Source organism: Rhizobium sp. S152 (assembly GCF_030380735.1).
Taxonomy (GTDB): domain Bacteria; phylum Pseudomonadota; class Alphaproteobacteria; order Rhizobiales; family Rhizobiaceae; genus Rhizobium.
On record NZ_JAUDRZ010000008.1, the window covers coordinates 111,071 to 225,424 of the forward strand.

At 60.7% G+C, this 114,354-nt stretch carries 103 protein-coding genes, 2 tRNA genes, 1 pseudogene and 1 riboswitch (2 of these 107 only partly in view); of the genes and pseudogenes, 59 read left to right on the top strand and 47 right to left on the bottom strand.

Annotated features, from left to right (window positions below):
- Together QTL95_RS10060 and osmF are read right to left on the bottom strand one after the other, a co-directional pair.
- Positions 1 to 657, bottom strand: partial view of an ABC transporter permease gene (locus QTL95_RS10060; protein ID WP_289719837.1) — the 5' portion only. 510 nt of this gene lie to the left of the window's left edge; the window shows 657 of its 1,167 coding nt (coding positions 1–657); its start codon is at positions 655 to 657; its stop codon lies off the left edge, out of view.
- A gap of 61 nt (positions 658 to 718) precedes the next feature.
- The gene (gene osmF, locus QTL95_RS10065; protein ID WP_037187706.1) at positions 719 to 1,627 is read right to left on the bottom strand and encodes a glycine betaine ABC transporter substrate-binding protein OsmF; all 909 of its coding nucleotides are present in this window, start codon (positions 1,625 to 1,627) and stop codon (positions 719 to 721) included.
- A gap of 417 nt (positions 1,628 to 2,044) precedes the next feature.
- Here osmF and QTL95_RS10070 point away from each other — a divergent pair, with 417 nt between their 5' ends.
- Positions 2,045 to 3,238, top strand: coding sequence for a LysR family transcriptional regulator (locus tag QTL95_RS10070; RefSeq protein ID WP_289719838.1), 1,194 nt, complete (start codon positions 2,045 to 2,047; stop codon positions 3,236 to 3,238).
- A gap of 31 nt (positions 3,239 to 3,269) precedes the next feature.
- Complete coding sequence (locus tag QTL95_RS10075) at positions 3,270 to 3,992, top strand: copper homeostasis protein CutC (RefSeq protein ID WP_289719839.1); 723 nt, start codon at positions 3,270 to 3,272, stop codon at positions 3,990 to 3,992.
- A gap of 66 nt (positions 3,993 to 4,058) precedes the next feature.
- Here the strand turns inward: QTL95_RS10075 and QTL95_RS10080 are convergent, their stop codons facing one another.
- From QTL95_RS10080 to QTL95_RS10105, 6 genes are all read right to left on the bottom strand, one after another.
- Positions 4,059 to 5,033, bottom strand: coding sequence for an ABC transporter permease (locus QTL95_RS10080; RefSeq protein ID WP_289719840.1), 975 nt, complete (start codon positions 5,031 to 5,033; stop codon positions 4,059 to 4,061).
- A gap of 23 nt (positions 5,034 to 5,056) precedes the next feature.
- Complete coding sequence (locus tag QTL95_RS10085; RefSeq protein ID WP_289719841.1) at positions 5,057 to 6,607, bottom strand: sugar ABC transporter ATP-binding protein; 1,551 nt, start codon at positions 6,605 to 6,607, stop codon at positions 5,057 to 5,059.
- Between the two features lie 121 nt (positions 6,608 to 6,728).
- Positions 6,729 to 7,715: an ABC transporter substrate-binding protein gene (locus QTL95_RS10090; RefSeq protein ID WP_037187696.1), complete on the bottom strand. Its 987-nt coding sequence runs from the start codon at positions 7,713 to 7,715 to the stop codon at positions 6,729 to 6,731.
- Positions 7,716 to 8,010: 295 nt separating this feature from the next.
- The gene (locus QTL95_RS10095) at positions 8,011 to 8,457 is read right to left on the bottom strand and encodes an RbsD/FucU family protein (RefSeq protein WP_289719842.1); all 447 of its coding nucleotides are present in this window, start codon (positions 8,455 to 8,457) and stop codon (positions 8,011 to 8,013) included.
- 9 nt (positions 8,458 to 8,466) lie between these two features.
- On the bottom strand, positions 8,467 to 9,486 hold the full coding sequence (locus QTL95_RS10100; RefSeq protein ID WP_289719843.1) for an aldo/keto reductase: 1,020 nt from the start codon (positions 9,484 to 9,486) through the stop codon (positions 8,467 to 8,469).
- A gap of 31 nt (positions 9,487 to 9,517) precedes the next feature.
- The gene (locus tag QTL95_RS10105; RefSeq protein ID WP_289719844.1) at positions 9,518 to 11,020 is read right to left on the bottom strand and encodes a UxaA family hydrolase; all 1,503 of its coding nucleotides are present in this window, start codon (positions 11,018 to 11,020) and stop codon (positions 9,518 to 9,520) included.
- A 238-nt stretch (positions 11,021 to 11,258) separates the two neighbouring features.
- Here QTL95_RS10105 and QTL95_RS10110 point away from each other — a divergent pair, with 238 nt between their 5' ends.
- On the top strand, positions 11,259 to 12,158 hold the full coding sequence (locus tag QTL95_RS10110; RefSeq protein ID WP_289719845.1) for a GntR family transcriptional regulator: 900 nt from the start codon (positions 11,259 to 11,261) through the stop codon (positions 12,156 to 12,158).
- 159 nt (positions 12,159 to 12,317) lie between these two features.
- Positions 12,318 to 12,572 carry a hypothetical protein gene (locus tag QTL95_RS10115; protein ID WP_289719846.1) on the top strand — a complete coding sequence of 85 codons (255 nt, stop codon included), beginning with the start codon at positions 12,318 to 12,320 and terminating at the stop codon, positions 12,570 to 12,572.
- Between the two features lie 348 nt (positions 12,573 to 12,920).
- On the opposite strand, the gene QTL95_RS10120 is transcribed toward QTL95_RS10115, so the two are convergent.
- Positions 12,921 to 12,996, bottom strand: a tRNA-Thr gene (locus QTL95_RS10120).
- Positions 12,997 to 13,137: 141 nt separating this feature from the next.
- Positions 13,138 to 14,097: an NAD(P)H-dependent flavin oxidoreductase gene (locus QTL95_RS10125; protein ID WP_289719847.1), complete on the bottom strand. Its 960-nt coding sequence runs from the start codon at positions 14,095 to 14,097 to the stop codon at positions 13,138 to 13,140.
- Between the two features lie 250 nt (positions 14,098 to 14,347).
- On the opposite strand from QTL95_RS10125, the gene QTL95_RS10130 reads away from it, so the two are divergent.
- The gene (locus QTL95_RS10130; RefSeq protein ID WP_289719848.1) at positions 14,348 to 15,538 is read left to right on the top strand and encodes a hypothetical protein; all 1,191 of its coding nucleotides are present in this window, start codon (positions 14,348 to 14,350) and stop codon (positions 15,536 to 15,538) included.
- Here QTL95_RS10130 and ppk2 read toward each other — a convergent pair whose 3' ends face one another.
- Positions 15,539 to 16,420: a polyphosphate kinase 2 gene (ppk2, locus tag QTL95_RS10135; protein WP_289719849.1), complete on the bottom strand. Its 882-nt coding sequence runs from the start codon at positions 16,418 to 16,420 to the stop codon at positions 15,539 to 15,541.
- Between the two features lie 225 nt (positions 16,421 to 16,645).
- On the opposite strand from ppk2, the gene phoR reads away from it, so the two are divergent.
- The 7 genes from phoR (at position 16,646) to phoB (ending at position 24,397) form a co-directional block, all read left to right on the top strand.
- The gene (gene phoR, locus QTL95_RS10140) at positions 16,646 to 17,887 is read left to right on the top strand and encodes a phosphate regulon sensor histidine kinase PhoR (RefSeq protein ID WP_289720349.1); all 1,242 of its coding nucleotides are present in this window, start codon (positions 16,646 to 16,648) and stop codon (positions 17,885 to 17,887) included.
- Between the two features lie 200 nt (positions 17,888 to 18,087).
- Complete coding sequence (locus tag QTL95_RS10145; protein ID WP_289719850.1) at positions 18,088 to 19,122, top strand: substrate-binding domain-containing protein; 1,035 nt, start codon at positions 18,088 to 18,090, stop codon at positions 19,120 to 19,122.
- 166 nt (positions 19,123 to 19,288) lie between these two features.
- Positions 19,289 to 20,770, top strand: coding sequence for a phosphate ABC transporter permease subunit PstC (pstC, locus tag QTL95_RS10150; RefSeq protein ID WP_289719851.1), 1,482 nt, complete (start codon positions 19,289 to 19,291; stop codon positions 20,768 to 20,770).
- The gene (pstA, locus tag QTL95_RS10155) at positions 20,767 to 22,089 is read left to right on the top strand and encodes a phosphate ABC transporter permease PstA (protein WP_289719852.1); all 1,323 of its coding nucleotides are present in this window, start codon (positions 20,767 to 20,769) and stop codon (positions 22,087 to 22,089) included. The genes pstC and pstA overlap by 4 nt, the downstream gene beginning before the upstream one ends.
- Before the next feature lie 15 nt (positions 22,090 to 22,104).
- Positions 22,105 to 22,920 (top strand): phosphate ABC transporter ATP-binding protein PstB, encoded by an 816-nt coding sequence (pstB, locus tag QTL95_RS10160; RefSeq protein ID WP_289719853.1) that lies wholly within the window; start codon positions 22,105 to 22,107, stop codon positions 22,918 to 22,920.
- 43 nt (positions 22,921 to 22,963) lie between these two features.
- Positions 22,964 to 23,677: a phosphate signaling complex protein PhoU gene (phoU, locus tag QTL95_RS10165; RefSeq protein ID WP_037187665.1), complete on the top strand. Its 714-nt coding sequence runs from the start codon at positions 22,964 to 22,966 to the stop codon at positions 23,675 to 23,677.
- 36 nt (positions 23,678 to 23,713) lie between these two features.
- A complete protein-coding gene (gene phoB / locus QTL95_RS10170; RefSeq protein ID WP_037187663.1) occupies positions 23,714 to 24,397 on the top strand; it encodes a phosphate regulon transcriptional regulator PhoB in 684 nt (227 codons plus the stop codon).
- A gap of 80 nt (positions 24,398 to 24,477) precedes the next feature.
- Here the strand turns inward: phoB and QTL95_RS10175 are convergent, their stop codons facing one another.
- Positions 24,478 to 25,023: a GcrA family cell cycle regulator gene (locus QTL95_RS10175; protein ID WP_289719854.1), complete on the bottom strand. Its 546-nt coding sequence runs from the start codon at positions 25,021 to 25,023 to the stop codon at positions 24,478 to 24,480.
- Between the two features lie 428 nt (positions 25,024 to 25,451).
- Here QTL95_RS10175 and QTL95_RS10180 point away from each other — a divergent pair, with 428 nt between their 5' ends.
- From QTL95_RS10180 to QTL95_RS10190, 3 genes are all read left to right on the top strand, one after another.
- Positions 25,452 to 26,648: an aspartate aminotransferase family protein gene (locus QTL95_RS10180; protein WP_289719855.1), complete on the top strand. Its 1,197-nt coding sequence runs from the start codon at positions 25,452 to 25,454 to the stop codon at positions 26,646 to 26,648.
- Positions 26,649 to 26,694: 46 nt separating this feature from the next.
- Positions 26,695 to 27,612, top strand: coding sequence for an ornithine carbamoyltransferase (gene argF / locus QTL95_RS10185; RefSeq protein WP_289719856.1), 918 nt, complete (start codon positions 26,695 to 26,697; stop codon positions 27,610 to 27,612).
- 92 nt (positions 27,613 to 27,704) lie between these two features.
- Positions 27,705 to 28,700 carry an Hsp33 family molecular chaperone gene (locus QTL95_RS10190; RefSeq protein ID WP_289719857.1) on the top strand — a complete coding sequence of 332 codons (996 nt, stop codon included), beginning with the start codon at positions 27,705 to 27,707 and terminating at the stop codon, positions 28,698 to 28,700.
- Positions 28,701 to 28,725: 25 nt separating this feature from the next.
- Here QTL95_RS10190 and apaG read toward each other — a convergent pair whose 3' ends face one another.
- Both apaG and QTL95_RS10200 read right to left on the bottom strand, forming a co-directional pair.
- A complete protein-coding gene (gene apaG, locus QTL95_RS10195) occupies positions 28,726 to 29,118 on the bottom strand; it encodes a Co2+/Mg2+ efflux protein ApaG (protein ID WP_289719858.1) in 393 nt (130 codons plus the stop codon).
- 207 nt (positions 29,119 to 29,325) lie between these two features.
- A complete protein-coding gene (locus QTL95_RS10200) occupies positions 29,326 to 30,510 on the bottom strand; it encodes an O-succinylhomoserine sulfhydrylase (RefSeq protein ID WP_289719859.1) in 1,185 nt (394 codons plus the stop codon).
- Positions 30,511 to 30,553: 43 nt separating this feature from the next.
- Positions 30,554 to 30,632: riboswitch (SAM riboswitch) on the bottom strand.
- Positions 30,633 to 30,705: 73 nt separating this feature from the next.
- On the opposite strand from QTL95_RS10200, the gene QTL95_RS10205 reads away from it, so the two are divergent.
- The 3 genes from QTL95_RS10205 to QTL95_RS10215 all read left to right on the top strand — a co-directional run bounded on the left by QTL95_RS10205 (position 30,706) and on the right by QTL95_RS10215 (position 33,431).
- Positions 30,706 to 31,800 carry a 2'-deoxycytidine 5'-triphosphate deaminase gene (locus QTL95_RS10205; RefSeq protein WP_289719860.1) on the top strand — a complete coding sequence of 365 codons (1,095 nt, stop codon included), beginning with the start codon at positions 30,706 to 30,708 and terminating at the stop codon, positions 31,798 to 31,800.
- 52 nt (positions 31,801 to 31,852) lie between these two features.
- A tRNA-Gly gene (locus QTL95_RS10210) sits at positions 31,853 to 31,926 on the top strand.
- A gap of 161 nt (positions 31,927 to 32,087) precedes the next feature.
- Positions 32,088 to 33,431 carry a DUF6538 domain-containing protein gene (locus QTL95_RS10215; protein ID WP_289719861.1) on the top strand — a complete coding sequence of 448 codons (1,344 nt, stop codon included), beginning with the start codon at positions 32,088 to 32,090 and terminating at the stop codon, positions 33,429 to 33,431.
- 286 nt (positions 33,432 to 33,717) lie between these two features.
- On the opposite strand, the gene QTL95_RS10220 is transcribed toward QTL95_RS10215, so the two are convergent.
- The 7 genes from QTL95_RS10220 to QTL95_RS10250 all read right to left on the bottom strand — a co-directional run bounded on the left by QTL95_RS10220 (position 33,718) and on the right by QTL95_RS10250 (position 45,262).
- Entirely contained in the window at positions 33,718 to 38,817 is a 5,100-nt protein-coding gene (locus QTL95_RS10220; RefSeq protein ID WP_289719862.1) for a tape measure protein, read from the bottom strand.
- Between the two features lie 2 nt (positions 38,818 to 38,819).
- Complete coding sequence (locus tag QTL95_RS10225; RefSeq protein ID WP_289719863.1) at positions 38,820 to 39,236, bottom strand: hypothetical protein; 417 nt, start codon at positions 39,234 to 39,236, stop codon at positions 38,820 to 38,822.
- 54 nt (positions 39,237 to 39,290) lie between these two features.
- The gene (locus QTL95_RS10230) at positions 39,291 to 41,771 is read right to left on the bottom strand and encodes a DUF5906 domain-containing protein (RefSeq protein WP_289719864.1); all 2,481 of its coding nucleotides are present in this window, start codon (positions 41,769 to 41,771) and stop codon (positions 39,291 to 39,293) included.
- Positions 41,772 to 42,160: 389 nt separating this feature from the next.
- Positions 42,161 to 42,928, bottom strand: coding sequence for a hypothetical protein (locus QTL95_RS10235; protein WP_289719865.1), 768 nt, complete (start codon positions 42,926 to 42,928; stop codon positions 42,161 to 42,163).
- Between the two features lie 103 nt (positions 42,929 to 43,031).
- The gene (locus QTL95_RS10240; protein ID WP_289719866.1) at positions 43,032 to 43,700 is read right to left on the bottom strand and encodes a hypothetical protein; all 669 of its coding nucleotides are present in this window, start codon (positions 43,698 to 43,700) and stop codon (positions 43,032 to 43,034) included.
- 39 nt (positions 43,701 to 43,739) lie between these two features.
- Positions 43,740 to 43,892, bottom strand: coding sequence for a helix-turn-helix transcriptional regulator (locus QTL95_RS28735; protein ID WP_442981281.1), 153 nt, complete (start codon positions 43,890 to 43,892; stop codon positions 43,740 to 43,742).
- Between the two features lie 752 nt (positions 43,893 to 44,644).
- Positions 44,645 to 45,262, bottom strand: a complete 618-nt coding sequence (locus QTL95_RS10250) for a helix-turn-helix transcriptional regulator (RefSeq protein WP_289719868.1) — start codon at positions 45,260 to 45,262, stop codon at positions 44,645 to 44,647.
- Positions 45,263 to 45,889: 627 nt separating this feature from the next.
- On the opposite strand from QTL95_RS10250, the gene QTL95_RS10255 reads away from it, so the two are divergent.
- From QTL95_RS10255 to QTL95_RS10305, 12 genes and pseudogenes are all read left to right on the top strand, one after another.
- The gene (locus QTL95_RS10255; protein WP_289719869.1) at positions 45,890 to 46,237 is read left to right on the top strand and encodes a DUF982 domain-containing protein; all 348 of its coding nucleotides are present in this window, start codon (positions 45,890 to 45,892) and stop codon (positions 46,235 to 46,237) included.
- Positions 46,237 to 46,461 carry a hypothetical protein gene (locus QTL95_RS10260; RefSeq protein WP_289719870.1) on the top strand — a complete coding sequence of 75 codons (225 nt, stop codon included), beginning with the start codon at positions 46,237 to 46,239 and terminating at the stop codon, positions 46,459 to 46,461. The genes QTL95_RS10255 and QTL95_RS10260 overlap by 1 nt, the downstream gene beginning before the upstream one ends.
- Positions 46,458 to 46,781 (top strand): XRE family transcriptional regulator, encoded by a 324-nt coding sequence (locus QTL95_RS10265; RefSeq protein ID WP_289719871.1) that lies wholly within the window; start codon positions 46,458 to 46,460, stop codon positions 46,779 to 46,781. Before QTL95_RS10260 ends, QTL95_RS10265 begins: the two co-directional genes overlap by 4 nt.
- A gap of 160 nt (positions 46,782 to 46,941) precedes the next feature.
- Positions 46,942 to 47,181, top strand: a complete 240-nt coding sequence (locus QTL95_RS10270; protein WP_289719872.1) for a hypothetical protein — start codon at positions 46,942 to 46,944, stop codon at positions 47,179 to 47,181.
- Positions 47,174 to 47,443: a hypothetical protein gene (locus tag QTL95_RS10275; protein WP_289719873.1), complete on the top strand. Its 270-nt coding sequence runs from the start codon at positions 47,174 to 47,176 to the stop codon at positions 47,441 to 47,443. The genes QTL95_RS10270 and QTL95_RS10275 overlap by 8 nt, the downstream gene beginning before the upstream one ends.
- Before the next feature lie 496 nt (positions 47,444 to 47,939).
- Complete coding sequence (locus tag QTL95_RS10280) at positions 47,940 to 48,164, top strand: hypothetical protein (protein ID WP_289719874.1); 225 nt, start codon at positions 47,940 to 47,942, stop codon at positions 48,162 to 48,164.
- 1,417 nt (positions 48,165 to 49,581) lie between these two features.
- On the top strand, positions 49,582 to 49,851 hold the full coding sequence (locus QTL95_RS10285; RefSeq protein ID WP_289719875.1) for a hypothetical protein: 270 nt from the start codon (positions 49,582 to 49,584) through the stop codon (positions 49,849 to 49,851).
- An 891-nt stretch (positions 49,852 to 50,742) separates the two neighbouring features.
- Positions 50,743 to 51,048: a hypothetical protein gene (locus QTL95_RS10290; RefSeq protein WP_289719876.1), complete on the top strand. Its 306-nt coding sequence runs from the start codon at positions 50,743 to 50,745 to the stop codon at positions 51,046 to 51,048.
- 64 nt (positions 51,049 to 51,112) lie between these two features.
- Positions 51,113 to 51,295 (top strand): hypothetical protein, encoded by a 183-nt coding sequence (locus QTL95_RS10295; RefSeq protein WP_289719877.1) that lies wholly within the window; start codon positions 51,113 to 51,115, stop codon positions 51,293 to 51,295.
- A gap of 39 nt (positions 51,296 to 51,334) precedes the next feature.
- Entirely contained in the window at positions 51,335 to 51,502 is a 168-nt protein-coding gene (locus tag QTL95_RS10300; protein WP_289719878.1) for a hypothetical protein, read from the top strand.
- A pseudogene (locus QTL95_RS28740) lies at positions 51,502 to 51,722 on the top strand (hypothetical protein). The gene QTL95_RS10300 and the pseudogene QTL95_RS28740 overlap by 1 nt, the downstream one beginning before the upstream one ends.
- A gap of 83 nt (positions 51,723 to 51,805) precedes the next feature.
- Positions 51,806 to 51,931, top strand: a complete 126-nt coding sequence (locus QTL95_RS10305) for a hypothetical protein (protein ID WP_289719879.1) — start codon at positions 51,806 to 51,808, stop codon at positions 51,929 to 51,931.
- Between the two features lie 174 nt (positions 51,932 to 52,105).
- Here QTL95_RS10305 and QTL95_RS10310 read toward each other — a convergent pair whose 3' ends face one another.
- The 3 genes from QTL95_RS10310 to QTL95_RS10320 are packed head-to-tail and all read right to left on the bottom strand — an operon-like array spanning position 52,106 to position 53,788.
- Positions 52,106 to 52,585, bottom strand: coding sequence for a hypothetical protein (locus tag QTL95_RS10310; RefSeq protein WP_289719880.1), 480 nt, complete (start codon positions 52,583 to 52,585; stop codon positions 52,106 to 52,108).
- Positions 52,578 to 52,904 carry an STAS-like domain-containing protein gene (locus tag QTL95_RS10315; RefSeq protein WP_289719881.1) on the bottom strand — a complete coding sequence of 109 codons (327 nt, stop codon included), beginning with the start codon at positions 52,902 to 52,904 and terminating at the stop codon, positions 52,578 to 52,580. Before QTL95_RS10315 ends, QTL95_RS10310 begins: the two co-directional genes overlap by 8 nt.
- Before the next feature lie 17 nt (positions 52,905 to 52,921).
- On the bottom strand, positions 52,922 to 53,788 hold the full coding sequence (locus tag QTL95_RS10320) for a hypothetical protein (RefSeq protein ID WP_289719882.1): 867 nt from the start codon (positions 53,786 to 53,788) through the stop codon (positions 52,922 to 52,924).
- A 358-nt stretch (positions 53,789 to 54,146) separates the two neighbouring features.
- Here QTL95_RS10320 and QTL95_RS10325 point away from each other — a divergent pair, with 358 nt between their 5' ends.
- The 4 genes from QTL95_RS10325 to QTL95_RS10340 all read left to right on the top strand — a co-directional run bounded on the left by QTL95_RS10325 (position 54,147) and on the right by QTL95_RS10340 (position 59,918).
- Positions 54,147 to 55,838, top strand: a complete 1,692-nt coding sequence (locus QTL95_RS10325; RefSeq protein WP_289719883.1) for a phage portal protein — start codon at positions 54,147 to 54,149, stop codon at positions 55,836 to 55,838.
- A 30-nt stretch (positions 55,839 to 55,868) separates the two neighbouring features.
- Positions 55,869 to 58,121: a LamG domain-containing protein gene (locus tag QTL95_RS10330; protein ID WP_289719884.1), complete on the top strand. Its 2,253-nt coding sequence runs from the start codon at positions 55,869 to 55,871 to the stop codon at positions 58,119 to 58,121.
- Positions 58,122 to 58,128: 7 nt separating this feature from the next.
- A complete protein-coding gene (locus QTL95_RS10335; protein WP_289719885.1) occupies positions 58,129 to 59,394 on the top strand; it encodes a S49 family peptidase in 1,266 nt (421 codons plus the stop codon).
- Between the two features lie 335 nt (positions 59,395 to 59,729).
- Complete coding sequence (locus QTL95_RS10340; RefSeq protein WP_289719886.1) at positions 59,730 to 59,918, top strand: hypothetical protein; 189 nt, start codon at positions 59,730 to 59,732, stop codon at positions 59,916 to 59,918.
- 147 nt (positions 59,919 to 60,065) lie between these two features.
- Here QTL95_RS10340 and QTL95_RS10345 read toward each other — a convergent pair whose 3' ends face one another.
- A complete protein-coding gene (locus tag QTL95_RS10345; protein ID WP_289719887.1) occupies positions 60,066 to 62,090 on the bottom strand; it encodes a methyl-accepting chemotaxis protein in 2,025 nt (674 codons plus the stop codon).
- Between the two features lie 233 nt (positions 62,091 to 62,323).
- Entirely contained in the window at positions 62,324 to 64,249 is a 1,926-nt protein-coding gene (locus tag QTL95_RS10350; protein ID WP_289719888.1) for a glycosyltransferase family 2 protein, read from the bottom strand.
- Positions 64,250 to 64,307: 58 nt separating this feature from the next.
- Between QTL95_RS10350 and QTL95_RS10355 the strand changes: the two genes are divergently transcribed.
- Positions 64,308 to 65,183, top strand: coding sequence for a transporter substrate-binding domain-containing protein (locus QTL95_RS10355; RefSeq protein WP_289719889.1), 876 nt, complete (start codon positions 64,308 to 64,310; stop codon positions 65,181 to 65,183).
- Between the two features lie 12 nt (positions 65,184 to 65,195).
- Here QTL95_RS10355 and QTL95_RS10360 read toward each other — a convergent pair whose 3' ends face one another.
- From QTL95_RS10360 to QTL95_RS10380, 5 genes are all read right to left on the bottom strand, one after another.
- A complete protein-coding gene (locus tag QTL95_RS10360) occupies positions 65,196 to 65,609 on the bottom strand; it encodes a tellurite resistance TerB family protein (RefSeq protein ID WP_112536009.1) in 414 nt (137 codons plus the stop codon).
- Positions 65,610 to 65,662: 53 nt separating this feature from the next.
- Complete coding sequence (locus QTL95_RS10365; protein WP_289719890.1) at positions 65,663 to 66,397, bottom strand: thermonuclease family protein; 735 nt, start codon at positions 66,395 to 66,397, stop codon at positions 65,663 to 65,665.
- 11 nt (positions 66,398 to 66,408) lie between these two features.
- Entirely contained in the window at positions 66,409 to 67,074 is a 666-nt protein-coding gene (locus QTL95_RS10370) for a S24 family peptidase (protein WP_289719891.1), read from the bottom strand.
- A gap of 105 nt (positions 67,075 to 67,179) precedes the next feature.
- Positions 67,180 to 67,827, bottom strand: a complete 648-nt coding sequence (locus QTL95_RS10375) for a response regulator (protein ID WP_289719892.1) — start codon at positions 67,825 to 67,827, stop codon at positions 67,180 to 67,182.
- A 90-nt stretch (positions 67,828 to 67,917) separates the two neighbouring features.
- Positions 67,918 to 68,316, bottom strand: a complete 399-nt coding sequence (locus QTL95_RS10380; RefSeq protein WP_289719893.1) for a hypothetical protein — start codon at positions 68,314 to 68,316, stop codon at positions 67,918 to 67,920.
- A gap of 109 nt (positions 68,317 to 68,425) precedes the next feature.
- Here QTL95_RS10380 and QTL95_RS10385 point away from each other — a divergent pair, with 109 nt between their 5' ends.
- The gene (locus tag QTL95_RS10385; protein WP_289719894.1) at positions 68,426 to 68,779 is read left to right on the top strand and encodes a DUF952 domain-containing protein; all 354 of its coding nucleotides are present in this window, start codon (positions 68,426 to 68,428) and stop codon (positions 68,777 to 68,779) included.
- Positions 68,776 to 69,864: a quinone-dependent dihydroorotate dehydrogenase gene (locus QTL95_RS10390; protein ID WP_289719895.1), complete on the top strand. Its 1,089-nt coding sequence runs from the start codon at positions 68,776 to 68,778 to the stop codon at positions 69,862 to 69,864. Before QTL95_RS10385 ends, QTL95_RS10390 begins: the two co-directional genes overlap by 4 nt.
- Here the strand turns inward: QTL95_RS10390 and QTL95_RS10395 are convergent.
- Genes QTL95_RS10395 through QTL95_RS10405 form a run of 3 tightly spaced genes read right to left on the bottom strand, consistent with a single transcriptional unit; the run spans position 69,840 to position 71,977 of the window.
- Positions 69,840 to 71,183: an MATE family efflux transporter gene (locus QTL95_RS10395; protein WP_289719896.1), complete on the bottom strand. Its 1,344-nt coding sequence runs from the start codon at positions 71,181 to 71,183 to the stop codon at positions 69,840 to 69,842. The genes QTL95_RS10390 and QTL95_RS10395 overlap by 25 nt on opposite strands.
- A gap of 28 nt (positions 71,184 to 71,211) precedes the next feature.
- A complete protein-coding gene (locus tag QTL95_RS10400) occupies positions 71,212 to 71,709 on the bottom strand; it encodes a CAP domain-containing protein (protein WP_289719897.1) in 498 nt (165 codons plus the stop codon).
- 1 nt (position 71,710) lies between these two features.
- Complete coding sequence (locus QTL95_RS10405; RefSeq protein ID WP_037187624.1) at positions 71,711 to 71,977, bottom strand: DUF6460 domain-containing protein; 267 nt, start codon at positions 71,975 to 71,977, stop codon at positions 71,711 to 71,713.
- Positions 71,978 to 72,122: 145 nt separating this feature from the next.
- Here QTL95_RS10405 and QTL95_RS10410 point away from each other — a divergent pair, with 145 nt between their 5' ends.
- The 5 genes from QTL95_RS10410 (at position 72,123) to pdeM (ending at position 78,300) form a co-directional block, all read left to right on the top strand.
- Entirely contained in the window at positions 72,123 to 73,055 is a 933-nt protein-coding gene (locus QTL95_RS10410; protein WP_289720350.1) for a class I SAM-dependent DNA methyltransferase, read from the top strand.
- A 195-nt stretch (positions 73,056 to 73,250) separates the two neighbouring features.
- On the top strand, positions 73,251 to 73,886 hold the full coding sequence (locus tag QTL95_RS10415; protein WP_289719898.1) for a YitT family protein: 636 nt from the start codon (positions 73,251 to 73,253) through the stop codon (positions 73,884 to 73,886).
- A 143-nt stretch (positions 73,887 to 74,029) separates the two neighbouring features.
- Positions 74,030 to 74,785 (top strand): ABC transporter substrate-binding protein, encoded by a 756-nt coding sequence (locus QTL95_RS10420; RefSeq protein WP_289719899.1) that lies wholly within the window; start codon positions 74,030 to 74,032, stop codon positions 74,783 to 74,785.
- Between the two features lie 99 nt (positions 74,786 to 74,884).
- Positions 74,885 to 77,395, top strand: coding sequence for a ligase-associated DNA damage response DEXH box helicase (locus tag QTL95_RS10425; RefSeq protein ID WP_289720351.1), 2,511 nt, complete (start codon positions 74,885 to 74,887; stop codon positions 77,393 to 77,395).
- Positions 77,396 to 77,574: 179 nt separating this feature from the next.
- Positions 77,575 to 78,300 (top strand): ligase-associated DNA damage response endonuclease PdeM, encoded by a 726-nt coding sequence (gene pdeM / locus QTL95_RS10430; protein ID WP_289720352.1) that lies wholly within the window; start codon positions 77,575 to 77,577, stop codon positions 78,298 to 78,300.
- Positions 78,301 to 78,306: 6 nt separating this feature from the next.
- On the opposite strand, the gene QTL95_RS10435 is transcribed toward pdeM, so the two are convergent.
- The 3 genes from QTL95_RS10435 to QTL95_RS10445 all read right to left on the bottom strand — a co-directional run bounded on the left by QTL95_RS10435 (position 78,307) and on the right by QTL95_RS10445 (position 80,727).
- Positions 78,307 to 78,888: a transglycosylase SLT domain-containing protein gene (locus QTL95_RS10435; protein WP_289719900.1), complete on the bottom strand. Its 582-nt coding sequence runs from the start codon at positions 78,886 to 78,888 to the stop codon at positions 78,307 to 78,309.
- Positions 78,889 to 78,997: 109 nt separating this feature from the next.
- Positions 78,998 to 79,804 (bottom strand): TIGR02186 family protein, encoded by an 807-nt coding sequence (locus QTL95_RS10440; RefSeq protein ID WP_289719901.1) that lies wholly within the window; start codon positions 79,802 to 79,804, stop codon positions 78,998 to 79,000.
- Positions 79,804 to 80,727 carry a sulfite exporter TauE/SafE family protein gene (locus QTL95_RS10445; protein WP_289719902.1) on the bottom strand — a complete coding sequence of 308 codons (924 nt, stop codon included), beginning with the start codon at positions 80,725 to 80,727 and terminating at the stop codon, positions 79,804 to 79,806. Before QTL95_RS10445 ends, QTL95_RS10440 begins: the two co-directional genes overlap by 1 nt.
- Before the next feature lie 291 nt (positions 80,728 to 81,018).
- Between QTL95_RS10445 and QTL95_RS10450 the strand changes: the two genes are divergently transcribed.
- Positions 81,019 to 81,570, top strand: coding sequence for a DUF922 domain-containing Zn-dependent protease (locus QTL95_RS10450; RefSeq protein WP_289720353.1), 552 nt, complete (start codon positions 81,019 to 81,021; stop codon positions 81,568 to 81,570).
- Positions 81,571 to 81,696: 126 nt separating this feature from the next.
- The gene (locus QTL95_RS10455) at positions 81,697 to 83,028 is read left to right on the top strand and encodes a hemolysin family protein (RefSeq protein ID WP_289719903.1); all 1,332 of its coding nucleotides are present in this window, start codon (positions 81,697 to 81,699) and stop codon (positions 83,026 to 83,028) included.
- A gap of 57 nt (positions 83,029 to 83,085) precedes the next feature.
- Here the strand turns inward: QTL95_RS10455 and QTL95_RS10460 are convergent, their stop codons facing one another.
- From QTL95_RS10460 to QTL95_RS10470, 3 genes are all read right to left on the bottom strand, one after another.
- Positions 83,086 to 85,302: a 3-hydroxyacyl-CoA dehydrogenase NAD-binding domain-containing protein gene (locus tag QTL95_RS10460; protein WP_289719904.1), complete on the bottom strand. Its 2,217-nt coding sequence runs from the start codon at positions 85,300 to 85,302 to the stop codon at positions 83,086 to 83,088.
- 146 nt (positions 85,303 to 85,448) lie between these two features.
- Positions 85,449 to 86,657, bottom strand: a complete 1,209-nt coding sequence (locus tag QTL95_RS10465; protein WP_289719905.1) for an acetyl-CoA C-acetyltransferase — start codon at positions 86,655 to 86,657, stop codon at positions 85,449 to 85,451.
- Between the two features lie 183 nt (positions 86,658 to 86,840).
- On the bottom strand, positions 86,841 to 88,637 hold the full coding sequence (locus QTL95_RS10470; RefSeq protein ID WP_289719906.1) for an acyl-CoA dehydrogenase C-terminal domain-containing protein: 1,797 nt from the start codon (positions 88,635 to 88,637) through the stop codon (positions 86,841 to 86,843).
- Between the two features lie 248 nt (positions 88,638 to 88,885).
- Between QTL95_RS10470 and QTL95_RS10475 the strand changes: the two genes are divergently transcribed.
- The 4 genes from QTL95_RS10475 to QTL95_RS10490 all read left to right on the top strand — a co-directional run bounded on the left by QTL95_RS10475 (position 88,886) and on the right by QTL95_RS10490 (position 92,359).
- Positions 88,886 to 90,379 (top strand): sensor histidine kinase, encoded by a 1,494-nt coding sequence (locus QTL95_RS10475; RefSeq protein WP_289719907.1) that lies wholly within the window; start codon positions 88,886 to 88,888, stop codon positions 90,377 to 90,379.
- On the top strand, positions 90,376 to 90,813 hold the full coding sequence (locus QTL95_RS10480) for a response regulator (RefSeq protein WP_037187597.1): 438 nt from the start codon (positions 90,376 to 90,378) through the stop codon (positions 90,811 to 90,813). Before QTL95_RS10475 ends, QTL95_RS10480 begins: the two co-directional genes overlap by 4 nt.
- 16 nt (positions 90,814 to 90,829) lie before the next feature.
- Entirely contained in the window at positions 90,830 to 91,852 is a 1,023-nt protein-coding gene (locus QTL95_RS10485) for a histidine kinase dimerization/phosphoacceptor domain -containing protein (protein ID WP_289719908.1), read from the top strand.
- A 135-nt stretch (positions 91,853 to 91,987) separates the two neighbouring features.
- A complete protein-coding gene (locus tag QTL95_RS10490; protein WP_289719909.1) occupies positions 91,988 to 92,359 on the top strand; it encodes a hypothetical protein in 372 nt (123 codons plus the stop codon).
- Between the two features lie 15 nt (positions 92,360 to 92,374).
- On the opposite strand, the gene QTL95_RS10495 is transcribed toward QTL95_RS10490, so the two are convergent.
- Positions 92,375 to 93,658, bottom strand: a complete 1,284-nt coding sequence (locus QTL95_RS10495) for a cystathionine gamma-synthase family protein (protein ID WP_289719910.1) — start codon at positions 93,656 to 93,658, stop codon at positions 92,375 to 92,377.
- A gap of 421 nt (positions 93,659 to 94,079) precedes the next feature.
- Here QTL95_RS10495 and QTL95_RS10500 point away from each other — a divergent pair, with 421 nt between their 5' ends.
- The 3 genes from QTL95_RS10500 to QTL95_RS10510 all read left to right on the top strand — a co-directional run bounded on the left by QTL95_RS10500 (position 94,080) and on the right by QTL95_RS10510 (position 98,844).
- The gene (locus QTL95_RS10500) at positions 94,080 to 97,880 is read left to right on the top strand and encodes a peptidoglycan-binding protein (protein WP_289719911.1); all 3,801 of its coding nucleotides are present in this window, start codon (positions 94,080 to 94,082) and stop codon (positions 97,878 to 97,880) included.
- Positions 97,881 to 98,146: 266 nt separating this feature from the next.
- Entirely contained in the window at positions 98,147 to 98,362 is a 216-nt protein-coding gene (locus tag QTL95_RS10505) for a hypothetical protein (RefSeq protein WP_289719912.1), read from the top strand.
- Positions 98,363 to 98,634: 272 nt separating this feature from the next.
- Positions 98,635 to 98,844, top strand: coding sequence for a cold-shock protein (locus QTL95_RS10510; RefSeq protein ID WP_037187585.1), 210 nt, complete (start codon positions 98,635 to 98,637; stop codon positions 98,842 to 98,844).
- Positions 98,845 to 98,920: 76 nt separating this feature from the next.
- Here QTL95_RS10510 and QTL95_RS10515 read toward each other — a convergent pair whose 3' ends face one another.
- Entirely contained in the window at positions 98,921 to 99,616 is a 696-nt protein-coding gene (locus tag QTL95_RS10515) for an aspartate/glutamate racemase family protein (protein ID WP_289719913.1), read from the bottom strand.
- 267 nt (positions 99,617 to 99,883) lie between these two features.
- Entirely contained in the window at positions 99,884 to 101,110 is a 1,227-nt protein-coding gene (locus QTL95_RS10520) for an MFS transporter (protein ID WP_289719914.1), read from the bottom strand.
- Between the two features lie 129 nt (positions 101,111 to 101,239).
- On the opposite strand from QTL95_RS10520, the gene QTL95_RS10525 reads away from it, so the two are divergent.
- Complete coding sequence (locus QTL95_RS10525; RefSeq protein ID WP_289719915.1) at positions 101,240 to 101,839, top strand: TetR/AcrR family transcriptional regulator; 600 nt, start codon at positions 101,240 to 101,242, stop codon at positions 101,837 to 101,839.
- On the opposite strand, the gene QTL95_RS10530 is transcribed toward QTL95_RS10525, so the two are convergent.
- Positions 101,799 to 105,320 carry a PAS domain-containing hybrid sensor histidine kinase/response regulator gene (locus tag QTL95_RS10530; RefSeq protein ID WP_289719916.1) on the bottom strand — a complete coding sequence of 1,174 codons (3,522 nt, stop codon included), beginning with the start codon at positions 105,318 to 105,320 and terminating at the stop codon, positions 101,799 to 101,801. The two genes, QTL95_RS10525 and QTL95_RS10530, sit on opposite strands and share 41 nt — an antisense overlap.
- Positions 105,321 to 105,528: 208 nt before the next feature.
- On the opposite strand from QTL95_RS10530, the gene mscL reads away from it, so the two are divergent.
- The 4 genes from mscL (at position 105,529) to QTL95_RS10550 (ending at position 109,664) form a co-directional block, all read left to right on the top strand.
- Entirely contained in the window at positions 105,529 to 105,966 is a 438-nt protein-coding gene (gene mscL, locus QTL95_RS10535; protein WP_289719917.1) for a large conductance mechanosensitive channel protein MscL, read from the top strand.
- A 122-nt stretch (positions 105,967 to 106,088) separates the two neighbouring features.
- The gene (locus tag QTL95_RS10540) at positions 106,089 to 107,255 is read left to right on the top strand and encodes a pyridoxal phosphate-dependent aminotransferase (RefSeq protein ID WP_289719918.1); all 1,167 of its coding nucleotides are present in this window, start codon (positions 106,089 to 106,091) and stop codon (positions 107,253 to 107,255) included.
- A 201-nt stretch (positions 107,256 to 107,456) separates the two neighbouring features.
- On the top strand, positions 107,457 to 108,491 hold the full coding sequence (gene galE, locus QTL95_RS10545; protein WP_289719919.1) for a UDP-glucose 4-epimerase GalE: 1,035 nt from the start codon (positions 107,457 to 107,459) through the stop codon (positions 108,489 to 108,491).
- A gap of 108 nt (positions 108,492 to 108,599) precedes the next feature.
- Positions 108,600 to 109,664 (top strand): enoyl-CoA hydratase/isomerase family protein, encoded by a 1,065-nt coding sequence (locus tag QTL95_RS10550; protein WP_289719920.1) that lies wholly within the window; start codon positions 108,600 to 108,602, stop codon positions 109,662 to 109,664.
- 3 nt (positions 109,665 to 109,667) lie between these two features.
- On the opposite strand, the gene QTL95_RS10555 is transcribed toward QTL95_RS10550, so the two are convergent.
- Positions 109,668 to 111,728, bottom strand: coding sequence for an ATP-dependent helicase (locus tag QTL95_RS10555; protein ID WP_289719921.1), 2,061 nt, complete (start codon positions 111,726 to 111,728; stop codon positions 109,668 to 109,670).
- A 104-nt stretch (positions 111,729 to 111,832) separates the two neighbouring features.
- Complete coding sequence (locus QTL95_RS10560) at positions 111,833 to 112,093, bottom strand: hypothetical protein (RefSeq protein WP_289719922.1); 261 nt, start codon at positions 112,091 to 112,093, stop codon at positions 111,833 to 111,835.
- A gap of 165 nt (positions 112,094 to 112,258) precedes the next feature.
- Here QTL95_RS10560 and QTL95_RS10565 point away from each other — a divergent pair, with 165 nt between their 5' ends.
- Complete coding sequence (locus QTL95_RS10565) at positions 112,259 to 112,531, top strand: BON domain-containing protein (protein ID WP_289719923.1); 273 nt, start codon at positions 112,259 to 112,261, stop codon at positions 112,529 to 112,531.
- 282 nt (positions 112,532 to 112,813) lie between these two features.
- A complete protein-coding gene (locus QTL95_RS10570) occupies positions 112,814 to 113,077 on the top strand; it encodes a hypothetical protein (RefSeq protein WP_289719924.1) in 264 nt (87 codons plus the stop codon).
- Positions 113,078 to 113,375: 298 nt separating this feature from the next.
- On the opposite strand, the gene QTL95_RS10575 is transcribed toward QTL95_RS10570, so the two are convergent.
- Positions 113,376 to 113,618 (bottom strand): DUF982 domain-containing protein, encoded by a 243-nt coding sequence (locus tag QTL95_RS10575; protein ID WP_289719925.1) that lies wholly within the window; start codon positions 113,616 to 113,618, stop codon positions 113,376 to 113,378.
- Between the two features lie 259 nt (positions 113,619 to 113,877).
- Here QTL95_RS10575 and QTL95_RS10580 point away from each other — a divergent pair, with 259 nt between their 5' ends.
- Positions 113,878 to 114,354, top strand: the 5' end (the start) of a protein-coding gene (locus QTL95_RS10580; protein WP_289719926.1) for an acyltransferase family protein. It continues 645 nt past the right edge of the window; the window shows 477 of its 1,122 coding nt (coding positions 1–477); its start codon is at positions 113,878 to 113,880; its stop codon lies off the right edge, out of view.

A 114,354-nucleotide genomic window follows, 5' to 3' on the forward strand; every position in this document is an offset into this window, starting at 1 on the left:
TCCCTGCAGCACGGCGGCGCGCAATTTCGGGACCCAGAAGCAGACGATGCCGAGCGGCAATCCGATCAGGATGGCGATGACGAGCGAGCCGAAGGCAAGCAGCATATGCGCCACGGCTTCTGTCCAGAACTGCGCGGAGCGGGTCGCGAATTCCTTGAGGATCGAAAGGCTGTCCAGAAGTCCGGAAGCGAGGAAGACCGCCAGCAGCGCCGTATAGGCGGCAAGTGCCGCGATCCGCATCCAGGGCTTGAGCCTGATCTTCACCAGCGCATCGGAGATGACGAGGCCGATGACGGCAAACAGCACCCAGAACCCGCCGCCCGGCGTCATGCGCGCGGCGTTGCTGCCTGGAGGCGTAAACCCGGTCGCCACGAGGCCGATGGCGGCGATCAGCGTGGCAAGGCAGAGCGTGGAGATGACGAGCCGCAGCGCTGCGTTGCGCAGGAACAGGGCCGCGAGCGCGGTCAGGACGAGAAGCAGGGTGAGGGCGATGACGGAAGGCCGGTCGAGAAGCTGCGTGAGCAGCATCGGCTTGCCGGCTGCGATGCGGTTCGCCTTGACATAGATGAAGGGAAGTAGCGCCGTTGAAATCACGCCGGCGGCAACGAGCACCAAGCCGAGCCGGTCCAGCTTGCGGACCGCTAAGGTTTCGTCCATCGATCCATCCTGTCCTGAAGGAATAGGGCTCCGCCCCTTGCGAGGCGGAGCGTCGAGGTCTCTACTTCAGGAAACCTTTTTCCTTCAGGTAGCCTTCGGCCACCGACTTGGCGGGCTCGCCATCGACCTGGATCTTTCCATTCAGCGTCCTGAGGTCGTCGGCGGTCAGGCCCTTGAAGATCGGCGCGAGTACTTCCTCGATCTTCGGATTGGCCTTCAGCACTTCCTCGCGGATAATAGGCGTCGGCGCGTAGACCTGCTGTACGCTCTTGTCGTCTTCGAGAACGGTGAGCTCTGCAGCCGCGATCGCGCCGTCGGTGCCGTAGACCATGGCGGTATTGACCCCGTTGGTCTGGTCGGCCGCCGCCTTGATCGTGGCTGCCGTGTCGCCACCCGAGAGAACCACCATCTGGTCCGGCTTCAGCTGGAAACCGTAGGTCGTCTGGAAGGCGGGAAGCGCGCCGGCGGAATTGACGAATTCGGCCGAAGCGGCGAGCTTGGCCGCGCCGCCGCCGGCAACCCATTTGCCGAAGTCAGACATGGATTTCAGGTTGTTCGGCCCGGCCACGTCGCTGCGCACAGCAAGCGCCCAGGTGTTGTTGGCGGGCGAGGGCGTCAGCCAGACGATCTTGTTGGCGTCATAGTCGAGCTTCTTGGCAAGCTCGTAGCCCTGGTCGATGTTCTTCCAGGCGGCATCGTCGGCCTTGTTGAAGAAGAAGCCGGCATTGCCCGTGTATTCGGGATAGATGTCGATTTCGCCCGCCGTGATCGCCTTGCGCACGACCGGTGTGGCGCCGAGCGCGACACGGTCCTGCGTCTTGATGCCGTTGGCATTGAGCGCCAGCGCGATCATGTTGCCGAGCAGTGTTCCTTCCGTATCGATCTTCGATGAAACGACGACGTCTGCAGCATGGGCCGCGCCGGCCGCGAAAGCGGAGAGCGAGACGGCAAGTGCGAATTTCTTCAGCATGGAGTGTCCCCTTGTTCTAACAGTGTAAACCCCCGAGATGCCTCCATGAGAAACCATCGCGGATAAAATGCCGGTGAGAGCAGCGCGCTGCCGTCACCATAGAAATGCGTGCGTCATGGAAATAGCGTGCATGCCCGAAAAATCGATGCAGGCTCCCCCAGTTTTGCGAATGCGCGGCGATTATGACGTTGAACGGAAGCGCTTGCGCGCAATCGCATTCCGTTTTGCAGCGCCGCCGCGATTTGTTTTTGTTCCCTTGGTCGTCCCCGGGATATCGGGTGCTCTCGTGCGGTTCTTCTGCCGCGGCCCCTTTTATCCCGGTATCTGAACGATAGCCGCGCCTTGCCGCAAGAGGGATATCTTTTTTGCTGAACACATCATATCGTTCGGTTTTTCAGCTTGTTACGGAGGGATCGATTGCAGCTCGGCACGGTGTTCATCGCCTCGCATGTGCTCTCTTCGGGATCGATACGGGAAACCGCACGGCAGTTGTCGCTGGCGGCGTCGACCGTCTCGACCGCGATCCGAAATCTCGAAACCGAACTCGCGATCAAGCTCATCGAGCGCAGCTCGGGCGAACTGGTGACGCTGCTTGCCAGCGGCAAGGTTCGTGAGGCGCTGTTGCCGATCGTCGAAGCCGCCGAGCAGCTGGCCGCCGGGATGGATCATAACGCGCCGTCGCGCATCGCGATCAAGATCGCCACCATGGAACGGTTCATGGAAGTCGCCGACCAGGGGAGCATCAATCGCGCCGCGCGCCGGCTGAAGCTCGGCCAGCCGCAACTCTCGCTCCAGATCGCGACCTTGGAGAAGACCTTCGGCCGGACGCTGTTCGAACGCCAGGCGCATGGCTCGGCGCTCACCCAGGAGGGACAGCGGATCTACGCCGCTTTTTCGACGATCTGCCAGGCATGGAACGAACTGAAGTCCTCGGCGGACGAGCGCTACCAACGCAGCGCGCGGGCGCTGCGCATCGGTTCGATCATTCCGACAGGCTCGGAAAGCTGGGTGGCTCGTTGCCTTGGCGCGCTGGTGTCGGAATGGAACCTGCGACGCAACAAGAACACCATCTCGCTGATGCTGATGACGGCCGACGACCTCCGGGAAGCGCTGAAATCCGGCCGTATCGACGTCGCGATCCTGGACTCGATCTTCGGGCTCGAAAGCTTCAGGCATAGCGAGTTGCTGCAGACGGAGATGGTGGTGATCGCGCCCCCGCAAAGCACGGAGGCAACCGTCGCCGAGCTCGCCGCCAGCCACCCCATCTGTACGCCGAGCCCGCGCACCGGCCTCGGCCACGCCGCCATGACGCTGAACCGCGAACGCTCCGCCAATCGCCGGCTGCGTGACCGCGACATCACCGCGGCGGATTCGCTTCCCGTCATAATCGATCTGGTCGCCAATCACGGTTATATCTCGTTTCTCGGTCGGGTGAGCGCCATGCCGATCGCGCACAAGGTCAGGATCGTCGATCTAGATGAGCACGTCCCGATGTCCTACCACGTCGCCTTCAACCACCGCGATGCGTCGGCCGAGGCAAGCGCGATGATCGTCGATCTGGTTGCCGGCATCGTTTCAGAACCAGCCGCGCGGCGGGCATCCGTCGCATGAATGATAGAAGATCCAGAGGGGAAACAGGAACGTGAGCATCTTGCTGGAAGTATGTGTCGACAGCCCGCGGGGACTGGCGGCGGCGATCGAGGGCGGTGCCGGGCGCATCGAGCTCTGCTCGGCGTTGGAGGTCGGGGGGCTGACACCTCTGGCCGGCCTGATGAAGGCGGCGGCGTCTGCTCCCATCCCTGTCTACGCGATGATCCGCCCTCATGCCGGCGCCTTCGTCTTCGATGAGGGAGACGAGGCGGCGATGATGGCGGATATCGATGCAGTGCGGGTCTTCGGCCTTGCCGGCGTCGTGATCGGCGCCAACATGCCGGATGGCCGGCTCGACATGCCGCTGATTCATCGCCTGAAGGCGCATGCCGCCGGTCTCGGCTCGACGCTGCACCGCGCCTTTGACCTGGTGCCGGACGCGGACGTTGCCTTGGAGCAGGCGGTAGAACTCGGCTGCGAGCGCATCCTTACCTCCGGCTGCGTCCCGAAGGCGATCGACGGTCTCGATACCCTTGCGCGCCTATCGAAGAAGGCCGCCGGCCGGATTTCCATCATGCCGGGCAGCGGTGTCAGGCCGAGCAATGCCGGGGAAATCCTACGCGCCACCGGCGCGCGCGAGATTCACGGATCCTGCAGCTCGCCGAGCGCCGACGCCGATCCGCGCGCGGTCGCCTTCGGCTTCGAGGCGCCGGGCATGAACCGGACGGATGTCGCGGTGGTGCGCCAGATGCGCCAGGCGATCGACGCCGCCTGACCCATTGTCAGAATGCAAGAAAGCCGGCCCAGGTGAGCCGGCTTTTTCCATGTTTTTTGCCGTGCCTTACGAGCTGCGGCGGCGGCGAAGCTGGTCGAAGTAGACGATCACGATGATCAGCAGGCCGGTGATGATGCGCTGCCAGAACGAATTGACGTTCAAGAGGTTCGCGCCGTTGTTGATCGTCGCCAGAATGAACGCGCCGATCAGCGGGCCGTGAACGGAGCCGACGGCGCCGAACAGCGAGGTGCCGCCGATGACCGACGAGGCGATCGCCTGCAGCTCCCAGCCGTCCGCCTGCGTCGCATTGCCGATGGCGATGCGCGAGGCGAGCAGGATGCCGACGAAGGCTGCGAAGGTGGCCGACAGGATATAGGCCATGTAGATGATGGCGCTGACCCGCACACCCGAAAGACGCGCTGCTTCGCTGTTGGAGCCGACCGCGAAGAGATAGCGGCCCCAGCGGCTGAGATGCAGCAGAATATAGGATGGTATCGCCACCAATATCACCATCCAGAACAGGCTTGGAATGCCCAGGAAGTCGGCGCGCGAGAAGTTGGAGAAGGCTTCGTTGGTGATGTTGATCGACGAGCCGTTGGTGATGAGAAGGCCGAAGCCGCGCAGCGCCGTCAGCGTCGCCAGCGTGATGATGAACGGCGGCAGGCCCATGTGGACGATGCCGAAGCCGTGGAAGGCGCCGATCGCCACCCCGAAGGCGAGCGTCAGGAGGATCGCCGCCCACACGGGCACGCCGGCCTGCAACAGCCATGCGATGATGACGCCCGCGAAGCCCACGATCGCGCCGACGGAAAGGTCGATGCCGGCGGTGATGATGACGAAGGTTTCACCCAGCGCCAGGATCGCCGTCATCGAGCCCTGACGCAGCAGGTTGCTGATGTTGAGGGGCGTCCAGAAGCTGTTGGTGGCAAGGCCGAGTGCGATCCAGAGTGCAATCAGCAAGCCGATCAGCGTCAGCCCGAACAGGATGTTGACTTTGCGGCGTTGCTGCGGCGCGGGGATTTCGGTGGGGGTTACGGTCATGATCTCTCTCCCTCTTATTCCACTCAGACGCCGATCGCTTCGCTGAGGACTTGTTCATGTGACGCCGCATGGAAACCGTGGCTCGCCACCAGCTTGCCGGTCCGGAAGACATGCAGTTCATCCGCCAGTTCGTAGACCTCGGGCAGGTAGGACGAGATCAGGATGATGCCGGCGCCTTCCTTCAAGAGCCGCGCGAACAGCCGGTAGATTTCCGCCTTGGTGCCGACGTCGACGCCGACGGTTGGTTCGTCGAAGATGAAGAGCCGCGCGCCGTGGCTGAGCCACTTGCCGATGACGACCTTCTGCTGGTTACCACCCGACATCGCCGAAACCAGCACGCGCCGGCTCGGGGTCTTGATCGAGAGGTCGCGGATCTGCTGGTCGGCGTTCCTGGCTTCGTCGGCAAGGCCGATCACCGGCCCCTTGCTCAACCGATCGAAGACGGGAAGGTTGATGTTGAGACCGATCGGCAGGTTGAGGCAGAGCCCCTGGTCGCGGCGGCTTTCCGGCGCCAGCGCGATGCCGAGCTCCATCGCCTTGCGCTCGTTCTTGATGTCGACCTTTTTGCCCATCCAGTGGATTTCGCCCGCCGTCGTCTTCTCGCGGCCGTAGAGCCCGAGCGCAAATTCGCTGCGCCCGGCGCCGATCAGCCCGTAGAGACCGACGATCTGGCCGGCCTTGACCGACAATGAAATGTCCTGGAAACCCGGCCCGGAGAGGCCGCGGGTTTCGACGATCGTCTCGCCGATGGCGATCTCTTCCTTGTGGTAGATCTGTTCGATCGAGCGGTTGATCATAAGCGCGATCAGCTCGTTGTCGTTGGTCTCGCCGATCAGGCGCGTGCCCACATGGGTGCCGTCGCGCAACACGGACACGCGGTCCGCCAGCTCGAAGACCTCCTCCATGCGGTGGCTGATATAGACGATGGTGACGCCTTCGCTCTGCAGGCGACGGATCAGCTTGAACAGCTGCGCCGATTCCTGGCGGGTCAGATAGGCGGTCGGCTCGTCGAAAATCAGGAACTGCGTGCCGCGCATCGCGGCGCGTGCCGTGGCGACCAGCTGCTGCTGGCCGATGGTGAGGTCGCTGAGCAGGGCAGCGGCGGGAAGGCCAAAGCCGAGGTCGTCGAGGACAGCCTGCGCCATCTTCACCATCTGCTTCTTGCGCATCATGCCGAACTTGTTGACTTCGTCGCCCAGGAACATGTTGGCGGCAACCGTCAGGTGCGGGCAGAGCACCACTTCCTGGTGGACGGCATTGATGCCGCGCGCGATCGCCTCGTTCGGCGTCGCCAGCGCGACCGGATGGCCGCACCACAGGATCTCGCCCGCGGTTCTGGTTATGACACCGGTGAGCAGCTTGATCAGGGTCGATTTGCCGGCCCCGTTTTCGCCGACGATCGCATGGATTTCGCCGGCCAGGAACGTGATCGTCGCCGGTTTCAGCGCCTGCACGTAGCCGTAGTTCTTCTGCAATCCCTTGAGTTCGAGGATGGGCATGCCCGCCTGAATGCGGTCGGCCTCTTTCAGCGTGGCGCTGTCATCATGGCGATGACTGATCTCTTCCAGGCTCATGGACGTCTTCTCCTCCTCGCGAATTCCCGTCTCTCCGCCGGCCCTCCGCGCTCCTCAGGCGGATGATGGCAGCGGCAAAGAAAGGCCGCGCGGGAATGCTCGCGCGCGGCCCCTTGGAAGATTATTTGATCTTCGGGTTCAGGAGGGCGTCGATCTTCGGATCGGCCATGTTGGCCTTGGTCACCAGGTTGGCGCCGGTATCGACGTTCTCTTCGACCTTCTCACCCTTGGATACGGCAAGCGCGGTCTTCACGCCGTCATAGCCCATGCGATAGGGATCCTGCACGACGAGGCCGGCAAGCGCGCCGTCCTTGAGGAAGCCGATCGTCTTGTCGTCGCTGTCGAAGCCGATGACCTTGACCTTGTCACCGAGCTTGTTTTCGGCGATCGCCTGGCCAACGCCCTGCGCCATGATCAGATTGGAGGCGAAGACGCCGACGATATTCGGGTTGGCGGTGATCAGGTCGGTCATGATGTTGAGACCGGTGGTGGCCTGACCGTCGGCATACTTGTCGGCAACGACCTTCAGGCCCGGATACTTGGTCTTGACCTGATCAAGGAAGCCTTCGCGACGCTGCTCGAGCGAGCCGGCGCCGGGCGTGTTGGTGATGATGACGACATCGCCTTCATCCTTGCCGGTCATTTCCTTGATCGCAGCGGCAAGGCCGTCGGCGGCGATGCGGCCGCCCTGGACGTTGTCGGTGGTCAGGAACGACTTGAAGGCCTTGGAGTCTGCACCGGAATCGATGCCGATGATCGGAACGGACTTCGCGGCTTCATCGATCGGCTTGCCGAGCGCCTTGAATTCGGTCGGCGAGATGACGATCGCGGCAGGCTTGCCGGCAACGGCGTTCTCGAGGATGCTGATCTGGCCGTTGACGTCGGTTTCGGCCTGCGCGCCGAGTTCCGGCACCTTCACGCCGAGATCCTGGCCGGCCTTGCGGGCGCCGGCGAGAACGATCTGCCAATAGAAGGACGTGGTGTCCTTGACGATGATCGGGATCGTCACGTCGGCTGCGAACGACGGCAGCGGCATCGCCGTGGCGATGACGGCAGCGCCCGCGAGCGCGGTGAAGCTTCTACGCGAAAGAATGGATTTCATGCGCATGTGTGTTCTCCTCTCAGGTGCGTTCTCCTCCTAGGAATCTCCCGCCGAACGCGAACGGGAGATTTTTATCGATAAAAAACATTTACCTTTCGGACGCTAGCCGAGCCGACGATGAAATGCAAGTCGGCTCGATTTTCCAGCATCATTGGCGTTTACGCCGGTCTGCTCCTCCTCGGTTCTCCCTTCCGAGCAGTGTACCGGACCGGCACTCTGTTAATGAATGAAACATTGGTTCCGAATATTTGTCAACACGGAACGTTTATTCCATTTTGGTATCCACCTCAGTCTTTCGGTTTCATCCCCGGAAGACTTCATGCGGATGCACCACGCCCTTCTTCAGGATCAGGTTTCCGTAGAGGCGAAATTCGGTGGTCGCGACGATGTAGGCCACCTTGCGCGACCGTTCGTAGAACGCGAAGCGCTCGACCGGCACGATCTTGAAATCGCCGGCACGCTTGGAAACGATAGTCTGGAACTCGACGCAGACCTCTGGTTCGGCCTGCGGATCGCCGACGACTTCCATCCGCCAGGCTGAATCTGGCACGAAGGTATCCAGCGGAAGATGCGTGAGGATCGCTTCCGCCATCTCGGTGGCGCTGACGCCGTCCGCGCGGATGACCTCGGGGCCCATGGTGCTGGACGGAAAATTGGCGTCGGCGATCAGGATCTCGTCGCCATGCCCCATGCGGGCAATAGCGCGCAGGAGGTCGGGGTTGAGAACCGGATGAATTCCTTTGAGCATGTCTGTTCCTTAAACGCGTACGGCTTCATCGCCCAACGGTGGAGCGACGAGTGTGAGGGGGTCGAATTCGGGGAAGATAGAATCCGGCAGTGTCGGTGAAAAGAGCTCCATGTTGCGGATCACGCTGGAGGCCTTGGCGGTGCCGATCAGCACCGAGGACACGAGCGGATCACGCAGCGGAAACTGCAGGGCAGGGGCGGCCAGCGGAACGCCGTGCTTCCCGGCGATCTCTTCCATCGCAGCGACCTTGGCGAGAACATCGGGCGTTGCCGGCATGTAGTCGAAGTTCGATCCGGGCACGGCCCCCGTTGCCAGAATGCCGGAATTGAAGACGCCGCCGACAACGAGCGATGTCCCCTTTTGCCGGCAAAGCGGCAGCAGCTCACCGACGGCGGAACGATCGAGCAGCGTATAGCGTCCAGCCATCAGGATGCAGTCGATGTCGGCGTTGCGCATCACGTCGAGGCAAACAGGCACCTCGTTGACGCCAAGCCCGAAGGCCTTGATCGCGCCGGATGCCTTCAGTTCCTCCAGCGCCTTGATGCCGCCGTCGAGAAACTGCCGCAGATAGACCGCGTTCTTCGCCGCGCCATGCGTATAGCCGCCGATATCATGCACATAGAGGATATCGATGCGGTTAAGCCCGAGGCGGGCATAGCTGAACTCGACCGAACGCATGATGCCGTCATAGCTGTAGTCGTAATCGGCATCGAAGGAGAGCGGGTCGACGTAGCTGTAATCGGGAACCGTCCCAGTCGGCACCGGCCGCAGCAGCCGTCCCACCTTGGTGGAGAGCACCCACTCGCTCTCCGGCTTCTCGCGCAGGAAGTCGCCCATGCGGCGCTCGGCAAGCCCGAGCCCGTACCATGGCGCCACGTCGAAATAGCGGATGCCGCTGTCCCAGGCGGCTTCGAGCGTTTCCATCGCCTGCTCGCGCGGGCAGGCACGGTAGAGGCCACCGAGAGCCGCGGCGCCGAAGCTCACTTCGGTCACCGCGAGATCTGTCCTGCCGATCCTCCTCGTCTTCATCATTCCTCCTCTGAAGACCTGCAATACTATCCTACAATGTTGCCCCGAGATGCCACGGCACGAATTCGTTATCGCCGTAGCCGAACTCCTCGCTCTTGGTTTTCCTGCCCGATGCCGTGTCGATGATCAGTTCGAAGATCTCGCGGCCCTTGGCTGATATCGTCACGTCGCCGGTGGCGATCGTGCCGCAGTCGATATCCATGTCCTCTTCCATCGCGGCATAGAGCGCCGAATTGCTTGAAAGCTTGATCGACGGCGCCGGACGACAACCGAAACAGCTGCCGCGTCCCGTGGTAAAGGCGATCATGTTGGCGCCGCCCGCCACTTGGCCAGTCGCCGAGACCGGATCGTAGCCCGGCGTATCCATGAAGACGAGTCCGGAGGCGGTCACACGTTCGGCATAGCCGTAGACCGCCGTCAGCGGCGAACGGCCGCCCTTGGCGACGGCGCCGAGCGATTTTTCCAGGATGGTCGTCAGGCCGCCGCGCTTGTTGCCGGGCGAAGGGTTGTTGTCGAGCGAGGCGCCATGCATCGCCACGTATTTTTCCCACCAGGCGATCTTATCGTCGAGCTTGCGGGCAACCTCGTCGCTCACCGCGCGGCTGCGGAGCAGATGTTCGGCGCCGTAGATTTCCGAGGTCTCGGAGAGGATGGGCGTGCCGCCGGCCGCGGCCAGAAGATCGGCGGCCACGCCGAGCGCCGGGTTGGCCGTGATGCCGGAGAAACCGTCGGAGCCGCCGCATTGCAGGCCGATGATGATCTCGCCGATCGGGATCGGAACGCGGCGCTCGCGGCTCACATCTTCTGCGATCTCGCGCAGCATCCCCATGGCCCGCTCGACCGCGCGGCGCGAACCGCCGGCGTCCTGGATGTTGAAATGCCGCTTGGAATTGCCGGCGCCGCTCTGGCCGTAGAGCGTCAACTGGTTCACCTCGCAGCCGAGCCCGATCATCAGCACGCCGCCGAAGTTCACGTGCCGGGTGTAGCCGGCCAGCGTCCGGTGCAGGACCGCCATGCCGTCCCCCGTCGAGCTCATGCCGCAACCCTGATCGTGGACGATCGGCACGAAGCCGTCGATGCCTTCATAGAGCGGCAGCAACGTCCGGTTCGCCGTCTCCGCGATGGCGCGGCAGACGGTGGTGGAACAGTTCACGCTGGCGATCACGCCGATGTAATTGCGCGTCGCGGCCCGCCCGTCGGCGCGGCGATAACCCATGAAAGTGCGGGCCTTGTCGGCAGCACTTGCCTCTTCCGGCGCCGCATTGGCCGTCGCCGCCAGCCGGTCGTTCTCGAAGTGGAGGTTATGGCTATGGATATGGTCGCCCGCCTTTACCTCAGCCGTCGTCCGGCCGATCGCCTGTCCGTATTTCACCACCGGCTGTCCAAGCGCGATATCGGTGAGCGCGACCTTGTGGCCGGGATCGATCTTCTCCCGCGTCCTGACGCCCGCGACCTCCGCTGCCTCGGGAATGGCCGCCGTCGCTACGGCCACGTTGTCGCCATTGGACAGAATGATCCAGGGGTCCTTGTTCATCTCTTCTCCTCCCTGAAGAAGCGTCCGCTGCACGGCGAATGCAATTGATTTTGTTTTTTATCTACAATAAACATTTTCAAGTCAACGGGATTGTTGATCCTGCGGACGAGGGAGGCAAACAGCCGCAGACAATCCGGAATCGATAAGGATTGCTGATAGATAAGCCGACGCGCATCCCGCTGTCCGCCCACTCGCTGGGCAAGCGGTATGCAGCGATCAGGCAAGGGGCGACGCACGCATGGCAAGGCAGAACACGGTCTTCAAGGAAGCATACAATCGCTACGCGGCGGCGCTCCGCCAGGACGCGACCCTGCCGTCCGAACCTGACATCGCCGCCCAGCTCGGCATCAGCCGCAGCACGGCACGGGCGATCCTGACCCGCCTAGCGGACGAGGGCATCATTTTGTGGAACAAGCGCCAGAAGACGGTGCTGCGCGAACCCACCGCCCAGGATTTCTATCCCTCCGAGGAAACGGATTCGCTGCACGACGTGATCGAGCGCAGCTTCATGCAGCGCATACTTTCCGATGATGCAGCGCCCGGAATGCAGATCAACGAGTTGGAACTCGCCCGCGAGATCGGCACGGGCACGACGAGCGTCCGCGAGTTCCTTATCCGCTTTTCGCGGTTCGGCCTTATCGAGAAACGCCCGAACAGCCACTGGATATTGAAGGGTTTCACGCGCGAGTTCGCGCTCGAGCTGGCTGATGTCCGCGAGATGTTCGAACTCCACTCCGCCGCCGAGTTCGTCAAGCTGCCGCCCGAAAACGATGCCTGGCAGGCACTGGCGGAAATCAAGGCGGAGCACGAGGCCATGCTGGCCGATCTCGACCTCCGCTACAAGGATTTTTCAGCCCTGGATGAGCGTTTCCACCTGCTGATCCACCGCGCCGCCAAGAACCGCTTCATCGCTGATTTCTATGACGCAATCGCCATTATTTTCCACTATCACTACCAGTGGAACAAGGCATTCGCCCGCCAGCGCAACGAGCGCGCCATCCACGAGCACCTGGATTACATCGCGGCGCTGGAATCGCGCGATCCCAAGGCAATCGATTTCTCCTGCCGTCTGCACCTGCGCTCCGCGCGCCAGACACTGCTTCAATCCCTGCCGCAGACGGGAGCGGAAGACGTTTGAAGAAGCGGCGAATGTTTCGCAACGGCCGCTTCGTTCCTCCTTGCTGAGGGCAGATACGGCGCGCCGTGCGCTGTGACGAATATATCAAATTTGTAACGGGGAGTGATTGAACAAACAGTAGTACGCGACGTTTCCTCCTTGAAAACAAAGGAGAATGTAATGCTCAAGTCCATCGTTGCCGCTACCCTTGCCGTGTCTTCCCTGTTCGCAACCGCGATGCCGTCATATGCGGATAGCGTCACTGTCCAGTTCGGTGAGCCGGGTCGCAACAATCATCCCTTCTATCGCCACGACCGCGACCGCTACGACCGCCACCGCCATCGTGTTCAGTACCGTCGCTGCTGGACGGAATCCTATCAGGTCAGGATCAGCCACGGCCGCGAGGTTACCAAGTACAGGAAGGTCTGCCGTTAAAACTGCCGCTTACTTGAACGCTGAGAGCCCTTTCCTGATGGAGAGGGCTTTTTTCTGGGATTTCCCCGGCTCGTGGTCAGAACATCAGTCGCGGCGTATCATGATGCCACCTTGGAGCGCCACTTTCGTCTTGGGCCGAAAATGCCTCTTCCAGAAAAATAGCCCCGCACGATGGCGGGGCTAAGTTTGGTCGGCATTACTGGAAATGAATCCGCTGGGTGCTGAAGCCAGCGTGCAGGGTTAACCCACGCGGAATGGCTTTGTTCCAAGAATATCCGATCGATGCGCGGTGCATGCGGATAACCAATGCCTGCGGCACTGCTCGCTTGACTGTCGTTTTTTGGAGAATGGTGCCGCTTGCAGGACTCGAACCTGCGACCCCATCATTACGAATGATGTGCTCTACCACCTGAGCTAAAGCGGCAACGTTGGCGGCCGAATGATCCGGCCCGCGATTTGCATGGCGCTGATACAAGCATTGCCGGAAGATTTCAAGCGCCGTCTCGCGCCTTTGCGAAAAAAACCAATGCGATGCGAAATCCGCTATCTGAATATCGGGCGAAAGTCAGAGCGACAGCCGGGCGCGGGCAGACATGTATTCCTGCTCAAGCCGACCGACGAGACGCTCGACAGGTTCCACCGCCTTGATCGCGCCGATCCCCTGGCCGCTTCCCCAAATGTCCTTCCATGCCTTGGCGCCGCCCACCGCCTGTTCGAAATCCATTTTGGAGGGATCGGCGGCCGGCAGATTGTCGGGGTCGAGGCCCGCGGCGGTGACGGAGGGTTTCAGATAGTTGCCATGCACGCCCGTGAAATAGTTGGAGTAAACGATGTCGTTCGCGGCGCCTGCAACGATCGCCTGCTTGTAGGCCTCCGTCGCGCGTGCTTCCTGCGTGGCGATGAAGGGCGAGCCGATATAGGCCATGTCGGCGCCCATGGCCTGCGCCGCCAGGATCGCGCCGCCATTGGCGATGGCGCCTGCCAGAAGCAATGGCCCGTCGAACCATTCGCGGATTTCCTGCACCAGCGCGAAAGGTGAAAGCGTGCCGGCATGGCCGCCCGCGCCGGCCGCGACTGCGATCAGCCCATCGGCTCCCTTGCGAATCGCCGAGTTGGCGTGGCGGTTGTTGATCACGTCGTGGAGCACGATGCCGCCATAGGAATGCACCGCGGCATTCACCTCCGGCACCGCTCCGAGTGAGGAGATTACGATCGGCACCTTGTACTTCACGCAGAGCATCAGGTCATGCTCCAGCCGCTTGTTCGATGTGTGGACGATCTGGTTGACGGCGAAGGGGGCGGCCGGCCGCCCGGGGTTTGCGACGTTATGCGCCGCCAGTTCCTCGGTGATCATCGCCAGCCATTCGTCCAGCTGGCTTTCCGGCCGCGCGTTGAGCGCCGGAAAGGCCCCGACGATCCCGGCCTTGCACTGTGCCAGCGTCAACGCGGGATGCGAGATGATGAACAAGGGCGAAGCGACGACCGGAAGTCTGAGGTTCTGCGTCAGGATCGGGGGCAGGGACATGATACACCACGTTATTGACGTTTACGAAAACGTCAATCTGATAGCAGAGCAAATGGCACTGGAAAAGGCCGTCTATCGATTTTGCGAATATCGGTTATTGTTGTGGGCCGTGGACTTGCACGCGGCGGTTTCGTTATCCCCTGCCGATCGGCACGGAACAAGGCGCAAGGCTTGCGGTTTGCCGCGTCAGCGGCTACCGCATTGACGAACTGTTAAGCATGATGCCCAGTCTCAGAGTAAAGGACCGGACGTGAGCGGATTAGAAACGGCAATCAGAACGGCACTCAACAATGCCGATCGCGACAATCCCGAAGTCCGAGCCAAGATCTATCAATCCGCGCGTCAGGCGCTGGAAGCGGGACTGCGCAAGCAGGACATCACCGATGTCGAGGCCATCAGCCATCACCGCCATCGCCTGGAAACCACGATCCACATGATCGAGGCGGAGGAACGCGAGCGTATGCATCCGCGTCAGGGGCCGCCCGAGGTCGAGGTGCCGCCCGTCGTCGAGATGCCGCCGTCTCAGCCGATGACCCGTCGCGAGACCGGAGACATCTCCTTCGGCGGCGAAACCCGCGAACACGTCGTGACGGATCCGCGTTTCGCGGATGAAGCGAGCCTCGCCGATGTGCATGCGGGCAGCGCTGATCATCTGGCGGCGCCGGAAGCGCCCGAGCAAACCTTCGCCGCTGATCGCAAGCCGGCGGCCGGCATGGATTTCAAGCCGGAACGCGCCGCTGCGAGGCGCAAGCCGCGCAAGTTCTTCTCGCGGCTGCTGGTCTGGTGCGTCCTTCTCGCCTTTATCGGCATGGGCGCCTGGTGGGCCTATACATCCGGCATCTTGATGTCGGCGGCCGAGCGCGACACCAGCGTCGCCAACCCGCCGGCAAGCACGCAGCCGGAAGACTTCGATGGTGAGGACGAGAACCAGAGCGCCAACAGCGATGCATCCGGCAATCCGCCCGTCGTCATCGATCCGCAGAACTCCTTCTCGTCCGAATGGATCGAGGTATTCAAGCCGTCCGATGCGGCGAGCCTTAAAAAGGGCGCGCAGTCGAAGGCCGAGAACATCGCCGAGAATGATGGACCCGCCATTCGTCTGACCTCGCAGAGCAACGGCAGCGACGGCAATATCGGCATCCCCGTTTCGGCCGAGGTCCTGCAACAGTTGGCCGGCAAATCCTCGACGATCGCCATAACCCTGCAGTCGACGTCCGATCAGCCGACGCAGATCACCGTCGAGTGTGACTTCCAGACGCTGGGGGATTGCGCGCGGCACCGCTTTTCCGTGACGCGCCAGAAGTCGGATGTGCTCCTTCAGGTCCGTTTCGATCGCTCGCTGGCGCCAAGCTCGCCCGGTGCGCTGTTGATCAACAGCGACGTGGACGACAAGGCGCGCGGCATCAACCTCTACGCCGTGCGCATCCTGCCGGGGCAGTGATCATTTCAGGAAATCGGGCCCGAAGCCGATGATCTTGTCGTCGAGCTTGCCGATCGCGCCCTTGTCCTTGGCGTCATAGTCGATCGTCAAAAGCAGGTGGCGAATGAGGTTAATGCGGGCGCGACGCTTGTCGTTGGCGCGCACGACAGTCCACGGCGCGAATTCCGTGTGCGTCTTTTTCAGCATCCGGTCGCGCTTTTCGCTGTAGTCGTCCCACTTCGTCAGCGCCGCGATATCCATCGACGACAGCTTCCACACCTTCAGCGGATCGTGCCGCCGGTCATGGAAGCGCTTCAGCTGCATTTCGCGGCCGATATCCAGGTAGAACTTGAAAAAGAATATACCCTCGTGGGCGATCACCTTTTCGATCTGCGGCGCCTGTTCGAGAAAGTCCTCGTATTGCTTCGGCGTGCAGAAGCCCATGACCGGCTCGACGCCGGCGCGGTTGTACCAGGAGCGGTCGAAAAGCACGAATTCGCCCGCCGTCGGAAACTGCGCCACATACCGTTGGAAATACCATTGCCCGGCCTCCCGGTCCGTCGGCTTGGTCAACGCGACGACGCGGGCGAGGCGAGGATTCATATGAGCAGATGACGCCGATATCGCGCCGCCCTTGCCGGCGGCATCGCGTCCCTCGAACAGCGCCATTACCCTCTTGCCTGTCGCCTGCAGCCAAAATTGCAGCTTCACCAGTTCGACCTGCAACTTCTTCAGGTCGTCGAGATATTCGTCTTCCTTCAGCTTCTTGTTGTAGGGATAGTCGCCCGATTTGAGCGCGTCCTCGTCCACCCAGTCGGGCAGGACAGGATCGTCCACGTCGAAGATGCGCTTCTTGCCGCCGATCTCCAATTCCACTGCTCTGCTCTCGACATCTTCGGCCATGGTCGTCCTCCTCGGCTTTTCATGTGGTGCAGGCGAACATATTTTCCATTGAAAATCAAACGGCTTGGCGAGACGCAAAAATCTGTGCGTCATCGTCAAGCTTTTCGGGCTTGCTGGCAGCAATCGTAAATTTCTGTCATGAATCACCGCTATCAGGCAAAGTTTGATAGCGTGAAAAGACCGGTTTGGCGGCGCGGGGGACACTTGGAAGACGAGAAGTCATGGATGGAGAGGCTGACGGCACGTCTCCGTCGGCAGCGTTTCGTTCTCATGGTGGCGATCGCTATCGCCGTGATTGCCACGGTTGCCGGAATGAACGGGTGGGGCGTCCTTGCGCTTCTGCTGATCCTGATCGTCGCGGCCGTGTGGTCGGCACAGCCGACCACACCGAAACCGATTGCGGAAGAGCCGTCGACCATAGAAGAAGAGCCGGCCTCGCGCAGCCTGTTACCGGAAGTCTCGGCCACGCTCTCGGCGCTGGATATCCCGGTCATGGTGCTCGCCGGCGATGCCTCCGTGCTGTTTCAGAACAAGGCCGCCGAAAAGGCCTTTGGCGAGGTCGTCATCGGCGCGCATATTTCCGCGCGGCTTCGCTCGCCGGGCATTCTCGATATGCTCCGTGAGACGATCGCCACCAATGCGCCGAACCAGATCGAGCATTCCGAGCGCCTGCCGTCCGAACGCGTCTATATCGTCCGTAGCGCACCGGTCGAGTTGGTCGCCCACAATGGCCACGGCGAGCGCCTGTTCGTCCTTTCCTTCCGCGATATATCTGAAGTGCGGCGGATCGACCGCATGCGTTCGGATTTCGTCGCCAACGCCAGCCACGAATTGCGCACGCCGCTCGCCTCGCTGCGCGGCTTCATCGAGACTATTCAGGGACCGGCCAAGAACGATCTGAAGGCACAGGAACGTTTCCTCGGTATCATGTTCGACCAGACGACACGCATGAGCCGACTGGTGGACGATCTGCTCTCTCTTTCGCGCCTGGAGTTGAAGTCGCATATCGCGCCGGACGAGAAGGTCGATCTGGTCCCTCTGCTGGGGCACGTCCGCGACGCGTTGCTGCCGCTCGCCAAGGATGTCGGCGTCGAGATGGTCTTGCATCTGCCGGAAGGCAAGGCCGAGGTTGCCGGCGACCGCGACGAACTGGTCCAGGTTTTCGAAAACCTAATGGAGAACGCCTGCAAGTATGGCCAGGAAGGCAAGCTGGTCGAGGTTTTCCTGAAGAACGATCCCGGCACTCCTGTCGAGGTGACCGTAGTGGACAAGGGTCCTGGCATTCCGGCCGAGCATGTGCCGCGCCTGACCGAACGTTTCTATCGCGTCAACATCGAGGATAGCCGCTCCAAGAAGGGTACTGGCCTCGGCCTTGCCATCGTCAAGCACATCCTCACACGCCACCGCGCCCGTCTCATTGTGAAGTCGGAAGTGGGCAAGGGAACGAGCTTTACCGTCAGATTTTGACATAAAACCGCATTACGGTCCATATGGTCGCAAATATTATTGATATATTTCAATATGTTAAACTGTCACAAATGTTTCATCGAACTGACATAAAACCTCTGTGCATCGGGAGCTAAAGAGAGCGTGCCGATGAACAAACGGCACCGCTCAGAGGGCCGTTCCAGGCCGCACTCAGACCGCTATATGTCCGGGAGATTGACATGAACGCTTTTAAACTTACGGTCGCCGCACTCGCTGCTTCCGCCGCTTTCGCTGGCGCAGCCGTTGCTCGCGATCAGGTGCAGGTCAGTGGTTCGTCCACGGTTCTGCCTTACGCAAAGATCGTTGCCGAAACCTTCGGCGAAACCTTCAAGGACTTCAAGACTCCGGTCGTTGAATCCGGCGGTACGGGCGCTGGCCTCAAGGAATTCTGCAAGGGCGTAGGCCCTGACACGATCGACGTTGCCAACGCTTCGCGTCCGATCAACGCCAAGGAACTGGAAGCCTGCAAGGCAGCCGGCGTTACCGACATCCAGGAAGTCAAGATCGGCTACGACGGCATCGTCTTCGCAACCGACGCTTCGAACCCAGACGTCGCTTACGAGCCGGCCGACCTCTACAAGGCTCTCGCAGCTCAGGTTGTTGTCGATGGCAAGCTCGTCGCCAACCCCTACAAGAAGTGGTCTGAAGTCAACCCGAAGCTCCCGGCTGTTGATATCGCTGCCTACATCCCGGGCGAAAAGCACGGCACCCGCGAAGTGTTCGAACTGAACGTTCTCGCTGCTGGCTGCAAGGACTCCGGCGCTCTCGACGTGATCGCCAAGGAAATCGCCGACAAGGCTGCTCAGAGCAAGGCTTGCGTTGCTGTTCGTAAGGACGGCGCTGCTGTCGATATCGACGGCGACTATCCGGAAACGCTGGCACGCATCGCTGCCAACAAGACCGGCGTTGGCGTATTCGGCCTCTCCTTCTACGAAAACAACGCCGACAAGCTGAAGGTTGCTACCGTCAAGGGTATCGTTCCGAGCCCGGAAACGATCGCTGACGGCACCTACCCGGTTTCGCGTCCGCTGTTCTTCTACGTCAAGAAGGCTCACCTGGGCGTTATCCCGGGCCTGAAGGAATACGTGAACTTCTTCGTATCCGACCAGATGGTTGGCCCTGACAGCCCGCTCGTCGAATACGGCCTGGTTGCAGCTCCGGACGCTGAGCGCGAAGCCACCCGCAAGGCTGTCGAAGACGGCAAGACCATGTAATGAACTTTGCCGGCGCGATCCAAGGGGTCGCGCCGGCATTGCCTTTGCCGCTCTAGGGGAGCGGTGAAGTTGAACGCTTCCATGATCGGAAGCCGAAATCTGGCGGCCGAGTTTGGCGGGTTGCCGTTTTCGCTTTTTGGGGCCAAGGGCCTGGGGACCTTAACGAATGAGTACATCCGTCTTACTCTTGTGCCTCGTCGTGTTGGGCGCCGTTGCCTTCCTGGCAGCGCGCAGCCGCGCGACAGCGCTTTCCGGGGGCAAGTCCTCGGCACTGCATTCCCGGCCAGGCTACTACGGAGCCTATGCCGCGATCTGGACCATTCTGCCGGCGCTGATCGTTCTCTGCGCCTGGCTCTCCATCGCCCCCTCCATTATCGAATCCTCCGTACGCGGCGCTTTCCCCGACGACGTCAAGGCGCAGTCGGAAGCACAGCAGAACCTCAGCTACGGCATGGTCAGCGCCATCGCCCGCGGCCTGCCGTTGCTGGCGCCGGAAGACGCAGCCCCGGTCGCCAGCGATCCGGCCGGCCTGCAGGCGAAACTCGCCGCCAAGGGCGTTCCGCTCGCCGGCGAGCCGCAGCCCTACATGATCGAAGGCGCGCAGAAGCTGAACGCCGAAAGCGGCGTCAGCCGTCTGATCATGACCCTCGTCGTGCTCGTCCTGGCCGTTGGCGGTGGCTTCTACGCGCTTCGCGAAGTCGCTCCGCGCTTTCGTGCCCGCAACCGCGTCGAGCGCGTGATGCTCTGGGGCCTGTTGCTCGCATCCTCGATCGCGATCCTCACCACCGTCGGCATCGTGCTGTCGATGCTGACGGAAGCCGCGCACTTCTTCGCCGAGGTTCCGGCCGCTGATTTCTTCTTCGGCACCGTCTGGGATCCGCGCTTTGCCGGCGCCGGCAGCTCCTCCTTCGGCCAGTTCGGCTTGATCCCGCTGCTGCTCGGCACGCTCTACATCGGCTTCGTCGCCATGCTGGTCGCCGTTCCGGTCGGCCTCTTCGCGGCGATCTACATGTCGGAATACGCGGCCCCCAAGGTTCGCTCGATCGCCAAGCCGCTGCTCGAAGTCCTGGCAGGCATCCCGACCATCGTCTACGGCTTCTTCGCCCTCGTCACCGTCGGCCCGTTCCTGCGCGATCTCTCGTCCCAGGTGAACGGCCTTCTGACCGGCGATTACAGCAACTTCATCCAGGCGCAGAGCGTTCTGACCGCCGGTATCGTCATGGGCATCATGCTGATCCCATACGTTTCCTCGCTGTCGGACGACATCATCACCGCCGTGCCGCGCGCACTGCGTGACGGTTCGCTCGGTCTCGGCGCGACGCGCTCGGAAACGATCAAGAAGGTCGTGCTACCCGCCGCCCTGCCGGGTATCGTCGGCGCTCTCCTGATGACCGCCTCGCGCGCCATCGGCGAGACCATGATCGTCGTGCTCGCCGCCGGCGTCGCCGCACGCATTCAGATCAACCCGTTCGAGCCGATGACGACGGTGACGGTCAAGATCGTCAACCAGCTGACGGGTGACCTCGAGTTCACCTCGCCGCAGACGCTGGTCGCCTTCGCCCTTGGCATCACGCTCTTCTTCATCACGCTTTGCCTTAACATCTACGCGCTCTTCATTGTGCGCAAATACCGGGAGCAGTACGAATGACGGACGTTGTTTCCTCCGGACAGGGCGTCGTCGTCTCCAAGGCGCCGGCCCGCCGCGACATCGGCATCAAGCGTCGTTACGCCGCTGAGCGCCGCTTCCAGGCTTATGGCATCGCTGCCATCTCCTTCGGTCTGATCTTCCTCGCGATCCTGCTGACCACGGTCATCCGTCAGGGCTATACGGCCTTCGCGCAGACCGCGATCACGCTCCCCATCGAGTTCTCCGAAAAGGTCCTCGATCCCAATAACAAGCGTGCCACCGATCCGTCGGTGCTGATCGCCGCCAACTATCCGGTGCTGATCCGCGACGCCATGGTCAAGACGCTCGGCATTAACGCCCAGAGCCGTCCTGAGGTTCGTGACGCCACCGCGATGATCTCCAAGGGCGCCCCGATCGTGCTCCGGGACATGGTCGTCGCCGACCCGTCGCTGATCGGCAAGACGGTCAACGTCACGCTGCTCGCCGACGCCAACGTCGACTCTGCCAACAAGGGCCAGATCGATCTGACCGTCGACGAGAAGAACCGCAAGGTCAACGACCGCCAGGTCGGCTGGATGCAGCAGCTCACGGCCAGCGGAACGCTCCACAAGGAGTTCAACACCGGCCTCTTCGTCAACGGCAACTCCAGCCGTCCGGAGGCCGCGGGTCTCGGCGTCGCCCTCATCGGCTCGCTCTACCTGATGTTGATCGTGCTCGCTCTCTCGCTGCCGATCGGTGTCGCCGCTTCGATCTACCTCGAAGAGTTCGCACCGAAGAACAAGCTGACGGATCTGATCGAGGTCAACATCAACAACCTCGCGGCCGTTCCATCGATCGTCTATGGTCTGCTCGGCCTCGCCGTCTTCATCAACTTCGCAGGCCTGCCGCGCTCCGCGTCGCTGGTCGGCGGCCTGGTGCTGACGCTGATGACGCTGCCGACGATCATCATCGCCACCCGCGCAGCACTGCGCGCCGTGCCCCCTTCGATCCGCGCAGCAGCACTCGGTCTCGGCGCATCGAAGATGCAGATGGTGTTCCATCATGTCCTGCCGCTGGCGATGCCCGGCATTCTGACCGGCACCATCATCGGTCTGGCGCATGCGCTCGGCGAAACCGCGCCGCTGCTGCTGATCGGTATGGTCGCCTTCGTCGCCAACGCACCGTCCACCCCGCTTGATCCTTCCACGGCTCTGCCGGTGCAGGTCTACATGTGGGCAAACGAAGCCGAACGCGCTTTTGTCGAGCGTACATCCGGCGCCATCATCGTCCTGCTCCTGTTCCTGATCGTCATGAATTTCGGAGCCATCCTCTTGCGCCGTCGCTTTGAGCGCCGCTGGTAAACGGAGTATAACCCCATGAACATGTTGACAGAAGCAGCAGTTGAAAAGGCTCTGGACCAGAAGATGAACAGCATTCCCTACAAGATGATCGGCCAGGACGTTTCCGTCTATTACGGCGAAAAGCGCGCCCTTTTCGACGTCAAGCTGAACATCCGCGAAAATACTGTGACGGCGCTCATCGGTCCGTCGGGCTGCGGCAAGTCCACCTTCCTGCGCAGCCTGAACCGCATGAATGACACGATCGACAACTGCCGCGTCACCGGCAAGATCACGCTCGATGGCGATGATATCTACGATCCGGATATCGACGTTGTCGAACTGCGCGCCCGCGTCGGCATGGTGTTCCAGAAGCCGAACCCTTTCCCGAAGTCGATCTACGAGAACGTCGCCTACGGTCCGCGCATCCACGGCCTCGCCAAAGCGAAGGCCGACATGGACGTCATCGTCGAGCAGAGCCTGCAGCGCGCCGGCCTGTGGAACGAGGTCAAGGATCGCGTGCATGAAGGCGGCACCGGCCTCTCGGGTGGTCAGCAGCAGCGTCTGTGCATCGCCCGCGCCATCGCCGTCAGCCCTGAGGTCATCCTCATGGACGAACCCTGCTCGGCGCTCGACCCGATCGCGACCGCCAAGGTCGAGGAGCTCATCCACGAGCTGCGCGAAGCCTACACGATCGTCATCGTCACCCACTCGATGCAGCAGGCCGCCCGCGTCTCGCAGCGCACCGCCATGTTCCACCTCGGCAACCTCGTCGAGGAAAACGATACCGACAAGATGTTCACCAACCCGGATGATCCGCGCACCCAGGATTACATCATGGGCCGCTTCGGCTGATCTCCGACACCGGTAAACCTCAGGACATTCAAGGATAAGCCCCATGGCATCGACACATATCTATTCCGCCTATGACGACGATCTCAAGTTCCTGACCCGCCGTATCTCGGAGATGGGTGGCCTTGCCGAGCAGATGGTTTCGGACGCCGTCCGTGCCCTGGTCAATGGCGACACCTCGCTTGCCCAGAAGGTCATCTCCGACGACGTGATCCTCGACAACGCCGAGCGTGAAGTCGGCGAAAAGGCCATCATCACCATCGCTCGCCGCCAGCCGATGGCTGCCGACCTTCGCGAGATCATGGGTTCGATCCGCATCGCCGCCGACCTCGAGCGCGTCGGCGATCTCGGCAAGAACACCGCCAAGCGCGTCATCGCCGTGCAGAGCACCGGGGTTCCGCGCAAGCTCGCTCGCGGTCTCGAACACCTCGCCGAACTGGCGCTCGTCCAGCTCAAGGAAGTGCTCGACGTCTACACCAGCCGCGTTGCCGACAAGGCGAAGTCTATCCGCGAGCGCGACGAGGAAATCGACGCGATGTACACCTCGCTGTTCCGCGAGATGCTGACCTACATGATGGAAGATCCGCGCAACATCACCAGCTGCACGCATCTTCTCTTCTGCGCCAAGAACATCGAGCGCATCGGCGACCACGCCACCAACATCGCCGAGACCATCTACTACATGGCCACCGGCGCCCAGCCGGAAGGCGAGCGTCCGAAGGACGACACCGCCAACACCGTCGGCGCGGTCACGGAATAAGCGTTCCGGACCCACGCCCCCAGGAGACCGAGACGAATGATCCCAAGAGTAGCCGTCGTTGAAGACGAAGAAGCACTGAGCGTGCTTCTTCGCTATAATCTCGAAGCCGAAGGTTTCGAGGTCGATACCATCCTGCGTGGCGATGAAGCCGAGATCCGGCTGCAGGAGCGCACGCCGGATCTGCTCATCCTCGACTGGATGTTGCCCGGCGTATCCGGCATCGAGCTTTGCCGTCGTCTGCGCATGCGCCCGGAAACGGAACGCCTGCCGATCATCATGCTGACGGCGCGCGGCGAGGAAAGCGAACGCGTTCGTGGCCTGTCGACCGGCGCCGACGACTATGTCGTCAAGCCGTTCTCGACACCTGAGCTCGTTGCCCGCGTCAAGGCGATGCTGCGCCGCGCCAAGCCGGAGGTTCTCTCGTCGCTGCTGAAGTGCGGCGATATCGAACTCGACCGCGAAACCCATCGCGTGCACCGCAAGAGCCGCGAAGTCCGCCTCGGACCGACCGAGTTCCGCCTGCTGGAGTTCCTGATGGCGTCTCCGGGCCGCGTCTTCTCGCGCTCGCAGCTTCTCGACGGTGTCTGGGGCCACGACATCTATGTCGATGAGCGCACTGTCGACGTGCACGTCGGCCGCCTGCGCAAGGCGCTCAACTTTTCGAACATGCAGGATGTCATCCGCACGGTTCGCGGCGCCGGCTATTCCATGGAAGCGTAAGGCGCTTCCATCTCATCCCAGCAACGAAAAACGGGCCCGCGAAGGCCCGTTTTCTTTTGTTCCTTATCCGGCTTGCCGGGTCATGCGACCCGGTTGGCGGCCTTGCGGCGCTCGTTGACAGGCTGGTAAGCCATTTTCTGGTGGTAGGTGCAGTACGGCGAAGTGTCCGGGGACTCGCAGCCGCAGAAGTGGAAGTCATCCGTCAGCGGATCGCCGACCGGCCACTTGCAGGTGCGCTCGGTAAGCTCCGTCAGGCCGAGGCGACGCGAGATCGGAACGACGACGTTCGAAGACGGACGGTACCGGACTTCCTCGATCGCATCGATGTCCATGTCTTCCTTCAGCAGAGCGGAGCCCTGCTGGCGGGCAACCGCGCGGGTCGCGGAAATGCGCGAGGCGTTGAAGCTGTTGGCAGCGCGCGGGGCGGCAGTTGCCTGGCGCTTCGGTGCGCGGGTCGCAGTGGACGTGCCACCGGCCTTCGCTCGGCCCGGCAGGTTCAGGCGGTGGACCTTGCCGATAACGGCGTTACGGCTTACACCGCCAAGTTGTGCCGCAATCTGGCTGGCGCTCAGGCCTTCGGCCCAAAGCTTCTTCAGTCTTTCAACGCGTTCATCTGTCCAGTTCATGCCCTGTCTCCGCCTTTTAGCGTTGGTGTAGGCAGAATCCTTCACCCCTGGCGCGGATGTATCCGAACCAAGAAACGCTTGCTCGATTGTGGTGACTAGTTCCGCCGCATGCAGTCTAGTAATTGAGTTTTAACCTAGAGTGAGGGCGAGTCCGTGACAAGAGTCGGTTGAATCTCGGCGAATCGATTTCTTGGTTTTCCCCAACTTGCTGGACGACAGAGTCATTTCTGCAACATTAATTGTTGATAGGTCCCGACGTCTTGAATGGCGGCTTGACGCATGCCGGAAAACCTCAGTTTTGTTGACATTGCAGTGCGAAAAGACAATAGTGCTGCTCGCCGCCGAAAGGCGGCATTTTTAATTTCCGGACATCGCTTTTCTTAGCCGGAGTCCGGGTAATCGACAGCGCAATGACAGGAGATCGCGCCATGGCTGAAGCCGCGCCGCTTTATGATACCTACTCTCGTGCCCCTTTGCGGTTCGAGCGAGGAGAGGGCGTGTGGCTCATCACCGAAACCGGCGAGCGATATCTCGATTTTGGCGCGGGCGTTGCCGTGACCTCGGTCGGCCACAGCCATCCGCATGTCGTCGGCGCGCTGAAGGATCAGGCCGAGAAGGTCTGGCATCTGTCCAACATCTACGAGATTCCCGGGCAGGAGCGGCTTGCCAAGCGGCTCACCGACGCAACTTTCGCGGACAAGGTGTTCTTCACCAATTCCGGCGCTGAGGCGCTTGAATGTGCGATCAAGACCGCGCGCCGCTATCAATATTCGAAGGGCCATCCCGAGCGCTTCCACATCATCACCTTCGAAGGCGCCTTCCACGGCCGCACGCTGGCGACGATCGCCGCCGGTGGCCAGGAGAAGTATCTCGAAGGCTTCGGCCCGAAGGCGCCGGGTTTCGATCAGGTCCCGTTCGGCGATATCGAAGCCGTGCGCGCCGCGATCACTGACGCGACAGCCGGCATTCTGATCGAGCCGGTACAAGGCGAAGGCGGTGTCCGCCCGGCAACGAAGGAGTTCATGAAGGCGCTGCGTCAGCTGTGCGACGAGAAGGGCCTGCTGTTGATCCTCGATGAGGTGCAGACCGGTGTCGGTCGCACGGGCAAGCTCTTCGCGCATGAATGGTCCGGCGTCACGCCCGATATCATGGCTGTCGCCAAGGGCATCGGTGGCGGCTTCCCGCTCGGCGCCTGCCTAGCCACGGCCGAAGCCGCTTCAGGAATGAAGGCCGGTACACATGGCTCCACCTACGGCGGCAACCCGCTTGCCATGGCCGTCGGCAACGCGGTGCTCGATGTCATCCTCGAAGAAGGCTTCTTGCAGCACGTCAACGATGTGGCGCTCGTCTTCCGTCAGGGACTCGCATCATTGAAGGATCGCTTCCCCGATGTGATGGAGGATATCCGCGGCGAAGGTCTGCTGCTCGGCGTCAAGGCGGCCGTCCCTTCGGCGGAGCTGCTGCAGGAGATCCGTGCGGCCAACCTGCTCGCCATCCCGGCGGGCGACAACGTCATTCGTCTTCTGCCGCCGCTGGTCGTCACCGCGGATGAAGCCCGCGAAGGTCTCGGCCGTCTCGAGCGTGCTGCCGAGAACGTGCGCGCCAAGGCAAAGAAGACGGCTTGAATGGATTGGTGCCCTGCCTGACGGCGGGCGTAACAGGTATAGACACATGGCTTCCCCCAAACACTTCCTCGATCTCTCCGCGGTAACCTCCTCGGACCTTCGGCTCATCATGGATGACGCCAAATCCCGCAAACAGGCCTTCAAGGCTGGTGCGGGCGACAAGCCTCTGGCCGGCAAGATGCTGGCGATGATCTTCGAAAAGCCCTCGACCCGCACGCGCGTCTCCTTCGACGTCGGCATGCGCCAGCTCGGCGGCGAAACGCTATTTCTCTCGGGCACCGAAATGCAGCTCGGTCGCGCCGAGACGATCGGCGACACCGCCAAGGTTCTGTCGCGCTATGTCGATGCGATCATGATCCGCACCACCGATCATGCGCGTATGCTCGAACTCGCCGAACATGCGACGGTTCCCGTCATCAACGCGTTGACGGATGATACGCATCCCTGCCAGATCATGGCGGATATCATGACCTTCGAAGAGCATCGCGGCCCCATCAAGGGCAAGACTATCGCTTGGATGGGCGACGGCAACAATGTGCTGCATTCGCTGGTCGAGGGTGCCGCGCGTTTCGGCTATCGCATGAACATGGCGGTCCCCCTTGGTTCCGAGCCGAAGGATCACTATCTGAACTGGGCCCGCAATGAGGGCGCCGAAATCATGCTTGGTCATGACGCAGACCGTGCGGTCGCCGGCGCCGATTGCGTGGTGACCGATACCTGGGTCTCCATGAATCAGGAACATCGGGCCCGAGGTCACAACGTCTTCCAGCCTTATCAGGTCAATTCGGCTTTGATGGCACAGGCCGACAAGGATGCATTGTTCATGCATTGCCTGCCTGCCCATCGTGGCGAGGAAGTAACCGACGAAGTGATCGACGGTCCGCAATCCGTGGTCTTCGATGAGGCGGAAAACCGCCTTCATGCGCAGAAGTCGATTCTTGCTTGGTGCCTGGGCGCGATCTGAACCATAATGCGTGGCATGGTCGGCCGGAAGGGCCCGTGGCCGCGCGGGTGGATGGACACTTTTGTTCGCCACTCTCAGACTAGGAGAAGACCATGGCAGACCCTGTAGCCGCCCTCGGCGAATTCGACTTCGCCGGTGATGATCATGTCGTTCCCTTTCAGGTCGAAGGCCTGGATGTGCGCGGTCGCGCCGTCCAGCTGGGCCCGATGCTGGATACGATCCTCGAGCGCCACCACTATCCCGCGCCGGTCGCCCGTCTCCTGGCCGAAGTCATCGCGCTCACCGTCCTGCTCGGCACGTCGCTGAAGTTCGAAGGCAAGTTCACCGTCCAGACCAAGGGCGATGGCGCCGTCGATCTGCTGGTCGCCGATTTCTCGACCCCCGAGAATGTGCGCGCCTATGCCCGCTTCGACGAGGCGGAACTGGAAAAGGCGATCGCCGCGGGCAAGACGGAACCCGAGCAGCTTCTCGGCAAGGGCATGCTGGCCTTCACCATCGACCAGGGCAAGTTCAGCCAGCCCTATCAGGGCATCGTGGCGCTGGACGGCGCGACGCTCGAAGACATCGCCGGCACCTATTTCCGCCAGTCGGAGCAGATCCCGACCCGCGTGCGCCTTGCGGCCGCCGAGCTGTTTGACCGCGACGAAGCTGGCAAGCCGCGTCACCGCTGGCGGGCAGGGGGGCTCGTCGCCCAGTTCCTGCCCGAGGCGCCGGAGCGCATGCGTCAGCCCGATCTGCACGGTGGCGATGGCGATGAGGGCGAGATCAGGCACACGGAAGACGATGCCTGGTCCGAAGCCCGCTCGCTGGTCGAAACCATCGATGCCGACGAGCTCACGGATCCGCAGGTCGGCACCGAGCGCCTGCTCTACCGGCTGTTTCACGAGCGCGGCGTGCGGGTCTATGAGCCGCGCGCGGTGTTCGATCGCTGCAGCTGCTCGCGCGAGAAGATCAAGGGCGTGCTGAAGGGATTTTCGGCCGAGGAGATCGAGGCGAGCGAAGAAGACGGCACGATTTCGGTCACCTGCGAGTTCTGCTCGACCACCTATCGTTATGAGGTCGAGGAAGTCGCATCGGCGGCGGAGTGATCGTCACCGTTCAATGGGTACGACGCTAGTTGAGGACCCTCAACAAACCAGGTGAATCCAGCGAGAAGGCGGGAATTTCGACATCGAAAATCTCGCCTTCGTTCGTTTCCATCTGGTAGTGGCCGAACATCAGGCCGGAAGGCGTATCCAGCGGGCAGCCCGAGGAATATTCGTAGGTGTCGCCCGGCTCCAGCGTCGGCTGTTCGCCGACCACGCCGGCGCCCATGACTTCGTCGACGATGCCGTTCTGGTCGGTGATGTTCCAGTAGCGGTTCACCAGCTTCACGGTCATGTCCGAATTGTTGCTGATGACGATCTTGTAGCCCCAGACATAGCGGTCGTCATCCGGATCGGATTGCTCTTCCAGATAAAAGGGCTCGACGACGACTTCGATCTCTCGTGTGAGGGCGCGGTACATGCCTACACCATAATAAAAATACGTTACTGGTATCTTATAAGAGGTAGATCAGGTCAATAAAGCCGGCCCGAATCGGCACTCAATTGGCTGCGATGATGAAATTTTCGCGTATTAAGGCTAATTTCAGACCAGTTTAACGCGAGTGTTGTGCGTTTATGCGCGTATGGATGCCGGTCGGATCACGGGGACCCGGCCGGCTAACCTTCCTCAGGCCTTGATCTTCGACAGCGCCTGCGCGAAGTCCTCGATCAGGTCGTCGGTATCCTCGATACCGGCCGACAGGCGCACGGTGCCTGGCGAGATGCCGAGTTCGGCCCGAGCCTCGTCCGTCAGGTTCTTGTGCGTCGTGGTCGCCGGATGCGTGATCAGGCTCTTGGCGTCGCCGAGGTTGTTGGAGATCTTGACGATCTCAAGCGCGTTCTGCAGCGCGAAGGCCGCTTCCTTGCCGCCCTTGAGCTCGATCGCCACCAGCGTCGAGCCGCCCTTCATCTGCCTGGCGACGATGTCTGCCTGCGGATGGTCCTTGCGGCCGGGGTAGATCACCTTGGCGACCTGCTTCTGCTCGGCCAGGAAGTCGGCGATCTTGCTCGCGTTCTCGGTCTGCTGCTTGACGCGCAGCGGCAGCGTCTCAAGGCCCTTGAGCAGGGTCCAGGAGGTGAAGGGCGACATCGCCGGACCGGTGTGGCGATAGTAGTCCTGCAGGTGCTCGGTCACCCACTCCTTGTCGGAAAGGATGACGCCGCCGAGGCTGCGGCCCTGGCCATCGATATGCTTGGTGGCGGAATAGACGACGATATGCGCCCCGAGTTCCAGCGGCTTCTGGAAGATCGGCGTCGCGAAGACGTTGTCGACCACGACCTTGGCGCCGATCTGGTTGGCGAGCTTGGCGACGCCTGCGATATCGACCACTTCGAGCGTCGGATTGGTCGGGCTTTCCAGGAAGAACACCTTGGTGTTCGGGCGGATCGCCTTTTCCCAGTTTTCCAGATGGCGACCGTCGACCAGCGTGCACTCGATGCCGTATTTCGGCGCCAGCGTCTCGACCACCCAGCGGCAGGAACCAAAGAGCGCGCGCGCAGCGACGATATGGTCGCCGGCCTTGACCTGGCAGAGGATCGCGGCGGCGACTGCGGCCATGCCCGACGCGGTTGCGCGGGCTTCTTCCGCGCCTTCCATGGCACACATGCGCTTCTCGAACATGTCGTTGGTGGGGCTGCCGTAGCGGGCATAGATATAGCCCTCGGTCTCACCCTTGAAACGTGCCTCGGCGGCTTCCGCGCTGTCGTAGACGAAGCCCTGCGTCAGGTAGATCGCCTCGGAGGTTTCGCCATACTGCGAGCGCAGCGTTCCGCCGTGGACCAGTTGGGTTGCCGGGCGCCAGGTCTTGCTCATGAATCACCACTTTCAAACACAAAAAAACCGGCCGCAAATGCAGACCGGTTTCAACCCGGTCTATTTAGCCACTTGTTTAACGTGGCTGCAAGCCGACCGGCCAAATCACCACGGGATAAAGCTGCAATACTGCCCTTGCGCGCTTGCGTCAATTCCTCGATTTTGGTTTTGTCTGCGGCAAATTATGGATGGGGCATGATGGCTCGCGAAACAGGAATATTGGCAGACCGCGCGATCGCTGCGTTGTTTGAAACGGGGCGGCTCATCTCCGAGCGCGATCTCGATAGCGACCAGATCCAGCCGGCAAGCCTTGATCTGCGCCTCGGCGCCAAGGCCTTCCGCGTCCGCGCCAGCTTCATGCCGGGCCCCAACAGCCTCGTTTCCGACAAGCTCGACCGCCTGAAACTGCACGTTGTCGACCTCAGCGAAGGCGCGGTGTTGGAAACCGGCTGCGTCTACATCGTCCCCTTGATGGAGCGCCTCGACCTGCCGGCCGAGATGTCGGCCTCGGCCAACCCGAAAAGCTCGACCGGCCGCCTCGACATCTTCACCCGCGTCATCACCGACTACGCGCAGGAATTCGACAAGATCCCGGCTGGCTACAAGGGCCCGCTCTATCTGGAAATATCGCCGCGCACCTTCCCGATCGTCGTGCGTCGCGGCTCGCGCCTGTCGCAGATCCGTTTCCGCATCGGCCAGTCGCTACTCGGCGAGCCGGAACTGCTTGCCCTCCACGATGCCGAAACTTTGGTGGCGAGCGCCCGCCCGAACGTCTCCGGCGGCGGCATCGCGCTGTCGATCGATCTCGCCGGCGACAAGGACGGCCTGATCGGCTATCGCGGCAAGCACCACACGGCGGTGGTCGACGTCGACAAGAAGGCCCAGCACGACATCTTCGATTTCTGGGAGCCGATCTACAGCCGCGGCCGCAACGAACTGATCCTCGATCCCGACGAGTTCTACATCCTCGTCTCGCGCGAAGCAGTCCACGTCCCGCCCCATTACGCCGCCGAGATGACGCCGTTCGATCCGCTGGTCGGCGAATTCCGCGTCCATTACGCCGGCTTCTTCGACCCCGGCTTCGGCCATGCGCCCGCCGGCGGCCGCGGCAGCCGCGCCGTCCTCGAAGTCCGCAGCCACGAGGTCCCCTTCATCCTCGAAGACGGCCAGATCGTCGGCCGCCTGATCTACGAGCACATGCAGGAACACCCCGAAAGCCTCTACGGCACCGGCCTCGGCTCCAACTATCAGGCGCAGGGCCTGAAACTCTCCAAGCACTTCCGCGTCTGACCCCTGGGGTGGCTTGACACCGCCTCGCATCTGTTGGAAGTCTTGGCCCGACGCGGGTGTAGCTCAATGGTAGAGCAGCAGCTTCCCAAGCTGAATACGAGGGTTCGATTCCCTTCACCCGCTCCACAAAATCCCGATTTTGAAAATCCTAAACCATTGAAATATATGGGCTTTATGTCTGTGGACGTTCAGGCCTCTTGCTTTTCCCCGAGAAACTGTGCCACTTATTGGGCCCCATATTGGGCCACAGACGGAGCATTTGGTTGGGCAGGATTCGGAAAAACGACGTGGATCGCGATAGGTATCTGACCCAGCGCGAGGGCAAATTCTACTACAAGCGGCGTGTTCCGACCGACCTACGCGACCTTGATGCCCGGGGAGAGCATGTTCGCATCTCGCTGAAAACGACCGACTTGGCACAAGCCAGGGCAATGCGCGATGTTTATGAGAACGCCGACAACGAGTTGTGGTCAACCCTCTCCGAAGGGCAAGATAGGGACAGCGCACGCAAGCGGTACAAGGCCGCAGTACAACGAGCCCATGCCTTGGGGTTTGTCTATCGGCCATCTCATGAGATTGCCACGGAAGGACTCGAGACGATCCTTCAACGAATCGAAGCGGTGATGAGCCCAGCGACGCCGATGCCAGTGGTGAAAGCTGTCGTAGGAGCGGTTCCGCGGCCGGTGGTCCTGCTCAGCGATGCCTTCGACACCTACAAGAACGAAATCGCCCCTCACCAGCTAGTAGGAAAGAGTGCCGGGCAGCGCAAGCGGTGGATGAATGTCAGATCGGAATCGGTCGATAACTTCATCGAGGTAGTTGGCGATGTATCGATGGACGCACTCAGCCGCGACGATACGCGAAAATTTTACGACCACTGGATGTCCAAAATCGCTCCGAAGGAGGGGGCGGCTACTCATGGCGCGTCGATCGGAAATCGACGAATTGGAAACCTTCGAGTGATCTACCGCGAATACTTCGAGCATATCGGAGAACATGATCGGCGAAATCCGTTCGATAAGATGTCGTATCGGGAGAAGGCAAAACGACAACGCAAACGCCTGTCGCTGCCACTGGAATGGATCACGGGGACAATTCTTAAGCCAGGGAATCTTGCTCAAATGAACGACGAGGCTCGGGCTATAGTTTTGGCCGTAGCGGATATCGGCGCGAGACCGTCGGAAATTTGCAATCTCTCGGCGGAAATGATCGTGTTAGATCACGAAGTCCCCCATTTGAAAATTTGGCCACGCGACGATCCGGAGGATCCGCGGGAGATTAAAACGGAGTCGTCAATGCGCGAGATCCCCATTACCGGCCTCGCGCTGGCGGTATTTAGTAAGTACAAGGCCGGCTTCCCGCGATACAAAGACAAAGAGAGTTCGCTCTCAGCGGCGGTGTTGAAATACTTTCGGAAAAATAATCTCCTGCCGTCCGCAAAACACCATATCTACTCACTCAGGCACTCTTTCGAAGATCGCATGAAAGAGGCAGGCGTCGATTTCGAGATGCGACAGATCCTGATGGGCCATTCTATGGCTCGACCAGAGTACGGTGTGGGCGGTTCGCTGAAGCTGCGTCAGGAAATCATGAAGAAAGTCGCGCTTCCTTTCGATCGTGAGATCGTTTGAGCCGCGCCATGACGGCGCTCATCTCGTCGCTCTTGGTTTGCAGCGCGGCCAATTCACTTTCTAGGCGCTGGTATATCGAAAGGCATTGAGCTCCGTCCGTTCCCAAATCGACGATGATCTGGGCGAGGCGATTGAGCGCTGTTTCGATGCGCTCTGCGGTGATAGGTCCGCAAGGTGCTTTTCGGACGGAAAGCATGGGCCGTCGCTCGGCCGGCGCCGGGCGAGATATATTCTTCGCACCAATAAGGCTGCGGACCAAACGTAGCATTGGAGAATTTGGCATTTGTTATCCGAGCATCTTCTTGATCGTCTGAGCATTGTTCTTCAGGGTGGTGATGATCACCTTCTCCCCGTGGCTGCTGGCCATGGCGTTCGCGAGCTCGCGCTGATCGAGAACCAGGACCTGCTTGATTGACTGAGCGGCATCGGCCTTGCCGCCGCCCTGCTTATCGGTGCCCATGTTGAAGCGGTGGCGTGGATCATCCTGCGTGAGCACTTCCTCGTTGCGCTTCAAGACGGCCGGCACCTCGTCGGGCTGGAAACCAACCACACCGCCCGTGTGATAGCGGGTGACGTTCGAGAACCACGATGGCGACACCGAGCGAGACATGTTGCCGGAACCGATCGCGGACGCTCCGACCAACCCGCCAGTGTGCCCGGTTGCTACGCCTCCGAGACCTGCGGCTGCCGTGCCTATCGGCCCACCGACCCCGGCGAGCATGTTCAGCAGAAGCTGTTTCAGGATCATAGATGCGATCTCACGCAGGAAATCTGCGGCGAACTGAAGAAACGCTTGCCCGAGCGCCTTGAAAGCGTTCTCACCATTGGCGACGGCTTGCGCGAAGCTGTCGAACGCATTGACTAGCCCGTCGGCGAAGGAGCCTACGAGGTTCTGGACGTTCGATGCCGACATGCCGAAAGACGTGAATTTCGTGCTTAGCTTTTCGGTGTTGAGGCTCACCTTCTGAAGCTGAGCGACCATCTTCTCGTCGCCGAGCGCCTTGGCGAGTTGAAGTGCCTTCGGGATCGCGTCGGCAAGTTGCTGATTGACGCCGACCAACTCCTCTTTCAACTCGGCCGTCCGACTGTTGTCGCCGGAATTCTGCGCCATATTGATCTCTTGGAGCAGGTTCTTGCGCTGCTGGTCGAGCCCGATGATATCGCTGAGCTGCTGGCGTGCCTCTTCCTGGTTGGCCTTCAACTGCTCGTCGGCATGAGCGGAATCGTACTTCGCGCCGGCAGCTTCGCGGATCGCATCGCGCTGCTCCTGCGTAAGGGTCGTGTTTTGCCTGGTCGCCTCGGCTTCCGCTTCGGCAAGCGCCTTGGCTATCGTGCCTTCGCGGTTGGATTCCTTGCGTGCGTTGGCTTCTTCCTTCCATCCCTTCACACGCTGCGCGATGTTCTCGTCGAAGTTCTCCTGCTTCGTCTCGCCACCGGACATGATCTCGGAGCCGCCACCGACCTTCGAGTAAGCCCAATTCTGCAGGTCGCGTACGGTCGTGTCAGATTTGATGACCGTCGGGTTGGCGGCCACGGAAGCGCCCTGCACGATGTTTTTCGCCAGTTCGTCCGGATTGGCCAGCGCCACCTTGATTGCATCACCCGAGCCAAGGAAGTGCGCGAGGTAGGTGTTCGCGTCCGTCGGCGCCACGCCAGCGTTGGCAAGAGCCATCTGGTTCTGCTTGGTCAATTGCTCAAGGATCGGGCGAGCGTACTGCTCGTTGTAACGATATTCGAGCTTCTGCGCGTCAGTAAGCTGGCTCAGCGCCGGGAACAGCCGGTTGAAGATCGGCAGCCATGTGCCGGACGTGAACTGACCAATCCCCTGCGCGGACGAACCCGCCTTGTTGGTATCGGAAGAACGCGTCTGACCGCCTTCGACGAAGATGATGCGATCGACGAGCTTCTTGCTGCTGTCAGGCAGCGAGTCGAAACGCTTCTGATCGAACTCCATCTGTGTCGCGTTGCGCGCCTGGCCCCACAGGCTGATGATCTCGGCGACCTTCGAGAAATTGCCGGTCTTGAAAGCAGCAACGAGGCCTTCCCATGCGGCCTTATTGATATCGGTGATTTCTTTGAGCTTCTTCAACTCGTCGGCGAGGCCAGGGATTTTACCCTTCAGCGTGTCGATCGCGTCGGTGTAGGTCTTGATCGCTGCGGCTCGGTCGAATGCCTCATTAGCTTCCTCGACCGCGCCTTTTCCTTTCAATAGCGCAATTTCGGCTTCACTGGCAGTACCCTGGATGAAGTGCAGCTGCGCAGACGCCTCAGCGATTTTCTCTGCGAGACCTTCGAGGGTGTCTTCGCCATCCTTCGCCGTGCTTAAGAACTCAAGCAGATTCGCCGCAACTTCCTTGATCGTAGAGTTACCGGTGCTCTGCGCCAGTTCATCCATAGTGTGCCGAAAATCTGCAATGCTGCCACCGGCTTTCAGCTTGTCGAGTGCCGCGACAATCGACTTGATACCCTTCACTATATCGGGATTGATGTTTTGCTTATTCAGATCCGCAAGTGGGCCGGTCAATTGTGTTTCGAAAACAGTCCGGACGCCGCGTGCGATATCTTCGAGTCCACCGAACTGCTTCTCGTAAGTGGCGACAAGCCTGCTAAGGGTCTTCTCGGCTTCAGTGGCGGAAACAGCCTTCCGTACTTCCTTACCCCAAGCCTCCACATTTCCTTTGGCCTGCTGGTACGCACCACTGACGATATCCATCTGCCTCTTGTGCTCACCGACGGCAGCGGTGGCCTTGTCGACACTGGTAATCCACTGACCGACGGCGAATGTGATCGCGGTGATGGCAATCCCGATCGGACCACCAAACGCGGCGAGGAAGGCACGGGCAATGCCGGCCGTCGTGACGAGAACAGTCTGCAGCGCACCGACGGAACCGGCCAGGCCGACAACACCGGCTCTGGCAAGCGTGCTCTGGCTCGTAGAAGCCAAGAGTGCCGTGCGGAACGAGCCGAGCGTGGACACGGTTTGAGCCAGACCGCGCGAGAACACGTTTTGGGAATTGGCTGCCGCCTGCGTCCGCGGGCCAATAATCTGAAGCTCTCGATTGAAGCTAACAATGGAAGAGACTGCTCTTAGGACCGCGGTGCCGATCCCCGCGACAGACTGTGCAACCTTGACAGCGACGAACGCCTTGGCAGCCACGGTGATGAGGTCGAAATACTTCGGCAATTCTGCAAGAAGACGGATCACATCGCCGATCGCCTTGCCGACATTGGCGAAGGTCTCCTGGCCAGCCGTGCTCTGAGCGAACTCATTGAACGACTTGAGCGCGGAACGCAGGGACGGAATGAAGCCATTGGCGAGCGAAAGCTGCGCGTTGAAGATGCTATTCTCAAAGCGCCCGAGGTCGGCAGAGACCGAGTTCAAAGACGCTGCCAACTGCGGGCCAAAACGACGATTAAGTTCATCGGCGAACTTGAGCAGGGTCGAGCGATCGGCCAGGACCTCGCCCTTCTGCATCATCACGTCAAGCTGAGCGGTGGTTTTGCCGATCGCAGTGGCGAAGATGTTGAAGGCGCCGGTCAGGCGCTCGCCCAACTGGCCGCGGAGTTCTTCGGCCGAGACCTTGCCTTTCGAGATCATCTGCGTCAGCGCGAGAAACACACCCGATGTCTGATCGGTCGAGAGCTTGTTGACTCGAGCGGCTTCCGCGACGGAGAGGAACACCTTGCGGGTTTCCGCAGATGTGAAGTTCGCGGCCTTCGCAGCCACGGTGAATTTGCCGTATTCATCGGCTAGAACGCCGAAGCTCATGCCAAGTCGATCTGCGGTCTGCTGCAGGAACTGAATTTCCGCGCTGACCTTGCCGGTGTCTTGGTTGAAGGCACTTCCAAGGCGGCTTTGGACCGCTTCAAGCTGGCGATAGGAGTCGATGGCACCGCTGATCTGACCGACGGCAGCCTGGAAACCGATGTAGCTGGCGGTCAGCGACAGGATCTCGCCGCGCAAGCCTTGGAAGAGCGATGTGGTCTCGCGGCTGTTGCTGGCAAGCTTGGAGAGCGCGGCACCGAAAGCCGAGGTTTGACCGGCTGCCGACGTCGCTGCACCTGCGGAAGCGCGGATGGCCGGCGCCAACTGCTGTTGCGATGCAGCCGCCTGAGACCCGCCACGGGCAATCATAGCCTGCGAACTGACGAACGCGCTGGCGGATTGCTGCTGTGCGGTCGCAGTGCGCGCGAGGAAAGCGGTGAGATCGCCCTGCTGACCCTTGAGGTTGGCCAGTTTCACGCGCTGAGCGTCGTAAGCTTCGGACGCCAAGCGGGCTTTCGCCTGCGCGGTACCAAAGGCAGCGCCCAAAGCTTCCGTCGGCGCGGCGGTCGACTTCATCTGCTGAGCAAGCGCCTTCACGTCGTTCTGAGCGGAAACCCATTCCTTGCGGGCTTCGAGAACAGCGCGGCGCTGAACCGTGAGAGCTTGGACATCTACGCCACCCGCAGTCGCCGCGGCTGTCGACGCCGTCGACGTGGTCTTGACGTTGGACAGTCCCTCAATGCGAGCCTTGGCTGCTGCCAGGTTGGCGGCCATGCGCTGCGCCGCCGCGCTGACCTGCTCTTGAGAAATCGCAACCCCGCCAAGGGCGGTGCCGGCCTGAGCGGAGACACCACGGATGGCATCGAGTTCGGTGCGTGCGCTCGCAAGATCCTGCCGTTCGGCGCCGAGTGCCTGCGAGGCCCGGGCGGTCTCGTTGGCAAGCTGGTTCTGCAACGACGTTGCTGCCGAGACCTGCGGACGCAGGTTCTTGATAGCGCTCGCCGACTGGTCGATGGCGCTTTCGTATTCCTTGATCTGCTTGTTGATCTGCGCCTGTTGGGCTTTCTGAGCCGGAAGGTCGGCAGCGATAAACGCGCCTGCAGACTTGGCTGCCGGGCGAACGAAGTGATCGGGCGTTGTTCCGAGCGCCTTGTTATAGCGCTCCTGATTCCGCTCGGCTTCACGCACCAGCTTGTTGACGTCAGTCAGTTCCTTGCGGCTCGCAGCCAGGGCGGCCTTGTTCGACGCCAGTGACGTCTCTTCGGCGGAAAGCTGACCTTTCAGGCGGTTGGCGGCCTGAGCGGCATTCTCGCTTTCGCGCGCCATCTTGGCGAGCTCAACGGTGTTGGACTTGAGCGAGCCCTCCATGTGCGAGACGGCGCTGGTTGCCCGATCAAGTTCAGCCGCAACCTTTCCGGCAGACTTCAGCTTGTTAAGTTCGTTCTCGAACTTCGCCGCATCGTTCGCGAGCTTGCCAAGAGCGCCTGATGTGGAGGCAGCACCCTTGGCAAGATCCTTCTGATCCTCGACGTTTTTCTTGAGAGCTTTGGAAATCTTATCGAGCTCGGAGGAAGCCCGATCTTTTGCCCTGATAATAAGGTCGACGTCTTTACCGGCCATGGTCAGTGCCTCTGCGTATTGTTGCTTAGGAGGGCACTTGTCCTGACCGTCCGCGCGAGTGCCAGGTGAACAATTCGTTCAACTGCCTGGTCGAACGTCAAACCTGGGTAGGTCGCAAGCAGTGCTTGATGCGCACTCGCGGCTTTCACGACGAAACTCGTTGCCTTAACTTCCTCTCGTGTTCGTCCGGTAGCCAAGCGAACAATCTCATTGATAATCGGCTCGCATCGCTTGTATACCGCGTTCGCTGTCTCACCTGCGACCAGGTCTAGCCCTCCTGGCATCTGTGCTAGGGCTGCGCGGGAATCGAACACATCGGCCAAATCCGCGGGCGCGAACTGATCGATGACGGCTTCGATTTCCGACAAAGTCAGAGCTCTGGTTTTGTGGGCGAACAGGGCAGCTAGCATGTCGATCATGAGATGTTCTCTCGTTGGACGGAACCGGATAATTCAACATTTTGTTGAATTAAATCATATGGTTGATTGATTGTGAGGTTGAATGAAATTTGAGGCAACCTCGAAATCGTTTCGATCGTCGACGATCTCTTCCCCGTCATTTTCCGGCCAGGGTAGTTCGGAGCCCATGAGTTGCTCGAAGGACGAGCGGCAGATGTCGAGAGGCGGGATAACAAAGAACCTCTGCCGCGGACCGCCATTCGTGGTCCGCAGGCTCTGAAGGCCCGGGACCATCTTCTTCAACCGCCTGGAAAAAGCCTCGTCACCTAATTCCTCACCGTCATAACGACGGTACCGCAACCAGCGGGCGTAAGACGCACGCATCTCGCACTTCTCGACTCGCACTGCCCGACCTGGCCATTCCAGGGACATGAGACCTATGTCGTCTTCCGCCCCGCCGTGTTGGAGCAGCCGATGCCACCAGCGCTCGACGTTCTTCAGACTTTCAACTTTCTGCTCCGCAAGCGCCTCGGTGTCCGGTACCGCGCGCACCTGGAAATCGGAGATGTCATAGGTCAACAAATAGTGGAGCAGCGCCTCGCGCCCGCCGTTGTTCATTTCGTTGCGCAGGGCGTCGAAATACTTGTGATCGTTGCGGCGCTTGGCCGAGACGTTGACGACAAAAAACCGCCCTTCGTCCTGCGTGGCGGGCACGACCCATGGCTCGTTGGACGAGATGAAGAGCCGCAATACCGAATTGATCGGGAAGGCGTTCATCCCCTTCGGCTCGATCATTACGGCCGTCGACGTGATCAGGTACTTCAACTGGCCTTCGGCCTTCTTGTCGCCAGCCCAAAAACCCTCCTGCATTTGCAGCAAGAGGCACCGCTCCTGATGAGCATTGAACTTGCCCAGCATCTGGTCCTGATTGCCTACGGTGATGTGATGCTGGCTAAACAGGCCGCCGACATATTCGGCCACCGTATCCTTGCCGATGCGCTTTTGGCCGATCGCTACGATTGCAACGCCGGGTTTCTCTTCCGGCTTCTGCACCATGTGCGCCATCCAGCCGATCATATACCAGAAATGCTCCTCGTTCCCGTCGCAGAAGATTTCCATCAGGTGGGAGAAGAAGAGGTTGCAGGACTTGGTCTCGTCTGGCTCGACAGAGAAGCCCTGCCAGTGGTTATAAGCGCCATCGACGACACGGTTCGGAGCGAACACGATACCGTTCGGGTAGGAGCGGCGGTGCTTCGATCGCATCCACATTTTTGTGATGGGTTCGGTGGTACCGTCCTTCGGCACGCGGTCGTTTTCGTAGTAGTTGTGCAACTCATTGACAGAGCCGTAAGCAACCCGTCCATCGGGATGGAAGTCGAGGATCACGGTCTTGGCATTCACACGCGCGACGGCGTGCTTGGCGTTAATCTTGGCGATATTCCGCGGTGCGCCGCGACCGAGTTCGAACTCGACCTCTTCCTTCTTCAGTTTCAGTTGCTTGCGGCTGAGCTTCTTCGGTCCATTGCCGGCGCCGAGAAGGTCGTCGAACATGTCGAAGGTGTCGTCCTGCGGGACATCGTCGAAATCGTCCTCGACTGACTGCAATTCCCGTTGCGCGCGCTCTTCCCGGGCGACGGCTACCAAGCTCGCCATGCGGAAAGGCGCCTGCGCGCGGTTCTTGAAAGACTTCCAGACGCGCTTCTGGTCTTTCTCGTCGAACTTTTCGCTGGTTTTCGAGTATTTGCACCAGAGATTGAAGCCGAAATCTGACCCTTCGGTTTCATGGCTGAGTGCCATCCCAACCCGCATCCACTGGTCACGGTCCTCGAACCAGTCTTTCACCGGCAGGTCGTCGAGCACGGCGCTGATCTCGGCTTCCGATAGCCCGAGCGGCTGCTGGCGTTCCGTGTTCTGCTCGCCATTGTCCTCGCGATCGGAGGCGATGGCTGCGACCTGATACGAGTCGTAGATCGGGCCGATGCCCATTTCCAGCAGGTCAAAGTCGAATTCGCGGATCCAGCGGTATGGCTTGCCGGTATCTGGATGGATGGAGGGTGGAATGGCGGCTTGCGACCCGGTACCGAGGAGATGGAGTTCCCAATCCCACTTCTTCACGTCGCGCTGCTTACTTTCATCCCACACCATCTCGAAACCCGAGCTATGCGCGAACTTCTTGGAGGCGAACGCCTCGTCGGTCAGGATGAAGAAGTGGCGGCTCTCGCCTCCTGAGCCTGAAATCACGGTCGGCACCGACTCGAGGTCGAGTTCAGGCATCAGAGCGAGCAGGGTCTCGCGAGCCTCCTCGACCATCTCGGGTTTGCGGATGTCGAAATCGATGATGTGGAGGAACAGGTCGCCGACGGTCGACCATTTGCCGAGGCGGACGCCGACATTGTTGCCGTCGCGGTAGGAGCGCTGCAGTTCGGAGAGGGAAGCAACGGGTTTGCCCGCCCAATCGTTGCCGATCGGCCTCTTTGACTTGGGATGCAGCCAATGGAGAGCGAAACCGGCTTTCGCCAGGCGCTCGATCGTGGGAAGAACTGGTCCACTCGACATTGACTATTCCACATTTAGTTGAATTTCCGGACACGCCTGTCCGTGGCGCCGCAAGGCGCAAGATCAGATCAAGGATCTTCGATTATGTTAGTAGTGGTCCGACCTGGCTGGCCTGCCGGCGCGGTCTCGGGCACGGGCACGTTTCAGAAATTTAGGCGGGACTGTCCGCTCGGGAACCTTTGCGAACATTGAGTAGGTACCGTCCGACCTGCAATCCAAGATAAGTTGTGATGCGGATGCAGCGTCTCTGCCTACCAGGGCCTCTGTCGCCTGTTTCGCGTGAGCTTCCCGGCCGGACCAGAAATGTGCGCTCTGCCTGTCGTGGCCTTCGCTGATCATTTCCTTTCGGCGACCAATGCGCCATTTCTCCCAATGCTTCGAGAGTTTGCTCATCGCTGATCTCCCATCATTGCTTCGTCAAGCCGCGCTCGAGCGTCGGCAAGACCCGGGAAATCGGCACTCTTCCTTACATCGAACCATCTCGGTCGCATCGGTGAATCGAGCCGCACAACGCTGCTGACTTTTTGAACAAAATCCATTCCGATCCGAGGTCTCACGAACCGAGATCCATGGTTTTGGAAATCTCGGTGCGCTTCTATCGCGATGATATCGGCCAGTGCTGTTTGCAGCCCGTGTAGGCCACGACGAAACACTTCCATGCGGTGGGCACGGTATCCGTCCAGCCACTCCCTGTTTGCTGTTGAAAGTCGCGCCGACAATTCTTTGCGGCGTGCTTCCAGTTCGGAAACCTTGGTTTTGAGAATGGCAACCGCGCGTTCGGCTGCAGCGCAATCTTTTTCGGAAGCTGCAAGAAGCTCAGAAATTTCGTGGATCTGGTGGTCGTACTCGCCGATATCTAACTGTTTGTCATTGATCAACGATTCAGCCGCAGCTTCGATCTTCAAAGCCTGCGTTTCCTCAAGTTGGACGAGAAGTTTTTGTCGGCGTTCAGTTGCTGCGCCTGCGCGCTTCATACGCGCCTCGGCTTGTTCCGTCTCGACCTGAATGTTCAACAGTTTCTTGGAGAGCAGTTCTCGACTTGCTTCCAAAGGACGAAGATCAGGTACGCTATTCGGTACGTATTGCTGCGGCAGCTCATTCACATCCCATGAATGGGCTGACAGAGGATAAGCCTTGGGCTCTTGTTCGGTAACCATCGCTGAACCTTTCCTACTTGATGCGGCCATCAAGTAGGAAAGCGTGCGTCGTGGCAAACTGCGAGTTGTCACAAAATGGGGTGAGCAGATTTATGATGAAAACCTATTGGTCATCACCGAGTAAATCTGGAAACAGTTCGCGAGCAAGATTTAACCGCCTTTCATGCTCCCCACGTTCTACCAGAAGCTCCCTTAGGTGCCGATCGACTTGAGCAACGACCTTAACTTTGAAGTTTCTCCGCTCAAGCTCGAACTCGTGAGCAGATTGGCCGGCTTTCTGAGATAACTCGTCGAATGTTGTGGTGCGCCCGTCCCATCGGAGAGGATATTGTTCGGTCTCGCAGAACTCCTCAATCGCCTCATTCCGCAATCGGGCAAGCGTAGAGCGTGAGCGCGTTATCGGTTGCCAACGCGTGAATTTTTCGTCGTATAGGCTTAAAAGATACGTATCTCGTTCCGTAGTCCACCAGGACCAAGTCGCATTGCTCGTCCTCGTTTCGTTAGGTAGGACCCGTCGTAGCCTGTCTATCCCAGCGAGCAGTGTGTGTTCGACTGACTGAGCGTGCGTATCGTGAAGGCCGCGCTCCATGCAGAGCGTTGCAATCTCCAGCAAGACGTCGGTTTCAGGAGAATTGTCGTCTAGCGTGGACGAACGTTCCTTGGCGCGGACGCTGATGAAGGCGTCCGCGATCTCTTGTGAAACGGCGTTGAGCGTTGCGAGATGACGAAGCGGGATGTCGTGCCCATCATCTATATTCAGGTAGTTGGACATTTATCACCCAGATGCCTAGCTAGATGCTCAGTTTCACATCTAGATTCGGTTCAAGTAGGCCATAACAGCAGACCGGCGCCAAGCTGATGTCCTACCTTGTTTGATGGCGGTGGGAAACTGGCCGGTCTGGATGAGTCGGTATAGTGTCGGACGTGAAATTCCGAGAAGGCATGTGATCTCGGGGAGTCGCATCAAGCCGCGCGGCTTGATCTTCCTCGCTCAGCACTACTGCCTTTTTCGGCTTGCTGGCGCGTGGGTTGCAAATGACGACACGAGGGGCGACCACGCGTTCAAACGCCTGTTCGTCGGAGGTTTCACCATCGTCGTAGACCATGCCTTGCGGCAACTCGGTGTTCAAACTCATCCTCAGTGCCTTCTCAGCCAGCGCCTGGCAGAAGCCAATCTCGATGGCGCCGTACGAACCTTTGGCCGCCATTGCCTGCATTACCCAACCCAGAAGATAGGGCGCCTTATCTGCCCGCATGATCTCAAGCAGTTCATAGCAATAAGCTCGTCCGATCGAACTCTCGGATTTGTCTGCCGCGGATGTCGGCACCTTCCAGTAATCTACCACTTTGCCTTTTTTCACTTCCATGAACGATGCATGCTGTCCCATTGCTCAATCTCCTGTTCAATGGCTGCTGTTTGCAACCTGAGGAGTGTGGATAAATGATATCGTTTACTAAGTCAATTAACGATATCATTTATTTTGGCTGCTGGTTCATTGACCCGATAAACGATATAATTTAGAACCGCTGTATGGGCAGACCACAATTGAATAACAAACCCGTACTAGTGAGACTTCCGGAAGCGGCGATCGAAAAGATCGATGCGCTTGTCGGGACCTACGGCCGCGGAAAATTCATCCGAGAAGCTGTTGAGAACGAGATTGCAAAACGAAGCTCCGATGAAGCCAAGGCAGAGTAGGGTGTGAAGTCAGTTGGCTACCCTGGTGGCTGAGAGGGGAAGGGCCAAGGGCTATCCAGTCGGCTAAGGTACGCCAGGACATCGCTTTTGCGCCAAGCCGAGATGCGCCCCATTTTGATCGGCGGAGGAAAGCTGCCATTCCGGATAAGTCCGTAGACAGCAGGGCCAGAGAGGCTCAGCAAGGCGCTGATCTCAGGCATCCGGATCAAGCGCAATGCCTCATCTCGCTCGCTGAGCACCGGTCGGGTTTCTTTTTTCCCGTCTTCTTCTTTCTCGCCCTTGTCGGCGGACGGCGGGGAGGTTGCCACAAACGAGTTCTTGAGGTCCTGAGCGGCCTTCCTTCCCCAGTCTTCAGGCGCGTTCACCCTCACTCTCATTCCGAGCGCGATTTCGGCGATCTGCTGACAGAAGCCCGCCTCAACGCCGCCATGGGAGCCACGCTTGCTCATCGCCTCCATGACATCGCCGAGAAGCAGGGGTGCACGATAGCGCTCAACAAGCGCCATCAGTTCCACAGCATATTTCCGGCCGGTGCTGTTGTCGGTCGACCAGTCGCCGCTTTCAACGGGGGTCCATAGATCAATCCCATCCGGCCCGAAGCTGGCAAAGGACGGAGCGTTTTTCGGTGCTTTCATCGATGGGTCCTTAAAAACAGTTCGCGGGGCAACGATCGGCTGATTGGCCGCCATTGCCCGGGTTGCCCGGGTGACTCCCTAGTTCGAAAACGCAACTAGGGCAAAATAAGCCATTGAATATAAACGATAAAATGTCCATTGCCCGGGTTTCCCTAGTTAAAGTGCCTTATCGCCAAGATATGAGTAAAAGTCCCACTGTGCAGTAGTTGAATATGGCAAAAGCTAAAGGGACAAAATAAGCTGATTTTCCATATGGTTTTTATTACTAGGGAAACTAGGGAAACTAGGGAAACATCTGGAAAAGTATAACTATACCAATGGCTTGATGTTTCCCTAGTTCGTTCGATTTTTGCCCGTGTTTCCCTAGTTTTCAGAAAAAGGTTGAATGAAAGTTTGTCCTTTCTGAGAAAAAATTGGCAAAAAATTTGTATTGCCCGGGGCTCAGCGCCCCTCACCTCGGTGCAGTAACGCAAGAAGGACCCAAAGCGACCTTCCGACTGTCCGTTGTGCAGTGCGATAGATCCATTCAACCTGAAAACTAAAGGGACATCGCCGTCGACTCCGGGCTTTCGCGGAACGATAAAGCTGCGTTGCCGTTGAATCACGTCTGCTGCGCGGGAGGATGCCATGCAGGAAGATTTGATCGATGTTCGCATACCGCCTATCGGGATAGCGATCGATGACCCAGGAAGGTACAGGGTCGTTGATACAATCACCGGTCTGACGGCAGCATTGATCGACGAGAAATGGTCAGCGCCAAGGGGAGACATGTGGCGAGCGGCAGTGGCAGCGTGCATCCGATCCCTTGATGTCCAGGCTGATGGTGAAGCCGCGCGTGAAGTGTTTATCTTAGCTGCGCGCGAGGCCCACATGCCACTTAAGACCGCCGTCGAAACGCTGATCTTTCCAGAGCGGCTGGCGAAGGTAAAGCGAAAGCCAAAGCCAAAGCCAACGTGGCCGCCGAGGGCGCACTGATGAGTGAACAGCGAGACACCAAGGCGGCCCTGCTCGCACTTCTGGAAAGCTTGGGAGTTGAACCCGACACCTCGATCAACCTTTACGAGATCGGCCCGCCGATGGTGGCCGATGGCTTTACCGAGAACGACGTCGTCAACGCCTTGTACGCCTTGAAGGATGAGGGCGTGATTGATCTGCTCGGCAACAACCAGCTTTTGCTGGTGAGGAAGGATACGCTTTGACACCGCAACAATGTCGCGCAGCTCGTGCTCTTCTCGATTTCTCTCATGACGACCTCGCCCTTCGAGCTAGGGTCGATGTCAGCGTATTGCAGAGTTTCGAAGCGGGCAGCGGCGCCCCCGACGATAGTGTTGACGCCCTTCGAACAGCGGTGGAAGAAGCCGGCGCGATGCTGATCACCTCGGGATCAAATTCACCGGCGGGCGGCGAAGGTGTCCGCCTTGCGAAACCATCTGAGCGATCGGTCGATACCATCGTGAGCGAAGTCGTACAGTATCCCGAATTCATGGAGAACGATGCGCCTCCCGGTGCCGGCGGCTGAGAGTGCTTGTATGGGAGTTGAGGGGATCGACGCATGAGCATGCTGATATAACCGTTAGGTCATTCGCGTGGAATGGCGTATGCTTTGTGGTCGGCTCCATTCTTTCCGGGCGGAGCCGATTGGGAGATTATATGCGCTCTTGCCTCAGGTAGGAGCCGATATGATCAACAATCGCCTTATAGACAAAGTCGCCCCCGTGGCAGCCACAGCCGTTGCTAGGCAGACCACTCTGCCAGCTCAGAGCAAGCTCCATAAGTACGCCATCAGCGGAGTTCCTACTGGCGAGCGCGTTCACACAAAGGTTCACCCGACAATCGATTTGAGGCGCAAACTGGCTGCAAGCCTTCAGCTTTCGCGTTCTGCTCCCATCGAAAAGGTGCGGATGGAAGAGAATGCCTGATGCGTTGCCTTTTGAGCAAATGACGATCGGCGAGAGAACGGCTGTCCTCACCACTCTGGCTCAACATCTGCAAATCTCGGCAGCAATTGCTCAGCATGACGGAGACCCGATTTGGAAGTTCATGTCAGAGCTGGCCGTGCGGCTGGAAGGAAGCCGCGACGAGGTCGCCGCTGACCCCCAACGTGGCAAAGAGGTTGTGCGTAAAGCCGTCAGACTGTTGAGCGAATTCGAGCTGCAGAGACCGAGAGGTTCGGTTCATTGATCTCCAAGTCAAAGAGCGAGATGGATCATGCCGCCCACGGGTGGGCGCTTCTCGCTTTCAGAGTCCCCAAGATCCGGCCCTTCGCACGACATCCGAAAGTGCGGGATGCTATCGCGGATATGTGCGCTAGCTACAGTGTTGCTGTGTTGAACGTGCGTAAGCTTCAGCTTGCGAAGTGCCGTTCCGGCAGCGTTGAGGAATACGACGCTCTGATCTTGCATATAGAACAAGAAGTTTCTTTTTTCGTTGAAGAGATTCGGCGGCATTCTGGCTAAGAGACGGCCGGGCGCACCGGCGGAACCTAAACTGCAGATCGACGTTTTGGTGGCGCGCGCCGAGTTCTTCCCCCGGCGCCCATTTCAGTCACCAACTAGCCCCCGTCAACACCGGGGGCTTTTTTTTTTATCGCCATATCGCTTGGTGACTTTTGTCGTAACCGTTCGCACGCTATCCTTTCCCTATGAACGGAACAGACCATTTTATTCACGGGCTATCAATGCTGGCGCTCAAATGTCCAGAAGTTCGTCCGCATATGAAAACTCCGGCAGTGACCGAAGAAGTCCGGGAGATGTGCGAGCAGTACAGCCAGGCGGTGATTTACCTGCGCAAGCTTCGCAGCGGTCCGGCAGACCAAGCCGAGATCGACGAGATGAACAATCTCATGAAAGAGCTCGAAGGTGAGATCGTTCACTTCATCCATGAATTCGCAAAGCATGTTTAACGAGATTTAATCAGAGTAGCACATTCTCTGTTTTACTTATCCTTAAGCAAGGACCGCGTATTTTTATACTGAGATAGGCAACCTTTCCTCCTGGCGTCACCAGTCATCGGGGAATCGGCAATCATCTTTGGGCGAATTACTTCATCTGTCCGAAGGTTATGCCGTTGCAATCGTCGTGAGCGCGAGGCGAGGTAGAACTGTGAATTACATCAATCACGGTTGGGCGCTGCTGGCGCTGAAATATCCACGCATTAGACCTTTTAGAAATGCAGTGAGTGTTGCCACCGAACTCAATGAATTATGTCTCGACTACAGCTTTGCAACTGTGCATTTAAATGGCCTACCCGTCTGTCCCGAAAATTCTCGAGCTCGTTCGGAGCTTGTATCGTGGCTTCGCGACCTGGAAAGCGAACTAGCTTTTTTGATCGACCTACTGGAACAAAAGTACCGACATTAGGTTGACTGGCAGTTGTTACGCTTCGCACACCGTGACGATCAGGCGGAGGGTTCGCTCTCCCTCACTGTAGATGTCCCTCCGCCGCCCTCCTATGACTTCAGGAATTCCTGGAACAAAACAATGTCAGATGAGTTTGAAATCTGTGCCGGAGCTGATTCGGCGCACTCCACTATGTCCAGCATACCACCTCGCCCCGCCGATCTGCGGGGCTCTTTTTGCGGCACCGGCCCGTTGAATTCCGGCCCGCAAAGCGCCTAATGAATGTTAAGAAGTGCGCGGGACTAATTCCTGAGCCAAACAATACGGTCAAGCACCGCTCCGGGCCTGACGATGTCAACGACGATCTCCTTGGCGCGGATCGCCGCTTCTGCTGTTGCTTCGCCTTCCAGGACGACAGCGTCTGGCAAAAACGAGATTGACAACCGGGCGTTACAGCACAGTGGGTCTGCAGACAGAGCCGCTCGAAGAGACGCGCCCAAGCCTGCTTGCTGCGCTCCGTAGCTTGATCGTTCGAAATCCCGAAACATGACTGCACACCCTCCTACATCAAAGATAGCTAATGCAGTAGCGAACGCTTAAGTTCCGGTCGCACCCGGAGTTGCCCCACCGAAAAAGCACTTAGAGCGCGGAAATCTGATATTAAACAAGAGATTATGATTCTTTGTGCGTGAGGCGGAAAGTGGCCACTTACGATTGGAGCGGCGTTCGCTTGAGGCGAAATAGACGAATAAGGCTGTTTACCGCGCTGTTGATAACCCTCGCCGTCATCTGCACGCCTTTGTTGATGTAAGCGCCAAGAGCCAGCGTCGACAGATTAGCTGCATGAAAAGGGCAAGATTCCGGACTTGACGCCGATGCTCAATGAGCTTGCGCGGTAGATCTAAGCTTCAGGCGGGGGCTAGTTTTGAGAATATCTGCGCTGGAATTCGTTTTGTAGTGTTTGCCTTTAAGGAGAACGTTATGAAAATGATGAGTGAAGAGCAGATACCCGACTTTGTCCGTGACGTGGCGGAGACGGGTTGCGACATCACTGCCGTGCTTGGGGTCGGGTATGTGATCGGAGACTCCGACCTTCCCCTGGAAGCCTACGAGCGCATAGCGCCGCGCCTTAAAGAGATAAACGAGATCTATGGCGGCAGAGACCACCTCCTGCACGAAATCGCGGAATATCTTCTTTCGATCGGCAAGTACTATCCCAAGGACCGAGACTTAAGAACCCCGCGCAACTAATCTGAGGAGCGAAAATTATTCGCGACAACTCACGGCTGATCTGCTTTAGTGACAATCGTGAGGGTGACAACACCACTCTCCTCCTCCGCCATGTATCATGGCGAAGACCTCCACCAAGGCCCGTTGCCCCCCAGGTGCGGGCCTTGACCTTACAGAAGAATAGGTAAGGTCCACGACCCGCCAGGGGCTCTTTCATTTATAATGCCGTGAGCTGTTCCAGTTCGAGCGCCGGCCGAAGGAAAGCGATTCGGAGCCAAGCTGCGGCTGCCGGGTTTTATACTGACGCGCCGAGACCACCCTCGACGCACTTAGCGCAGCCAAATTGCCCCCGCCGCACTCGGGGCTTTTTCATGGATCAGCGTAGGACGAGATGTTAGTCTTCCCCCGGGCCGTGTTGACCGGACTCTCCCCAGACGACCGGGCAAGAATGCGACTTGCACCAACACGGCCCACCCTGGGTCACGTCGACCACGTCGCGCCATATCATGCTTTGGAGACAATTAGGCAAAAGACGGAGAGCCTGGGCTCCATGGAGGGCTCTCCGTCGATGGAGATGAGCCTTGTGCTGAAGGCACATCCCGCGACCAGTGCGAGGAGCCCCCGGTCGCGCTGGTATAACATCGGACACTGCTCATAGTTGCGAGCAGCGTAAAAAAGCTCCGCCAAAGGCCGGGCAAGGGATGCTGAGCAACCAGCTAGACGCACCAGAGGCCCCCGGTGCGGTACCCAGAGGCCCCCGGTGCGGTACCCAGAGGCCCCCGGTGCGGCACCCCTAAGTTGGCAACCGCTTATTGATTCGCAAGCAATATCAGCCAGTGCACGAACGGGCAGTTCATCTGCCGGATGCGTCTTGAAGAAAAGAGAGCCGCCTAGCGGAACAACAAGGAAATAATGCGTTTGATCCTCGTAACCACCATTCTCGCCGTCGGCCTTTCAGGCTCCGCGTTCGCTCAGTCCAACCCGGCCCCTGCCGGCTCAACCATGGACAAGAACCAATCGGACACCGGCGGCGGCGCCAACAGCGATATGAAAATGCCGAAGAAGGTCGACTCGGCCAACACGGGCAGCACCATGAAGATGGATAAGACAAAGTGTGCGAACCCAGCAAGCAGCGCGGGTAACGGCAAACTTCAAACACAGGGTGGCAAGAGCAACGCTACCCCAGAAGACGAAGCGTGTGCCTCTCACAATAACTGACCTGCATCCGATGAAGAGTCCCGATTAGCGGGGCTCTTCCGTTTTGACGCGAGTGGAAAAAACCATGTTGACGCATCGTTTCGAGAAGCGACGCGATGAAAGGACAAGCATGTCTTTGACACCGCAGCAATGTCGCGCAGCACGAGCCATTCTCGATCGTTCCCAAGACGACATCGCTCTTAGAGCTCGGATCGACATCAACGCTTCGCAAATTTTCGAAGCTGGTGACGGCATTGACTTTTCCTGAGAATAAGAACATAAAGTGAACATTCTTTTGGAGGCTCTTATGACAAGAACTGAAGAAGTGGTCGCAAAAGCTCTCGCAGTCGTAGCGGCATCGCGCGCCGAGCGGGAGAAAGACGAGGAGCGCAGAAAGCGCGTGTTCGGCAGAATTGAAATGAGCCGACCGCTTCCTGTTCTCAAAGGTCAACAGATGAAATTGGACCTTCACTGATGCAACCGATGACCAATAGGACGTGGCCTTCGAGGTACAGGTGGCGCTTGCCTGGCATGACGACGATGTATCGGCGACGGTCGCGACCCTACTGGCGGATGTGCGTCACCTCAGAAATCAGCTAGCGCTTACAGAGGGCGCCATGAGCCGCGGCATGACGCGGGGGTGGAAACCCAAGTTCGAAAGAGATCTGTCTAACGCCCTGATCTCCGTGTGGTAGGTCCAGGAACTAACGCCTCAAGTAGTCAAAGCTTCTTGCGCACATCAACGAACGAGCCCCGAAGCGCGGGGCGGAAGGTGACGTTGGCGTTTGCCGATGGTGGCTTGATCGAGAGCATTCTTGAACCTGGATCCAGTCTCACCATGAAGCTTGCCACCGGCATCATTGGTGACATCCAGGCGACGACCGACGACGCACCCGAAGAGTAATGTCTCCTCATGGCGACACGCTGATCGGCAGTTCATACTTGACGAGCAGCGTCAGCGAGGCACTTAGACGGTCAGCGATAGTTTTCTGGGGGCAGCGCGCGGGGTTTCGAACGGATAGTTGTCTGGCGTACACGGACACCGAGTTCGACGCGGTGCACAATCTAGCTGAACGCTTCATTCACCGAAAAAAGGCAGCCCGATACTGTTGCGGGCGTATATTACCGAACGAAACGCCATTTTGAGAGACGCGGCAGAGGAGCGAATTTCGGCCACCCTCGCCTGATCAGGCGCCCTATTTAGGACATCGAAATCGTCGCCCGTGCTGGCACGTCGGAAATTGATTAAGTGCGGGTCAATCCGCAATCTTGCGGTAGGCACACGATCCGTGACAAACGTCGAGAAGTTCGCAAGATCGTGAAGTAGGCAAACGGTTTCGATCGACGATGCGGAGTTCGGGTCGCCGAGGTTTGACCAAGTTTCACCAGCTGCCTTTGCACATTGGTCCGCGAGCTGCTCCAGCTCAGACAATGTGCTGTCGATCAGCTTTCTATTGTCGGTGTATCTGGTGGTGTAAGCGAGGCCAACGAGCCCAGCCAATCCGCTTGCCAGCCCGCCGATTACGGAAATGAAGAACGTGTTTAAGTATTCAGGCATGAGCCGTTTGGTTTACGTATGCCTGAATATCCTGCACGTAGATGTTGAACGCAGAGGAGGACTTGATCTTAATCTTCTGGGCGAATTCGGCCGGCGATAAATTCAAGCGCCGAACCAGTCCTCCAAACGCCTCTTCGAGAAAGGATGAAGGATACCCCCGTGTCCCGTCGAGGATAATCACGATGCTTTGATTCTCTTGTAGCGCAGGGATCAGCACAGCCTCACGAAACTCTTCGCCCGAAGCCGGGCCATCTGTACGATAGCGACCACCTGGCGTCCTCGAAAAGTCTGCTGCGATGTTGATGATTTTCTCAGCCATGATTTTCATTCCGCCGATCACTGTTTGATACTCCATTCGATCAAAGTGCCGCCTATTGATTCGGCGTGGCTAGTTTCCCTGATCGTTTTTGTCAAGCTATCATACATCGCCTCACCTTTGCCACTCACGATACGGAGATAACCCTGGTGGTGGTCGAGGAGGCGCATAATTACAGGCAAACCCCGGCCACGCTCTTTCAACATGATGCGAGACCTACCGTATTCCATCGCGGCAGCAATCATCTTTCCGTCATCGGGTCCGAACCCTAAACTAAGCACTTGTCGTAAATGTTCCAATATCCCAGACCGCGGAAGTGTGTGCGGGATGCCGACACCGAGATCGAAGACTGCTGCAGTCAATCGTTTCTCTGACCTATCGTATGAACCTGTCATGAACCATGTGCCACTTGGAACTCCGAACCATTGTTTGGGTTCTGAATAGGCATGATGCACCGCGTTTTTGATAGCTTCAGTCAATCCATCGTAAATAAAGTTATCAGCGTGGATAGCGCCTGCTATGTCTGAGAGTCCATCGAGAAGCACGCCGCATTTATCCGCCGTCACCATTGTATCGACGCTAAATTTTATGATGCTTACGGAATCATCTGTCCCGACGCCTGCGTGATCGACGTTAGGCGTCTCGAGAAGGTTGAATAGGCCAAGCTCACCGAGCAAGCGGGCGATCGCAGGATCCCACTCGTGCTGTCGAACGGCTCTTAGTTTAATACCCAGAAACTTTTGAAGTCGATAGAGTTCCGCAGCCAATATCAAAGCCGCCCCAGGGGAGATACTTCTCAACGCGGAAAAATCAATTCCAAGTCGCCGTTTAGTGAAGGCTTCCTCGTTGTATGCGAGCTTTCGGAGTGTGCTGAAGAATGCCGCCACTCTGTCATAGTTACGCCGGAGCGAAAAGTCTGCGGGCGGGACGATGAAGTCAAAGAGTTTTCGGCGAGTGCCTCGGCCAGTTCGGAATGTAGGGGCGCTAGTGCCGACGTCAGGCTCTGCCACTCGCGAGTGGTAGGCCGGAAGCAGCTCCTCTTGTTCCACCGCTGGGCCGGTCGGCCTCATGTGAACTCGTTCATATTGATCCCGTGAACGGAGAACGTGCCATTTTACCGATCTCGGCGTTGTTCGCTTCATAACTTTTAACTCTCGACTTTTCTGTGAAGCTGCATGTGCGTCCGGAAAACGCAACGTAAAATTTAGTACAGAGAAGAGAAAAAGCTCACCGACGCTTCGTCCGATGGACGGCAGAGGAAAAGCCTCGTCAGGCATTCAACAAAAAGTTGAATTGTTAAAAACTATTCGCTATATACGTGTTGTTAACAAATCGTTGCTAAAGTGGATTTCATTTCACAGTGATCCCATGACGCAAATCTACGATTCGGAAACAGCAGAGCTGCTTGGCTATGGAATTGCGGGTGATGCCTATGATGGTGCCTCGCGCTTCAGCAAGGAACTCGCCAGCTACAGCCCGATGATCAGGTCTGCAGATGCAGATATTTTGCCTGCCAAGCGGATTGCGGATGCCCGCACGCGCGATACCGTTCGTAATGATGCCTACGTCGCTAGCGGTGCCACGCTGCGTAAGGACAACATCGTCGGCTCCTACTACATGCTCAACGCCAAGCCGGTGACCACTGTGCTGTTCGGCAAAGAGGACGACAAGTGGGAAGACGAGTTTCAGGAAGAGGTCGAGGAGAAATTCGGCCTGTGGGCGGAGTCCTTCGAGAATTGGCCGGACGCTTCCCGTATCAACACACTGACTGGCCTAGTCCGTATGGCGGTCGATCATCACACGGTCCAAGGTGAAGTACTCGCTGCCGCAGAATGGCTTCGCGATCAACCGCGCATGTTCTCGACCGCGATCCAGATGATCGACGTCGATCGCCTTTCGACCCCGCCCGAGTTCAGCGGCGACACTCAAGTTCGCGGAGGCGTTCGACGTAATCAGTATGGTGCCCCGCAGGTCTATTATGTCCGCATGGCCCACCCGAGCGACTGGATGTCGCCGGACTCCTACAAATGGAAGCCGGTCGATATCCGCAAGCCTTGGGGCCGCCTACAGATGTTGCATATCTATGAGCAGCTTCGCCCGGACCAGAGCCGCGGCATGTCGGCAATGGTGGCCGCGCTCTCTGAGATGAAGATGACGAAGAACTTTCGCAAGATGGTCCTTCAGAATGCAGTGTTGAATGCGACTTACGCGGCGACCATTGAATCTGAACTGCCGACCGAGGCGATTTTCGCTCAGCTTGGCGGTGAAAGCATGACCCCTGAGAAGATTCAGGAGGCGCTTTCCGGATACATGGGCGGCCATTATCAGACGCTCGACTCTTACATGGCCGGCGCCAAGAACCTGCACATCGACGGCGTGAAGATCCCGCATCTTCCGCCAGGCACGAAGTTCAAGTTGCAGGGTGCCGGGCAGGGTGGTCCGCTTGGCAGCGAGTTCGAGCAGTCGCTTCTCCGTCACATCGCGGCTGCGCTCGGGGTCTCTTACGAGCAGCTTTCTCGCGACTACACGCAGACGAACTACTCGTCGGCTCGGGCTGCGATGAATGAGACTTACAAGGCGATGCTGTCGATCAAGCGAATGGTCGCCGATCGGTTTGCCACCACGGTCTACACACTGTGGCTCGAAGAGGCGCTGAACAAGGGTGAGATCACATCGGTTCGTCGATCGATGCCATCCTTCTACGAGAAGCAGTTCAAGGAAGCTTACACCGCCAGCGATTGGGTTGGTGCGAGCCGTGGGCAGATCGACGAGCTCAAGGAGACGCAAGCTGCGATCCTTCGCATCAATAACGGTCTCTCCGATCTCGAAACCGAAAACGCCAGGCTTGGTGCCGACTGGCGCAAGCGTATGCGGCAGATGAAGCGTGAGATGGAGTGGAAGGAATTCTACAACATCCTGCAGCGCCCTGGCACCTAACAACCTCTCTCGTAATCAAGGACGCTTTCGATGGCTGAACTTCCTCTCGACCAGGGTATTCCACGCTTCAAGACGAACGAAGACAAATTCAACCTCTTCGTGAACGGCACGAGCGCGCAGTTCTATCTCACTCCCGAGAATGACGAGGTGCCATCGCTCCGCAAGTTCCTGGCCGACAAAGACGCTCAGATCAATGATGCGGCGGATGGGATTTTGGCGGAAGCAGTCGCTCAGGCCGGCAGTGCCTCGTCGAGTGCTGAAGCGGCAGCCGCGAGCGCTCAAGCGGCTCAGGAGGCTGCAGACGCTGCGGGCGGCTTCGATCCGGCTTCCTATTATCAGAAGACGTACATCGACGATAACTTCTATACGAAGAACACGTCGGACGCGCGCTACTACACGCAGACTTATATCAATGGCGTCCTCGCGACAGTCAACGCCAACGTCAATGCCGCGCAGACCGCGGTGGCCGCAAGCGCGTTGCTGATCAACAACCTCAATTCCAGTGTGTCCGTCCTGGCGCTCGAAGTCGCCGACCTAAAGGGTGGCCTTGTGGGCATGACCGGTCGTATCGCCGACTCCTACGACGACACGACCGGCCTTCAGTTGCAGACGGGCGGACTCGATGCCAACACCCTCCTGCTCATGCACTTCGATGGCGCCAACGGCTCCCAGGTCTTCACCGATAGCTCGCTCTACAATCGCTCGATCGTTGTCGGCGGCGGTGATCCGAAGATGTCTAATGCGGAGTCGGTGTTCGGCGGGTCTTCCGGTTGGTTCGACGGCACTGGCGACGGTCTGTCGATGGGGTGGACATCCGACTTCGCCTTCGGAGCAGGAGACTTCACAATCGATTTCCGCCTCAAGGTCGTTGCGCATACCAGGCAGTATGCATCGGTTATGGACATGACGTGGGCTGGAACTGGCTCAATGTTGCTTCAGATCCAGAACGGGAAACTTGCCTTCTATATTCAGAACAACGGCATTGACGTGACTGAGACGACGCCGCTCGTGCTGAACACCTGGTACCACTACGCCATCGTCCGACAGAACGGTGTGCTAACGATGTACAAGGACGGTGTGCTGCAGCAGTCCGTAGCGAATGTCGAGAATGTTACGCTGACGGCTGGCAATTCACTCAGCATCGGATGGGCGGGCGGCACGGAATCCGTTTTGAACGGTTACATTGACGAGTTTCGCATTTCGAACGTGGCTCGTTGGAGCTCAGCTTTCACCCCGCCAACCGCACCCTACGCGTCGACCGCCGACGGCTCGCAGACTCTCAATGCGGAATACGATGCGGCAAACGACTATTTCAAGCCGACGCTCATCGATCAGTCGACGAAGATGCTCCTCCATTTCGACGGCGCCAATGGTTCGAAGGTCGTTACTGACGCTGCAAAGCCGGCGCGGCCTGTCACGGTTAACGGTGATGCCCAACTTTCGACTTCGAGATCGAAGTTCGGAAGTGCATCGCTCGTTTGTGATGGCACAGCGGACTATCTCGCGATCGCCGATTTCAGCGACTTCGCGGTGAACACAGGTGACTACACCTTCGAGGGCTGCTTCTATTTCAACAACTATACCGTTGCGCCGGTTCTGATCGGTTTCAACACCGCTGCTTCGCAGACGGCGCCGTACATTTACGTCAGCACGACCGGCAAGGTCGTTCTCTATTACAACGGCGCTATCATTCTGACTTGTGCGACTACAATCACCCTTAACGCATGGCACCACATCGCCTGGGTGCGCAAGAACGGCGTGACCACGATCTATCTTGACGGGGTGGCCGACGGCACGCTGGCGGATACTCGGAATTACACATTGAACGGTTGCTATATCGGCGCCAACTACGCGGGCGCTGCCAGCCTGAACGGCAACATTGACGAGATTCGTTTCTCGAACGTTGCCCGCTATTCGGCGAACTTCGTGCCGCCCGCCGCAGCTTTCGACACTGGCGTGAAGCGCAACAACATGACGGTCGTCTCGAAGAACTTCGCCGCGGCAGCCTCGCCGTCGAAGGGACGCCTGCTCATCCAGGTTGCCGAGATTGTCGATACGATCAACCCCGCCACCGACCTCGTCGGCGACTTCTCGCGCGATGGTGGCGCGACCTGGATCACGCCGACGATCTCCGAGATTCTTCCCCCTCCTGGTGGCAACATCCGACTGTTCGAAGCTGTCGGTGACTTCACCGGGCCCGCCGGCACGCAGTTGAAATACCGCTCCAAGATCCTCAATAACAAGAATGTCGCCTTGTCGGGTGCCATCTTACAGGTCGCTTAGGTCCTTCATGACAACTCCGAACGTCCTGCTAGCAAGCTTTGATAATGAGCCAGCCCTCGTTAATCCGGGGATGAGGCAACAATTTGAGGCGTTCGCCCACACCGCTCAAACGATACTGGCAAGAATCGAAGGGTCGAGAGATGTGGTGGTGATGCAGGATGACTTCTGGCCGTCCGCCCATAGCTGGCTTGCGATCTACCGCCCTTACATCGTCAAGAACGGCATCTTGATGATCCCGGTGAAGGGTGTGCTGATCCACGGCATGGGTTATGCCATCGGCAACTACGCCACCGGCTACGTCTACATCATGAAGGCCCTTGAGCGCGGCCTAGCCGATCCGGACGTTAAGGGTATTGCGTTCATCTGCGACTCCCCCGGTGGCCACGTCGCCGGAAATTTCGACCTCGTCGACAAAATCTACAATGCGCGCGGACGGAAGCCGATGCGTGGGTATGCTTCAGAGAATGCCTATTCGGCCTGCTACTCGATCATTTCCGCGGTTGATCCCGGCCAGGTTCACGTCACTCGCACTGGCGGTGTCGGTTCGATCGGCGTGGTCACGATGCACCTTGATGTCAGCCAGGCTGTCGGTCGAGAAGGCTTGAAAGTTACCTTCATCCACTTCGGCAAGCACAAGGTCGATGGCAACGCCTATGAAGCGCTTCCAGCGGAAGTCAAGAAACGCATCCAGGCTCGCATTGATGGGCTTGGTGAGATTTTCGTGTCCACCGTGGCACGGAATAGGGGGATGGATGCTCAGGCTGTTCGGGACACCGAAGCTCTGACGTTCACCGCTGAAGAAGCCGTGTCGAACGGGCTGGCCGATACAATCGGATCGCTCGACGACGTTATTGCCGTTTTCGCGGCAGACATGTCCAAACGAAAGGATACCAATATGACTGCCGCAGTTCGAAGCACAACGAATTTAGCGACCAGAAACCAGGCGCCAATCAATGCCATTCGTCCCCAGGAAGTGGCCGCAGAGCGAAAGCGTATCGCCGGAATTATGGCGTTGCCCGAGGCAATGACACGGCCATCCGCTGCCATGGCTGCGGCAGTGGATAGCGACATGACGGTGGATCAGGCAAGCGCATTCCTCGCGAGGCTGCCGGAAGAGCGCCAGGCAAAATCTAGCATTCAGCAAGCCATGGACGACGTGTATGGACCGCGAAGTGAAGCCGCTGAAAGTCGCTCGAAACTTTTGGCGGGAGATCCGAACACGCTATCCCGTGCCGAGCGCGCGATGCGAGAGGCGGGCTACGAACCGCGATAATCCGTCGTAACGGGAGCACAAAGACGGTGGTTTGCACTTCGTGTTTTTGCGCCCCAAACTGCGCCCCTAAATGTGCCCCAATCACTCTTCGCGATTGCCTACATTGCCTGCGCTATAGGGATTGCGGAAAAGGATGGATTCCCTTCACCCGCTCCATTTTCTCAATGTCTGTTATCAGCCCCTGCCGCTGAAATCGTTGGGAGCTAGCCTCCCCACCTCCCTTCGGATAATTGACAATCTTCTAATAAACATAGTTAATTTTTAACTATTCTCCGGTACCACGGAACACAGACGGCCCCTTCGTCGTTGTCGGCATGATCAGGAGGAATAGCAGCATGCTTTTGAAGATTTTCACGGCAAAGAGCGAGATCCGGGATTTTGGCGATACCGGCACCTATGCGGATGGCTATTGCGCGCCCGAGGCGATGAATGCGCGGGCAAGACGCGATGACGACCGGTCTTCCTATGAGCGCGATTACGGGCGGTCCCGCAAGGTGGAAGAGATTCCGCTCGGCTTTGCCTGATTGGATTGCGTCTTGCAGTGCGAACCGCCCCGTTTATCAGCAGGGCTGGTGGATTTGCGATTGCACGCAACGTAGTGAATTCCAAGACTTAAACAGAAACGGGCGGCCATGAGCCGCCCGTTTCTGTTTGTTGTCATATGACGGCCCTCAGAACTCGGTCCAGTCCTCGTCCTTGTTGGCGTTGGCGGGCTTTACATCCTTGCCGAACGCGCTGGCGAGCTTCTGGCTGAGTGCCAGCGCCGGCGACACCGTCGGGCGCGAGACACCCGGCGTGGCGATGCGCACCGGCGCCTTGCGAATGCTGACGGGTTTCGTCGCCGGGCGCGGGGAGGGAGCGGTCGGCGCAATGCTCATCGGCCGGGCGCTGCCGCCCGTGGCGACGTTTTCGATCGCGCCGGACAGCTTGAACTGGTCGAGCAGGCCGTTCAGCGCTGACGCTTCGGTCGCCAGCTTGTGGCTGGCGGCCGTGCTTTCCTCGACCATGGCGGCGTTCTTCTGCGTGCCCTGGTCCATGGAGTTCACCGCCATGTTGATTTCCTGCAAGCCGATCGATTGCTCGCGTGCGGCCTCGGCGATGGCGTTGACGTGCCGGTTGACCTCCTGGACCTCCTCGACGATGGCGTCGAGCGCCTTGCCGGTTTCGCCGACGAGCGCGACGCCGGTTCGCACATGGTCGCCGGATGTGGTGATCAGCGACTTGATCTCGCGGGCGGCGGTCGCCGAGCGCTGCGCAAGCTCGCGCACTTCTTGGGCAACGACGGCAAATCCCTTGCCGGCCTCTCCCGCGCGTGCGGCCTCGACGCCGGCATTCAGCGCAAGCAGATTGGTCTGGAAGGCGATGTCGTCGATCACACCGATGATATTGCCGATCTCGGCGGAGGACTGCTCGATATGCTGCATGGCGCCGACGGTCTTGCGCACCACGAGGCCGGATTTCTCAGCGCCATCGCGCATATGGGCAACCAGTTGGCGCGCTTCCTCGGCGCGCCTGGAGGCATCCTTCACGGTCGTGGTGATCTGTTCGAGCGCTGCCGCGGTTTCTTCGACGGACGCCGCCTGCTGCTCGGTGCGCTTGGAAAGCTCGTCGGCGGAGGAGCGGATTTCGGTCGAGCCGGCACTGATCGCACGCGCATTGGCGCCGACGGTCAGCATCGTCTCGTTCAGCCGGTGGATCGAATTGTTGAAGTCCAGGCGCAGGCTGTCGAGATCGCCGGTAAAGGCGGTCTTGATCTCCAACGCCAGATCGCCTGCGGCCAGCCGGCGGAGGCCCTCGCCGAGGGCGTCGACGGCGCGGGAAAGGTCGGCGGCTTCGGTTGCGCGCTGCGCTTCGTGCTCGCGCCGTTCGCTCTCGCTGATCGTCCGGGTCTGTACGGCCTCGTCCTCGAGACGCGCGCGCTCGATCGCGTTGTCGCGGAAGATCGCCACAGCGCCTGCCATCGCGCCGATCTCGTCGCGGCGATCGAGCCCGTCGATGGCGCCGGCGGTATCTCCATGGGCAAGGCCCGTCATGCGCTCGCGCAGGCGCGCCATGGGGCCAGCGATACCGGCCTGGGCGATCCAGACGCTGAGGCCGATCGCGCCCAGAACGGCGATGCCGATCAGCGCGAAGGAGAGGGTGATCCAGCCGTTGACCGTCTCCGAGACCGCGTCGCCGCCGTCATTCAGCATTGCCATCAATGCATCGTTGTTGGCGATCATCTTCGGGGTGACGGTGCCGAGCTTGTTGTTGAGCAAGTTGGCCGAGAGCTGGGCGCCGGCGCTGTCTCCCGCCTTCGCGAGCTGGATCACGCGCGCCGAAAGCGCCTCCATTTCGTCGATGCCGGCGAGAATGTCGTCGATCGCCGGCTTGCGGCTGGGAACGAGCGATGCGGCCTGTTCAAGCCGTTCGCGCGCTTGCGGCATCTTGCTCGGCGCGGCGATCGCGGCATTGAAGGCCGGCGTATCCGGCTTCAGCCCGGCGATCACGGTTGTCTGCAGCACGGCAGCCGTCGCCGATGCGCTGGCGCGCGAGGCCTGCATGGCTGCCAGCGCCTCGTGATCGATGAAGGCGCTATAGGTCGTGTCGGCCTGGCGCAATTCGGTGATGAGCACAAGCATGCCCGCCACGGATATGAGCCCGAGAAGGGCAACGACGGAGATGATCTTGGTGCGAATTCGAAGATGTTTCAGCATGGGTGTTCCAATGGCGGCATCCGGCCGGTCGGGATCGGTCATGAGGCATGGCATCACGCAGCGCGCGACAGGGCGGCAAATGCCTCGAGAGGCCCGACATGTGGCGCATCATGCGTTCGGCGAGAGCCGCGTCGTCTGAGGGCGAGTAGAAGAGGATATTGCTTAAGGCGAGCCTAACGCCCGCGCCGTTGCTCTTCAAAAATCTGTGGGTTTCGCTGACTGTCCGATAAGTCTCACGCGGCTTGTGGTTCGGGCGAGCTGTCGGCAGGCTTGTGTGGCGTCTTGTTCCAGAAGAACGGCTTGAAGGGCAGCTCGAACAGCGCCCGCCAGGCGGCCATCGAGATCATCAGCCAGTAGAGTGGGACGCAGATCCACTTCCACCCGACTCTCCGCTTCTCCTCGCGCAGCATGACGACACGGCCAAGCAGCAGAAACAGCCCATAGCTCGCCAGCATGTTCGCGGCATCCAGCAGAAAGAGCGCGCCCTCGCCGCTGCCGACCGCCGGAAATCCGAAAACGGCGTATGTCACGGCGGACGTGAGCAGCATGAATATCCACGGATGCGCGAACGACGACAGAAGCATCCCGCCGACCAGCAGCTGGAATGTGAGAAATGCGCCCGGCCCCATCTCTCGAAGCAATTGCACCGGCTCTCGCATCATCACCAGCCAAGTTTGCAGCCATCCCTTGAACCATCGGGTTCGCTGGTTCATCCAGACCTTGAAGGTGCCCGGTGCGTCCTCGAACGTCGGACTGTCGATCACGCCGCAGCGATAGCCGAGACGGTAAAGCCGCATGCCGAGATCGGCGTCCTCGGTCACATTGTAGGGATCCCAGCCGCCGCATGCGCGCAAGGCCGCCACACGCAGATGGTTCGACGTGCCGCCGAGCGGCAGCGGCAGACCAAAACGCGCCAGCATCGGCAGGAGCATACGAAACAGCGCGGCATATTCGAGCGCGAAGGCGGCGGCGATCCAGGATTTGCCGCCATTGGAGATGACGAGCGGTGCCTGCAGGCAGATCACCTCCGGCGGGCTCGCCGCGAACGCCGCATAGGCGGCCCGCAACTGCTCGGGATGCGGTCGGTCTTCGGCGTCGTAGACGACGATGAACTCGCCGCGCGCGCCAGAAAGCGCATAGTTCAAGGCCTTGGGCTTGGTACGCGGCATCGCGGCCGGCACCTCCACGATCTCGAATTGCGGCCCCGGCCTCGCAGCTTTAAGCGCCGCGATCGTCGCATGATCGTCGGCCTCGCAGACGAGCTTGATATCGAGCCGCGATACCGGCCAGTTGAGCCGCCCGAGTGCTGCAATCAATTGGGCCGCGACCTCGGTCTCGCGGTAGAGAGCCACCATGACGGTATAGACAGGCATGTTGCCCGAGGGAACGGGATGCTCCGGCTGGCACCGCGGACCAAGCATCGCGATCCCGCGGATCAGCGTGGCGCCCAGATAGCAAAGCGATATGGCAAGATGCAGCCAGGTGGAAAGCGTGCTGGCCGTGACCGTGAGGAAGGAGAGAGCGCAAAGGCATATGCCGGCAACAAAGCCCTGCTTGCCGGTCACGACGATCCTGGCGCTGAATCGGCGCTCGCTCTCGAACAATCCGGTAACGCTGTCGCCGAGACGCTGCTCCGCGCCGGCCGCCCATATGGCGGCGCGCATGGCGGATGGCGTCGTCACCACCATTCGCTCGGCCAAACCCGGCTTCTGCGCCAGCGTCTCGGCCAGCGCCGCAAGCTTTGCCGCCTCCGGCACGATTGCAAGCACGCTTTTGCTGATATGATGCAGGCGGACCATCTGCGGCGTGATCAATTGTGTATCGAGCGACCTTGCCGCCGAGACCAGGGAAGCATCGATGGTCTGCATGAAGGGAACACGCAGTGCCCTTGCCAGCGCCGCGTAATAGCTGTCGGCATCGACCATGCCGTTCAGAAGCAGCTCCTGCTCGATGGTCGTGCCATTCCGGCGGGCGAATTGCGCGGCGCGCGCGATGGTCGGCTTGCCGATGCCGAGCCGGAGCAGAACCATGGCCTCCGTTTGAAGCGCATCGGGCTGCGGCGGCGCCGGCAGCGGTGCGGCATCGGAAGTCGGAACGCGATGATCTGCGGGCCGTTCGCGAACCTCTAGGCCGCCCGGCGCGTATTCCCCGATGCGCATGACTCTGATACACCCGTCGTTAGAATGGCAGGCATGCTGATCCCCAGGGCGGATAATAATGGTGCAATTTAAACTCGCATCCCTGAATCTTAAGGGGCTTTTCAATTTCTGGCTGCTTTTGGTTGTGTTTTTCTGCCCGTTTCCGTTGCTGGCACAACAGGCGGCACCTTCACTGCCGCTGCTGTTCGATTCCCGCGAGCGCTTGGCCAAGCCGGATCTGTCGACGCTGGTCCGCCTGCGCTTCCTGACGTCGATCGATTTTCCGCCCTTCAACTTTACCGATCAGAACGGCAAGCTCGCCGGCTTCAACGTCGATCTCGCGCGCGAAATCTGCAACGAGCTCGAGGTTGCGGACAAGTGCCAGATCCAGGCGCTTCCCTTTGGAGATCTCAATACCGCGCTGGCCGCGTCACAGGGCGATGCGGTCATTGCCGGCATGGCGGTGTCGGATGAACTGCGGGCTCGCTTTGCGTTTTCACGCCCCTATCTGATGCTTCCCGCGCGTTTCGTCCGCAATCTTAAGGTCGATATCAAGGGAGAGAAAGCGGCGGCTCTTGCCGATCATTCCGTCGGCGTGGTCAAGGCAACCGCGCACGAGGCCATGCTGTCAGCCTATTTCCCCAAGGTTAAACCCGTCACCTTCGACAGCAAGGATGCGCTGCTGGCGGCGCTGAAGGACGGCAAGGTGGATGCCGCCTTCGCCGATTCCCTGCAACTGTCCTTCTGGGTCTCCTCGCAAGCCTCGCAGAAATGCTGCGCGCTGTTCGATGGCCCCTATATGTCGGAGCAGTTCCTCGGCGAGGGCATGACCATCATGCTGCGCCAGAAGGACGATGTGCTGACGGCGGCCATCGATCACGCCCTTGCGGCCTTGTCGCGCAGCGGCAGGCTGCAGGAAATCTACCTGCGCTATTTCCCCTACGGGCTTTACTAGCCCGGGCAGACGCTAACCCTTGCGGAAGCGGGCGATGGCGCTGCGCTCGATGGCGGCGCAGGTCAGCTTGTCGAGACCGAGACGATCGCGCAACATGCTGAGCAGGCGCAATTCCTCGGCCTTCACGGAGAGATCGGCGGAGGCAACCTCGACCGCCAGCGCATAGGCGGTGTCGTAGAGGCGCGGCGGCAGCGTGTCCTTGACCGTTTCAAGAACGATATCAAGACCCTCGGGACCTGACAGAAGTGCTGCGCAATCGCGCGCAACCGAGATCAGCGTCTCGTCGTCGAAACCGCGGAACACCGGCAGGAAGCCGATCAACTGGCCGATACGCTCCATCTCGCGATCGTTCATCGTGCTGTCGACAGCGGATGCCATCACCATCACGTAGATCAATGCGTCATGGGCGGAAAGCGGCTTGTTCATCGGTGCATGTTCCCTCTGTATCGAGCCCAGAGTTTAGGAAGTGCCGGCGGTCATTACAAGGGATCGCTCAGATCCTCGACGGGTGCCTGTTCGGTGACGCCGTCGGATGCAAGCCTGCGCGGATCGTCGCCGAAAATGCCGCGCCTGGCCGCTTCCGCCTGCTTGCTGGCATCCGCCAGCGCCGAGCCGGCTGCCGCCGTGGCCCAGCCGTTTTCGACGAGCCACTGCGAAATGTCCTGCGTGCCGATCCTGCATGCCGCCGTCGCGGTTCCAGTCCATTCGCCTCTGTCGAGGTCGCAGTTGATGGTTCTTAGCCGCAGGAAAAGCCGGAAGTTGGTCTTGGCGAGCATCCCGCATGGCCATGTCGCGCCGCCGTTTCCGGCGCATGCCTTGTCGTCGGGTGTCGGCGTGATACCGGCGAGTTGAAGCTTCCGTCCTCCGATCGAGAGAACGCCTGCACTCTCGGCGACAGGGCGGGGAAGGTCGACGCCCTTTTCCGCCGCAGCCTTTGGTGCTTCCACAGGTGCAGGCGTCGCAATCCTTTCCAACGGCTTGCCGTCCACGGCGGCCGGATAGAATTGGCTCGCCGCATCGATCGGCCGGGCATTCATGCTGGATTGAGGGTTGGTGGTCGGCGGTGCCACGGACACCGTCGTTTCGACATCGAGAATATCAGCGCTGCCCATGTCGCCGGCATCGGGCGTGCCGAGCCTTTGTCCCCCGGCGACGATCAGCCCGGCAACGATGCCGATCCCTGCAAGGCCGGTAATAATTGCCGCAGGGCGCATGGAATATCTTCCTACTGGCTGGCCCAGATGATGCGAGCGATCCAATCCACGTCGGAAAGCTCGATCGTCCGGTTCGGATGTTCGGGGTTGAGCGACATCAGTTCGATCGACCGCGGGCTCTGGCGCAGGAGCACCTTGGCCATGACCTCGCCCTCGCGCGTCTTGACGACCACGCGGTCGTTGCGGCGCACCTGCGCGCCGGGCTCGACGATCAGCACGTCGCCGTCGCGGTAGAGCGGCATCATGCTTTCGCCCTGCACCTCGAGTGCGTAGACACCGGCCTTCTGCGAGGGAGCCGTCGGAAATTCGACGACATCCCAGCCCTGTCCGGCCGGAAAACCACCATCGTCGAAAAATCCGCCGGCGCCTGCCTGTGCGAAGCCCAGCAGCGGAATGGAGCTGCCCTGCGGCGGAAAGGCGCCGTCCGGAAGCGTGGAAAAGCTGCTCGCCGGCCGCATGAAGCCCATGAACTCCTCCATGCTGGAGCTCGTGGCGTCGAGCACCTTGGCGATCGATTCTGTGGATGGCCAGCGCAGCCGCCCGTCGGCGGAAAGGCGTTTAGACTTATTGAAGGAAGTCGGGTCGAGACCGGCACGCCGGGCAAGGCCTGATGGAGACAGGGCGTGCCGTTCGGCAAGCCTGTCGAGCGCTCCCCAGATCTGCTCGTGTGACAGCATATCGCCTGTGTCCGTGCGCGCGTTTGCGACCTCAATCGGGCAAAATACTAGCCGCAAGCCTTGCGGGAGTAAAGATAGGAAAGGAATAAAATCCTTTATTTTGGTTTAAGCCACCATCGGCACGTTGATCTTGCCGAGCTGGATGACCGCCTGCGTGCGGCTGTCGACGTTGAGCTTGAGCAGGATGGCCGAGACATGCGCCTTGATCGTCGCCTCGGAGACGCCGAGTTCATAGGCGATCTGTTTGTTGAGAAGACCTTCGGCAAGCATGGTGAGCACCCGGCTCTGCTGCGGCGTCAGCGTGTGCAGCCGGTGGATCAGGTCCGCCACGTCGGGATCCTGCTCCTGTCCGTCGCGGTAGCTGTCCGGCGTGGCGATATCACCGGCAAGCACCGTCTGGATGCCGCGCCTGATGTCGTCGATGCCTGACGATTTCGAGATGAAGCCCGAGGCGCCGAGCTCGAGCGCCCGGCGGATGGTCGTCGTATCGTCGCTTGCGGAGATGATGACGATCGGAAGGCCTGAGAATTCCGAGCGCAGCGCCATCAGTCCGGAAAAGCCGCTGACGCCGGGCATGGCGAGATCGAGCAACATCAGCTCGGCCTCGGGATAATCGCTGGCGGCCGCGCGCGCCGCCGAGAAATCGCCCGCCTCGATGATCCGCTGTCGGCCTTCCATGCCCGTCACCGCCTGACGCAACGCATCGCGAAAAAGCGGATGATCGTCGGCAATGATGATTGTCTGCTCATCCATCGAAAACTCCCTCCCAAGAGCTCGATCATTCCTCCATGATCCGCGCTGGCGCGCGTTCCATGCCTCCCTGCTACATAAGACTATAGCAAATCACGTCTTCTGCGGAAGGGCGTTGCTCCCCTCCTCGTCCTGGAATTCCTTGACTATCCCCATGAAGCTCCGCATCCAGCGCTCCATCATGTTGATCGAGCGGTCGATTTCGGCATCGGAAGGAAGCGCCTTGTTGACGATGCTCTTGTTCTCCAATGCTGTCACGCGCTCCGACAGCCGGTCCAGTTCGCCCTCGTAGGCGGCGCGCTCGTCGGCGGCCATGCGGCAGACCAGCGATCCGTCCTTTTCCTCGCAGAGCGACATGGCGCCCGTCTGCCGGTCGAGCCGCACGAAGTGGTCGCCGCTGCGCTCGAGCTGGAAGCGGGAACTATCGGGTTCGGCTGCCTGCGCCGCGAGCGGAAGGAAAACGGCGGCCAGAGTGATTGCGATCGGTTTCATCGGCTCCTCCAAAAAATGGGCCGGCCAGCGCATTTCTTGCGCGAGGGCGTGGACATCTTCGCCTCTTTGCGGCAAAGCCCGGGAAAGACCAGCCAATCATGAGGCCATCATGACCCTGACACCGACGCTTTACAAGATCGTGACGGAAACCCTGTGGCAGGATGCCCGCAAGGCCGGCGTTTTCCGGGGCGCCGCCATCGATCTCAAGGATGGCTTCATCCATTTCTCGACGGCGGAACAGGCAAGGCAGACCGCCGCGCTGCATTTCGCCGGCCAGTCGGGACTGTTGCTCGTCGCCGTCGATGGCGCTCGGCTGGGTGACAAGCTCATTTTCGAGCCGTCGCGCGGCGGCGATCTCTTCCCTCATCTCTATGCGGATCTGCCTTTGTCGACGGTGCTTTGGGAAAAGCCCCTGCCGCTCGACGACGCAGGCCAACACATCTTTCCGGACCTACAGCCATGATCGACCTCTTCAAGCATGCCGCCCGCAAGGGTCTCTTTCTCTTCGACCCGGAAACGGCGCACGGCATGTCGATCGCGGCCCTGAAATCGGGCCTCGTGCCGGCCTGCCGCGTGGCGCCCGATCCGCGCCTGCGCCAGACGGTGTCAGGTCTCCATTTCGCCAATCCGATCGGCATGGCCGCCGGTTACGACAAGAACGCCGAAGTGCCGGAAGCGCTACTGAACATCGGCTTCGGCTTTACGGAGATCGGCACCGTGACGCCGAAGCCGCAATCCGGAAATCCGCGCCCGCGCATCTTTAGGTTGGTCGAGGATGAGGGCGTGATCAATCGCCTCGGCTTCAACAACGAGGGCCACGACGCGGCCTTTGCCCGCCTCTCGGCTGTCAGGGGCAACGGTATCATCGGCGTGAATATCGGCGCCAACAAGGATAGCGACGATCGCATCGACGACTACGTCCAGGGCATCCGCCGCTTCTATTCCGTCGCCCGTTACTTCACCGCCAACATCTCCTCGCCCAATACACCCGGCCTGCGTGATCTCCAGGCGCGCGAAAGCCTCGCGGCGCTGCTATCCGCGGTCCTTGCCGCGCGCGACGAGGAGGCCGCGAAATCGGGCAGGAAGATCCCGGTTTTTCTCAAGATTGCGCCCGATCTTACCGAAGAGGGCATGGACGATATCGCAGCCGAAGCCCTGTCGCATGCGCTGGACGGCTTGATTGTTTCCAACACCACGCTGTCGCGCGATGGCCTCAAGGATCAGCGCCAGGCAAAGGAAGCCGGCGGCCTTTCCGGCAAGCCCGTCTTCGAGAAGTCGACATCCGTGCTCGCCAAGATCCGCAAGCGTGTCGGTCCCGATCTGCCGATCATCGGTGTCGGCGGCGTGTCGTCGGCTGAAACGGCGCTTGAAAAGATCAGGGCCGGCGCCGATCTCGTGCAGCTCTATTCCTGCATGGTCTACGAAGGCCCCGGCCTTGCCGGCGAGATTGTCCGTGGCCTGTCGAAACTGCTCGACCGCGAGAAGGTCGCATCCATCCGCGACCTGCGCGACAGCAGGACCGACTACTGGGCCGCGCGGAACGTCTGATCGGCGCGCGGCTTCACCAGCATGGCGAGGAAGAAGCCGCGAAACAGCAGAAAGCTGTTCATCGCCAGCCATAGGCCGTGATTGCCGAAAAGCGGTACGAAGACCGCGAGCGCCAACAGATAGCCGGCAAACGACATCAGCATGCGGTTGCGCATGTCGCTCGACCATGTCGCGCCGATGAAGACGCCGTCCATCAGAAAGGCGAGTGCGCCTGTCAACCCGGTGACTGCCGCCCAAGGGAGGTAGGTTACGGCAGTCTGCCGCACTTCTGGCGAAGTGGTCAGGGCGGAGATGAGGCAAGGTCCCGCGATCAGGAAGAACAGCGAGATGATGCCCGCCAGTCCGAAGGACCAGATCGCCGTCAGCTTCAATCCGCGATCGAAGGCCGGCCGGTACCGCGCGCCGATCGCCCGCCCGGTAATTTGCTCGGCAGCGTTCGCCAGCCCGTCGAGATAGTAGCCCGACAGCAGGAAGAAATTCATCAGCACGGCATTGGCCGCCAGCGTCACCGCGCCGAAGCCGGTGCCGATCCGCGTCATCAGCGTGAAGGCGGCAAGCAGCACGAAGGTGCGGATGAGGATATCGCGGTTGAGCGCGAAAAGCTCCGCCAGCCGGTGCGTTGAGAAAATCTCGGTGCGTGTCGGCCGGTCAGCACGGTTGAAGCCGCGCAGAACGATGAAAAGGCCGACCAGTGCGCCGACGGTCTCGCCGACCATGGTGCCCCAGGCGACACCGGCGACGCCCCAGTTCAGCCAGATACCGAGAAAGATGGCGAGCACGATGTTGATGCCGTTGATGATCGTCTGCAACAGCAGGCCGATGGTTCCCTGGCCGCGACCGAGCACGAAGCCGAGAATGGCATAGTTTGCGAGCGCTGCCGGGCCGGCGAGAATGCGGATCGAGAAGTACGTGCTGGTCGCCTGCGCCACCGCATTCTCCGGCCCCATGAGCTTGAGACCCGCTGCCAGGAGCAGCGGCGACAGACAGAGCAGCGCCAACCCGCAGCCGACCGCCGAAATCAGCGCGCGCCAGAAGACGCCTTGCTGCGCGTGCTGATCGTGACGCCCGTAAGCCTGCGCCGTCAGCCCTGTCGTTGAGGCGCGCAGGAAGTTGAAGCTGCCGAGAATGAGATCGAAGAGCATGGCGCCGATCGCAAGGCCGGCAAGCGCGTCCGGCTGGCCCATGTGTCCGACGACGCCGGTATCGACGAGTCCAAGCAACGGTGTCGTCATGAAGCCAAGCGTCATCGGTATCGCAATGGAAAGCACCAGCCGGTGCGTCACATCGAATGCCAGCCTGTTGTCGCCGTGCGCGTCCATCTATGCCTCAGGGGGAGGCAGAATCGCCTCAGTTGGAAAGCACCATGGCCCAGTAAGGCACGTTCCTGGAAGAGGGATTATGCGCAACTGCAACGCCCAACCCGCTGTAGCGTCCGAGCATGTTTTCGAGATGGTGCGGGGAGTTGATCCAGGCGGTGACGACGGCGGGGACAGACTGCTGCCCGGCGGCGATGTTTTCCGCGGCGGGCAGCTGCACGCCGCTCGCCTTGACGCGGGGCCCGAAGCCGTCCGAAATCCCCATCACATGTTTCATCTTGCCGGCGGATGCCATGCGCTTGGCCTGGAACAATGCGGCCGCCGTTGCTGCCGGATCGACGGAAAGCGGCGGCAGCCCGTTCTTGGCGCGCAACTGGTTGACGAGCGGTAGTGCGGCCGCCGTCTGGTCGTCGCCATCGGACGGCGTGGCGGAAAATTTCGGCGCCGTTGCGCAGCTTGCAACGCCGGCGACCAGTGCGAGACCGGAAAGGCGCAGGATGCCGCGACGGGAGACATGGATCGAGTTCATATTAGCGACGCTGGCTGAAGAGACGGATGATAATGAAGATCGGGATGACGACACTCGCCCCGAGCAGCAGGTAGTCCCCGATGCGGCCGAGCGCCGAGAAGCCGCGATGCCAGATGTCGAGAATGAAATTCCTGACCCCGTAGATGAAATCGAGCGGCGCCAGGCCGAAGATATTCATGATGAAGCCGACGATCAGCGACACGACCAAAAGCTTGATCAATGTGCGGCCGATCGAGTCGCCCAGAAACTTGTTCACCTGCTCGGACATTGGCCATCTCCTGTTTATCCCTGAAATACGGGCGCGAATCGCTGCTCGCAAGCCTTTTTCAGAGCTGGCGCCCCTGCCTCTGAAATAGGACTTGAGTTTTTTTGTGGCCGCAGCCAAATGCGTGCCATCTCACAAGGTCTCCATCATGCAGCCGAACCAGCTTACCTCAGGCGATGTCATCGCGGACCGTCGCGCCGATTACGCCAAGATGCTCGACGAGGGCGGCGAGCCGGATGCGGCCGCCGAATTGATGGAGCAGGCGCTGGATCTCGTGCCGGGTTGGGCCGCCGGCTGGTATCGCCTGGCAACCTACCGCGAGAAATCCGGCAACGTGTCTGGCGCGGTCGAGGCTTACAGGCGAACGCTCGAAATCGAAGAGGACGATATCTTTGGAGCGGAGCTGAAGCTCGCCCTTCTAGGTGCCGTCGAAACACCACCCCAGCCGCCCAGCAGCTATGTGGAACGCCTGTTCGACGATTATGCCGATCGCTTCGAGACGTCCCTTGTCGGCAAGCTGGATTACAGCGTGCCGCAGAAGCTCGCCGCGCTGGTTGCCTCGACCGGGCGCCGCTACGCGCTCGCGGTCGATCTCGGCTGCGGCACCGGCCTGCTCGGCCCGGAAATTCGCGCCCGCGTCGATCGCCTCGAAGGCTTCGATCTCTCGCAGAACATGCTCGCCAAGGCCGCGGAGAAAGAGGTCTACGATCATCTCGCCCATGCCGATCTCTCGCTCGCGCCCGAGGCGACGGGACTTTTCGCGGATGGCCCGCAAGCCCGTGCCGATCTCGTGACAGCCGCCGACGTGCTGATGTATCTCGGCAATCTCGAAAGCGTCTTCGAGGCTATGGTCACGCTCGCGGCTCCCGGTGCCGATCTCGCTTTTTCGGTCGAGGACGCAGGGGCGGGCGAGGGGTTCCTCCTCGCGCCGTCGCTGCGATACGCCCACTCCGAAACCTACATCCGAGAGCTTTGCGCCCGCCATAGTCTGACGGTGGCCGACGTCGTCAAGACGATCATTCGCAAAGATGGCGCGAATGTCATTTCCGGCATTCTGTTCCTTGCACGCAAGGCGGCCTGAGCGACGGATTGTTGCGTAATTGCAATAGGTCAGTATTGCTTACGTATTTCGCTTGAAAAGCCCGTAAATCCAGCGATAATTCGTGCACAGGCCGTGAGCGCGAATGCAGCCGCGGCCGATCCTTTCCATACATAGCGTCCCGCTTGGGCATCGCCTTGGCGTTCCTGAACTTGTCTGCCGTTGGAGATTAGCGACATGACTCAGCTCATCAGTGCTCTCGGGTTCTGGAACACGAACGCCACGCGCCACACACCCGTCGAGGATGTGCAGGGCATTTTCTCCGGCAGCCTGATTTCCGCGCTCGGGCTCTACATGCTGGCGAGCGCCGGCCTGCTCACGGGCAGCACGGCAGGCATCGCATTCCTGCTGCACTATGCCTTCGGGATGAACTTCGGCCTTGCCTTCTTCCTGCTCAACCTGCCGTTCTTCTATCTCTCTTGGAAGCGCCTCGGCATCTCCTTCACCATCAAGACCTTCATCGCGATCGGTCTCACCTCGCTGCTGACAAGCCTGCAGCCGAAGGTCATGGCGATTGCCGCCATTCATCCCGCCTGGGCGGCGCTGCTCGGCGGCCTGCTTCTCGGCTTCGGTCTTCTGGCGCTCTATCGCCACCGCGCCAGCCTCGGCGGCGTCGGCATCCTTGGCATCTACATGCAGGAGCGTTTCGGCATCCGTGCCGGCCTTGTGCAGATGGCCGTCGATCTCTGCGTGCTTGCCGCCGCCTTCTTCGTGACCACGCCGCCCGTCGTGTTCTACTCCGTGCTTGGCGCCGTGGTGCTCAATCTCTTCCTCACGATCAACCATCGCGCCGACCGTTACGTCGCTCTTTGAGCGGCAGTCCGATTTCCTTGGAATAGGCCAATCCCGCACCATCGCCGTGTGTTGCCCGCTGCGGCAACCATGGGCTTGTGGAGCGGTATGGATTCGCTAATGTTGGCCTGTAAGGCAAAAACAAATTCCAAAAGGGAACAGCAATGAAGAAGATGATTTTCCTGGCGGCCACGGCGCTGCTTGGCATGGCTCACCTGGCTTCGGCGGAGGATACGATCCGCATCGCGACCGAAGGCGCATACCCGCCCTTCAACTATGTGGAATCGGACGGAAGCCTGAAGGGCCTTGATGTCGACATGGCCAATGCGCTGTGCGAGGAGATGAAGGCGAAGTGCACGATCGTCGCTCAGGATTGGGACGGTATCATTCCTGGCCTGCTCGCCAAGAAATACGATGCCATCGTCGCCTCTATGAGCATCACCGAAGAGCGCAAGAAGCAGATCGACTTCACCAATAAATACTACACCACCCCGCTGGCCGTCGCCGTCCCCAAGGACAGCCCGATCAAGGGTGTTTCCGTCGAGGACATGAAGGGCAAGGTCGTTGGCGCCCAGGCATCGACGACGCAGGCGGATTACCTGAACGACGTCTATGCCAAGGGCGGCGTGGAAGCCAAGATGTACCCCACTCAGGACGAAGCGGTCGCCGACCTCCAGAACGGTCGTATGGATGCGTTGATCTCCGACAAGTTCGTGGTCGTGGACTGGCTGAACAAGGCCGGCAAGGATTGCTGCAAGCTGCTCGGCGACGTGCCCGGAACGGAGACGCAGGCCGGCATCGGCATCCGCCAGGGTGAGACCGAACTCAAGGAGCGCTTCAACAAGGCGATCGATGCGCTGGTCGCCAACGGCACCTACCAGAAGATCACCCGCAAGTACTTCCCCTTCGATATCTACTGATCGCGCTCATGCATAAGTGCGGAGGCGTATCGTCTCTGCACTTCAAAGATGGCAGCCCCGCCGCCTTCTCATCGGCGCGGTTTGAACTACATTCAGGCGGTGGACCAGATCGATAGCGAACGCGTGATATCCCTGCCTGCCCCCTTCACCCGCTGGTTCGCGGAGAAGGGCTGGCAGCCGCGCAGGCATCAGCTGGAGCTTCTGGCGCGCTCTGAAGCCGGCGAAAGCACGCTGCTGATCGCGCCCACCGGCGCCGGCAAGACGCTGGCAGGCTTTCTCCCGTCGCTGACCGATCTTACCCGCCGCGGCAAAATCCCGCCCGGTTCGGCCTTCACCGGCATCCATACACTCTACGTCTCGCCGCTGAAGGCGCTGGCGGTCGATATCGAGCGCAACCTCATGAAGCCCGTCGAGGAGATGGGGCTGCCTGTTACCGTCGAGAACCGCACCGGCGACACGCCCGTTTCCAAGCGTCAGCGCCAGAAGCTCAGCCCGCCCGACATCCTGCTGACGACGCCGGAGCAGGTAGCGCTGCTGCTTGCCAATGGCGAGGCCGAGCGGTTCTTCAAGGATCTCAGATACATCATCTTCGATGAACTGCACTCGCTGGTCACTTCGAAGCGCGGTCACATGCTCTCGCTGGGTTTGGCGCGGCTGAGGCGCCATGCGCCGAACCTGCAGACGATCGGCCTTTCGGCAACCGTTGCCGAGCCATTGGAACTGCAGAAGTGGCTGGTGGCGCAGAAGAAAGGCGAGGAGCGCCGTTCAGGCATCGTCACCGTCGACGGCGGGGCCAAGCCTGACATTTCGATCCTTTCGACCGAGGAGCGCATTCCCTGGTCCGGGCACTCGGCGAAATACGCTATCCCCGATGTCTACAAGCAGCTTCTAGAGCACCAGACGACGCTGCTCTTCGTCAATACCCGCAGCCAGGCGGAGATGCTGTTTCAGGAGCTCTGGACGGTCAACGACGATAATCTGCCGATCGCGCTACATCACGGCTCGCTCGATGTCGGCCAGCGGCGCAAGGTGGAGGCGGCGATGGCGGCGAACCGGCTGCGCGCCGTGGTCGCCACCTCGACCCTCGACCTCGGTATCGACTGGGGCGATGTCGATCTGGTCATCCATGTCGGCGCGCCGAAGGGGGCGTCTCGGCTGGCGCAGCGCATCGGCCGCGCCAACCACCGGATGGACGAGCCCTCAAAGGCGATCCTCGTTCCTGCCAACCGCTTCGAGGTCATGGAGTGTCAGGCAGCCCTCGACGCCAATTATATCGGCGCGCAGGACACGCCGCCGGTCGGTCGCGGCGCGCTCGACGTGCTCGCCCAGCATGTTCTCGGCATGGCCTGCGCCGAGCCATTCGACATGCTGGAGCTCTATGACGAGATCATCAGCGCTTCGCCCTATGCGGATCTTTCCTGGGAAACATTCGAACGCATCGTCGATTTCGTCGCCACGGGCGGCTACGCGCTGCGCACCTATGAGCGCTATGCCCGCATCCGCAAGACCAGGGAGGGCCGCTGGCGCGTCTCCAATCCGCAGGTCGCTCAGCAATACCGGCTGAATTCAGGCACGATCGTCGAGAGCCCGATGCTGAACCTGAAGATGGTGAAGCGCGGCGAGGGCGGCCGCATCGGTCGCGGCGGCGCCACGCTTGGAAAGATGGAGGAATACTTCTTCGAGCAGCTGTCGCCCGGCGACACTTTCATCTTCTCCGGCAAGGTGCTGCGTTTCGAAGGCATCCGCGAGAACGAGGCGCTTGCCAGCCAGGCCTATTCCAACGACCCGAAAATCCCGTCCTACGCCGGCGGCAAGTTTCCGCTCTCCACCTATCTCGCCGATCAGGTGCGCTCGATGCTGGATGATCCCGACCGCTGGCACCGGCTGCCGGACCAGGTGCGGGACTGGCTGGCGATCCAAAAGGAGAAATCGATCCTGCCGAAGCGCGACGAGCTGCTGATCGAGACCTTCCCGCGCGGTAGCCGCTGCTACATGGTCGCCTATCCCTTCGAGGGGCGGCTGGCGCACCAGACGCTCGGCATGCTCCTCACCCGTCGACTTGAACGCGCGGGCGCCAAGCCGCTCGGCTTCGTCGCCACCGATTATTCGCTCGGCATCTGGGGGCTGGAGGACATGGGGCGGATGATCGCTGGCGGCCGCCTCAGCCTCTCTGATCTCTTCGACGAGGACATGCTGGGCGACGATCTCGAAAGCTGGCTCGACGAATCCTTCCTTTTGAAGCGCACCTTCCGCAATTGCGCCGTGATTGCAGGTTTGATCGAGCGCCGGCATCCGGGCAAGGAAAAGAGCGGCCGGCAGGTGACGGTTTCGGCCGATCTGATCTACGACGTGCTGCGCACCCACGAGCCGGATCATATCCTGCTGCAGGCGACGCGGCAGGATGCGGCAACGGGTCTTTTGGACATCGGCCGTCTTGGCGATATGCTGAAGCGAATCAAGGGGCACATCACCCACCGCCCGCTGGAGCACATCTCGCCGCTCGCCGTGCCCGTCATGCTGGAGATCGGCAAGGAGCATGTGCATGGTGAGGCGCATGATCATCTGCTGGCGGAGGCGGCGGACGATCTGATTGCCGAGGCTTTGGAATAAAGTCCCCTCCCCAACCCCTCCCCACAAGGGGGAGGGGCTATCTGCCGCATCGCCGAGGTTCTGATCTAGGCAGAGCGGCGCCACGAGTCTTCTCCCCCCTTGTGGGGGAGATGCCCGGCAGGGCAGAAAGGGCCTTTTGGCCGTCCTCCCCGCCTAGACACTGGAAAGAAACAAACGTGATGAACCGGCTGGCGCTGGCGCGAGAATTGAACGGGATTGCGGCGATGCCGGGCGTGGAAACGTCCGTGCACGGGATCGCGGCCGTCTGCGATCCGCTGGGCGGCCTTTACCTGCCCGACACGGGCGTCCTCGTCGTCTCCGACCTGCATCTGGAAAAGGGCGCCGCCTTCGCCCGCCGAGGCATGATGCTGCCGCCCTATGACACGCTGGCGACGCTGACCGTGCTCTCGGCCGTCATCACCCGCTACGATCCGAAGCTGGTGGTCTCGCTCGGCGACAATTTTCATGATCGCATCGGCTCCGCGCATATGCCGGAGACGTTTCGCACGCTGATATCTGATATGGCGCGCGGCCGCGAGTGGATATGGATCAACGGCAACCACGATCCCGACGGGACCGTCGACCTGCCCGGCGCCTGCGCCGACGAATTGCAATACGGCGGGCTGACCTTCCGGCACGAGCCCAAGGGCGGGCTGCAGAGCGGCGAGATCGCGGGACACCTGCACCCTTCCGCCACCGTGCGCCGACGCGAGAAATCCGTCCGCCGCCCATGCTTCGCGACCGATGGTGACCGCCTCCTGATGCCGGCCTTCGGGGTGATGAGCGGCGGGCTCGATCTCCGTCACAAGGCGATGACCGGCCTGTTCAACCAGCCGTCGCTGATCGCCCATCTCCTCGGCCGCGACCGGATCTATTCCGTCCGCTTTGGGAGCCTGCTCGGCTAACCTAGCTCAATTGCATCCCTGCAGCTGCCGCTGATACGTCGCCGCCATGCCGGCGAAGCGCTGCGCGGTCTTCTGCAGCTGCGCGTTCGAGCGCCAGTCGCCGCGCATGTAACCCTTGGGGCCGGAGTAATAGGCGAGATAGAGGCTGTAGGCGTCGTTGAGCTGGATGCCGGTGACCTTGCTGTTTTGCAGATGATACCAGCCGATGAAATCGATCGCGTCGGCGAAGTTGGTGCGCCGCGCCGCCCAGTTGCCTGTGGCCGATTGATAGTGATCCCAGGTGCCGTCGAGCGCCTGCGAATAGCCGTAGGCCGTGGACGCCCGTGTCCAGGGAATGAAGCCGAAGAGCTTGGTGCGGGGAGGGCGCGCGTTCGGCTGGAAGCCCGATTCCGTATACATCGTCGCCATCAGGATCGGCACCGGAACGCCGTATTTGCGCTCGGCCTTTTCCGCGGCGCGTTGCCAGTTGGAGAAAAGCCCGTCGCGCTGGTCGAACACCGCGCATATATTTCGGGTCTGTTTCGGAGCCGTGGCACAACCGGCAACCAACGCCAGCAGCACGACAGCGAGGAGGGTACGGATACGCATGACTGATGAACCTCTCGTGTCGAGAGATTACTAACTGGTAAATATTAATGAGGGGTTTTTAGGCGACTGTGCCGATCCGCATCATGTGGAAAACGGCGCTTTCGCGCAATCAATCCTTGCGGAACACCACGCTTGCGCCCCAGCCGGTCACCAGCGCCAGAAGCACGGCAAACGCACCATAGGCGATCGGCTGCTCATGCGCGGCATCGGTAATCGTCTGCTCGATGCCCGTCTTGATGACGCGCAGCGGCACGGACTTTTCGGTAATGAACTTGCCGCTCTTGAAGAGATAGGCGCGCACCGTATGCACGCCGTTCGGGATATTCGCGGGCAGCCGGAGGCTGGCCTTGAAGAGGTTGGAACTGACGAAGCGAACGCCGCTCGGGTTGCGGTCATAGAGCCCGTTGTTTTCCTGCAGCCGCCGAAACGCATTGCGGAATTCGCCGAGATTGCTGGCATTGCCGACGAAGCCGACAGGCGTCAGCGGCACGTGGTCGATACCGATGCCCTGGTCGGCGAGGTCTAGCGGCGTCGTCACGTCGTCGAGCATGCGCGAGCTCGACATGGAATAGGAATGCGGCACGGCTTCGAAGGTCATCGAGCGGGTGTTGACCCAGATGCCGAAGACGCGTTCCTTCCGGCGCACCGTTGCATCCTCGCGCGGTCCCTCGAGCACGACGACGACGTCGTACTGGCCGATCGCGAGCAGTAGGCTGTCGGTATTGGTTACCGCCCCGAAGATCGTCAGATCGGCGCCGCGAAAGTCCGAGGTGATGGCGATCTCGCTGGTGGATGTGCCGATCTCCAGCCCCTCGGCGGTCGTATTCGCCGCCTGGCCGGGCAGCAGCATCTGCGCCGAGGCAAGGCCCGGCAACAGCCAGAGGCAAAGGGTGAGTGCCGAGAGAAGCCGCCGCATCAGTTCGCGCTCCCCATGACCACGGAATAGATATCGGCGGGCGTCACCACCAGCGCGACGGCCAGACGAAGCCCGACAGCGAGGACGAGAAGGCCGAGCAGCGCCCGCAGCTGCTCGCCGCGCAGCTTCTGGCCGACCCGAACGCCGTATTGCGCACCGATGACGCCCGCCACCATCAGGATGAAGGCCAGCACGATATCGACGGAAAAGTTGGTGGCCGCCTGCACGACCGTCGTATAGGCGGTCACGAAGATGATCTGGAACAGCGACGTCCCCACAACGACGTTGGTCGGAATGCGCAGCAGGTAGATCATTGCCGGCACCATGATGAAGCCGCCGCCGACGCCCATGACCGATGTCAGGATGCCGATGCCGAAGCCGAGCGCGATAACAGGGATGACGCTGAGATAGATCTTCGACTTCTTGAACCGCATCTTCAGCGGCAGGCGGTGAACCCAGTGGTGATGTCCGGGCTTGCGAGGCGCGGCCGGGATGTTCTTCGAGGCGCGGCGCATGGCGTTCACGCTTTCGAGCAGCATCAGCGCGCCGACCGTGCCGAGAAACACCACGTAGAGCAGCGAAATGAAGAGATCGAGCTGGCCGAGACGGCGCAGCAGCGAGAAGATCCATATGCCGACTGTCGCGCCGGTCAGGCCGCCGATCAGAAGCACCGATCCGAGCTTCACATCGAGCGTGCCGCGCCGGAAATGCGTGATCGCGCCGGAAACGGAGGAGGCGACGACCTGGTTCGCACCAGTTGCGACCGCCACGACCGGAGGGATGTTGTAGAAGATCAGAAGGGGAGTGATCAGAAATCCGCCGCCCACGCCGAACATCCCGGACAGGAATCCGACGGCCGCTCCCATGCCGAGAATGATGAAGATGTTCACCGACAATTCTGCGATGGGCAGATAGATTGTCACAGCCGACCCCGATTATGAACTGCCCGGCGGCAGCCGTTCCCACGTCCTTGGAAAGGCGCACCATAACGCGAAATCATTGCCAGAGACTTTCGATAAGCGACATGGAGTTCCCTCATAGCTAAGGGATTAGGAATAATCAGGCTTTTTTCAGGTGCGGTGCGCGGGAATGGCGAAGATTTAGCCGGATTGAAAGGCGTGAACGTGCCGGCTAAGGTCGCGGCGTCGATGTCTGCTGCGGGGATTCGCGTGCGTTCTGTCTTGCCTGCTTTGCCCGTGATGGCATGTTTCTTGATGCCTGCCGCGGCGCTGGCCGAGTGGCAACCGGTCGAGCAGATCAAGACCTACGGCGTCACTGGACAGACGGGAGCCGCCCTATACCAGTCGATCGGCGAGCGTGGTCCGGGTTTCGGATCGAACGGGCGTGCCATCGCCCACACCACGTTCAAGCTGACCTGGACGCGCAAGTATGAGGCGCAGGGAAGCGCCTGCGCCATTGTCACGGCGCGCCCGAAACTCATCATCACCTATACGCTGCCCAAGCCCGAGGCCAGGCTCTCCGGCCCGGTCGCTGCCAGCTGGCAGACCTTCATCGCCGGCATCGAGAAACACGAGCGCGTGCATGGCCGGCACATCACCGAAATGGTTGGCGAGATCGAGTCAACCAGCCTCGGCTTGAGAGTGGAAGACGATGCAGCCTGCAAGAAGATCCGGGTGGAGCTGACGCGCAGGCTCGGCGCTCTCTCCGACAAGCAACGTCAGCGCGGCCGGGACTTCGACCAGGTGGAGATGAGCGACGGCGGAAACATCCGCCAGCTCATTCTCCAGCTCGTGAACGGACCCTGACGAGACCCCTCCTGCAATCGAGGTGATGGTTGTGGCGGCTATGGGGAAAGTTGATCCGCCGCTTTCGGGATCGGATTTCCCCGTGCTAAGGTTGCCGTCCCCTTTAACAGTTGAGGCACTCAACGCATGTCAGGTCAGGATGGCAGTCTTCTCGACTACGTCGGAATTCTCACCGTATTTCTGCTCGTTGCCGCAAATGGCTTCTTCGTCGCCGCCGAATTCGCCCTCGTGTCCGTCCGTCGCAGCCGCGTCTCCGAACTGGTCGCCACCGGCAGGATGAATTCCACTGCCCTCCAGCGCGCGGTCGACAATCTCGATGCGAACCTGGCCGCGACGCAGCTCGGCATCACCATTTCGTCGCTCGCCCTCGGTTGGGTCGGCGAACCGGCGCTGGCGCACCTGATCGAGCCGTTGCTCGCCTGGCTGCCCGGACAGTGGGCGGTCACCGGCTCCCATACCATTGCCGTCGTCATCGCCTTCATCATCATCACGTCCATGCATATCGTGCTCGGCGAGTTGGCGCCGAAGAGCCTTGCCCTGCAGCGCAGCGAGCAGACCTCGCTTGCCGTCGTGCGCCCGCTCGGCCTCTTCCTGCTGATCTTCAAGCCGGCGATCTTCGTGCTGAACGGCATGGGCAACCTCGTGCTGCGCGCCTGCGGCCTTCATGCCGGAACGGGAGAGTCCTCCTTCCACTCGCCGCAGGAGCTCAAGCTGCTGGTCGCCGAAAGCCAGGAGGCCGGTCTCTTGAACCAGGTGCAGCAGCAGCTGGTGGAGCGCGTGTTCAACATCGGTGAGCGACCGATATCGGACATCATGACGCCGCGACTGGATATCGACTGGATCGACGCCGAAGACAGCGACGCGGAGATATTGCAGACGATCCGGGAAAGCAGGCATGAACAGCTGCTCGTCGGCCGCGGCTCGATCGACGAACCGACGGGTATGGTCCTGAAGAAGGACTTGCTCGACCAGGTTCTCGAAGGTGGCAAGATCCGCCCCATGGATGTCATCAAGCAGCCGCTGGTGCTGCACGAGGGAACCTCGGTCGTCCGTGTGCTCGACAAGTTCAAGGCCTCGCCGGTGAGGCTGGCGATCGTCATCGACGAATACGGCAGCCTCGAAGGCATCGTCACCCAGACGGACCTGCTGGAAGCCATCGCCGGCGATCTGCCGGGCACCGACCAGGAGCCCGATATCGTCGTGCGCGAGGACGGCTCGCTGCTCGTCGATGCGATGATGCCCGCCTTCGACGCCTTTGAGCGGCTGGGGCTGCGCGAGCGGCCGGACGCCGATTTCCACACGCTGGCCGGCTTCGCACTACATCAGCTGCAGCATATTCCCGAAGCGGGCGAAACCTTCGAATTCGACGGATGGCGCTTCGAGGTCATCGATATGGACGGCATGCGCATCGACAAGATACTAGCGACGCGCACGGCTGTCGATGGGATCGATATCTGATCGGTCGCGATAAAGAAAAGCGCGGGCGCCTTGGCGTCCGCGCTGTCCATTTGTGGTTTACGCCGCCGCCCTGGCATCAGCATAGGGGTCGAAGCGCCCGTAGAACGTTTCGCCGTTGGCTGCCATCTCCTTCAAGAGCGCCGTCGGCTTGAAGTGCGGCCCGTAGAGCGAGGCGAGCTTCTCGCACAACGCCACGAAGTTCTGCACGCCCATGCCGTCAATGTAGGAGAGCACGCCGCCGGTATAGGGGGCAAAGCCGAAGCCGAGGATCGAGCCGACATCGGCCTCGCGCGGATCGGTGACGATGCCTTCTTCGATGGTGCGCGCGGCCTCGAGCGCGATGGTAACGAGGAAGCGCTGTTTCAGCACCTCGACATCGATCTCGTCGGCCTTCTTCTGCGGATAGAAGGTCTTCAGCTCCGGCCAGAGAGACTTCTTGGCGGGCTTGGCGGGATAATCGTAGAAGCCCTTGCCATTCTTGCGGCCGCGGCGATCGAGTTCGTCGACCATCCTGTTGATCAGCGCCAGGTGCCTCGGATCGACGGCTGCCTCGCCGAGATCGGCGACGGTTCCCTTCAGGATCTTCTGGCTGAGATCGATCGCCACCTCGTCGTTGAGCGACAGCGGCCCGACAGGCATGCCGGCCATCTTGGCGGCGTTTTCGATCATCGCCGGCGGCACGCCTTCGATCAGCATGTCATAGGCTTCGTGGATGTAGCGGAAGACGCAGCGGTTGACGAAGAAGCCGCGCGTGTCGTTGACCACGATCGGCGTCTTCCTGATCGCGGCGACGTAGTCGAGTGCTACGGCCAGCGCCTTGTCGCCGGTCTCCTTGCCGAGGATCACTTCGGTCAGCATCATCTTTTCGACCGGCGAGAAGAAATGCACGCCGATGAAATCGGCCGGTCGCTTCGAATTCTTGGCGAGGCCCGAGATCGGCAGGGTCGAGGTGTTGGAGGCGAAGATCGCGCCTTGGGGGAGCACGGCCTCGACAGCCTCGATCACCGCCTTCTTGACGTCGCGATCCTCGAAGACCGCCTCGATGACAAGATTGACGTCCGTGAGATCGGTATAATCGGCAGACGGCGTGATGCGCGAGAGAAGGGCTGCGCCCTCATCCTGCGTCAGGCGACCCTTACCGACTGAGTCCTTCACCAGGCCTTCGGAGACCGACTTCCCCTTAGTCGCGGCTTCCATATCGCGATCGATGAGGGTGACGGGAATGCCGGCGGCGGCGGTCACATAGGCGATCGACGCCCCCATGAAACCGGCGCCGACGACACCCACCTTCTTCAGCTCCGTCTTTGCGATGCCGGCGGGGCGGCGGGCCCCTTTGCCGAGCTCCTGCATGGAGATGAAGAGGGAACGGATCATCGAGAATGCTTCGGTGGTCTGCAGCACCTGCGTGAAGTATCGCTGCTCGATCTTCAGCGCCATATCGAAGGGAACCTGCAGGCCTTCATAGACGCATTTGAGGATGGCAAGCGCGCCGGGATAGTTGCCCGCTGTTTCGCGGCGCAGGATGGCGGGTGCTGCCGGCCAGAGCTGGGCTGCCGCCGGGGTCCAGATGCCGCCGCCGGGCGCCTTGAAGCCCTTTTCGTCCCAGGGTGCTACCGGCTTCAGGCCGTCCTTGATCATCTGCTTGGCAGCTGAAATCAGCTGATCCGGCTCGACCACCTGATGGATCAGGTTCATCGCCTTGGCACGCGAAGCCGTCAGCGACTGGCCCGTGGTCATCATCTGCAGGGCGGACTGGGCATCCGCCAGACGCGCGACACGCTGCGTGCCGCCGGCGCCCGGGAAGATGCCGACCTTGACCTCGGGCAACGCGATCTTGACCGACTTGGCATTGGAGGCGACGCGGCCGTGGCAGGCGAGCGACATCTCCAGCGCCCCGCCCATGCAGGTGCCGTTGATGGCCGAGACCCAGGGTTTGCCCGAGGTTTCCACCTTGCGGAACAGGCCGGTCATGCGGCCGACGAGATCGAAGAGCTTTTGCGACGCCGTCGACGGGTCCTTGACCTTCTCCTCGTTGTAGAAGGTGAACATCGCCTTGATCATCGACAGGTCGGCACCGCCGGAGAAGCTCGACTTGCCGGAGGTGATGACCACGCCCTTGACGGCGCTATCGGCCACTGTCTGGTCTATGATCGCATTCAGTTCGTCCATCACCTCGGAGGTGAAGACGTTCATCGACTTGCCGGGCATGTCCCAGGTGACAAGGGCAATGCCATCGGCGTCGGTCTCGACGGTGAAATTGGTGTAGGTGGTCATGATGGGATTCCTCTTCCCGTGGAATTCTCTGTTGTGCGCGGGTTAGCCCCTCCCCCTTGTGGGGAGGGGTTGGGGAGGGGAATTTGCCGCAAAAACCCCTCCCGCCTGCCGGCCACCCTCCCCACAAGGGGGAGGGTTGAACCCGATCACACCCTCTCGATCACAGTCGCCGTGCCCATGCCGGCGCCGATGCAGAGCGTCACCAGCGCGGTGTTGAGATCGCGGCGTTCCAGCTCGTCCAGCACGGTGCCCAGGATCATCGCGCCGGTGGCGCCCAGCGGGTGGCCCATGGCAATCGCGCCGCCGTTGACGTTGATCCTGTCGTGGCTGATGTCGAAGGCCTGCATATAGCGAAGCACCACGGCGGCGAAGGCCTCGTTGAGCTCGAAGAGATCGATATCCGCCAGCGTCATGCCAGTGCGTTTCAGCAGCTTCTCGGTGACATCGACCGGGCCGGTCAGCATCAGCGCCGGGTCGGAGCCGATATTGGCGAAGGCCTTGATGCGGCCGCGCGGCTTCAGCCCCATGCTTTCACCGCCCGCCTTGGATCCCAGCAGGACGGCGGCGGCGCCGTCGACGATGCCCGACGAGTTGCCGGCGTGGTGGACATAGTTGATGCGCTCGATCTCGGGATGCGCCTGGATGCCGACTGCCTCGAAGCCGCCCATCTCGCCGGGCATCTGGAAGGATGGGTTGAGGCCGGCCAATGCCTGCATGTCGGTGCCGGGGCGCATGTGCTCGTCGTGGGCGAGGATCACGAGGCCGTTCTGATCCTTCACCGGGATCACCGAGTTCTTGAAGTAACCCTTGTCCCAGGAATTGGCTGCCCGCTTCTGGCTCTCGACGGCATAGGCGTCGACGTCATCGCGGCTGAACCCGTATTTGGTGGCGATGAGATCGGCCGAGACGCCCTGCGGCATGAAATAAGCAGGGAAGTTGACCGATGGATCCATGAACCAGGCGCCGCCGGACATGCCGAGACCGACGCGCGACATGCTCTCGACACCACCGGCGATCACGATGTCATCGGCGCCTTGGGCGATCTTGGCGGCACCAAAGTTGACCGCGTCGAGGCCGGACGCGCAGAAGCGGGAGATCTGCATGCCGGGCGCCTTGGTCGAGTAGCCGGCCTCGAAGGCGGCACCTCGGGGGATGACGGCGCCGGCTTCCATGACCGGATCGACGCAGCCCATGATGATGTCGTCGACGGTTGCGGTATCGAGCCCGTTGCGGTCGCGCAGCGCCTCCAGCGTCTTGGCGGCAAGGCGCACCGACGGCACCTCGTGCAGCGAACCGTCCTTCTTGCCGCGACCGCGCGGCGTGCGGACGTGATCGTAAATGAAAACCTCGGTCATAATTCTCGTCTCCCTGGCGGCCCGGGGGCCGTGAATTGTCTCTGCTATCTTCCCTTCTACTCAAAGGGAGCTACGAGGGCGCGACGTCCGATAGGCCGCATGTGTGGCCCCCTCATCTCCGGCGCAACGGCGTTGCGCCTGACCCTGTGGGCCACCTTCTCCCTGTTGGGGAGAAGGGGAACCTCAAAACGCCTCGGCGCTCAATGCCATCATCGTTTCCGCGCCGGTCTCGATGCGCGCCTTGCGCAGTGTCGTTTCCGGCATGATCCGCTCCATGAAGAAGCGGGCGGTGATCAGCTTGTTGCGCAGGAAAGCCTCGCGATCGGTCTCTCCCGCGGCCAGCCCGTCATTGGCGGCCTTGGCCATCTTCGCCCACATATAGCCGAGAATGACGAGGCCGAAGAGGTGCATGTAGTCGGTCGAGCCGGCGCCGGCATTGTCGGGCTTTGCCATCGCATGCTGCATGAACCACATGGTCGCCGCCTGCACGTCGTTCAAGCCCTTCTTCAGGTTCTTGGTGAAGAAGGACATCTGCTCGTCGCTGCGGTTTTCCTCGCAGAAATCGCCGATCTCCTTGAACAGCGCCATCACTGCGCGGCCGCCATTCTGGCCGAGCTTGCGACCGACGAGGTCGAGCGCCTGGATGCCGTTGGCGCCCTCGTAGATCATCGCGATACGGGCATCACGGACATACTGGCTCATGCCCTGCTCTTCGATGTAGCCGTGGCCACCGAAGACCTGCTGGGCCATGACGGCATGATCGAAGCCCTTGTCGGTCATCACGCCCTTCAGGATCGGGGTGACAAGGCCGAGAATATCGTCGGCCGTCTGCCGTTCCTTCTCGTCCGTCGCGCGGTGGGCGATATCGGATTTCAGCGCCGTCCAGAGCAGGAAGGCGCGGCCGGCTTCGTTGAACGAGCGGATGGTCATCAGCGTCCGGCGAACATCGGGGTGGACGATGATCGGATCGGCCTTCTTTTCCGGCGCCTTCGCACCGGACAGCGCCCGGCCCTGGATGCGCTCGCGGGCATACTCGGCGGCGTTCTGGTAGGCGATCTCGGCGATCGCCAAGCCCTGCAGGCCGACGCTGAGGCGAGCCTCGTTCATCATCACGAACATGGCCGCGAGGCCCTTGTTCTCGGCGCCGATCAGGAAGCCCGTCGCCTCGTCATAGTTCATCACGCAGGTGGCGTTGCCGTGTATGCCCATCTTGTGCTCGAGCGCGCCGCAGGAGACGCCGTTGCGATCTCCCACAGTACCGCTGGCGCCAACCATGAATTTTGGCACGATGAAGAGCGAGATGCCTTTGGTGCCATCGGGCGCGCCCTCGATGCGGGCGAGCACGAGGTGGACGATATTGCCGGACATGTCGTGTTCGCCGGCGGAAATGAAGATCTTCTGGCCTGATAGCTTGTAGCTGCCGTCCGCCTGCGGGACAGCCTTGGTACGCAGCAACCCGAGATCGGTACCGCAATGCGGCTCGGTCAGGTTCATGGTGCCGGACCATTCGCCGGAGACCATCTTCGGCAGATAGGTCGCCTTCTGCTCGTCGGAGCCGTGAACGATGATGGCGGCGATCGCGCCCTGGGTCAGGCCAGGATACATCATCAGCGACATGTTGGCGGCCGACGTGTATTCGCCGACGGCGGCATGCAGCGTATAGGGCAGACCCTGTCCGCCGAATTCTTCCGGCACCGCGAGACCGGTCCAGCCGCCCTCGCAATAGGCGTCATAGGCCTGCTTGAAGCCCCTCGGCGTGGACACCGAGCTATCGTCCTTGCGGGTGCAGCCTTCCTGGTCGCCGGAATAGTTCAGCGGGAAAAGCACCTCCTCGGCGACCTTTGCCGATTCGCCCAAGATCGCCTCGATCATGTCGGGCGTGGCGTCGGCGAAACCGGGCAGATTGTTGTAACGCTCCAGACCCAGCACATCGTTCAGCACGAAAAGCGTGTCGTTTACCGGGGCCTTGTAGACTGGCATCGTTCGAATTCCTCCAATTCGTCAGCCGGGCGGACCGGCCTATGCATGTGTCTTATAAAATATTGACGTTTGCGTAAACGTCAAATGATTTTCATTTAAAATTTCCGGCGAGTTGGTGATGCCCGCGAGCAGGTCTCCCGGGACAGCAGGCGAGGCGAGAGGACCTGACAGGCAACGTATAATGAGGGCGCTATCTTTCCTTATCGCTTGTGTATAAAGGTCTTCGCACCTGAATTCATGGAAGCCTGATGACCTCCACCGCCGCCTTCTTTCGTTCCAGCCTGATCATGCTCGCCATCGGTGTCCTGTTTCTGCTGGGCATCGTCGGTTCGTCGTTGTGGTTGGTGCACAAGAACAGCCTGTATTCCGACGAGACCGCTCAGCTCCGACGCGTTCGCAGCTCCATCGTCAACCTGCTGACCACGGTTCAGGACGCCGAGACGGGGCAGCGCGGCTTCCTGCTGTCGAGCGATCCGGCCTATCTCGATCCCTACACCAAGGCGCTTGAGCATTTGGCCGAGCGCCGCAAGATATTGAACGACAACGTTTCGCCGCTGCCGAATTACGCAGGTGAACTCGACGCTTTGTCGACGGCGATCGATGGCAAGATGAACGAGCTTTCGACCACGGTTGCGCTTGCCAAGGAAGGCAAGCTGCAGGAAGCCGTCGCGATCGTCCGCGACGATGCGGGTCGCGAATACATGGATCAGGTCCGTTCCATCCTTGCTGGCTTCCTGGAAAAGACCGACGACCGGCTGCGGATTCTCGTCGAGGCTCAACTCGGCGCGGCGAGCAATCTCCAATGGGTTACCCTCGGTGGCGCCGTCGCCATCTTGATCGTACTCGGCGGCGCGATCCTGATCATCGTCCAGCACGTCCAAGATTTGACGAAGGCGACCGAGGAGGTCGCTCTTTTGAATGTCGGCCTCGAAGAGCGCGTTTCCGAGCGCACCCAGGATCTCATTCGCGCCAACCAGGAGATCCAGAAGTTCGCCTATATCGTCACCCACGATCTGCGCGCGCCGCTCGTCAATATCATGGGCTTCCTGAGTGAACTCGACACGGCGATGACGGCTGTTTCGGCCTATGTTCTGGCCGACAACAAAACGCCGAGCGAGGACGAGATACGCGAGGCGCGGCTGGCCGTGCAGGAGGATCTGCCGGAAGCGCTGGGCTTCATTCGCTCCTCGACGCGCAAGATGGATTCGCTGATCAACGCCATCCTGAAGATTTCCCGCGATGGACGCCGCAAGTTGCAGCCCGATCGCATCGACCTGAAGTCGCTGATCGAGGGCGCGGCGGCGAACGTCCATCATCAGTTGGCCGAGACCGGCGGTGCCGCCGAGGCCCGTGTTCGCGTCGGTACTATCGTCACCGACCGCTTCTCGCTGGACCAGATTTTCGGCAATCTTTTCGACAATGCAGTAAAGTACCAGGCGAAGGACCGGCCGCTGCGTCTCGATGTGGATGCCTATCCGGATGGACCCGGACGTATCCGGATCGACGTCAAGGACAATGGCCGCGGCATCGGCCCCCAGGATCGGGAGCGCATATTCGAGCTCTTCCGCAGAGCCGGTGAGCAGGACCAGCGCGGCGAAGGCATCGGCCTGGCGCATGTGCGCTCGTTAATACGAAATTTGGGCGGCGACATTAATGTCGAGTCAGAACTTGGGCAGGGCAGCACGTTTATCCTGACATTGCCCACCGACCTCACCAAAATTGTACGGAGTATGGAACTATGAAAGCCACAGGCCAGGAAGTCACGATCGTCATGATCGAGGATGATGAGGGCCATGCCCGTCTCATCGAGAAGAACGTGCGTCGCGCCGGCGTCAATAACGAGATTGTGCCTTTCACGCTGGGCCATACCGCGCTCGATTATATCCTCGGTCCGAGCCGCGACGGCGTCGTCAGCAAGGACCGCTATCTGCTGATCCTGCTCGATCTCAATCTCCCTGATATGTCCGGTCTCGATATTCTGGAAAAGATCAAGAGCAACGAGAATACGCGCCGCATGCCCGTCGTCGTGCTCACCACCACCGATGACGAGCGCGAAATTCAGAAGTGCTATGATCTCGGCGCCAACGTCTATATTACCAAGCCGGTCGACTATGATGGCTTCGCAACCGCGATCCGCAACCTCGGCCTGTTCTTCTCCGTCATCCAAGTCCCCTAACGAGTAGCCATAATCTGTGCGCATCCTTTACGTCGATGACGATCCGGCCCTAGCCCGCCTTGCAACGCGGGTGCTTGCGCGCAGCGATTTCGAAGTTGTTCATGCCCCGTCGATCGAGATGGGGCTTGAGCTCTTCGCAAACGAAACATTCGAAGCCATCGTTCTCGATCACTACTTCGAGAATCAGACCGGCCTGAACTTCCTCGAGGCGATCTCCGAGACCGGCGGACAGACGCCGGTTCTCTATGTCACCGGCTCGAGCGACGCCGACATCGCGATCAAGGCGCTGAAGGGTGGAGCTGCGGATTACGTTGTCAAGACGGCCACCGAGGACTTCTTCCCGCTTCTCGTCAGCGCCCTAGACCAGGCCCTGCAGAACGCTCGCCTGCGCAGCGAGAAGGCGGAAGCCGATCGCCAACTCGTCGTTGCCAAGGAGCGCGCCGAACTGCTGCTCGCGGAAATGAACCACCGCATCGCCAACTCGCTGTCGCTGGTTTCGGCCATGATCCGCATGCAGATGCAGATCGCCGGTAGCGAAGAGACGAAAACGGCGCTCAACGAAACGCAGAACCGCATTGCCGCGATCGCCGGCGTGCATCGCAGCCTCTACACTTCCGAGAATGTCGGCGAGGTGGAACTCGACGTCTATCTCGGGCCGCTCCTCGCCGAGCTTCAGAGCACGACGAGCTTCTCGCGCGCCATCATGCTGCGCTCCGATCTCTGCCGCATCGCGACCTCGGCCGACAAGGCGGTTGCGCTCGGCGTCATCCTGATCGAGTTGGTAACCAACGCCATGAAGTACGCCTACCCGGAAGGGCAGGGCGAGGTGCGCGTGGCGTTGTCGGTTGAGGAAGGTGGGTACTGTTTGCTCTCCGTCGAGGACGACGGCGTCGGCTACCAACCCGCGAGCGGCCCGAAGGGCACGGGCCTCGGTACGCGTCTCATCAACGCCATGGCCACGACGCTCGGCGCGGAGATTTCCTTCAGCCGCGAGGGTAAGTCTTCGGGCACATTCGTGATGGTTCGGTGGCGGCAATAACCGCCGGGACTATCTGTCCGTACCGCGCCTCCGTTTGCTCGCCGATCAAATTTTCTCTCCGCCGTTTGCTTCTCGCCGAAGACACGCTAGATTTTGCTGGCTAACCGACGAAATAGCCTGGGAGGAGCGATTTTCATGAGACGGATGTGGCCTGAAGAGTTCAATTCCATCCTGAACGGTGCCGAGGAGGTTACCCTGGACCTGCCTGCCGTGGTCCACGACGACGGTTCCCGCAGCGAGGCGATCAGCCGCAAGGCGCTCAAGGTTCGCATTCCGATGGAGGATTATGAGCGCATCTGGCCTCTGGCTGAAATGCGCTACAGGCTCGATGGAAAGCTGGCCGGCAAGGCAATCACGCTGATCACGACCAATCCGCACTATCATCGCTGGCACCCCGCCGATGGCGGCAACGTCGACAATACCGCCGAGAGCGGCCGCCACTACACGACCAAATACGTGGTCGTGCACTTCCTGCTCGACGACGTCAGGGAAACGGCGGCGGCCTGAGCCGCCACGCAGTCCCTAAGCGGCGTCCAGCGCCTGCACAAGATCGGCAACGAGATCATCGGGATGCTCGATGCCGATCGACAGGCGTATGGTCGATTCCAGCACGCCGATCCGCTGGCGTACTTCCGCCGGGACCCCCGAATGCGTCATTGTCGCCGGGTGGCTTGCCAATGATTCCGTGCCGCCGAGGCTCACCGCCAGCTTGAAGATCTGTAGCGCGTTGAGGAAGCGGAACGACGCCGGCTGCCCGCCCTTGATATCGAATGAGAAGGTCGATCCGGCACCGCTGCACTGTGCCGCGAAGGTGCGGCCAAGCGGCGAATCCTGGTCGTGATAGGGCAGGTAGTGGATCGCCTCGACCTTGGGATGAGACCTTAGAAAATCGGCCACGGCTAACGCGTTGCTGTTGGAGCGTTCCATGCGGATTTGCAGCGTTTCCAGCGAACGTCCGAGCATCCAGCATGAGTGCGGGTCGAGCTGCGTGCCGATCGCGCCGCGCAGTGCCTTCACCGCCTTCATCACGGCCTTGCTTCCCATCGCCGCACCCGCGATCAGGTCGGAATGGCCGCCGACATATTTCGTCAGCGAGTAGAGCGAGATGTCGGCGCCATGTTCGATCGGTCGCTGAAACACCGGCCCGAGCAGCGTGTTGTCGCAAGCGATGATCGGCCGGTGTCCCTGCTTCTCGCCGATCGCCTCGGCGATGCGCCGGATCATCGCCACGTCGACAAGGCTGTTGGTCGGATTGGCCGGGGTCTCGACAAGGATCACCGAAACCCGCCCCTTGGCCATCGCCTCATCTGCCGCCGTCCGCACCGAGGCCTCGCTGACGCCATCCGCGAAGCCCACGGCGGAGACCCCGAGATTGAGGAATGTCTTCGCCAGCAGTGTCTCCGTGCCGCCGTAGAGCGGCTGCGAGTGCAGGACGGCATCGCCCGGCCGCACGAAGGCCAGCAGCGTCGTCGCGATCGCCGACATCCCCGAGGAAAACAGCGCACAGCTTTCCGTCCGCTCGTAGACCGCAAGCCGGTCCTCGACGATCTCGCTGTTGGGGTGGTTGAAGCGGGAATAGACGAGCCCGGCGCCCTGGCCGGCGGGCGGCTCGCGACGGCCTGAAACGTAATCGAAGAAATCGCGGCCGTCCTCGGCGGATTTGAACACGAAGGTCGAGGTCAGGAACACCGGCGGCTTTACCGCGCCTTCGGAGAGTTCGGGGTCGTAGCCGTAGTTCAGCATCTGCGTTTCAGGATGGAGCGCGTGGTTGCCGATATGCGTCTTCGAGGGATGCGGGGCCGTCATTGTGGTCTCCTGTCGCGAGATGGGAATGTGCAAGCTACCTGAAAAGATGCTGCACGCCGTGGCGATTTCCAGCGTCCGGACGTGCGCCGGAGCGCTGCCAGTCCGCCGGATAACGGCGACAGGCGGATGGCCGGTTTCGGCACGAAAAGCAGCCGAAATGCCTGAAAAATTAGAAAACCCTTACCGTAGTTAACGGGTTGTTTACCACGTTCCGTGAAAGGTGCTGTTTGAGTAACGGCACCCTGCATTCCTTTTTTCAAGTCTCGCGTTTCGTTGGAATGCCGCCACGTCGTACAGGTTGAGGAAAGTCTAATTGACTACTCCTGCATGAACGATGCTCAGGTTTGCACTTCGGTGCGGCCGACGGAAAAGCCAATGATCGGCCCTGACGAGGGTTCGGACAGACGAAGCGAGCAAGAAGATGAACGGATCGCGATCAAATTCCCCACGGCATTCCGACAGGTCGTCTCTCGATGCGTTGAGCCGGACGATCGAAGGGCTGGAAGCGCGCATCGAAGGCCTGATAGGCAGCGGCCGCGACGAGCGCCTGCGTGCCGCCACGGTCGATCAGGACGCGCCTGTCCGCAGCTACGCGACGCGCCCGGCGTCCCCGCCCGAACAGCGTCCCGATCCCTTCGCCGAAATTCGCCAGCGCCAGCGTTTGCTGGAGACAAGCCGCGAGCGCCCCGTCGCACGCGAGTCGGCGCAGCCCGCTCGGGAGCAGGCTCCCTATGCTCGCCATCCGGTCGCTCAGCCCACCGCCGAGCGCCTTCCGCCGATGACCCGTCCCGCTGCGCCGCAGTCGGCCACCCAGCCTTCTCCGCGCCGACCGGCCGAAGACACGATGACCGAGATCGCCGAGGCGCTCGTCAATCTCCGACAGGATCTGAAGCGTGACATCTCCGAAGGCGTGACGCGCGAGATGAACGCGCTGCGCACGGAGCTTCGCGACATCACTGCGAGCGCCGGCGACCGTAATTTCGCCGACGACATCCGCGCCGACATGGGGCGCCTTTCCCAGAGCATCGACCAGCTTGCCGGTCGCTCGGCCGCGCCGGAGGCACAGGGCCTGCGTGGCGAGTTCGAGGAACTGCGCTCGCTGATGGACGGTCTGGCGCGTGAGGATTCGCTGCGCCACATCGAAAGCCGCTGGGATGGCTTCGAGAACCAGCTGCATGCGCTGGACACGGCCGGCCTGCAGGAAGAACTGGTGGCGCTCGCTTACCGGCTCGACGACATCAAGCGCCATATCGGCGGCATGGGCGAAAGCCCGGCCGTTCGCGCGCTGGAAGACAAGCTGATCTCGATCGCCACCGCGATGGAGCAGTTCGGCAGCATGATCCAGCCGCACGATCGGGCCATGTCAGAACAGTTTGCGGCGATGGATTCCCGCCTCGACGAAATCAGCCGCGCGATCGCCGCCACTGGCCGCGCCGCCGCTACCGGCGATCCGGCGATGATGCATCGTCTCGAAGGCCGCCTCAGCGCGCTTGCCGAGCAGATCGACCTGATGGGCAGCAGCGTCGCAAACCGCGCCGCACCCGCCGATGGCCTCGCGGACCGCCTGGAAGCGCTCACAATGCGCGTCGAGGAACTCGCCAATGCCGAGGCAACCTCGCGCCTCGACGAACGGCTGGAGCATCTCTCCTATCTCCTTGAACGCAGCCAGAAGGCCGCGCAGCAGCCGGAACTCACCGGCGCGCTTGCCGATATCTCGCGCAAGATCGATGCGCTGGAGAGCGGATCCGTCAACGACGCACTGGCCCAGCGCCTGGATTATCTCGCCCGCCGCATCGACGAGATGGATTTTCAGCCGCCGCAGCCCGTCGTATCGCATGTCGATGACGAGGCCTTCCGCCGCATCGAGGGCCAGCTCGGCGATATCGTCGCGCGCCTTGAGGAAAGCACGGCGGCGCCGGCAACCGACACGCGTGCCCTGAAAAGCCTCGAAGACCAGATCGCCAATCTCTCGGCCCTGATGAGCGAGCCGCGTCCCGTCGCCGAAATCCCGGCCGATCTCGATCGTCGCATGGGCGCCATCGAAGACTACATGGCGACCAGCGATGAATACATCATCGAGGCCGCGCGGCAGGCCGCCGAGGCCGTCGTCGAAGCCTATAGCCGCAACGGCGCCTTCCAGACCGGCGCGCCTGCTGCCATCGACATGTCGGCCATGACGGCGCTTGCCGAGGACCTGCGTCACCTCGAAGAGCTGAGCCGCAGCGGCGAGGAGCGCACCCACAAGACCTTCCAGGCGCTGCACGAAACGCTCGTCCAGATCGCCGAGCGTCTGGACGACATGGAAACGCGCACCGCGCGCCCCCCGGCAAGAATGCCGGCTGCCGATTTCAACATCGATCCTTATGCGCTTGTCCCTGCCGAAAGCGAAGAGGATGAAAAGCCCGTTGCCTTCGGCACGCGCGGCACCGCCGCTGCACGGCCCGTCGAGGCGGCACCTGAAGCACCGGCTTCGGCGCCGGCGATGGCCGCGAGCGATACCAGCGCCATCGCCATCGAAGCCGCCACCAAGCCGGTCGCCGCCGCCAAGAACAGCCTGTTGCTCAGCCTCGGCCGCAAGCTGATGCCGGCCAAGAAGGCGAAACCGGAAGCCAAGGCCGGCGAGCGCACAGTCATCGATCCCGCGCCGTCCATCGATCCCGTCGATGTCATGCCGCCCGAAGCCGCCAACGAGCCGCTCGAGCCCGGCTCCGGCGCGCCTGATGTGAAGAAGATTCTCGAGCGTGTTCGCGCCAGCCAGAATGCGGCGCGCACCAACGCCAAGCCGCAGACCGAGAACGAGCGCGCCGATTACATCGCCGCCGCCCGCCGCGCCGCGCAGGCGGCCGCCGTCGAGGCGGATCCGGCCGCGCGCACCGTCTCCGCCAAAGGCGAGAAGAAGGCGAAGAACAAGGATGCGAAGGCCGGCCCGCTGTCGCGTTTCCGCCGTCCGATCCTGCTTGCCGTCGGCGCCGTGCTGCTGGCGATCATGGCCTTCCCGCTGGCCCGCACCTTGACGACTGGCGAGCCCGCGCCGGCACCGGAAGTCGCCGTGCAGACGCAGACGCCGAATACGGCGTTGCCTCAAGACAGCGAAACCGCGCCCGAGGCAAACGACGCGGCGAATGTACCGGCTGCAGCCCCCGCCGCTCCGGTTGCAGAAACCCAGGCGCCGCCGGCAGAAGCGCCGGCTCAGGCCCAGCCTGATCATCTGACAGCCGCCACGCCGATGGACGGCGCCACCGCGACGCCATTTGCGCCCGCAGGCGCGCCGCAGGACACGTCGAACTTCGTTGCCAAGGACACCGCGCCCGTCGCCGCCGCGACCACGCCGGCTCCCGCGGCTGCGATCGTTGTTCCTGACGTGATCCAGCCGCAGTCGCTGGTCGAAGCCGCGAAAAACGGCGACCCGCTGGCGCTGTTTGAGATCGGTGCTCGCTACAGCGATGGCCGCGCCGGCGTCACCGCCGATCCGAAGCAGGCTGCAAGCTGGTATCAGCTTTCCGCCGACAAGGGCTTCGCGCCGGCCGAATATCGCCTCGGCAGCGTCTACGAGAAGGGCGTCGGCGTCGATCGCGATATCGCCAAGGCTAGGCAATACTACGAGCAGGCCGCCGATCAGGGCAATGCCAGCGCCATGCACAATCTCGCGGTTCTGCACGCCTCCGGCGCGCTCGGTCAGCAGGATTACTCTGCGGCGGCCAACTGGTTCACCAAGGCGGCCAATCTCGGCATCACCGACAGCCAGTTCAACCTCGCCATCCTTTGCGCACGCGGCAACGGCGTTCCGCAGGATCTGACAGAATCCTACAAGTGGTTCGCGATCGCCGCCAAGGGCGGCGACAAGGACGCTTCGCAGAAGCGCGACGAAGTCGCCAATGCGATGAAACCGGACCAGCTGGAAAAGGCCCGCGCCAAGGTCGATCTGTGGAAGGCCGAGCCGCAGGACAGCAAGGTCAATGCCGTGGATGTGCCGGACGAATGGGTCGGCACCGCCACTAAAACTTCGACCGTCGACATGAAGAAGGCGATCCGCAACATCCAGGCGATCCTGAACAACAACGGCTTCGACGCCGGCCAGCCGGATGGCGAGTTGGGAGCGAAGACGGTTGCAGCGATCAAGAGCTTCCAGAAGTCGATCGGCCAGGATGCCAACGGCAAGATCAACGACGAGACCGTCAAGGCTCTGCTGGAACGCAACAGGGCGCCGGCCACCAAGGCCTGACGCGAAATGGCGCCGCAAGGTTTCGATGCGGCGCTGTATCCTGTCTCTGTCGAAATCCGCGAGCCGCGCCGAAAAAGTATAATCGGCGGTTGAGCTGTATGTGTCCCGCCGGACTCAAGAGCAATATTTTGCACGCGATGATCTAAATATTCCTAAAACGCTATTCACAAACTATTTCGACTGTGATTCTCCTTAATTCATAAGTGAAAAGCGTATTGTGATTCGTAAAAGTCTTTGATGCTAAATGATTTAGCGGAGATTGAGCCATGCAGCTTGATATTGAAAGCTGGGCGCTGACGCGCGCTCACAATATAGTTCTGAACGAAGGACTAAGCCTTGCCAAGGCGGCGCAGGATCTCGATAGAAAACGCTCTCGTTCACTCGTCTATGAGCTGCGGAAGGTGATAGCCGCTGCCATTCTCGAAGCGCACGCCGCGTCGGCGAAATCCGAGAATACGCATTTCATGGCGCGGGAGGGGTAACCTATTCCGTGCATAAATGGCTGCGCACGGGGCGTCGTCCGCATGGCGGCGTCCGGTGTTGCTCAGCTGTTGTTCAGCCCATATCACGCAGCTTGACTTGATGCCTTGCCACGAACACATTTGTTGCATACAAGGCAAGCATCGATCTTGCTAGATGGACTTTCTTGCGGCCATTCGTGCCGTTCCTGGCGAACTTCCTCCAAAATCGGTTTCATCGCGTTTCGATTTGCGTCGGAGCGTAACTTCTATGTACGATTTATAAGGATATCGTCATGAGCACTGGTACTGTTAAGTGGTTCAACGCAACCAAGGGCTACGGCTTCATTCAGCCTGACGACGGCTCGGCCGACGTTTTCGTTCACATCTCCGCTGTTGAGCGCGCCGGCATGCGCGAACTCACGGACGGCCAGAAGCTGTCCTACGAGCTCGTTGCCGACAAGCGTTCGGGCAAGATGTCTGCGGATCGCCTGCAGGCTGCCTAAGTCTTCAAGGCTTGAAAAGACTATCGGAAAGGCCGGGTTCTCCCGGCCTTTTTTCGTTTCCCGGTCCTTCTTCGTTTCAATGTGCAAGCGCGAAATCGACGGCCGCCAAGGCGTGGATCTCGGTGGTATCGAACAGCGGCACCGTGCTGTCTTCCGCGCCGACCAGAAGCATGATCTCGGTGCAGCCGAGGATGATGGCCTCGGCGCCTCTTTCAACCAGCCGCTTCATCACCGCCCGATAGGCCTGGCGCGACGCGTCGCTGACGATGCCGGCAACGAGTTCGGTGTAAATAATCCTGTGTACCGTCGCTCGGTCTTCGTCATCAGGGATCAGCACGTCGAGCCCGAATGTCTCGCGCAGTCGACCGGTATAGAAATCCTGCTCCATCGTGAAGGCGGTGCCGAGCAGCCCGATCCGCTGAAAGCCCGCCTCGCGAATCTTTTCAGCGGTCGGGTCGGCGATGTGCAGCAACGGTATCGCCACGCCCTTTTCAACATCGGCGGCGAGCTTGTGCATGGTGTTCGTGCAGATGACGAGGAAATCCGCACCGCCGCGCTCCAGGTTGCGGGCTGCCGCCACCATCTCCTCGCGAAGCGCATCCCAATCACCGTCGTGCTGCAGCTTCTCGATCTCTCCGAAATCCATCGACCACATGATGCTACGCGCCGAATGCACACCGCCGAGCCGTTGGCGAACCTGCTCGTTGACGATCCGGTAATATTCGGAAGAGCTCTCCCAGCTCATTCCGCCGATGAAACCGATTGTCTTCATGTTCTAAAAGCCTCAGCTGGCGATGGATCGTGCACGCGGATCGAGCGTGATTTTCGACAGCGCTTACCGGGGCACGCCGGTATCCGCTGGACGACGACAGGATCGGTCGCGCATTTCTGCGCCAGATAACCTCGCTGGAAATATGCTCAATCTAAAGCCTTGCCCCATGCTTCGCAACCGACGCGACGCAGGAGCAATTGCTCTTGCAGAGCGACGATATCGCAGCAGACGCTGTTGCCAGCTGGCGCTCGCCTTGAGGTCCGAGTCTTACTCGGCACCGCCAGTGCAAGCGGTCGCGCTAATGCCGCTGGCCCGCCGGTCGGCCCTGAGACCGAAGAGACCTGCCAAGGTCACGGCGATGATGGCGACGGCATAGATATCCGTCGTCATCTGGTAGCCGAGGCTCCTTGCAAGAAATCCGGCAAGGATCGCCGGCAGGCTGAAGGCGAGGTAGCTCTGGATGTAGAAGGCGGATAGCAGTTCCGCCCGCTCGTCGGCCTTGGCGAGCGGCATGATGGTGCCGAGCGTGCCGAGAAAGTTGGTGCCGAAACCGACGCCGGCGAGAAGCGTGCCAGCAATCATCAGCAGCACGCTGGCAAGATGCACGCCCGCGACAACGGTCAGGATGCCGAGCGTCGTCGCCGCCGTGCCAAAGGTGATGTTCGCGAGGCTCGACTTGCCGCGCCTGAGAAAGACCGACACCGCGCCCGCAAACATCAGCGCCGTCACCACGGATCCACCTGTCAGCGGCGCGCGGCTGCCCGTTGTGCTGGCGACCAGCGAGGGAACGAGCGAAAGATAGAAGCTGCCCATCGCCCAGTTGGCGATGTTGACGGGTGTCACCAGCGCCAGCGGCCGCCGCACCTGCGGCGGGATCGCGATGCGCGGTTTCAACGAGGCCCAAACGCCCTCGCGCGTGCCGCCGGTTTCGTCGATGCTCCAGACAAGCGCGGCCTGGATAACGAAGGCAACAAGCAGGACCGCATAGGCAAGGTGCAGGGGAAACGGTCCGTACTGGATCAGCGCGCTGGTACCGATGGCGCCGAAGCCCATGCCGAGCAGCGGCGCGATCGAATTGACGATCTGCCCCTTCGCCCGGTCGACGTCCACCAGTGCGGCACCGATCGAGGCGCCTGCGACCCCTGTAGCAAGCCCCTGGACGATGCGTGCGACAACCAGCCAGTTGGCATCGGCAGCGATCACGAAGAGTGACATGGCAATGATCTCCATCACCAGCGCGAGAAAGATCACCGGCTTTCGTCCGAGATGGTCGGAGATCGAGCCGGCCACCAGCAGCGCGCCGAGCAATGCGAAGGAATAGACCGCGAAGATCACGGTGATGAAGACGGGGGTCACCGCGAAACTCTCCTGGTATATCCGGTAGAGCGGTGTCGGTGCCGCGGATGCGCCGAAAAAGGTCGCGAGCGTGACGGCGTGGAAGCCAATCGGATTGCCGGGTGTCGCGCTCGCGCTGGATTTCGGATCCGAAAGCATCTATATACTCCTAAAAGCTAAATTATTGCGTTTGTCCGTTATAGAGATACGCGACACTAAACGCAAATTATTTGCGTTAATGGTTCTGTGAACTATTTTGAACTGTGGCTAGGGAGGTCGGACAAAGACATGGCAGTGAAGGAAGGCCTCCGGCCCGGGGGCAGAAGTGCAAGGGTCCAGGCATCGGTCCACAAGGCCGTGCGTGATCTGTTGCGGACCGTGGACCGTTCCGAAGTCACCATCCCGCTGATTGCCGGCGAGGCCGGTGTGACGCCATCCACCATCTATCGCCGTTGGGGTGATCTGCAGGAGCTGCTGGCCGACGTGGCGGTCGAGCGGCTGCGGCCCGACATGCTGCCGGTGGAAACGGGCAGCGGCGCCGGCGATCTCGAAGCCTGGGCCGAGCAATATGCCGAAGAGATGTCGTCAGGTATCGGCCGCGAGATGATGCGCGATGTGCTGGCGGCGCAGGACACCGTTAACCCCTGCAAATGCTTCGAATTCACCCGGCAGCAACTGGAGCTGATCGGCGAGCGTGCCCGTGCGCGCGGCGAGAGTTTTCCTGATATCGATGTGGTCATGGACAAGGTCGTCGCTCCCATCGTCTATCGCATCCTTTTCGGCGAAGCGCCGACGCTCGATCATGTGCGCGGGCTGGTACGTGACGCGATGGCCTGCGATGTCGAGCTTACTCCGCTGCGGCCCGTTTCTGCGCAGAAATCTGGGTGACGTAGGCTCTGAGCGCCGCCGGCCGCACCGGCTTGTGCTGGATGCCGATGCCGTGGCGCTCGATCTCGGCGCGCACCTCCGGCGTGCGATCGGCGGTCACGATCAGCGCCGGAATATAGGATGTGAACTGCTCGCGCGCCGCAAGCACGGCCGCCACGCCGGTGCCGTCGCCAAGGTGATAGTCGGCGATCACAAGATCCGGCGGTCCCTGCCGTGGATCGAGCAGACCGACTGCGGCAAGGGAATCCGCCGATTGCACCTCGCAGCCCCATCCGCTGATCAGCAGACGCATGCCTTCGAGAATATGCGGTTCGTTGTCGATGCAGAGGATCTTCAGCCCCTTGAGATTACGTGCGGAGCGGTCCGACAGTGCCGGCTTCGCCGCGACTGTTACGGGTGGTGAAAGATCGCGCGGCATCACGATCCGAAAATCCGTACCCCTGCCATGGGTCGAATGCAGCTCGACCGGGTGGTTCAGCACGCGGGCTATGCGATCGACGATCGAAAGCCCAAGCCCGAGCCCCGACGCCGTCTTGGCGCCTTCGTCCAGCCGCGTGAACTCCTTGAACACGGTCTTGAACTTCGATGGTGGAATGCCGATGCCGGAATCCACCACCTGGATCACCACATGGCGACCGCACCGTCGTGCGCCCACCAAGACCTTGCCTGTTATCGTGTATTTGATGGCATTGGAAACGAGGTTCTGCACCAAGCGTCTGAGCAGGTTCGGATCCGAGCGTACGCGCACCGACGTCGGCATCACCACCAGCTTCAGGTTCTTTTCGCGTGCGATCGGTGCGAAGTCGGTCTGGACGCGCTCCAGCAGATCGGAAAGCGCGAAGGAGCTGACGGCGGGCCGCATGGCGCCCGTATCGAGCCTGGAGATGTCGAGCACCGCGCCTAGGATCGTCTCCACCGATTCCAGCGCCGAATCGATGTTGCGGGCGATGGCGCCGCTATCGGTCTGCCCGGCGCGATTGGCCTGCGCCATGCGCTCCATCAGCGCCGAGGAGTAGAGCCGGGCGGCGTTGAGCGGCTGCAGGATGTCGTGGCCGGCGGCCGCGAAGAAGCGCGTCTTGCCGAGGTTGGCCTCGTCTGCCACCGCGCGCGCCTCTCCGAGCTCCTGGTTGACGCGCGTGAGTTCCGCCGTGCGCTCGGCCACGCGCTGCTCCAGCGTTTCGTTGGCCTGCTTCAGCGCCCGGTCCGCCGCCACGCGCTGTGTAATGTCGGTGAAGGTCGCGACGATGCCCTTGTCGGGCATGGCGTTCGACCGCACTTCGATGATCCGCTCGCCACCGCCGAGCACCAGCGCGAACGGCTTGTCCAGCGTCAGCACGTCGCGCATCGTCTGCTCGACATCGCCCGGCGCCACGTCGCCGCGCTGGCTGAGCACGGCGATGATCTCCGATAGCGGAAAGCCCACCTGTCCGGCACTCTCCGGCAGGTCGAGCAACTGCCGGAAGCGGCGGTTCCAGATCGTCAGGTGGTTCGAGCTGTCGAACACCGCGATCCCCTGGTCCATCTGTGACAGCGCCGTCTGCAGCATGTCCTGGTTATACTGCAACGCCTCGCTTGCCTGGTCGAGCAGCCACGCGGTGTCGGACGGGGAATCCTCGGCCTTCTGGAGGATCAGGGACAGGACGAGGCGAGCAGACGAAGAGCCGATGGCGCTGCCGAGCAATTGTTCGGTAAAATGTACGAGCGCCATGTCGGCCGGTTGCTCGTCCTCCAGCTTGCGGCCCGAGTTCTGCTGGTAGGTTTGGAACGAGCGCTCCATGCGCTCTTCGCCGAGATAGCGTGAGATCGTCGCCTTCAGGTCGCCGACGCTGATGCTGGTCTTCCACCCACGAGTGGCGAATTGCGAGCGGGACTGCCCGCGCACGAAAATGCCCGCCTGGATCCGCTCGAGCGGCCGCGCATTGCGGGTCAGCGACCCGACGATGAAACAGGCCGTGTTGGCGAGCAGGCTCATGACGGTGGCATTGACGAGCGGATCGGCGTCTGGCGCGGTAAACATCGTCGTTCCCGGAAAGATAAAACCGAGAACGGCGCTGGCGACGGAGGAGTAGTCCGGCCCGCCGAGCGAGGGCAGGAACAGCAGGTAGACCCAGATGACGAAGCCGGAGGTCAGGCCGAGCACGGCGCCGCGTGCATTGGCCCGGCGCCAGATTAGCCCGCCGAGCAGCGAAGGCGCCATCTGCGCGACGGCGGCAAAGGAAAGCAGGCCGATCGAAGCAAGCCCCGTGGTGCTGTCGGTCGAGCGATAATAGGCATAGCCAAGCAGCAGCACCGCGAAGATCGAGCTCCGCCGCACATTGAGCAGCGTCTTGGCGAAGTCGTCGCGCTGCCCGTCCCGCCCGGCAAGCTTGCGGTGCAGGAAGATCGGCATGACGATGTCGTTCGACACCATGATCGACAGTGCCACCGATGCGACGATCACCATGGCGGTGGCGGCGGAAAACCCGCCGATGAAGGTGATCAGCGAAACGACGGGCATCTCGTTGGCGAGCGGCAGCGACAGCATGTAGAGATCGGCATTGCCGCTGCCACCGAAGGAGAGCACGCCGGCGATCGCCACCGGCAGCACGAAGATGTTGATGACGACGAGGTAGGCCGGAAACAGGAAACCCGCCAGCCGCAATTCCCGCGCCGTCCGGTTTTCGACGACCGTCACGTGGAACTGCCGCGGCAGCATGATGATCGCGAAGGCCGAGAGCACGATCAGCGTGATCCATCGGCTGATCGGCGTCTGGTAGTGCAGGGCCGCCAGCACCCGCTCGTTCTCCATTGCCGTTTGCCAGAGGTGCGATGGGCCGTCGAACAGCAGCCAGACGACGCAGATCCCGACCGTCAGGAAGGCGATCAGCTTGACGACGGATTCCATGGCGACCGCCAGGATAAGCCCATCCTGGTGCTCGGTCGCGTCGGTGTGCCGAGTGCCGAACATGATCGCGAAGCAGGCAAGCACAAGGGTCACGATCAAAGGCAGGTCGAGGAAATAGAGATTGCCGCTGCCGATACCGTAGTCCGAGGGGTTGAGCATCGCGGTGACCGCGCTGGAGACGGATTTCAGCTGCAACGCGATGTAGGGAATGGCGCCGACAAGCGAGATCAGCGCGACGAGCGTGGCGACGGTGGGGTTCTTGCCGTAGCGCGCCGAGATGAAGTCGGCGACGGAAGTGAGCTTTTCGGCCTTCGCCAACTCTATGATCCGTCTTAGCACCGGCATGCCAAGCGTGAAGACGAGGATGGGGCCGATATAGATGCCGGTGAATTCAAGCCCGCGCTGTGACGCCAGTCCGACACCGCCGAAATAGGTCCAGGACGTGCAGTAGATGGCAAGGCTTAGCGAATAGACCAGCGGTCGCCCGCCTTGCGGCGCGCCAAGCATCCGCCGCTGCCGGTCGCCATGGCTCGCCACGGCGAAAAGCAGCAGCAGATAGCCGAAAGCAGATGCGAGTATGACCCAGCCTGGCAGCATTGACCCTCCGCCCGCACTGCAAGTGGCAGCTTCTTCCCGGGCGTCTTCGAGACTACGGCAAATCAGGACCTTTGAAAATTGGGGACGCTCTAGGCATTAAGTCAAAGACCGCCGCGAAAATCTTTAATTAGCAATTGAATAATTCGATCGGACATGTAGCTAATAAAAACAATGGACTGCAGGATTGAAACAGAGGGAGACATAGCGAATGCTGAATGAGTTCAAAGCCTTCATCGCCCGAGGCAACGTCATGGACCTTGCTGTCGGTGTCATCATCGGCGGTGCCTTCGGCGGCATCGTCAAGTCGCTCGTCGACGACGTCATCATGCCGATCGTCGGCGCTATCTTCGGCGGTTTCGACTTTTCGAACTACTTCATCGGCCTGTCTTCGAACGTCAACGCGCCGACGCTTGCCGCCGCCCGCGCACAGGGCGCCGTTCTCGCTTACGGCAGCTTCATCACCGTCCTCATCAACTTCCTCATCCTGGCATGGATCATCTTCCTGATGGTCAAGGGTGTGAACACGCTGCAGAAGCAGGTGGAGCGCCAGAAGAAGGTTGCTCCGGAAGAAGCACCGCCGCCGCCGGCCGACGTTGCTCTTCTCACCGAAATCCGCGACCTCCTCGCCCAACGCCCGGCCGTCTGATCGATGCTTCAAGCCCCGCCGCGAGGCGGGGCTCATCCATCACTGAAATCGATAGCGCATCATCGAATATCATGGGATTTGCCTTCGCATTTGCTCTATGAAGAGCAAAACCGGAGTGATGCATGTCGATCGTGAATAGCCTCAGCCCGCGCGCCGTCTCGGCGCCCGAAAGCGGGATCGTTGAAGTCGTCAATTATGCCCGTGGCCGCGAAGGTCTTCTGCCGCTTTGGGTCGGCGAGGGCGATCTGCCGACGCCCGATTTCATCAACAGGGCGGCGATGGATGCGCTCTCCGGCGGCGAGACCTTCTACACCTATCAGCGCGGTATTCCCGAGCTCCGTCAGGCGCTTTCGGACTACTACGCGCGCCATTTCGGCATCACCCTTCCGGTCGAGCATTTCTATGTCACCGGCTCCGGCATGCAGGCCATCCAGATTGCTGTGCAGGCTCTGACCTCGCCGGGCGACGAGTTCGTCTACCTAACGCCGTCATGGCCCAACATCGCCGCGGCACTGGAGATCGCCGGCGCCCGTTCGGTCGGCGTGCAGCTTCAGTTCGAAGGCGGCAAGTGGGATGTCGATCTTGGTCGCATCGAAGCCGCGATCACCCCCAGGACCAAGGCGCTGTTCGTCAACACGCCCTCCAACCCGACCGGCTGGACCGCGACGCGCGAAGATTTGGCTGCGATTCTGGCACTCGCCCGCAAGCATGACCTCTGGATTCTCGCCGACGAAATCTATGCCCGCTACTACTTCGCCGGCGATCGTGCTCCGTCCTTCCTCGATGTGATGGATCTCGACGACAAGGTCATGTTCGTCAACTCCTTCTCCAAGAACTGGTCGATGACCGGCTGGCGTGTCGGCTGGATCGTCGCGCCGCCGCAGACCGGCCAGGTGCTGGAGAACCTCATCCAGTATTCGACGTCGGGCGTCGCTCAGTTCATGCAGCGCGGCGCGGTGGCGGCGCTGAACGAGGGGGATGCCTTCGTGCAGTCTAACATCGACAAGGCACGCCAGTCCCGCGATATCCTCTGCGACGCGCTGATAGCAACCAACCGCGTTCAAACGCTGAAGCCTGACGGCGCGCTCTACGCCTTCCTGAAGATCGACGGCGTCACCGACAGCCGCAGAGCCGCGATCGACATCGTCGACAAGACGGGCGTCGGTCTGGCACCCGGAACAGCCTTCGGCCCCGGCGGCGAGCTCTTCATGCGCGCCTGCTTCCTGAGAGACCCCACGCAGATCCGCACCGCCGCCGAGAGGCTCTGCGACCACATCCTCAAGCTTTGACGACCTCGAAAACCCGCCCGACCGGCGGGTTTTCCGTCTCCGGATCGGATATAACTAAAATTCTAGCAAAGCCCGAAATCGGGCTCTAACCACACCGCCAAACTTAATCGCCCCAACGCCCTTTGAGAGCCTTTCAGTGGAAGACTCTGAAAGGAGAAACGCCGTCAGATGCTCGCATGTGATGGCGTGAGGAATGCGGACATGGCGATTTTGGTGACAGGCGGCGCGGGCTATATCGGTAGCCATATGGTCTGGACACTGCTGGATGCGGGCGAGGATGTCGTCGTGATCGACAATCTCTCGACCGGCTTCCGCTGGGCCGTTGCCGATCGCGCGCGCTTCTATCTCGGCGATATCGCCGATGTGCAGGTCCTGAACCGGATCTTTATCGAAAACGATATCGAGGCGATCATCCACTTCGCCGGCTCCGCCATCGTGCCGGTCTCCGTCTCCGATCCGCTTTCCTATTACGACAACAACTCCGGAAAGACGCGGGCGCTGCTCAGCGCCGCCATCAATGCCGGCATACGCCATGTCGTCTTTTCATCGACCGCTGCCGTCTACGGTCCGCAGCCCAGCTCCGCCCCGGTCAGGGAAACAGCGACGCTCAATCCGGCAAACCCCTACGGCCAGTCGAAGCTGATGACGGAGTTCATGCTGCGCGACTGCGCCGCGGCCTACGATTTCAACTATGTCGCCCTTCGCTACTTCAACGTCGCCGGCGCCGATCCAGCCGGCCGCGCCGGGCAGTCGACATCGGGCGCGACACATCTGATCAAGGTCGCCTGCGAGGCGGCACTCGGCAAGCGCGAGGGCATCCATGTCTACGGCATCGACTACCCGACCCATGACGGCACCGGCGTACGCGACTACATCCACGTCACAGACCTGGCCGACGTGCACCTCAAGGCTCTTCAGCACCTGCGGAGCGGCAAGGGCTCGCTGGTCGCCAATTGCGGCTACGGATCAGGCTATTCGGTACTCGATGTGCTGAACATGGTCACCCGCGTTCATGGCCACTCTTTCAAGATCCACATGGCGCCCAGACGCCCGGGCGACGCGGCAAGCGTCGTGGCCGATTCGACGCTCGCCCACCGCACGTTCGACTGGAAACAGAAGCACGATTCGTTGGAGACGATCGTGCGCAGCGCACTCGACTGGGAACTGTTCCTGATGAACCGCAACGTCGACGATCTCCAGGGAATCCACCGCGCCCTTGCCGCCGCGTCTTTTTAGCGGTTGCCGTCGCAAGGCTATCGACTAAGTCCCGGAGCGCGATAGTTTTCTTGGGCGCGCGATCATCGCCGCGCAGCGATTGGCCAGATACGCGGTTAGGATCCCGATATGCATGACATGACTGAACGTCGCGACGTCCTCGTGGAACGGCGAGGCTCGGCCGGCCTGATCCGCCTGAACCGGCCGCGCGCGCTGAACAGTCTGACACTGGAGATGATCAGGGCGATTGCCGTGGCCCTTGATGATTTCGCCGCCGATGACGGCGTCGCCACTGTGGTGGTCATGGGCGAGGGCGATCGCGGCTTCTGCGCCGGCGGCGATATCCGCGCCCTGCACGAAAGCGGCCGAGGTCAGACGGAACTTGCCGAAACATTCTGGCGCGAGGAGTTCCGCCTCAATCACCGTATCGCCACCTATTCCAAGCCCTATGTCGCCTTGATGGATGGCATCACAATGGGCGGAGGCGTCGGTCTCGGCGCGCACGGCCGCCATCGCGTGGTGACCGAGCGGACGCGGCTTGCCATGCCCGAAACCGGCATCGGCTATTTCCCCGATGTCGGCGCCACCTGGCTGCTTCCGCGCGCGTCCGGCGAGATCGGCACCTGGATGGCGCTCACCGGCCTCGATGTAAAGGCGGGCGATGCGATCTTCGCTGGCCTAGCCGATGTGCAGGTTGCCTCTTTTCAGCTTTTAGAACTTGTGGAGACGCTTGCCGAAATGCCGAAGGGTGCCAGGTCGCGAGATGTGGAGGCGGTTCTGAAGAACCTGTCCGACACGCCGGATCACGGACCCCTCAGGCAAAACATCGACCTCATCCAGCGCGCCTTCCATCATGCAAGCGTTGCTGAAATCCTCGCGGCGCTGGAGGGCGAGAGCGGCGAGTTCGCCGCCGACACCCGCCGCGTGATGCTGACGCGCTCCCCGACCAGCCTCGAACTGACGCTGCGGTTGCTGCGGCAGGGAAGGGAAAGCCGCAATCTTGCCGAATGCCTGAACCGCGAACTCGGCGCCTGCCTACAAATCCTGCACAGTGCCGATTTCTACGAGGGCATCCGCGCCGCCATCATCGACAAGGACCGCAACCCCGCCTGGAAGCCGGAAACCCTTGCCGAGGTCGATCCGCACGCGCTCGAACCGTTCTTCGTGGCGCCGAGCCCACCGCTGGCGCTCTGATCCCTAACGCCACATCCCGCGCATCCGCGCGCCGACATCGATCCGCACCTGCCGTGCCTGCTGCGCGGCGGCGCTGTCCGACTTCACCTGCGGCCAGCCCACGACCTCGAAGAACTGCAGCAGCGTCGCCGGGATGAAGCGCGTACGCGACGCGTAGACATGCCGGTCGCCTTGGGCGTTCTGTCCATGAGTGAAGAAGCGCTGCGGCACGACCAAGTCCAGATCGTCCTTGGCGCGGGTCATCGCGACATAGAGCAGTCGCCGCTCCTCCTCGATTTCCGCGCTGCTGCCGACCCCGAGATCGGATGGGATGCAGCCGTCGACGACATTCAGCATGAAGACCTTGGTCCACTCCTGCCCCTTGGCGGAATGGATGGTCGAAAGGATCAGGTAGTCCTCATCGAGCAACGGCACGCCTGCCTGGTCGCTGGTGGCATCCGGCGGATCGAGCGTCAGCTCGGTCAGGAAGCGCTCGCGCGATGGATAGCCACTGGCGATCTGCTCGAGCTGCAGCAAGTCCGCCTGGCGTGTCGCTGCATCCTCGTGCAATCGCTCCAGATGCGGTGCATACCATTCGCGCACGAGGCCGATCTCCGCCGGCCAGCCGGCCTTGCCGGATTTCAGCTCCTGCAGCACCGAGACGAAGGTGGTCCAGTCTTCGCCCGATCGCGGCGGCGCTGGCATTTCACCAAGTGCTAGAAGAGGGCTAGGCGCTTCCGCCATGTGATCGAGCGCGCGCTGGGCGGTGGATGGCCCCACACCGGGCAGGATCTGCATCAGCCGGAAACCGGCGACCCGGTCGCGGGGATTCTGCGCGAAGCGCAAGGCCGCCAGCATGTCCTTCACATGCGCGCTGTCGAGAAATTTCAGCCCGCCAAACTTCACGAAGGGAATGTTCCGGCGCGTCAGCTCCACTTCCAGCGGACCGCTATGGTGCGAGGCGCGAAACAGCACGGCCTGCTGCTTGAGCTTGGTACCCTCTTCGCGGTTCTCCAGCACCTTGTCGGCCACGTAGCGCGCCTGGTCGGCTTCCTCGCGCACGGTCACGAGCCGCGGGCGCTGAGCCGATTGCCGCTCGGTCCAGAGGTTCTTGGTGAAGCGTTCCGACGCGAGGTCGATGACCGCATTGGCGGCGGCAAGGATCGGCTGCGTCGAGCGGTAGTTCCGGTCGAGCGTCACGATATTGGCCGCCGGCGTGAAGGTGGCGGGAAAATCGAGAATGTTGCGCACCGTCGCCGCGCGGAACGAATAGATCGACTGCGCATCGTCGCCGACGACGGTCAGCCCCTGGCCGCCCGGCTTCAGCGCCAGAAGAATGGAGGCCTGCAGCCGGTTGGTGTCCTGGTATTCATCGACCAGCACATGATCGAAGCGGCTGCCGATATCGGCGGCGATCATCGGCTCGCTGACCATCTGCGCCCAGTAGAGCAGCAGGTCGTCGTAATCGAGCACGTTCTGGTTCTGCTTGGCCTCGACATAGGCGCCGAACAGGTCACGCAACTGATTTTCCCACGTGGCGCACCAAGGGAACGCATCGCGCAAAACCGGCCCCAGCTCCGTTTCCGAATTCACGGCCCGGGAATAGATGGCAAGACAGGTTCCCTTGGTCGGAAACCGGTTCTCGGTTTTGGAGAAACCTAGTTCGTGCCGGATCAGGTTCATCAGGTCGGCGCTGTCTTCGCGGTCATGGATCGTGAAGGCGGGGTCGATGCCGATCTGGTCGGCGTAGTCGCGCAAAAGCCGCGCGCCAATGCCGTGGAAGGTGCCGCTCCAGGCCAGCGCATCCGCCATGATGCCGGAATTGGCGCCCAGCACCTGGCCGCAGATGCGCTCGACGCGCCGCGCCATCTCCGCCGCCGCCCGCCTCGAGAAGGTCATCAGCAGGATCCGCCGGGGATCGGCACCCTTGACGATGAGGTGGGCCACTCGGTGCGCCAGCGTGTTCGTCTTGCCGGAACCGGCGCCGGCGATCACGAGCAGCGGTCCCGCCACATGCGCGCCTTCAGCCAGCGTCCCGTGTTCGACGGCGCTGCGTTGCTGCGGATTGAGTTTTTCGAGATACATGCGGCCGTCCGTTTGCTCGCGCGGAGAATCGGCCCGCGGAAATGTTAGGCGTTCCCTCAATGTTCTCGATCGCCTCCGCTGTCAAGTCGAAGCGGGTGCCGAGATCAAGGGAAGTCAGGGACAACTTCGCGACGCGTGAGCTTCAGCGTGCGATCGGGCTGCAGGATGTAGGTCTCCCTGAGCTTGCTGCCGGTCGAATCGTAGAAGGAATTATAGACCACGCTGCCCGGTGGCGACCTTGTCAGCTTCGTCCTCGGCTGCCCGTGATAGGTGATGCTGCCGGGTATGGGCTGGAGCTCCGCCGTATTGTCGGTCGAGCAGCCAGCGAGTAGCGCGATAGGCAGGAGCGCGATCCAGATTTTCATGCCCGATCTCCGATGGATTCGACCTGTTATATGCGCGCGCCGAATGCGGCGCCAAGACCGCCATCGTTAGCAGTCGCGAAAATTCTTCGGCAAGAGACGCGTGCGATGCAACGAAATGAGCGTTGCGGCGTTGGACAGGAGGAAGTGTCGCTGGAGATATGCGTCATGGTTCTTCTGTTTCAGACATCGGACGATCATGGAGATGGCAACGGCCACGGCATGGCGTCGGCCCGCGCCTCGGTGGAAAGCGCGCTGAGGATGGCCGGTGGCTTCGACGCCCGCGAGATCGAGATCGCTGTACTCGGACCCTACATCGTCCTGGACGGATTTGTTCTTCGCAAGGAGGATGTGGAGCGTGCTGCCGAGATCGCGGGCCAAGTCGTCGGCAGGGAATACGTGCACTGCAGGATACTGCTCCGCCTACCGGAAGGTCAATGATGGCAAAGGCGTGCTGGCGGGCGGTTTTCTTCTGCCAAAATACAATTATGCACCTGGAAAATAACAATAATAATAAAATTAGAAATAACTAAATAAGCAATCATGCAAAGGTGGTAGTTGGTTCAGCGGAACTAAATACGGGCGTCGCTAGTTAAGCTGATGTTCAACCTCCAAAGTCGGAATCGATTACAACGAGCGTTGCGCGCACAGTATTCAAGTAACCCCTGCGTGCAGTCATTGGCACGCGGCAAGAAACAGGCAGTCAAAACAGAGGAGAAGTGCATGACATACCTTCCTCGACTAGGCATGCCGGCCCTCGCAATGGCCATCGGCGCCTTCGCCGTTCCAGCTTCGGCTTCGCTGGAAACCACGAGCAGCTATCCTTCCTCGACCCAGGAACAGGTCGCCATCAACGAATACACCGGCGCGATTTCATGCACCCCCGGAGATATTCGCTACACCCCGTCCTTCATTCGCGCCCTTGATGGTACCATTATCGGCGTTGGTTACATCGAAGTCGCGGAGAGCGAAGCGGTCGGTTGTTGATCTTCGTCAACCGTTGCCGACGCGACCCATCACGCCCTTGCTCAGATGCGGCCTGAACTTTGCATGCGGGAATTTTCGAAAATCTTGCGACGAGGCTCGCTTGCTTGATAAGCAGAGGGTGACGAGCCTCTGACCATCATCATGATGGCTGAGGTTGTTCTATTGGCTATGGAGCGTTAGGCAATCAGCTAAGTCCCCGGCTCCCCCAGCAACTTCCGCCAAGAGTTAAGTGAAAATTGCGCCTGCACCGATTTGGTGCAGTTTGGTTCGCCTCACGACGGTCGAGATACGAGCTTACTCAGTTTATGCTGAGCTTGGCTTCCTCGGCGGCGGCGACGAATTCCGCGCGGGCCTCTTCCACCGACTTACGGCCATCCAGCGCCGCGCGGCATGCGCTCCTCGCTCTGAGATAGCGAAGACCACGCGCATCCGGCCAAAGATCGGCTAGGCAGGCAAGGGCGTCGAACGGACCAAGTACCGTACGCGCATCGGTATTTTCGAACCCGACACTGATCGGGTCATTCCACTTTTCGGTGGCCATCCGCTCTATTCTCCTCCGTCGGTCATTCCATAACGCGGCAGCTATTTCCGCGTTCCTCCCGGAAAGACCTCACGAGCTTATTTTAACGACACTTAATAAGCTCGTAAACAGTCAAGAACAGCAGCCAAGAGAACGCGCATCGCTCTTCAGTTGCAGTCAAAGGTATTAGGCGAAGGGGGTGCTCAAGCAAAAGTATAAATTGACCGAGTTATTTCAAAGGTTGAAAAGTTCGTGGTGGTCGGAGTGGGTGAGTAAGTCGATGGCGCCGTATGATTTCCAGGCAATAAGGTACATTCCTGGTCTCAATGCCATGAGGGCGTTTTCCGTTACAGTGGTCATGCTCGCGCATTTCGGCTTCGGCAACATCGTGCCCGGCGGCTTCGGCGTGACGGCATTCTTCTTCGTCAGCGGTTTCCTGATCACCACTCTGCTGCACCAGGAATTTCGGCGTAACGGCAGTGTATCGCTCAAGGGATTTTATGTTCGCCGCTTCCTGCGGTTGATGCCCGAGTTGATCGTGCTTCTTGTCTTGTCAACGCTTTACCGCTCCGCTCTCGGCGCTCCGCCAAACCCCGTGGAAGTGATAGCGGCGCTCACTTACACGACCAATTACGTTGATATCATTCTGCGAAACGTCCTGCCTGACGGCTTCATTCCCGTATGGACCCAGTTGTGGTCGCTATCGGTGGAGGAACATTACTACATCACCTTCCCCGCTATATTCGCGGTCCTGGCG

Coding starts and splice junctions, on each gene's coding strand:
- QTL95_RS10550 (WP_289719920.1), top strand. CDS start 108,600: ATGCATGACATGACTGAACGTCGCGACGTCCTCGTGGAACGGCGAGGC.
- QTL95_RS10450 (WP_289720353.1), top strand. CDS start 81,019: ATGCCTGCCGCGGCGCTGGCCGAGTGGCAACCGGTCGAGCAGATCAAG.
- QTL95_RS10390 (WP_289719895.1), top strand. CDS start 68,776: ATGATCGACCTCTTCAAGCATGCCGCCCGCAAGGGTCTCTTTCTCTTC.
- QTL95_RS10110 (WP_289719845.1), top strand. CDS start 11,259: ATGGCAAGGCAGAACACGGTCTTCAAGGAAGCATACAATCGCTACGCG.
- QTL95_RS10280 (WP_289719874.1), top strand. CDS start 47,940: ATGCTGGCGCTCAAATGTCCAGAAGTTCGTCCGCATATGAAAACTCCG.
- mscL (WP_289719917.1), top strand. CDS start 105,529: ATGCTGAATGAGTTCAAAGCCTTCATCGCCCGAGGCAACGTCATGGAC.
- QTL95_RS10125 (WP_289719847.1), bottom strand. CDS start 14,097: ATGTCCCTGCCCCCGATCCTGACGCAGAACCTCAGACTTCCGGTCGTC.
- QTL95_RS10530 (WP_289719916.1), bottom strand. CDS start 105,320: ATGCTGCCAGGCTGGGTCATACTCGCATCTGCTTTCGGCTATCTGCTG.
- QTL95_RS10350 (WP_289719888.1), bottom strand. CDS start 64,249: ATGCGCATCGGGGAATACGCGCCGGGCGGCCTAGAGGTTCGCGAACGG.
- QTL95_RS10295 (WP_289719877.1), top strand. CDS start 51,113: ATGTTGACGCATCGTTTCGAGAAGCGACGCGATGAAAGGACAAGCATG.
- galE (WP_289719919.1), top strand. CDS start 107,457: ATGGCGATTTTGGTGACAGGCGGCGCGGGCTATATCGGTAGCCATATG.
- ppk2 (WP_289719849.1), bottom strand. CDS start 16,420: ATGGCCGAAGATGTCGAGAGCAGAGCAGTGGAATTGGAGATCGGCGGC.
- QTL95_RS10345 (WP_289719887.1), bottom strand. CDS start 62,090: ATGCTGAAACATCTTCGAATTCGCACCAAGATCATCTCCGTCGTTGCC.
- QTL95_RS10380 (WP_289719893.1), bottom strand. CDS start 68,316: ATGAAACCGATCGCAATCACTCTGGCCGCCGTTTTCCTTCCGCTCGCG.
- QTL95_RS10175 (WP_289719854.1), bottom strand. CDS start 25,023: ATGAACTGGACAGATGAACGCGTTGAAAGACTGAAGAAGCTTTGGGCC.
- QTL95_RS10460 (WP_289719904.1), bottom strand. CDS start 85,302: ATGACCACCTACACCAATTTCACCGTCGAGACCGACGCCGATGGCATT.
- QTL95_RS10455 (WP_289719903.1), top strand. CDS start 81,697: ATGTCAGGTCAGGATGGCAGTCTTCTCGACTACGTCGGAATTCTCACC.
- QTL95_RS10525 (WP_289719915.1), top strand. CDS start 101,240: ATGGCAGTGAAGGAAGGCCTCCGGCCCGGGGGCAGAAGTGCAAGGGTC.
- QTL95_RS10145 (WP_289719850.1), top strand. CDS start 18,088: ATGAACGCTTTTAAACTTACGGTCGCCGCACTCGCTGCTTCCGCCGCT.
- QTL95_RS10570 (WP_289719924.1), top strand. CDS start 112,814: ATGACATACCTTCCTCGACTAGGCATGCCGGCCCTCGCAATGGCCATC.
- QTL95_RS10340 (WP_289719886.1), top strand. CDS start 59,730: ATGCTTTTGAAGATTTTCACGGCAAAGAGCGAGATCCGGGATTTTGGC.
- QTL95_RS10255 (WP_289719869.1), top strand. CDS start 45,890: ATGCAGGAAGATTTGATCGATGTTCGCATACCGCCTATCGGGATAGCG.
- QTL95_RS10095 (WP_289719842.1), bottom strand. CDS start 8,457: ATGCTCAAAGGAATTCATCCGGTTCTCAACCCCGACCTCCTGCGCGCT.
- QTL95_RS10500 (WP_289719911.1), top strand. CDS start 94,080: ATGAACGGATCGCGATCAAATTCCCCACGGCATTCCGACAGGTCGTCT.
- pstA (WP_289719852.1), top strand. CDS start 20,767: ATGACGGACGTTGTTTCCTCCGGACAGGGCGTCGTCGTCTCCAAGGCG.
- QTL95_RS10230 (WP_289719864.1), bottom strand. CDS start 41,771: ATGTCGAGTGGACCAGTTCTTCCCACGATCGAGCGCCTGGCGAAAGCC.
- QTL95_RS10560 (WP_289719922.1), bottom strand. CDS start 112,093: ATGAAAATCTGGATCGCGCTCCTGCCTATCGCGCTACTCGCTGGCTGC.
- QTL95_RS10480 (WP_037187597.1), top strand. CDS start 90,376: ATGAAAGCCACAGGCCAGGAAGTCACGATCGTCATGATCGAGGATGAT.
- QTL95_RS10415 (WP_289719898.1), top strand. CDS start 73,251: ATGACTCAGCTCATCAGTGCTCTCGGGTTCTGGAACACGAACGCCACG.
- apaG (WP_289719858.1), bottom strand. CDS start 29,118: ATGTACCGCGCCCTCACACGAGAGATCGAAGTCGTCGTCGAGCCCTTT.
- QTL95_RS10520 (WP_289719914.1), bottom strand. CDS start 101,110: ATGCTTTCGGATCCGAAATCCAGCGCGAGCGCGACACCCGGCAATCCG.
- QTL95_RS10575 (WP_289719925.1), bottom strand. CDS start 113,618: ATGGCCACCGAAAAGTGGAATGACCCGATCAGTGTCGGGTTCGAAAAT.
- QTL95_RS10250 (WP_289719868.1), bottom strand. CDS start 45,262: ATGAAAGCACCGAAAAACGCTCCGTCCTTTGCCAGCTTCGGGCCGGAT.
- QTL95_RS10275 (WP_289719873.1), top strand. CDS start 47,174: ATGCCTGATGCGTTGCCTTTTGAGCAAATGACGATCGGCGAGAGAACG.
- pdeM (WP_289720352.1), top strand. CDS start 77,575: ATGAACCGGCTGGCGCTGGCGCGAGAATTGAACGGGATTGCGGCGATG.
- argF (WP_289719856.1), top strand. CDS start 26,695: ATGGCTTCCCCCAAACACTTCCTCGATCTCTCCGCGGTAACCTCCTCG.
- QTL95_RS10505 (WP_289719912.1), top strand. CDS start 98,147: ATGCAGCTTGATATTGAAAGCTGGGCGCTGACGCGCGCTCACAATATA.
- QTL95_RS10410 (WP_289720350.1), top strand. CDS start 72,123: ATGCAGCCGAACCAGCTTACCTCAGGCGATGTCATCGCGGACCGTCGC.
- QTL95_RS10315 (WP_289719881.1), bottom strand. CDS start 52,904: ATGGCTGAGAAAATCATCAACATCGCAGCAGACTTTTCGAGGACGCCA.
- QTL95_RS10355 (WP_289719889.1), top strand. CDS start 64,308: ATGGTGCAATTTAAACTCGCATCCCTGAATCTTAAGGGGCTTTTCAAT.
- QTL95_RS10240 (WP_289719866.1), bottom strand. CDS start 43,700: ATGTCCAACTACCTGAATATAGATGATGGGCACGACATCCCGCTTCGT.
- QTL95_RS10420 (WP_289719899.1), top strand. CDS start 74,030: ATGAAGAAGATGATTTTCCTGGCGGCCACGGCGCTGCTTGGCATGGCT.
- QTL95_RS10465 (WP_289719905.1), bottom strand. CDS start 86,657: ATGACCGAGGTTTTCATTTACGATCACGTCCGCACGCCGCGCGGTCGC.
- QTL95_RS10360 (WP_112536009.1), bottom strand. CDS start 65,609: ATGAACAAGCCGCTTTCCGCCCATGACGCATTGATCTACGTGATGGTG.
- QTL95_RS10565 (WP_289719923.1), top strand. CDS start 112,259: ATGGTTCTTCTGTTTCAGACATCGGACGATCATGGAGATGGCAACGGC.
- QTL95_RS28735 (WP_442981281.1), bottom strand. CDS start 43,892: ATGCGACTCCCCGAGATCACATGCCTTCTCGGAATTTCACGTCCGACA.
- QTL95_RS10190 (WP_289719857.1), top strand. CDS start 27,705: ATGGCAGACCCTGTAGCCGCCCTCGGCGAATTCGACTTCGCCGGTGAT.
- phoU (WP_037187665.1), top strand. CDS start 22,964: ATGGCATCGACACATATCTATTCCGCCTATGACGACGATCTCAAGTTC.
- QTL95_RS10510 (WP_037187585.1), top strand. CDS start 98,635: ATGAGCACTGGTACTGTTAAGTGGTTCAACGCAACCAAGGGCTACGGC.
- QTL95_RS10325 (WP_289719883.1), top strand. CDS start 54,147: ATGGACGGCAGAGGAAAAGCCTCGTCAGGCATTCAACAAAAAGTTGAA.
- QTL95_RS10540 (WP_289719918.1), top strand. CDS start 106,089: ATGTCGATCGTGAATAGCCTCAGCCCGCGCGCCGTCTCGGCGCCCGAA.
- QTL95_RS10270 (WP_289719872.1), top strand. CDS start 46,942: ATGATCAACAATCGCCTTATAGACAAAGTCGCCCCCGTGGCAGCCACA.
- QTL95_RS10375 (WP_289719892.1), bottom strand. CDS start 67,827: ATGGATGAGCAGACAATCATCATTGCCGACGATCATCCGCTTTTTCGC.
- QTL95_RS10090 (WP_037187696.1), bottom strand. CDS start 7,715: ATGCGCATGAAATCCATTCTTTCGCGTAGAAGCTTCACCGCGCTCGCG.
- QTL95_RS10555 (WP_289719921.1), bottom strand. CDS start 111,728: ATGTATCTCGAAAAACTCAATCCGCAGCAACGCAGCGCCGTCGAACAC.
- osmF (WP_037187706.1), bottom strand. CDS start 1,627: ATGCTGAAGAAATTCGCACTTGCCGTCTCGCTCTCCGCTTTCGCGGCC.
- QTL95_RS10285 (WP_289719875.1), top strand. CDS start 49,582: ATGAAAATGATGAGTGAAGAGCAGATACCCGACTTTGTCCGTGACGTG.
- QTL95_RS10370 (WP_289719891.1), bottom strand. CDS start 67,074: ATGCTGTCACACGAGCAGATCTGGGGAGCGCTCGACAGGCTTGCCGAA.
- QTL95_RS10365 (WP_289719890.1), bottom strand. CDS start 66,397: ATGCGCCCTGCGGCAATTATTACCGGCCTTGCAGGGATCGGCATCGTT.
- pstB (WP_289719853.1), top strand. CDS start 22,105: ATGAACATGTTGACAGAAGCAGCAGTTGAAAAGGCTCTGGACCAGAAG.
- QTL95_RS10290 (WP_289719876.1), top strand. CDS start 50,743: ATGCGTTTGATCCTCGTAACCACCATTCTCGCCGTCGGCCTTTCAGGC.
- QTL95_RS10470 (WP_289719906.1), bottom strand. CDS start 88,637: ATGCCAGTCTACAAGGCCCCGGTAAACGACACGCTTTTCGTGCTGAAC.
- pstC (WP_289719851.1), top strand. CDS start 19,289: ATGAGTACATCCGTCTTACTCTTGTGCCTCGTCGTGTTGGGCGCCGTT.
- QTL95_RS10225 (WP_289719863.1), bottom strand. CDS start 39,236: ATGATCGACATGCTAGCTGCCCTGTTCGCCCACAAAACCAGAGCTCTG.
- QTL95_RS10405 (WP_037187624.1), bottom strand. CDS start 71,977: ATGTCCGAGCAGGTGAACAAGTTTCTGGGCGACTCGATCGGCCGCACA.
- QTL95_RS10490 (WP_289719909.1), top strand. CDS start 91,988: ATGAGACGGATGTGGCCTGAAGAGTTCAATTCCATCCTGAACGGTGCC.
- QTL95_RS10180 (WP_289719855.1), top strand. CDS start 25,452: ATGGCTGAAGCCGCGCCGCTTTATGATACCTACTCTCGTGCCCCTTTG.
- phoB (WP_037187663.1), top strand. CDS start 23,714: ATGATCCCAAGAGTAGCCGTCGTTGAAGACGAAGAAGCACTGAGCGTG.
- QTL95_RS10260 (WP_289719870.1), top strand. CDS start 46,237: ATGAGTGAACAGCGAGACACCAAGGCGGCCCTGCTCGCACTTCTGGAA.
- QTL95_RS10395 (WP_289719896.1), bottom strand. CDS start 71,183: ATGGACGCGCACGGCGACAACAGGCTGGCATTCGATGTGACGCACCGG.
- QTL95_RS10085 (WP_289719841.1), bottom strand. CDS start 6,607: ATGAGCCTGGAAGAGATCAGTCATCGCCATGATGACAGCGCCACGCTG.
- QTL95_RS10200 (WP_289719859.1), bottom strand. CDS start 30,510: ATGAGCAAGACCTGGCGCCCGGCAACCCAACTGGTCCACGGCGGAACG.
- QTL95_RS10100 (WP_289719843.1), bottom strand. CDS start 9,486: ATGAAGACGAGGAGGATCGGCAGGACAGATCTCGCGGTGACCGAAGTG.
- QTL95_RS10400 (WP_289719897.1), bottom strand. CDS start 71,709: ATGAACTCGATCCATGTCTCCCGTCGCGGCATCCTGCGCCTTTCCGGT.
- QTL95_RS10440 (WP_289719901.1), bottom strand. CDS start 79,804: ATGCGGCGGCTTCTCTCGGCACTCACCCTTTGCCTCTGGCTGTTGCCG.
- QTL95_RS10515 (WP_289719913.1), bottom strand. CDS start 99,616: ATGAAGACAATCGGTTTCATCGGCGGAATGAGCTGGGAGAGCTCTTCC.
- QTL95_RS10300 (WP_289719878.1), top strand. CDS start 51,335: ATGACAAGAACTGAAGAAGTGGTCGCAAAAGCTCTCGCAGTCGTAGCG.
- QTL95_RS10435 (WP_289719900.1), bottom strand. CDS start 78,888: ATGCGTATCCGTACCCTCCTCGCTGTCGTGCTGCTGGCGTTGGTTGCC.
- phoR (WP_289720349.1), top strand. CDS start 16,646: ATGGAGAGGCTGACGGCACGTCTCCGTCGGCAGCGTTTCGTTCTCATG.
- QTL95_RS10105 (WP_289719844.1), bottom strand. CDS start 11,020: ATGAACAAGGACCCCTGGATCATTCTGTCCAATGGCGACAACGTGGCC.
- QTL95_RS10385 (WP_289719894.1), top strand. CDS start 68,426: ATGACCCTGACACCGACGCTTTACAAGATCGTGACGGAAACCCTGTGG.
- QTL95_RS10310 (WP_289719880.1), bottom strand. CDS start 52,585: ATGCCTGAATACTTAAACACGTTCTTCATTTCCGTAATCGGCGGGCTG.
- QTL95_RS10495 (WP_289719910.1), bottom strand. CDS start 93,658: ATGACGGCCCCGCATCCCTCGAAGACGCATATCGGCAACCACGCGCTC.
- QTL95_RS10220 (WP_289719862.1), bottom strand. CDS start 38,817: ATGGCCGGTAAAGACGTCGACCTTATTATCAGGGCAAAAGATCGGGCT.
- QTL95_RS10475 (WP_289719907.1), top strand. CDS start 88,886: ATGACCTCCACCGCCGCCTTCTTTCGTTCCAGCCTGATCATGCTCGCC.
- QTL95_RS10235 (WP_289719865.1), bottom strand. CDS start 42,928: ATGGTTACCGAACAAGAGCCCAAGGCTTATCCTCTGTCAGCCCATTCA.
- QTL95_RS10335 (WP_289719885.1), top strand. CDS start 58,129: ATGACAACTCCGAACGTCCTGCTAGCAAGCTTTGATAATGAGCCAGCC.
- QTL95_RS10330 (WP_289719884.1), top strand. CDS start 55,869: ATGGCTGAACTTCCTCTCGACCAGGGTATTCCACGCTTCAAGACGAAC.
- QTL95_RS10205 (WP_289719860.1), top strand. CDS start 30,706: ATGATGGCTCGCGAAACAGGAATATTGGCAGACCGCGCGATCGCTGCG.
- QTL95_RS10115 (WP_289719846.1), top strand. CDS start 12,318: ATGCTCAAGTCCATCGTTGCCGCTACCCTTGCCGTGTCTTCCCTGTTC.
- QTL95_RS10080 (WP_289719840.1), bottom strand. CDS start 5,033: ATGACCGTAACCCCCACCGAAATCCCCGCGCCGCAGCAACGCCGCAAA.